Annotated in this window: 97 protein-coding genes, 1 pseudogene and 1 other annotated feature (1 of these 99 running past the window's edge); of the genes and pseudogenes, 50 read left to right on the top strand and 48 right to left on the bottom strand. The window is 38.1% G+C overall.

The window, feature by feature from the left end; all coding sequences use genetic code 11:
- The 3 genes from H4J59_RS04615 to H4J59_RS04605 form a co-directional block, all read right to left on the bottom strand.
- On the bottom strand, positions 1–371 hold the start of the coding sequence (locus H4J59_RS04615; protein ID WP_182237209.1) for a type 1 glutamine amidotransferase domain-containing protein. It extends 379 nt beyond the left edge of the window; only the first 371 of its 750 coding nucleotides appear in the window; its start codon is at positions 369–371; its stop codon lies beyond the left edge, outside the window.
- Positions 372–540: 169 nt separating this feature from the next.
- Positions 541–900, bottom strand: a complete 360-nt coding sequence (locus H4J59_RS04610) for a VOC family protein (protein ID WP_182237207.1) — start codon at positions 898–900, stop codon at positions 541–543.
- 279 nt (positions 901–1,179) lie between these two features.
- Complete coding sequence (locus H4J59_RS04605; RefSeq protein ID WP_182237205.1) at positions 1,180–1,473, bottom strand: hypothetical protein; 294 nt, start codon at positions 1,471–1,473, stop codon at positions 1,180–1,182.
- An 850-nt stretch (positions 1,474–2,323) separates the two neighbouring features.
- On the opposite strand from H4J59_RS04605, the gene H4J59_RS04600 reads away from it, so the two are divergent.
- Positions 2,324–2,503, top strand: a complete 180-nt coding sequence (locus H4J59_RS04600; protein WP_182237203.1) for a DUF6435 family protein — start codon at positions 2,324–2,326, stop codon at positions 2,501–2,503.
- A gap of 133 nt (positions 2,504–2,636) precedes the next feature.
- Here H4J59_RS04600 and H4J59_RS04595 read toward each other — a convergent pair whose 3' ends face one another.
- The 3 genes from H4J59_RS04595 to H4J59_RS04585 all read right to left on the bottom strand — a co-directional run bounded on the left by H4J59_RS04595 (position 2,637) and on the right by H4J59_RS04585 (position 4,815).
- Positions 2,637–2,813: a hypothetical protein gene (locus H4J59_RS04595; protein ID WP_182237201.1), complete on the bottom strand. Its 177-nt coding sequence runs from the start codon at positions 2,811–2,813 to the stop codon at positions 2,637–2,639.
- Between the two features lie 125 nt (positions 2,814–2,938).
- Positions 2,939–3,721 carry a ferredoxin--NADP reductase gene (locus H4J59_RS04590; RefSeq protein ID WP_182237199.1) on the bottom strand — a complete coding sequence of 261 codons (783 nt, stop codon included), beginning with the start codon at positions 3,719–3,721 and terminating at the stop codon, positions 2,939–2,941.
- A 518-nt stretch (positions 3,722–4,239) separates the two neighbouring features.
- Positions 4,240–4,815 carry a TetR/AcrR family transcriptional regulator gene (locus H4J59_RS04585; RefSeq protein ID WP_182237197.1) on the bottom strand — a complete coding sequence of 192 codons (576 nt, stop codon included), beginning with the start codon at positions 4,813–4,815 and terminating at the stop codon, positions 4,240–4,242.
- A gap of 96 nt (positions 4,816–4,911) precedes the next feature.
- On the opposite strand from H4J59_RS04585, the gene H4J59_RS04580 reads away from it, so the two are divergent.
- A complete protein-coding gene (locus tag H4J59_RS04580; RefSeq protein ID WP_182237195.1) occupies positions 4,912–5,370 on the top strand; it encodes an HPP family protein in 459 nt (152 codons plus the stop codon).
- 476 nt (positions 5,371–5,846) lie between these two features.
- Here the strand turns inward: H4J59_RS04580 and H4J59_RS04575 are convergent, their stop codons facing one another.
- Entirely contained in the window at positions 5,847–6,032 is a 186-nt protein-coding gene (locus H4J59_RS04575) for a DUF6435 family protein (protein WP_182237193.1), read from the bottom strand.
- Positions 6,033–6,396: 364 nt separating this feature from the next.
- Between H4J59_RS04575 and H4J59_RS04570 the strand changes: the two genes are divergently transcribed.
- A complete protein-coding gene (locus tag H4J59_RS04570) occupies positions 6,397–7,029 on the top strand; it encodes a PolC-type DNA polymerase III (RefSeq protein WP_182237191.1) in 633 nt (210 codons plus the stop codon).
- 465 nt (positions 7,030–7,494) lie between these two features.
- Complete coding sequence (locus H4J59_RS04565; protein ID WP_182237189.1) at positions 7,495–8,310, top strand: zinc-binding dehydrogenase; 816 nt, start codon at positions 7,495–7,497, stop codon at positions 8,308–8,310.
- Positions 8,311–8,313: 3 nt separating this feature from the next.
- On the opposite strand, the gene H4J59_RS04560 is transcribed toward H4J59_RS04565, so the two are convergent.
- From H4J59_RS04560 to H4J59_RS04540, 5 genes are all read right to left on the bottom strand, one after another.
- Positions 8,314–9,048: an ABC transporter substrate-binding protein gene (locus H4J59_RS04560; RefSeq protein ID WP_182237187.1), complete on the bottom strand. Its 735-nt coding sequence runs from the start codon at positions 9,046–9,048 to the stop codon at positions 8,314–8,316.
- A 35-nt stretch (positions 9,049–9,083) separates the two neighbouring features.
- Positions 9,084–9,557, bottom strand: a complete 474-nt coding sequence (ybaK, locus tag H4J59_RS04555) for a Cys-tRNA(Pro) deacylase (protein WP_182237185.1) — start codon at positions 9,555–9,557, stop codon at positions 9,084–9,086.
- An 85-nt stretch (positions 9,558–9,642) separates the two neighbouring features.
- The gene (locus tag H4J59_RS04550) at positions 9,643–10,242 is read right to left on the bottom strand and encodes a membrane integrity-associated transporter subunit PqiC (RefSeq protein ID WP_182237183.1); all 600 of its coding nucleotides are present in this window, start codon (positions 10,240–10,242) and stop codon (positions 9,643–9,645) included.
- The gene (gene pqiB, locus H4J59_RS04545) at positions 10,239–11,897 is read right to left on the bottom strand and encodes an intermembrane transport protein PqiB (protein WP_182237181.1); all 1,659 of its coding nucleotides are present in this window, start codon (positions 11,895–11,897) and stop codon (positions 10,239–10,241) included. The genes H4J59_RS04550 and pqiB overlap by 4 nt, the downstream gene beginning before the upstream one ends.
- Complete coding sequence (locus H4J59_RS04540) at positions 11,890–13,080, bottom strand: paraquat-inducible protein A (RefSeq protein WP_182237179.1); 1,191 nt, start codon at positions 13,078–13,080, stop codon at positions 11,890–11,892. The genes pqiB and H4J59_RS04540 overlap by 8 nt, the downstream gene beginning before the upstream one ends.
- A 564-nt stretch (positions 13,081–13,644) precedes the next feature.
- Here H4J59_RS04540 and H4J59_RS04535 point away from each other — a divergent pair.
- Both H4J59_RS04535 and yeiP read left to right on the top strand, forming a co-directional pair.
- The gene (locus tag H4J59_RS04535) at positions 13,645–14,562 is read left to right on the top strand and encodes a M14 family metallocarboxypeptidase (protein WP_182237177.1); all 918 of its coding nucleotides are present in this window, start codon (positions 13,645–13,647) and stop codon (positions 14,560–14,562) included.
- Positions 14,563–14,715: 153 nt separating this feature from the next.
- Positions 14,716–15,288: an elongation factor P-like protein YeiP gene (yeiP, locus tag H4J59_RS04530; RefSeq protein ID WP_182189029.1), complete on the top strand. Its 573-nt coding sequence runs from the start codon at positions 14,716–14,718 to the stop codon at positions 15,286–15,288.
- 93 nt (positions 15,289–15,381) lie between these two features.
- Here the strand turns inward: yeiP and H4J59_RS04525 are convergent, their stop codons facing one another.
- From H4J59_RS04525 to H4J59_RS04515, 3 genes are all read right to left on the bottom strand, one after another.
- The gene (locus H4J59_RS04525) at positions 15,382–16,113 is read right to left on the bottom strand and encodes an EAL domain-containing protein (protein ID WP_182237175.1); all 732 of its coding nucleotides are present in this window, start codon (positions 16,111–16,113) and stop codon (positions 15,382–15,384) included.
- A 447-nt stretch (positions 16,114–16,560) separates the two neighbouring features.
- Positions 16,561–18,231 (bottom strand): gamma-glutamyltransferase, encoded by a 1,671-nt coding sequence (ggt, locus tag H4J59_RS04520; RefSeq protein ID WP_182237173.1) that lies wholly within the window; start codon positions 18,229–18,231, stop codon positions 16,561–16,563.
- A 321-nt stretch (positions 18,232–18,552) separates the two neighbouring features.
- Complete coding sequence (locus tag H4J59_RS04515) at positions 18,553–19,068, bottom strand: NUDIX hydrolase (protein WP_182237172.1); 516 nt, start codon at positions 19,066–19,068, stop codon at positions 18,553–18,555.
- A 350-nt stretch (positions 19,069–19,418) separates the two neighbouring features.
- Between H4J59_RS04515 and H4J59_RS04510 the strand changes: the two genes are divergently transcribed.
- The 11 genes and pseudogenes from H4J59_RS04510 to H4J59_RS04460 all read left to right on the top strand — a co-directional run bounded on the left by H4J59_RS04510 (position 19,419) and on the right by H4J59_RS04460 (position 36,468).
- Complete coding sequence (locus H4J59_RS04510) at positions 19,419–19,568, top strand: hypothetical protein (protein ID WP_182237170.1); 150 nt, start codon at positions 19,419–19,421, stop codon at positions 19,566–19,568.
- Between the two features lie 352 nt (positions 19,569–19,920).
- On the top strand, positions 19,921–20,589 hold the full coding sequence (locus tag H4J59_RS04505; RefSeq protein ID WP_182237168.1) for an ABC transporter ATP-binding protein: 669 nt from the start codon (positions 19,921–19,923) through the stop codon (positions 20,587–20,589).
- 4 nt (positions 20,590–20,593) lie between these two features.
- The gene (locus tag H4J59_RS04500) at positions 20,594–23,008 is read left to right on the top strand and encodes an FtsX-like permease family protein (RefSeq protein WP_182237166.1); all 2,415 of its coding nucleotides are present in this window, start codon (positions 20,594–20,596) and stop codon (positions 23,006–23,008) included.
- The gene (locus H4J59_RS04495; protein WP_182237164.1) at positions 23,005–24,273 is read left to right on the top strand and encodes a lipocalin-like domain-containing protein; all 1,269 of its coding nucleotides are present in this window, start codon (positions 23,005–23,007) and stop codon (positions 24,271–24,273) included. The genes H4J59_RS04500 and H4J59_RS04495 overlap by 4 nt, the downstream gene beginning before the upstream one ends.
- A gap of 688 nt (positions 24,274–24,961) precedes the next feature.
- Positions 24,962–26,647: a GGDEF domain-containing protein gene (locus tag H4J59_RS04490; RefSeq protein WP_182237162.1), complete on the top strand. Its 1,686-nt coding sequence runs from the start codon at positions 24,962–24,964 to the stop codon at positions 26,645–26,647.
- Between the two features lie 281 nt (positions 26,648–26,928).
- Positions 26,929–27,279, top strand: coding sequence for a hypothetical protein (locus tag H4J59_RS04485; RefSeq protein WP_182237160.1), 351 nt, complete (start codon positions 26,929–26,931; stop codon positions 27,277–27,279).
- 213 nt (positions 27,280–27,492) lie between these two features.
- Positions 27,493–28,983: an efflux RND transporter periplasmic adaptor subunit gene (locus H4J59_RS04480; protein WP_259369385.1), complete on the top strand. Its 1,491-nt coding sequence runs from the start codon at positions 27,493–27,495 to the stop codon at positions 28,981–28,983.
- Positions 28,984–29,019: 36 nt separating this feature from the next.
- The gene (locus tag H4J59_RS04475; protein WP_182237158.1) at positions 29,020–32,277 is read left to right on the top strand and encodes an efflux RND transporter permease subunit; all 3,258 of its coding nucleotides are present in this window, start codon (positions 29,020–29,022) and stop codon (positions 32,275–32,277) included.
- Between the two features lie 110 nt (positions 32,278–32,387).
- Positions 32,388–33,290 (top strand): cation diffusion facilitator family transporter, encoded by a 903-nt coding sequence (locus H4J59_RS04470; protein ID WP_182237156.1) that lies wholly within the window; start codon positions 32,388–32,390, stop codon positions 33,288–33,290.
- A 62-nt stretch (positions 33,291–33,352) separates the two neighbouring features.
- Positions 33,353–34,016: pseudogene (locus H4J59_RS04465) on the top strand (alanine:cation symporter family protein); the annotation flags it as partial.
- Positions 34,017–34,488: 472 nt separating this feature from the next.
- Entirely contained in the window at positions 34,489–36,468 is a 1,980-nt protein-coding gene (locus tag H4J59_RS04460) for a methyl-accepting chemotaxis protein (protein ID WP_182237154.1), read from the top strand.
- Positions 36,469–36,811: 343 nt separating this feature from the next.
- On the opposite strand, the gene H4J59_RS04455 is transcribed toward H4J59_RS04460, so the two are convergent.
- The gene (locus H4J59_RS04455; protein WP_182237152.1) at positions 36,812–39,811 is read right to left on the bottom strand and encodes a bifunctional diguanylate cyclase/phosphodiesterase; all 3,000 of its coding nucleotides are present in this window, start codon (positions 39,809–39,811) and stop codon (positions 36,812–36,814) included.
- A gap of 537 nt (positions 39,812–40,348) precedes the next feature.
- A complete protein-coding gene (locus tag H4J59_RS04450; RefSeq protein WP_182237150.1) occupies positions 40,349–40,879 on the bottom strand; it encodes a DUF962 domain-containing protein in 531 nt (176 codons plus the stop codon).
- 222 nt (positions 40,880–41,101) lie between these two features.
- On the opposite strand from H4J59_RS04450, the gene H4J59_RS04445 reads away from it, so the two are divergent.
- The 4 genes from H4J59_RS04445 to H4J59_RS04430 all read left to right on the top strand — a co-directional run bounded on the left by H4J59_RS04445 (position 41,102) and on the right by H4J59_RS04430 (position 43,645).
- Positions 41,102–41,446 carry a YajD family HNH nuclease gene (locus tag H4J59_RS04445; protein WP_182137552.1) on the top strand — a complete coding sequence of 115 codons (345 nt, stop codon included), beginning with the start codon at positions 41,102–41,104 and terminating at the stop codon, positions 41,444–41,446.
- Between the two features lie 68 nt (positions 41,447–41,514).
- Entirely contained in the window at positions 41,515–42,465 is a 951-nt protein-coding gene (locus H4J59_RS04440) for a DUF808 domain-containing protein (RefSeq protein ID WP_182237148.1), read from the top strand.
- 135 nt (positions 42,466–42,600) lie between these two features.
- A complete protein-coding gene (hpf, locus tag H4J59_RS04435; protein WP_182237146.1) occupies positions 42,601–42,936 on the top strand; it encodes a ribosome hibernation-promoting factor, HPF/YfiA family in 336 nt (111 codons plus the stop codon).
- A 418-nt stretch (positions 42,937–43,354) separates the two neighbouring features.
- Positions 43,355–43,645 carry a DUF6172 family protein gene (locus H4J59_RS04430; RefSeq protein WP_182237144.1) on the top strand — a complete coding sequence of 97 codons (291 nt, stop codon included), beginning with the start codon at positions 43,355–43,357 and terminating at the stop codon, positions 43,643–43,645.
- A gap of 114 nt (positions 43,646–43,759) precedes the next feature.
- Here H4J59_RS04430 and H4J59_RS04425 read toward each other — a convergent pair whose 3' ends face one another.
- Both H4J59_RS04425 and H4J59_RS04420 read right to left on the bottom strand, forming a co-directional pair.
- Positions 43,760–44,683 carry a histone deacetylase family protein gene (locus tag H4J59_RS04425; protein ID WP_182237142.1) on the bottom strand — a complete coding sequence of 308 codons (924 nt, stop codon included), beginning with the start codon at positions 44,681–44,683 and terminating at the stop codon, positions 43,760–43,762.
- Positions 44,684–44,782: 99 nt separating this feature from the next.
- On the bottom strand, positions 44,783–46,618 hold the full coding sequence (locus tag H4J59_RS04420; RefSeq protein WP_182237140.1) for a GNAT family N-acetyltransferase: 1,836 nt from the start codon (positions 46,616–46,618) through the stop codon (positions 44,783–44,785).
- Positions 46,619–47,239: 621 nt separating this feature from the next.
- Here H4J59_RS04420 and H4J59_RS04415 point away from each other — a divergent pair.
- On the top strand, positions 47,240–47,500 hold the full coding sequence (locus tag H4J59_RS04415) for a hypothetical protein (protein WP_182237138.1): 261 nt from the start codon (positions 47,240–47,242) through the stop codon (positions 47,498–47,500).
- A gap of 78 nt (positions 47,501–47,578) precedes the next feature.
- Here the strand turns inward: H4J59_RS04415 and H4J59_RS04410 are convergent, their stop codons facing one another.
- The 3 genes from H4J59_RS04410 to H4J59_RS04400 all read right to left on the bottom strand — a co-directional run bounded on the left by H4J59_RS04410 (position 47,579) and on the right by H4J59_RS04400 (position 50,954).
- Positions 47,579–48,748 (bottom strand): hypothetical protein, encoded by a 1,170-nt coding sequence (locus H4J59_RS04410; RefSeq protein WP_182237136.1) that lies wholly within the window; start codon positions 48,746–48,748, stop codon positions 47,579–47,581.
- Positions 48,749–48,960: 212 nt separating this feature from the next.
- Positions 48,961–49,227, bottom strand: a complete 267-nt coding sequence (locus H4J59_RS04405; RefSeq protein ID WP_182237134.1) for a hypothetical protein — start codon at positions 49,225–49,227, stop codon at positions 48,961–48,963.
- 353 nt (positions 49,228–49,580) lie between these two features.
- The gene (locus H4J59_RS04400) at positions 49,581–50,954 is read right to left on the bottom strand and encodes a hypothetical protein (RefSeq protein ID WP_182237133.1); all 1,374 of its coding nucleotides are present in this window, start codon (positions 50,952–50,954) and stop codon (positions 49,581–49,583) included.
- 597 nt (positions 50,955–51,551) lie between these two features.
- Between H4J59_RS04400 and H4J59_RS04395 the strand changes: the two genes are divergently transcribed.
- A complete protein-coding gene (locus tag H4J59_RS04395) occupies positions 51,552–51,806 on the top strand; it encodes a hypothetical protein (RefSeq protein WP_182237131.1) in 255 nt (84 codons plus the stop codon).
- Positions 51,807–51,943: 137 nt separating this feature from the next.
- Positions 51,944–52,285, top strand: coding sequence for a Fis family transcriptional regulator (locus tag H4J59_RS04390; protein WP_182237129.1), 342 nt, complete (start codon positions 51,944–51,946; stop codon positions 52,283–52,285).
- Here H4J59_RS04390 and H4J59_RS04385 read toward each other — a convergent pair.
- Entirely contained in the window at positions 52,282–52,902 is a 621-nt protein-coding gene (locus tag H4J59_RS04385) for a LysE/ArgO family amino acid transporter (RefSeq protein ID WP_182237127.1), read from the bottom strand. The genes H4J59_RS04390 and H4J59_RS04385 overlap by 4 nt on opposite strands.
- 154 nt (positions 52,903–53,056) lie before the next feature.
- On the opposite strand from H4J59_RS04385, the gene H4J59_RS04380 reads away from it, so the two are divergent.
- Together H4J59_RS04380 and H4J59_RS04375 are read left to right on the top strand one after the other, a co-directional pair.
- Positions 53,057–53,956 carry a LysR family transcriptional regulator ArgP gene (locus tag H4J59_RS04380; protein ID WP_182237126.1) on the top strand — a complete coding sequence of 300 codons (900 nt, stop codon included), beginning with the start codon at positions 53,057–53,059 and terminating at the stop codon, positions 53,954–53,956.
- Between the two features lie 79 nt (positions 53,957–54,035).
- Positions 54,036–54,527: a GNAT family N-acetyltransferase gene (locus tag H4J59_RS04375; protein ID WP_182237124.1), complete on the top strand. Its 492-nt coding sequence runs from the start codon at positions 54,036–54,038 to the stop codon at positions 54,525–54,527.
- Here H4J59_RS04375 and H4J59_RS04370 read toward each other — a convergent pair.
- Positions 54,496–55,224, bottom strand: a complete 729-nt coding sequence (locus tag H4J59_RS04370; protein WP_182237122.1) for an oxidoreductase — start codon at positions 55,222–55,224, stop codon at positions 54,496–54,498. The two genes, H4J59_RS04375 and H4J59_RS04370, sit on opposite strands and share 32 nt — an antisense overlap.
- A 598-nt stretch (positions 55,225–55,822) precedes the next feature.
- Between H4J59_RS04370 and H4J59_RS04365 the strand changes: the two genes are divergently transcribed.
- Positions 55,823–56,812 (top strand): sensor domain-containing diguanylate cyclase, encoded by a 990-nt coding sequence (locus tag H4J59_RS04365; RefSeq protein WP_182237120.1) that lies wholly within the window; start codon positions 55,823–55,825, stop codon positions 56,810–56,812.
- Between the two features lie 688 nt (positions 56,813–57,500).
- Here the strand turns inward: H4J59_RS04365 and yegD are convergent.
- The gene (gene yegD / locus H4J59_RS04360; protein WP_182237119.1) at positions 57,501–58,859 is read right to left on the bottom strand and encodes a molecular chaperone; all 1,359 of its coding nucleotides are present in this window, start codon (positions 58,857–58,859) and stop codon (positions 57,501–57,503) included.
- 305 nt (positions 58,860–59,164) lie between these two features.
- Here yegD and H4J59_RS04355 point away from each other — a divergent pair, with 305 nt between their 5' ends.
- On the top strand, positions 59,165–59,320 hold the full coding sequence (locus H4J59_RS04355; protein ID WP_182237117.1) for a hypothetical protein: 156 nt from the start codon (positions 59,165–59,167) through the stop codon (positions 59,318–59,320).
- A 243-nt stretch (positions 59,321–59,563) separates the two neighbouring features.
- On the opposite strand, the gene H4J59_RS04350 is transcribed toward H4J59_RS04355, so the two are convergent.
- The 3 genes from H4J59_RS04350 to H4J59_RS04340 all read right to left on the bottom strand — a co-directional run bounded on the left by H4J59_RS04350 (position 59,564) and on the right by H4J59_RS04340 (position 62,215).
- Positions 59,564–60,361 (bottom strand): ribonuclease H family protein, encoded by a 798-nt coding sequence (locus tag H4J59_RS04350; RefSeq protein WP_182237115.1) that lies wholly within the window; start codon positions 60,359–60,361, stop codon positions 59,564–59,566.
- 54 nt (positions 60,362–60,415) lie between these two features.
- Positions 60,416–61,210: a prolipoprotein diacylglyceryl transferase gene (lgt, locus tag H4J59_RS04345; protein ID WP_182237113.1), complete on the bottom strand. Its 795-nt coding sequence runs from the start codon at positions 61,208–61,210 to the stop codon at positions 60,416–60,418.
- Between the two features lie 114 nt (positions 61,211–61,324).
- Complete coding sequence (locus H4J59_RS04340; RefSeq protein WP_182237111.1) at positions 61,325–62,215, bottom strand: hypothetical protein; 891 nt, start codon at positions 62,213–62,215, stop codon at positions 61,325–61,327.
- A gap of 830 nt (positions 62,216–63,045) precedes the next feature.
- Between H4J59_RS04340 and H4J59_RS04335 the strand changes: the two genes are divergently transcribed.
- Positions 63,046–63,966 carry an aldo/keto reductase family oxidoreductase gene (locus H4J59_RS04335; protein WP_182237109.1) on the top strand — a complete coding sequence of 307 codons (921 nt, stop codon included), beginning with the start codon at positions 63,046–63,048 and terminating at the stop codon, positions 63,964–63,966.
- 129 nt (positions 63,967–64,095) lie between these two features.
- On the opposite strand, the gene H4J59_RS04330 is transcribed toward H4J59_RS04335, so the two are convergent.
- On the bottom strand, positions 64,096–66,474 hold the full coding sequence (locus H4J59_RS04330; protein ID WP_182237107.1) for a peptidase U32 family protein: 2,379 nt from the start codon (positions 66,472–66,474) through the stop codon (positions 64,096–64,098).
- Between the two features lie 117 nt (positions 66,475–66,591).
- Here H4J59_RS04330 and H4J59_RS04325 point away from each other — a divergent pair, with 117 nt between their 5' ends.
- Entirely contained in the window at positions 66,592–67,392 is an 801-nt protein-coding gene (locus tag H4J59_RS04325) for a glutathione S-transferase (protein ID WP_182237105.1), read from the top strand.
- Between the two features lie 170 nt (positions 67,393–67,562).
- Here the strand turns inward: H4J59_RS04325 and H4J59_RS04320 are convergent, their stop codons facing one another.
- The 4 genes from H4J59_RS04320 to H4J59_RS04305 all read right to left on the bottom strand — a co-directional run bounded on the left by H4J59_RS04320 (position 67,563) and on the right by H4J59_RS04305 (position 70,481).
- Positions 67,563–67,931 (bottom strand): PH domain-containing protein, encoded by a 369-nt coding sequence (locus tag H4J59_RS04320; protein ID WP_182237103.1) that lies wholly within the window; start codon positions 67,929–67,931, stop codon positions 67,563–67,565.
- A gap of 259 nt (positions 67,932–68,190) precedes the next feature.
- Positions 68,191–68,421 carry a DUF3565 domain-containing protein gene (locus tag H4J59_RS04315; RefSeq protein ID WP_182237101.1) on the bottom strand — a complete coding sequence of 77 codons (231 nt, stop codon included), beginning with the start codon at positions 68,419–68,421 and terminating at the stop codon, positions 68,191–68,193.
- Positions 68,422–68,637: 216 nt separating this feature from the next.
- Positions 68,638–69,174, bottom strand: coding sequence for a peptide deformylase (gene def / locus H4J59_RS04310; protein WP_182237099.1), 537 nt, complete (start codon positions 69,172–69,174; stop codon positions 68,638–68,640).
- Positions 69,171–70,481 (bottom strand): MFS transporter, encoded by a 1,311-nt coding sequence (locus H4J59_RS04305; RefSeq protein WP_182237097.1) that lies wholly within the window; start codon positions 70,479–70,481, stop codon positions 69,171–69,173. Before H4J59_RS04305 ends, def begins: the two co-directional genes overlap by 4 nt.
- A gap of 294 nt (positions 70,482–70,775) precedes the next feature.
- Between H4J59_RS04305 and recR the strand changes: the two genes are divergently transcribed.
- Together recR and H4J59_RS04295 are read left to right on the top strand one after the other, a co-directional pair.
- Positions 70,776–71,381, top strand: a complete 606-nt coding sequence (gene recR, locus H4J59_RS04300; protein WP_182137581.1) for a recombination mediator RecR — start codon at positions 70,776–70,778, stop codon at positions 71,379–71,381.
- A gap of 80 nt (positions 71,382–71,461) precedes the next feature.
- Positions 71,462–72,571, top strand: a complete 1,110-nt coding sequence (locus H4J59_RS04295) for an MBL fold metallo-hydrolase (protein ID WP_259369396.1) — start codon at positions 71,462–71,464, stop codon at positions 72,569–72,571.
- Positions 72,572–73,810: 1,239 nt separating this feature from the next.
- Here the strand turns inward: H4J59_RS04295 and H4J59_RS04290 are convergent.
- The gene (locus tag H4J59_RS04290; RefSeq protein WP_182237095.1) at positions 73,811–75,001 is read right to left on the bottom strand and encodes a YbfB/YjiJ family MFS transporter; all 1,191 of its coding nucleotides are present in this window, start codon (positions 74,999–75,001) and stop codon (positions 73,811–73,813) included.
- Positions 75,002–75,350: 349 nt separating this feature from the next.
- Here H4J59_RS04290 and htpG point away from each other — a divergent pair, with 349 nt between their 5' ends.
- Together htpG and adk are read left to right on the top strand one after the other, a co-directional pair.
- The gene (gene htpG, locus H4J59_RS04285; RefSeq protein ID WP_182237093.1) at positions 75,351–77,312 is read left to right on the top strand and encodes a molecular chaperone HtpG; all 1,962 of its coding nucleotides are present in this window, start codon (positions 75,351–75,353) and stop codon (positions 77,310–77,312) included.
- A gap of 193 nt (positions 77,313–77,505) precedes the next feature.
- Complete coding sequence (adk, locus tag H4J59_RS04280; RefSeq protein ID WP_182237091.1) at positions 77,506–78,150, top strand: adenylate kinase; 645 nt, start codon at positions 77,506–77,508, stop codon at positions 78,148–78,150.
- Between the two features lie 591 nt (positions 78,151–78,741).
- Here the strand turns inward: adk and H4J59_RS04275 are convergent.
- The 3 genes from H4J59_RS04275 to H4J59_RS04265 form a co-directional block, all read right to left on the bottom strand.
- Positions 78,742–79,233, bottom strand: coding sequence for a GNAT family N-acetyltransferase (locus tag H4J59_RS04275; protein WP_182237089.1), 492 nt, complete (start codon positions 79,231–79,233; stop codon positions 78,742–78,744).
- Between the two features lie 304 nt (positions 79,234–79,537).
- Positions 79,538–81,862, bottom strand: a complete 2,325-nt coding sequence (locus H4J59_RS04270) for a bifunctional diguanylate cyclase/phosphodiesterase (protein WP_220469717.1) — start codon at positions 81,860–81,862, stop codon at positions 79,538–79,540.
- 1,248 nt (positions 81,863–83,110) lie between these two features.
- Positions 83,111–85,429: an EAL domain-containing protein gene (locus H4J59_RS04265; protein WP_182237087.1), complete on the bottom strand. Its 2,319-nt coding sequence runs from the start codon at positions 85,427–85,429 to the stop codon at positions 83,111–83,113.
- A gap of 390 nt (positions 85,430–85,819) precedes the next feature.
- On the opposite strand from H4J59_RS04265, the gene H4J59_RS04260 reads away from it, so the two are divergent.
- Entirely contained in the window at positions 85,820–86,017 is a 198-nt protein-coding gene (locus tag H4J59_RS04260) for a hypothetical protein (protein ID WP_182237085.1), read from the top strand.
- A gap of 604 nt (positions 86,018–86,621) precedes the next feature.
- Here H4J59_RS04260 and hisIE read toward each other — a convergent pair.
- Genes hisIE through hisG form a run of 8 tightly spaced genes read right to left on the bottom strand, consistent with a single transcriptional unit; the run spans position 86,622 to position 93,875 of the window.
- Positions 86,622–87,245, bottom strand: coding sequence for a bifunctional phosphoribosyl-AMP cyclohydrolase/phosphoribosyl-ATP diphosphatase HisIE (gene hisIE / locus H4J59_RS04255; RefSeq protein ID WP_182237083.1), 624 nt, complete (start codon positions 87,243–87,245; stop codon positions 86,622–86,624).
- Positions 87,239–88,027 (bottom strand): imidazole glycerol phosphate synthase subunit HisF, encoded by a 789-nt coding sequence (hisF, locus tag H4J59_RS04250; protein ID WP_182237081.1) that lies wholly within the window; start codon positions 88,025–88,027, stop codon positions 87,239–87,241. Before hisF ends, hisIE begins: the two co-directional genes overlap by 7 nt.
- The gene (gene hisA, locus H4J59_RS04245) at positions 88,009–88,746 is read right to left on the bottom strand and encodes a 1-(5-phosphoribosyl)-5-[(5-phosphoribosylamino)methylideneamino]imidazole-4-carboxamide isomerase (RefSeq protein ID WP_182237079.1); all 738 of its coding nucleotides are present in this window, start codon (positions 88,744–88,746) and stop codon (positions 88,009–88,011) included. The genes hisF and hisA overlap by 19 nt, the downstream gene beginning before the upstream one ends.
- 3 nt (positions 88,747–88,749) lie before the next feature.
- Positions 88,750–89,370, bottom strand: coding sequence for an imidazole glycerol phosphate synthase subunit HisH (gene hisH, locus H4J59_RS04240; protein WP_182185642.1), 621 nt, complete (start codon positions 89,368–89,370; stop codon positions 88,750–88,752).
- A 1-nt stretch (position 89,371) separates the two neighbouring features.
- Positions 89,372–90,442: a bifunctional histidinol-phosphatase/imidazoleglycerol-phosphate dehydratase HisB gene (gene hisB / locus H4J59_RS04235; RefSeq protein ID WP_182237077.1), complete on the bottom strand. Its 1,071-nt coding sequence runs from the start codon at positions 90,440–90,442 to the stop codon at positions 89,372–89,374.
- A 1-nt stretch (position 90,443) separates the two neighbouring features.
- A complete protein-coding gene (gene hisC / locus H4J59_RS04230) occupies positions 90,444–91,565 on the bottom strand; it encodes a histidinol-phosphate transaminase (protein WP_182237075.1) in 1,122 nt (373 codons plus the stop codon).
- Positions 91,566–92,972: a histidinol dehydrogenase gene (hisD, locus tag H4J59_RS04225; RefSeq protein ID WP_182237073.1), complete on the bottom strand. Its 1,407-nt coding sequence runs from the start codon at positions 92,970–92,972 to the stop codon at positions 91,566–91,568.
- Between the two features lie 3 nt (positions 92,973–92,975).
- Positions 92,976–93,875, bottom strand: coding sequence for an ATP phosphoribosyltransferase (gene hisG / locus H4J59_RS04220; RefSeq protein ID WP_182137595.1), 900 nt, complete (start codon positions 93,873–93,875; stop codon positions 92,976–92,978).
- A gap of 105 nt (positions 93,876–93,980) precedes the next feature.
- Positions 93,981–94,112, bottom strand: a sequence feature (His leader region).
- A gap of 386 nt (positions 94,113–94,498) precedes the next feature.
- Between hisG and H4J59_RS04215 the strand changes: the two genes are divergently transcribed.
- The 7 genes from H4J59_RS04215 to fadD all read left to right on the top strand — a co-directional run bounded on the left by H4J59_RS04215 (position 94,499) and on the right by fadD (position 102,033).
- Positions 94,499–94,813 carry a hypothetical protein gene (locus H4J59_RS04215; RefSeq protein WP_182237071.1) on the top strand — a complete coding sequence of 105 codons (315 nt, stop codon included), beginning with the start codon at positions 94,499–94,501 and terminating at the stop codon, positions 94,811–94,813.
- Positions 94,814–95,133: 320 nt separating this feature from the next.
- Entirely contained in the window at positions 95,134–97,086 is a 1,953-nt protein-coding gene (locus tag H4J59_RS04210; RefSeq protein WP_182237069.1) for an ATP-dependent DNA helicase, read from the top strand.
- Between the two features lie 186 nt (positions 97,087–97,272).
- Entirely contained in the window at positions 97,273–97,959 is a 687-nt protein-coding gene (tsaB, locus tag H4J59_RS04205) for a tRNA (adenosine(37)-N6)-threonylcarbamoyltransferase complex dimerization subunit type 1 TsaB (RefSeq protein WP_182237067.1), read from the top strand.
- Positions 97,960–98,140: 181 nt separating this feature from the next.
- Positions 98,141–98,542, top strand: a complete 402-nt coding sequence (locus tag H4J59_RS04200) for a hypothetical protein (RefSeq protein WP_182237065.1) — start codon at positions 98,141–98,143, stop codon at positions 98,540–98,542.
- A 42-nt stretch (positions 98,543–98,584) separates the two neighbouring features.
- Entirely contained in the window at positions 98,585–99,238 is a 654-nt protein-coding gene (locus H4J59_RS04195; RefSeq protein ID WP_182237063.1) for a M50 family metallopeptidase, read from the top strand.
- A gap of 65 nt (positions 99,239–99,303) precedes the next feature.
- The gene (locus tag H4J59_RS04190) at positions 99,304–100,173 is read left to right on the top strand and encodes an alpha/beta fold hydrolase (protein WP_182237061.1); all 870 of its coding nucleotides are present in this window, start codon (positions 99,304–99,306) and stop codon (positions 100,171–100,173) included.
- A 204-nt stretch (positions 100,174–100,377) separates the two neighbouring features.
- Positions 100,378–102,033, top strand: coding sequence for a long-chain-fatty-acid--CoA ligase FadD (fadD, locus tag H4J59_RS04185; protein ID WP_182237059.1), 1,656 nt, complete (start codon positions 100,378–100,380; stop codon positions 102,031–102,033).
- Between the two features lie 292 nt (positions 102,034–102,325).
- Here fadD and H4J59_RS04180 read toward each other — a convergent pair whose 3' ends face one another.
- Positions 102,326–103,063, bottom strand: coding sequence for a YciK family oxidoreductase (locus tag H4J59_RS04180; protein ID WP_182237057.1), 738 nt, complete (start codon positions 103,061–103,063; stop codon positions 102,326–102,328).
- A 280-nt stretch (positions 103,064–103,343) separates the two neighbouring features.
- On the opposite strand from H4J59_RS04180, the gene H4J59_RS04175 reads away from it, so the two are divergent.
- The 3 genes from H4J59_RS04175 (at position 103,344) to H4J59_RS04165 (ending at position 108,094) form a co-directional block, all read left to right on the top strand.
- Positions 103,344–105,764 carry a VolA/Pla-1 family phospholipase gene (locus H4J59_RS04175; protein WP_182237055.1) on the top strand — a complete coding sequence of 807 codons (2,421 nt, stop codon included), beginning with the start codon at positions 103,344–103,346 and terminating at the stop codon, positions 105,762–105,764.
- Between the two features lie 584 nt (positions 105,765–106,348).
- A complete protein-coding gene (gene sohB, locus H4J59_RS04170; RefSeq protein WP_182237053.1) occupies positions 106,349–107,398 on the top strand; it encodes a protease SohB in 1,050 nt (349 codons plus the stop codon).
- Positions 107,399–107,434: 36 nt separating this feature from the next.
- Positions 107,435–108,094, top strand: coding sequence for a thiopurine S-methyltransferase (locus H4J59_RS04165; protein ID WP_182237051.1), 660 nt, complete (start codon positions 107,435–107,437; stop codon positions 108,092–108,094).
- Positions 108,095–108,399: 305 nt separating this feature from the next.
- Here the strand turns inward: H4J59_RS04165 and H4J59_RS04160 are convergent, their stop codons facing one another.
- The gene (locus tag H4J59_RS04160; protein WP_182237049.1) at positions 108,400–108,666 is read right to left on the bottom strand and encodes a hypothetical protein; all 267 of its coding nucleotides are present in this window, start codon (positions 108,664–108,666) and stop codon (positions 108,400–108,402) included.
- A gap of 284 nt (positions 108,667–108,950) precedes the next feature.
- Between H4J59_RS04160 and H4J59_RS04155 the strand changes: the two genes are divergently transcribed.
- The 5 genes from H4J59_RS04155 (at position 108,951) to H4J59_RS04135 (ending at position 113,351) form a co-directional block, all read left to right on the top strand.
- Complete coding sequence (locus tag H4J59_RS04155) at positions 108,951–109,859, top strand: transcriptional regulator GcvA (RefSeq protein WP_182237048.1); 909 nt, start codon at positions 108,951–108,953, stop codon at positions 109,857–109,859.
- Positions 109,860–109,864: 5 nt separating this feature from the next.
- Positions 109,865–110,530 carry an alpha/beta family hydrolase gene (locus H4J59_RS04150; protein ID WP_182237046.1) on the top strand — a complete coding sequence of 222 codons (666 nt, stop codon included), beginning with the start codon at positions 109,865–109,867 and terminating at the stop codon, positions 110,528–110,530.
- Entirely contained in the window at positions 110,508–110,909 is a 402-nt protein-coding gene (locus tag H4J59_RS04145; RefSeq protein ID WP_182237044.1) for a DUF423 domain-containing protein, read from the top strand. The genes H4J59_RS04150 and H4J59_RS04145 overlap by 23 nt, the downstream gene beginning before the upstream one ends.
- A gap of 5 nt (positions 110,910–110,914) precedes the next feature.
- Positions 110,915–112,000 carry a 23S rRNA (cytidine(2498)-2'-O)-methyltransferase RlmM gene (gene rlmM / locus H4J59_RS04140; RefSeq protein WP_182137611.1) on the top strand — a complete coding sequence of 362 codons (1,086 nt, stop codon included), beginning with the start codon at positions 110,915–110,917 and terminating at the stop codon, positions 111,998–112,000.
- Between the two features lie 265 nt (positions 112,001–112,265).
- Complete coding sequence (locus H4J59_RS04135) at positions 112,266–113,351, top strand: L-dopachrome tautomerase-related protein (protein ID WP_182237042.1); 1,086 nt, start codon at positions 112,266–112,268, stop codon at positions 113,349–113,351.
- 531 nt (positions 113,352–113,882) lie between these two features.
- On the opposite strand, the gene H4J59_RS04130 is transcribed toward H4J59_RS04135, so the two are convergent.
- Positions 113,883–114,890, bottom strand: a complete 1,008-nt coding sequence (locus tag H4J59_RS04130; protein ID WP_182237041.1) for an isocitrate dehydrogenase — start codon at positions 114,888–114,890, stop codon at positions 113,883–113,885.
- Positions 114,891–115,343: the final 453 nt, after the last annotated feature.

Raw genomic sequence — 115,343 nt, 5'->3', positions numbered from 1 at the left:
GGGCCGTAACCACCTCCAACATATACTCCCCAATAATTACTCGACTCAATTTTCTTTGGGGTGAAAGAGTTATTTATTTTGTCTATGAAACCTTCATATTTTATGGCGTAGCTACTGATACCTAGAGGATCCATCATAAATTCAACTTTTCCTCCATCAGGTGAAACAAAATCGACTTCGAAACCATGACTGACAAATATATGATAAGGCGGCGCTACCTCCCATAAGTTATTACGCGTATCATGTTTTTTAGGATCCTCCATATCAATCATATTTGATGCAATAATTAATACTTTTTTAGCCGGTTCAGCATTTGTACTAACTGAGATAAATAATATTGTTGTGAGAAAAAAAGATACGAAATACTTCATTATTGTCCTTAATAAATAATTATCTTATTGGTTTAGATGCATAAAGTTTATAACAAATTTAATTTTATCATCATAGGCATTTAACGCCTTGTTAAGCGGCGAAAAATGGTTGGCTATAATTAGCGAGAAACGAGCAAAAGCCAACTGTTTTCTGTCCTACTTGAGTGGCTTATGTGCTGATGTTTGACCACACCGCTAATTCATTGCCGCCTGGTTCAAGAAAGTGAAAACGACTACCACCAGGAAATGAAAAAATAGCTTTTGTAATCTCCCCGCCAGCTAGCTCTACATTAGAAAGAGATTTTTCAAGGTTCTCACTTAGTAGAACCAACAAAGCTGAACCATTAGCAACTGTTGATATTAGATCAGATTTATAAAAACCACCGTCAAGACCTTGGTCTGAAAAGGAAGAGTAGTCTGGGCCATAATCTTGAAATGACCAGTTAAAGGCTTTCTTGAAAAACAGCTTTGTAGCTGGTATATCACTTGACGGAAACTCAACATAATTCAATTTTAAATTAGACGACATAATTTGAATACTCCTTGGCACATACCGAGCTTGTAGAATAACTCGTTTATTATAAATCCCCCCTAAAAATCGGGGTACCAAATGAATTACCTATATCGAGTAAATTGTCTACAGCGCGATACAGGAACACAAAAATTTAGTGATTTTGGCTGAATTAGTTATTCTACAGCCTCAACGCCCTGTTAACAGGCAAAAAAGTTGGTTAAAAGAAGCGACGAAGGAGCAAAAACCAACTGTTTTTTGTCCTTTTTAATGACTTGTTAAATTGCATTTTATGCTTTATGAACCAAACACTTGATTAATTAAACTATATTCTCGTAATTGTTTTACAATTCCTGTGCCCTTAGCTTCAATCAATGTTTTTTTGTTGTTCTGATCTGTTAATACAAAAGCCGCACTTTTTCTCGATCCTAATACAGCTCCGCCTAAAGCTCCCAGACCTCCAAACAAAACACCACCAGCAACAGTACCCAGTAATGTATTACCGTCTTCATTGTTTAATTCTTCGATTCTTATTATAGATTTGTCCAGTGGATATCTATTCTTAGATAAGATTAAATATCGGCCATTCAAATAAGACCTATTAGTTAATTTTTCATAGATAAACTAAAGAATCAATACTGGGATTGTTACAATACACAACACTAACAAAATTCTGAGTTGCTTATATAGGCTTATATTACGTATATAACCTATGAATTTTTACTTTATGGTTGGATCTTCACTTTGAATTACTTTTATCATACTTCTCGTTACTAGTTGATTAAGGTAGACTCTATTTTTATAATTTAACAGTTTATTATGTATACGACTCAGTAACACACGCACCATAAGTAACATTTAATTAACATTAATATCTCATACTTTCAAAGCATTAGAAACTAGTAATGCTAAATCACATGTATATTAGGCAGTGTTACTAAGACGTCTTAGTAACACACCTCGAAAAATCATACAGACTTCCATATAAAAGGGCGTTACATCGTTTACGCTAATAGTTAATTCATTAGAAAATATAGGGCAATATTTTCAGCTGGAATGTCAGGAATGCGCACAAAGTGATCTTATTTAATAGTGGTAAACCTAATGTTATTCAGTGGTCACAGTAGATGTCATTAGGAAGTCGTGTTGGATGATAATGACTGGCAGTTTTGATGTGATTAGGTGGCACAACTGATGTGATCTCCGAGAAGGGCTCATAGCTTGCTCTTTAGAATAAGTAGCTATTTTTTAATATATTTTTAGATCGCTTGCAATGGTCCTTAGTTTTATCCACCTCACTCATGAAAAAGTAGATCACTTACTTAATCTAATGGGTATAAAATAATTTTTGATATGTTTTATTAAAAAAGCGTAATTAATAAAAACTTAAATGGGTTTTCAAACGTATAATAAGTAACACCTCATTAAATAATAAGTTTTTATGTTTTCAATATTTAAGTCAGACCCATTAAAAAAATTAAACAAACGTTATGAAGCTAAACTTGAAGAAGCCATGCATTTACAAAGAAAAGGTGATATCAAAGGCTACTCAATGGTTACTGCTGAAGCTGAAAAAATAGCGGTTGAAATTAAAGCGTTAGAAAGTACAGCAAAATCCTAACCAGACGCCAATGAAATGATCTACTTTTTCTATGAGGAAAAATAGATAAATACCAGACATAAAATTTTGTCAGTAGCTATGCTACTTATAAACCCTATCCTTTTGGTGGTATTGCAGATTTGAAAGAAACACTTTAATTGACATAGGTACGCTCAATGGAGCTATTACCGGCTAATTTACGGTTGTTTATTGCATGATGGTTATAAGGTTTGTTATTTACTGTAAAGGTATTATTTGTGTCAACAACGGTTCTTTTCTTCTCTTGGTCGTGAAAAACCTTTGTTGCTCGTGAGTCATAATTTGTATTCATTACACCACCTAGCATTAGATGATGTAAACGAAGCTACAATTTGCCTATATTTGCCAGCTACATAAATACTTCATGAATAAAGCTGATTTTTAGTGTTGTTAAGGCTAAGTAGTACTATTGAAGTACTATTTTTCAACAAAAGCTCTTTCAACAACGTAGTCGCCTTGCACGCCTTTTTTACGACTTTCCTGAAAACCTCTTTCATCTAACATGGCACAGGTGTCTTTTAGCATAGCAGGGCTACCACATAGCATCACGCGGTCAAACTCAGGATCAAGGTCAGGTATGCCAATATCAAGACAGAGCTTGCCTGTTTTTATTAAATCAGTAATGCGTCCTTCATTTTTATAGCTCTCACGAGTTACACTTGGATAGTAGATTAGCTGTTCAGTAATCATCTCACCAAGATATTCATGATGAGGCAGATCTGTAGTTATTATTTTGTGGTAAGCCAATTCATTCACGTACCTTACGCCATGAAATAAAATCACTTTGTCAAAACGCTGATAAGTTTCTGGATCTTTGATAATACTTAAAAAGGGCGCCAAGCCTGTTCCTGTGCCGATCAAGAATAGGTTTCGACCATCTCGTAAATCATCTATAACCAAAGTTCCGGTTGGTTTACTGCCAATAATGACTTCATCGCCAATAGCTAAGTGTTGTAATTTGGAGGTAAAAGCGCCTCCTTCAACTTTAATGCTGAAAAATTCCAAATAATCTTCATGGTTTGCACTGGCGAGACTGTAGGCGCGTAAAATGGGCCGAGTATTTTCTTGTGCTAAGCCAATGATGATATATTCACCATTCCTAAAGCGGAGTCCTTGACTACGGGTGGTTTTAAAAGAAAAAAGACTATCGCTCCAATGAACAACATCAATGACTTTTTCGGGATTAAATTTTTTTTGCATGTTTATCCTGTAAGGAATTTTTGACTAAATAAAAAATAAGCTTTATTGACCCGGTATGAAAACAGATGGTTGATAACAGTGTCATCTATGCTGACATGAATTAAAGATCCGCTAAATATCTGGATAAAACTTAGCGGGTCTTTGCTAAAATCGCAGGCTTAACTTAAGACTACATAAGCATAAAACCTGTGATATTTTTTAAAGAAAAAATGATTAAAGGAGCAATACGTTTGGATAATAAATCGACTTTTCATACCAAAATAACTTTTTTAGTTTGGCTAGTTAACAGCTTATACGATATTTAAACTGTTACAGATCATTCGTGGCAACCAACTTCTTGGTCGTAAACCAGTTAACTATAATACGAGCTAGGTGAAATATATCTGACTCTTAGTAAGCGCAAGTAAGCACTATCAAGCATAAGGTAATAACCAGTAACTAAGAGCCTATTAACAGGACAAATTAGCGGGTCTTACTTCTGCATTGCCTATACTAATCAACTAATAATTACTTTAGTATCAGTACTCTTCATTAATTAATCTGAGTACGGTCGGTAAGCACTTTAGCGCTGCATCGATATTACCTTCGACTGAAGCTGAAACTATTGCACCTTCTTTAAGTAGAGAAATGGCGTTTGCAACAACTTCACATTCATCTGTTTTTTTGATAAACATACTCACTTTTTCTTTTATTAGCAGGCTAATTTTATGCTTGTGTTCTTTACAAGAACGCCGTGCAAGAGAGTTAGGGTCACCATATTCAGCAGCAGTATTTATAAAATAACAGCCCTTAAATTCATCAAGTCCAGCCACTCTGTTATTAAACCAATTATCTAGACCGTAAAATAGCGCAAGAACTGACTCTTTACCTGTTTGCTTGCTATTTAATATCGATTCAAACCACTGACAAAAAAGATGATCTCGATATTTAAGAGTGGCTAATACTAGTTGCTCTTTACTTGAGAAATGGTGATATAAGGTTTTTTTTGCAACACCTGACTCTTTTACTATTTCATTTATGCCAACTGAATTAATGCCATTGGAGTAGAAAATTTGTAAGGCAGTTTTGATTAAAAGCAATTTTTTTTCATTCATATATGTGACTCCCTATTAAAATGAATATTGACCTAAGTAGAACAATCAGTCTACCATGAAAAAGGTAGATATTCCTTCTACTAAAAAGGAGACTTTATGAGTAAAACTATTTTTTCTTTCGTTGCGGGAATTGCTGCTACTTTGGCTATTGGCGTTCTAGCTTATCTTGATAGCTTGTCAATCAGTCCTAGCGTTTGGTTAATGGCTCCATTTGGAGCAACGGTTGTATTAGTTTTCGGTGTGCCGGCAAGTCCACTTGCCCAACCTAAGAATGTTATCTTAGGTCATTTTTTAACTGCGTTAATTGGCGTTATTTTTATCACTTATGTAGGTGTGCAGCCATGGTCGTTGGCTTTAGCTACCGGATTAGGAGTTACGACTATGCTGCTTACAAAAACCACCCATCCACCGGCTGGAGCAAATCCTATGTTAATTATGCTGACAGGGCAAAGCTGGTCATTTTTATTTACGCCAGTCTTACTTGGATCATGTGTCATCGTGCTTTTAGGCTTAGTGTTGAATAAACTGCGTGTATTATATTTTGAAAAACCATAGTGCCATTAATTAATAACGGCTAAAACAGCGGGCTATTGCCTTTATACTTTAGCCAGTTATCTTGGCATTGCTGATAAAAATTCTGCTCGGTATCACCAATGTCTCAATTCTTTAATGTCTGAATATCAGCTTCCATCGTTAAGTGTGCGTTCAACTGGTTTATTTTACACAGCGTAAACCGAACGTTTGATAGGTGTTAGTTATAGTGAGCATGTTAGTGGTCAATCTCAAGTATTATACTTACTCAAACTCATATTAGCGTAAGCACAGACTGTTTTATCCAATAAAGGCTTTAGTTTAATGGCGCTATTTTACGCTATAAAATACCATCAAGCGTTTTAATCATCAGGTTCAAATAGTTATTTATGTAGATGTGAATTACCTACTATTGAAATAGAATATTAACTAAAAATACTAGGCCAGATAGTGATGTAGAGTGAGAGATACTGAAGTCCTTAAGCCTTAAGCCTTAAGCCTTATGCGTTAAGCTTTACTGGCTTTTCTAATGCTTGTATTTTTTTTCTAATTTTTAGCGCTTCTTCAGTAAACATCGAAAAATCATTAATGTTGCCATTTTTTTGTGCACAAATATCGCTTTCAAGTTTGTCTTCATAACTTTTGTTTAACTTTTTAGTTGGATCTTGCTTAAACAATGAAAACATAAAGTTCAACTTTCGCTTAGTTAGTTGTTTTTATATACGGATGTAAAAGGTTTTTAGTTTTATACGTGCGAAATTAAAAGCTAAAAAAGTAGAGTTGCCTGAGTGATACGCTATTTTTTAACGTTATTTTTACCATAAAACTGTTTATATTAAATTCGTTAGATAGCGGGACTTAGAAAAACAAACATTAAATTTATTAAGTTTATTCGACGTTTTATTTTACCGTTTTAATTTAAACATAATGCATCCTTGTTTTGTGCGGCTGATGTTTAGCGCACTAAATTATGAGATAATTTCATTAACGTCATAGTATTAAATCAATTCAGGTTAATCCAATTAGTATTAACCGACAAAGGAAGCGTTTGTGTTAGCTAACTCAATAGTTGTACTCGATTTTGAAACCACGGGTTTATCGCCAGCTCAAGGAGAACGTGCGATTGAAATCGGCGCTGTTAAACTTGAAAATGGCATAGTGACCGACCGGTTTCAAGCTTTGATGAATCCAGGTCGACGCATTAATAGTTTTATTGAAAACTATACCGGTATTAGTAATAGAATGCTGGCGGTTGCATCGCCTTGTGCAAAAGTGATGACTGATTTTTCGAGCTTTATCGGCGAGAGTAATTTATTAGCGCACAACGCCTCTTTTGATGCTCGTTTTCTCGAGGCTGAATTTGCTCGTTTGGGTCGTCAGGTTTTAGGTGAGTTTACTTGTTCGTTATTAATATCACGCCGTATTTATCAAGATGCGCCAAATCATAGATTGGGCACCTTAATTGATTATAAAAATATTGCCGCCGATGGGAGTTTTCATCGGGCGTTATTTGACGCAGAAATGACCGCAGAACTCTGGTTGATTATGTTAAATGATATTAGCGAACGCTACGGATTAGAAGATATTCCCTTTAGTTTAATCAAGCGATTAGCTAAAACGCCTAAAGCGCAAATCAACAAGTTACTGACTAGTTACGCCAGTAAAATAACTAAAGCCGTTTAGGCTTAATATATCTAGCCATATTAGCGGCTAACGGCTTTAATCTTAATCGGTTTGGCCAAATAACGGTGTTAATCTCTATTACAGAGATTAACGTTTGTTGTTTATGTTCGAGAAATGTTGAAAATTATCCTGCTTAACTCTAGCGCTAAAGTATAAATTAAGCTTACTCAGTATTAAGCTAGTCTAAGGTATTCTGTTTATATATTGAAATCATAATGTAATCATACAAAAAATTAGGGATTCACTTTGGCTGAAAAGATAATAAAAGCGGTAAAGGTTTTGCCTTAGTACTGAGTGATGATGAAAAATCAACCCCTTCACAAAGAATAACAGGCATTGAAAAAATACTATCAGTACTCAAATCTGGGCAAGTATTAGTTAAAATGCTAGCTACACTGGTTAATCCCTCTGATTTAATATACTTATTGGGTAAATACGGTTTAATCGCGCAAGAGGGTGACTTTGTTGGCTTTGAAGGTTGTAGAAGCCGCCAATGCCGGACTTTACGGTAAGTGGTTAACGGGCAAGCGGGTTGCTTTATCAGCACAACACGGTATTGACGGCGTGTGGGCTGAATATGCCATTACACAAGCAAATTTATGTTTGCCGGTTCGAAAAGCATTAAGCGACGAGCAAGCGGCAACGATTATAGTTAACCCTTGTATTTCTGTTTGCCTAGTAGAGCGAGCTATAGCACTGGGCAGTAAAACCATTGTGATTAATGCCGGGGCAAGCCAAGTGGGTAAGGGCGGGCGCTATTATGCAAAACTTAAAGGGATTAAGGCCATAGCGACAGTGCGCAGTGCAGCGAATGTTGAGGTTTTGCAAGCGTTAGGAGCCGATTGCGAGTTATTAACGTCAGACGATAGTTTTGATCATTCATTAAAGCATTGGGCGAAAAAAATCAAGGCAAAAGTATTGTTGGATTCCGTAGCAGCCGATGATACCTCTAGAGTTTTAAACGCCATGCCTAATAGTTCTACGGCCTTGGTTTATGGTCGACTAACCGAAACTCAAGATGTGCTTAGTGGCTTGTTTAGTGTGGCTGATGTGATCTTTCGCGATATGCGAATAGAGGGTTTTTGGTTGGCAAAATACATTGGTGACGCTTCACCATTACAGGTATTAGCCTTGAGTTCGAAAGTACAAAAATTGTTTGCTCAAGGGATTTTTAAGACAGATATTTATGCCCGAGTTAGTTTTGATGATTTTGCCCAAGCATTAGACCATTACGCAGAACATAAAAGTGATGGCAAGGTGATATTATTACCTAATAGTTAATAATTAAAAATTATATTTTTCTATCAGTTTTTGATAATCAGCAGTCCTTTTATATTTTTTCATGGCTTGATTAAATGCACTCACATCATCAGCATTTTTAAAGGCCATACTATAAGGGTTTATTGGAAAAATATGGTGAACTTTTATATCACTTTCTCTTTCATTTATATTGAGTTTATTTAAGTAATATAAAAATATTTTCAAATCAATTACGATTACCTCTACACGACCTAAAAATAGTAACTCTAGCTGTTTTTTTTGATCGACCACTTGAATGTAAATTGGACTATTAGTAACCGCCTCAGCAAATTCTACTCCTAATATTTTGTGGGCTATTTGAAATGACGCAATCGAGTAATGGCTTATATCTGCAATGCTATTAAGTGATACGGCATTCTCTTTTAACGAAATGGCCACGTTTTGATAATTGATGTAGTTTTTACTTAAGGTATCTATATTAGGGAATATGTGTTTGTTCGCCGTCATTACCGCATCAATATCGGGTAACGCGAGCATTTTTTCTGAACGGCCATAGGGGATGAAAATAAACTCTGGTGCTTTGCCTATCATGGTTAATATTTGCTTAATTAACTCTAACTCGAACCCCGAATGATTTTCTTCAATAACATAAGGCGGCTTAGAAAGTCCAAGCACCACTTTAAAGGGTTGATTTGCTAAACAGTTAATAGAAAATAGGCTGAAAAAGATAAAGATAAAGATAATAATATTTTTTGACATACAAACTTCTACCACGGAATTTTTAAGCTTAGGCTTTATACTTCGCCAGTAATATCAGCGTAAATGGCCTGCAACGAGAGGATAATATTTTCTGGTGATAATTCTATCTCTAAACCACGTTTACCACCACTAATAAAAATAGTGTTTAACACTTCAGCGCTCTGGTCAAGCACGGTTACTAATGGTTTTTTTTGCCCTAATGGACTAACGCCTCCAAGGACATAGCCGGTAGAGTTTTGTACTTTATTGGCATCAGCCATTTTAATTTTTTTAGCGTTAAGGGTTTTTGCCAGCTTTTTTAAACTGAGTTGTTTAACCACAGGTATAATAGCAACGGCTAAATAAGCATTATCTACATCAACCACTAGGGTTTTAAAAACCATTTCAGCGCTAACCTTGAGTTTATCAACCGCTTCAAGGCCGAATGATTTACAATTAGCATCATGCTGATAGTGATGTAATTGATAAGCGAGTGTTAATTTATTCAGTTGCTTAACGGCAGGTGTCATTTTAGTTAACTCTCCTTTAATATTTTGAATCTAATCTAATTTAACTTAAGCAATTCAAAGCCTAATTTATTTCACATAAGGCACCTTATTCAACCACTAAGCTATGGGTTATTTGCTGCGCCAATGAGGTGATCACTTTTCGCATTTGCTCGACAGCGTGCTCATAGCCATTTTTATTAAGCGCTACGGTTAGGGTAAAGTTATGCTCTTGTTCTGGACTTCCCCCGTCTTTACCTTGCAGCCAATAAGTGCCTGAAAGTAGAGCTTGTGACTGATGAGTGGCATGAAATGCTGTGATGTTAATTACCACGGCTGTTGCCGCTGTAATTTCGTTTTTTTCTGGCGTGACAATATAATGAAAATGACTATCAATATTATTTAGGTCTTGCGCTAAGGCTTGTGTAAAGCTGTTCTGTAATGGCTCTGCCCACATATGAAAGTGCGAGTAGTGCAACTGGTGACTGGAAAGCTGTAAAACCAAACTAGGTTGTCTTAAATAATCAGGTAACTCTAACAAGGTAATACCAAGGTGCTGACTATTTTTATTAAGTATGTTGTCAGTGTTAACTGCGCTGGTTGTCGTTGGACTATTAAGTAAATAATATTGTGTTTTGTTAGCGGGAGCCGAGCTACAAGCGCCAAGCAGAATAATTGACACAAGAGCGACGATTAAAGTCTTTTTCATTGTTGTGCTCCATTAAGTTTTGTTGGTACTGGCTCAGCGACTTCACCATTATTAAAGAGTAAGCTATTAGGTTTATGCTTGAGTTGATTCAGCAAAGGCTTTAATTCGTTCATTGTTGCAGTGAGCGTATGTAACGTGGTGCGCAGTTCTTCATAGCCCTGAGAGCCAGATGACAAGTCTTTAGTTAAGGTATTGATACCTTGTAAGGCTTTACTGAGTTCAGTACTAATTTTTTGCTGCTCAACTTTACTCAATAAGCTATCAAGGCTATGACTTACCCCTTGAAACTCTTGCGCGGTTTGCGTCATTTCTAACATCATTTTATTGGCATTTTCACTCATACTATTGAGCGGGATATTATTGAGGTTATCCATAAACTGTTCCGCTTTTGCGGTAATTTGCGAAAAGTCATCACTACTGGTTGGAATAATTAGGAAGTCATCATATTTTGCTATTTCGTTGATGGGTTGATCTTTATTGTGTTGTAAATCAACGTATAGGCTACCAGTTAAAATATTTCCTGTACGCAGAACGGCTTTTAAACCATGCTCAATCCAGTAAATATTTTGTTTGGTCATAAGTGCTTTACCTTCATCATTATCGGGTAGGCCTATTCGACCAGGCTGTAAACTGATCAACACGGGGATTTTAAAGTCTGCCTTGGTAAATTTGTTCTCACTTCGGGTTAATGCCATGTTGACTGATTGCACTTTACCTATTTGTATTCCTCGATACTCAACGGGTGCGCCAACAGACAGGCCTCTAATAGAGTCGCTGACCAGTACTACAAATTCGATAGATTGGCGGTATCTCTCGTCGTCAGCAGCTTCATAACTCTCGTAAATGTCAAAATATGAGCGCTCACCAATTTTTTCACCAATGCTCATGCCTCTAGGAATACCGAAGGTGGCACCGTTAGTTAACATAGTTTCAAAATTACCAGTTTTAACTGATATGCCATCGGCATTTAAATCAAGTTGCAAGCCACTAACATCCCAAAACTTAGTATTACTGGTGATAAGTTGATGATAAGGCGCTTTGATAAAAGCATTGTAATAAACAACGCGTTCTTCAAAATTAAAATAGATATCCTCAAACTGACCAACGGTTAAGCCTTTATAAATAATGGGGTCACCTTTTTTGTAAGCAAATTGGTCGTTGCTATTAAGGGTTATATGCAAGCCGGGAGTGCCTGAAGGCGTTAAGGGGGGCGAGTTTAAGGCATCAAAAACATAGCGTTCTTCATCACTTTTTCCGGGCGATATTTCAATATACACGCCGGATATTAAGGTACTGAGACCCGATACGCCGGTATGCGATATTTGTGGCGACACGACCCAAAATGTACTGTCAGCCAGTAAAAACTGTTCTGCTGATTTTTTTATCTTTGCCGTAACAATTACGCCATTACCGTTTTGATTAAGCTCAATGGCACTTACTTCGCCAATATCAACATTGCGAGATTTTATTTTGGTTTTTTCAGCCTCCATGCCTTCAGCGGTAAGGAAATGTATGGTGACTTCTGTGCCTTCATTACTCCATTGATAATAAATCATCCAGCAGCCAATAAAGATTGCAATGGCAGGGATAAACCAGATAGTTGATACGGTTTTAACTGGCTTTATTGTTGCGTCTGGTATTTGAGTATCATTCATAATTTTTTATATTTTTCCAAATTAATTGCGGTTCAAAACTCATTGCGGCGAGCATAGTGACAATAACTAAACCGGAAAACGCTAAGGTAGCAGCTCCAGGTGTTATGCTCATGGCCGGGCCAAGCTGAATTAAGCTAGCCAGAATAATAACGACAAAAACGTCTACCATTGACCAACGACCGACAAATTCAGCCATACGATACCATTTTATTCTTTCTAAACTTAATCTATCACTTTGTTTTTGAACACTATAATTTAACCAAGCTAGCACTAATATTTTAGCGACTGGTATAACAACACTCGCAATAAAAATAATGGTGGCGATAGGATAGGATCCTAAGTTCCACAATAAAATAACCCCACCAATAATTGTGCTGGGATCATCTTGGCCCCAAAAGTGCGTAGTCATGATCGGGAGTGTATTCGCCGGTATGTACAATACCACCGCGGTGAGCAGTAGCGCCCAAGTTTTTTGTACACTTAGTGCCTGTTTTATTGGGTCTTCTTGAGCTACTTTAGTGTGACTTTGGTGTATTTCGATATTATGCGCTTTTTCAACTTTAGCCAGTAATTGATATAACGCGCGCTTATCGATATATAAAACTACCAGTGTCATCGACAATGTAAATAAAATAAAAGCATAAAAAGATAAGCCTAATGCAATATCAGCCATAGAAATAATTTTGATTAAACTAACCAAAGTGCCAATCAGGAATATTTCTACCATACTCCAAGGCAATAACTTAAAAACCAAGGCCAATACTCGACCGCCATACTTAGGATATAAGCCTTTATTTAGTGGGATAAGCAAGTAAATAAGCGACAACAAAACGACAGTTGGAATGGCAAATATAGTGAGAAACTCAATCAGTGCTAAAAGTTGATAATTATTATCAATTAAAACCATAAAACTTGTCATGGCGTTAAAGTGGTTTTCTAAGCCATTGGCGCTAAAAGACAAGAATGTAAAAGGTAATGAAGCTAATAAAAATATTAATGCGGTAATAGCGAAAGCAACAATTCTTTCATTAGCATTGCGATGAATTGCGCTTAATGTATAGCCACAACGCGGGCATTGTGCTTTTTGGTTTTCTTTTAATACAGGTAATTTGACGGTCAGCGCACACTCATGGCACTGAATTTCAACTGGATATATTTCGTTGTTTTGCAAAGTTTTTGGCATGGTAAATGCCGTCCTTAAGATCAATTTTTTACAATAGCTTAAATTAGCATATATTACAGCAATCGAACTAAATAATTTTGCTGAATATTATTGATCTACGGCTAATATTTTTCCGTCCTTAATCTGCTATTTTAGCTAGGTTGGTTTCATCACTAAAAATGACTAAGGCTTGTACTTATAGATAATATTTTTATTTGTCGAGTAGGTTATCAATTAATGCCAACTTTGAACCTATATCTATTTACTATAATGATGACCGCTTCAGTGTAAAGCTGATGGCAAGAATATAATAAGGTGAGTGAGCATATTTTTATATAAAGTGTGACTATTAATCTACACCTGCCTTGGTTTATTTCTATCATTGCTATGATGAAAAAATGATACAGTTGTATTTTCATTAAACGCACAGTGTCCTGCTACTGAAAGATTAATTTCAAGTGGCAATAATACAGAATATATTAGCCTGACGAGGATAAGACAATTAAATTTTTTAGCTATATTTGATTGTTAACATGCTAAGGGTTAATACAATTTATAACTGTGAAAAACTTATTAGGTAACAATATGAATATAGAAGCAGCATACCCTATTGGTGAGCTTGGCAAAAAGTGGACCGATGGCGATAAGGAAATATGGTTTCAACAACAGCAGAAAAAGCGCAGCTACTTTGAAGAGGTTGTTACTAAATTAGAGGGTTTAAGCGAGAGCTATACTATCGAGCAGTATGGGAACTTACTCTATGATGAAGAAATTTATCCATTATATGCTTTAAAATCGACAAATTGGTTAGCAGATAAACCGGCTATTTTAATCACAGGTGGCGTACATGGTTATGAAACCAGTGGTGTTCAAGGTGCCATTCGTTTTCTACAAACCGCTGCACAGCCATTTCAAGACGCGTTTAACTTTGTGGTTTTACCTTGTATTAGTCCTTGGGGTTATGAAACCATTAACCGTTGGAGCCCTTTGACGGTTGACCCTAATCGCTCATTTTATGAGAATAGCCCGGCACAAGAGTCATCAGCAGTGATGCAGTATATGAAAACTCTGGGTATTGATTTTTTGGCGCATATAGATCTACATGAAACCACAGATACTGATAACAGTGAATTTAGGCCAGCACTTTCTGCAAGAGATGCTATTGAACAGAAAAACTGGAATATACCAGACGGTTTTTATTTAGTTGGCGATAGCACTAAACCCCAAGCGAGCTTTCAACAAGCTATTATTGCGTCGGTAGAGCAAGTCACCCATATTGCCCCTGCAGATAGCGAAGATAAATTAATCGGTGCACCTTTAGCACAAGCTGGCGTGATTAACTATGCTGCTCGTGACTTAGGTTTATGTATGGGCTTAACTGACGCGCCATATGTTAGCACCACTGAAGTTTATCCCGACAGTCCATTGAGCAACGATGAAAACTGCATCATTGCTCAGGTGGCTGCTATTAACGGCGCATTAAATTATTTAATGGCGCTATAAAGCTATTCATGCTCGTTAAGTGAACAATTCATGAGTTTAATGGCTATTATTGCTGGATTAACCAATCTATGACTAGCAATTAAGCTATATTTTCTTGCATAATAAATTATACATGCTATTTTTCTTGCATAAATTTAATGAGGATGGTTTTTCATGCCAAAAGCTAGTGATATAAAAAAGAATGCCGCGATAGAACATAACGGTAAAGTAATGATTGTTAGAGATATTGAGCGTTCAGTACCCCAAGGTCGTGCCGGTGGCAGTTTGTACAGAATGCGTATGTACGACGTAGTGACAGGTGGTAAATTTGATGTAACCTTTAAAGCTGACGACATGCTTAATTTTGCTGATTTAACGCGTCGACCAGCAATTTTTTCTTATATTGATGGCGAAGAATACGTCTTTATGGATAACGAAGACTACACACCTTATAATTTAAGCAAAGCGTCAATCGCAGATGAAGCTTTATTCATTAATGAAGATACGCAAGGTTTATTAGTGATTATTGTTGATGGTGTACCTGTTGCTATTGATTTACCAGCAAGTGTTGAATTAGTGATTACAGAAACTGATCCGTCAATTAAAGGTGGTTCTGCCACGGCTCGTACTAAGCCGGCAATTTTATCAACAGGCTTAACGGTGCAAGTGCCAGAGCATGTGTCAACGGGTGATAAAATTAAAATTAATACCGAAGATCGTAAGTTTATGGGCCGTGCTGATAAATAATACCTTCACATTTAAGCCAACGATTAAGTTCGTTGGCTTTTTATTTTCTAGTATTTAGTGATAGCTTTTATTTACGACTTTTATTTATAATTTTTACTTATGACAATGAAACCATTTTTTAAATAAGAAACCTTGTACGTAATCAGCATTTATTTTTCGCGCAAAAATAATATCACTCTCAGTTTCTATCCCTTCAAGTATGATTTTTTTCCCCGCACTATGGGCATAGTTAATTAGCGCTTCAACTAACAACATAAAATGCTTATTGTGCTTTTCTGCGACCACATGCTTATCAAGTTTAATATAGTCGACCATTTGAATTACCGATGTTGATACCATTGAAAGTGGGCTACAAACATCATCAATCGCCGTATTTATACCGTTCTTTGCTAAGATGTCTATCATGGATAAACTTTTAATGCTGTCGTTAACTTCTAAACTTTCAATTAATTCAACAACAATATTAGCATGGTTAAAGCTTTTAAATAATTTCAAAAAAGGGTTGTTTTCGTTACCTTCACCAATAGAAAAATAAGAGTCTTGATCTAAATTAACAAATATATCGCTGTTCATTGGTGCGCAGTTTAATTGCAGAAGTTTTTGTTGGTATTCCACTTGGAAGAGAGATAATGAACTGTCATGCAATGCCGCATAAATAATGTCTGGTGGGATATTGTTATTGTCTATATCGGTAAATCTAGCTAAACACTCATAGGCCATAATTTCTTTAGATTTTAAATCAACAATAGGTTGATATTCTACGCCATAGCGCTGGGATTCAATTAGTTCTATTAAACTCAGAGGAGATATTTGTCTATTATTCATTCACTATTACAAACAAATTACTTATTTGCGTATACCCTAACTTGATACAGGCACTTATTTTAAATGAGAATTATTTACATGTAAATGATGGCGGTTAAGGAGTGATTGATATTCAGTAGTAATCTAGAGCGGATATTGCTTGCTATGTAAAGTATGTGAAACACTTAAAGCTGTTGTTGGTTTTATTTATGGTGAAATGTTAAGCCATGAGTACCTTGCTACCTCAATCAAGTCCACTTAATGTGAGACGAATTTTTTAGTCAGCGCTTATTGATAGTGTTGTGATTAGTCATCATGCTGCTTTGCATTAATATCCAGTTATAAAAAATACCCAGTTATATTAACACCCAGTTATAAAATACTTACATAACTGGGTGTTAACATAACACTAAGCGCTTGGATGTTTGAGCCGCAAGAGCTTACCTTTATATTTTTTATATTTTGCTGTTATTGCTCGATAACAATTGATTTACCTCGACCACCAGACTCTGCTGCTGCATCTAATTGTTGCTTGTTGGCAATGATCAGCTGTACCGCGCCAAATCGACGTTCGCTCAGGGTATAGCCCATTTTTTTAAGTACTGACTTTTCTTGTTCAGCAATACCAGGGTAATGTTGAATAACATCTTTTGGTAATAATTGATGGTGGAATCTTGGGGCATTTGCCGCTTGTTCAGCGTTCATGTCAAATTCAATCACATTAAGAATAGACTGATAAACCGAACTAATGATGGTGGTGCCGCCGGGAGAGCCGGTCACTAATTTAACTTTGTTGTCTTTTAACAAGATAGTGGGTGTCATAGACGACAGCATACGCTTATTAGCTTGAATTTCATTTGCTTTGCCACCGACTGCGCCATAAATATTTGCCACACCGGCTTTAACGCTAAAGTCATCCATTTCATCATTTAAAATAAAACCAGCGCCTTCAACAATAACACCACTACCAAAGGTATAGTTAATGGTTGTTGTATTTGATACGGCATTACCCCATTTATCGATAATGGAAAAATGTGTGGTGTCTGGGCTTTCTTTTAAGCCAGGTTTAATGGTGTTAGTAACAGAAATAGCATCAGCTGAAATACCCGCGATACGTGTTTTTAAGTAACTATCAGCCAGTAATTTTTCTTGCGGGACATCAAAAAAATCAGGATCGCCTAAGTATTTTGCACGGTCAGCAAAAACACGCTTACCGATTTCTGCTAAGCGATGCATATAAGCTGCTGAATTATGTGCTAATGGCGCTTTATTATTTGAGAGTAAATCATACATATTTAGCCACTGTAAAATAGCAATACCGCCAGAACTTGGTGGTGGGGCCGTTAGCACTTGGTGACCACGCCACGTTTTTTCTAGTGGTTTACGCCATGTTGCACGATAATTATCTAAATCGTCATAACCAATGATGCCACCGTTTTTTGTCATGAAATCAGTAATTATTTTTGCGGTTTCACCTTGATAAAAACCATTACGGCCATTATCTGCAATGCGCTCTAGTGTTTTTGCTAAATTAGCTTGTTTAAACAAAGTACCGGTTTTAGCGCTGGCAAAGTGCTTAGCAAAATTAACCTTTATACCTTCTTGTTTGAAGCTGTTAATGCGCCATGCAATATTTTTTGCTAGGTTTTCATGAACAATAAAACCTTGTTCAGCTAAGGCTACCGCGGGCATGACTAAAGACTTCCAAGGCAGTGAGCCATATTTTTTATGGGCTTGCCACATGCCATCTACTGTGCCAGGTACACCAGAAGATAAAACACCGTATAAAGACTGATAAGGAATAACATCGCCATGCTCATCTAAATACATATCACGATGGGCTTTTAATGGGGCAACTTCACGATAATCTAAAAAGTCTGCTTTATTATCCTTATAAATGACCATAAAACCGCCACCACCGACATTACCGGCTTCGGGCAGGGTTACCGCCAAAACAAATTGTGCAGCAATAGCCGCGTCAATGGCATTACCTCCTTGTGAAAGTATTTTTGCCGAAATCTCGGCACTAAAACTATCAGGCATTGCCACTGCAGCTTGTTGTGTTGCTTGGAGTTCAAAGGCAGAGGAAGATAATGAACAAATTAATAAGGCGATTGAGAGCGTTAATGGTTTTATCATGTAAATTAGCACTATTGCATTTATATTTGCTGATAGATTAACGCGTTAACAAGAAATGTACAGTGGCAAGTATCACTTAATCGATTATCAGCTAAAAGCTCAGGTTGAGCTAATGTTAGATCAAGGCTAAGTTAAGGGAGAACAATGACTACTTTTGCTGTTATTAAAAAAACCAACATGTTGTTAATGAAAGAGTTAAACGGGTATTTGAGGATTAATTATCATAGCTTGAAAAACAGCAAGCAATAAACTGTATTGTCACCGCAGTGGTCAAAAAGTATCAGCTTTGCTATGGCTAAGTAAAATAGCCAGCCTAAGGTGCTAAAGTAATTCAGCAACAATACGTTTTAATAAAAAGGTTTCTCGTTCAATGGATAAGCCTTTTTTTTCACTATTTTTTATCACCATTTCATTGTGTAAAATAGCGGCGTGGATGTTCATCCAAAGGGGCTGCATACCATTTTGCAATTCATGGGGCTCAAATTCTGGCGCTAGTAGCTCTTGATCTATTTCACAGGTATAGCAATAAGACAGCATATGAACCACATCATAATCATTTTTATGCCAATTACGATATTCTTCATAATACCCAAATGGTTGAATATTATTGACATTTTGTGCCCCAGTTTCTTCACGTAATTCACGAATAAGGCCAGAAATATTATCTTCCCCTGCATCAATGCCGCCTCCCGGTAAGGTGTAATCGTGATAACGTTTGGTATATAACAGTAAAATATTTTCACCGTTCAAGACAATGGCACGAGTCGCTTTACGGGTAAAGCGATGTGAAATATTTGGATGTAAATCTGATACTTGAGTTGATTTTAATAGGCGCATGATAAATATTTTTGTTAAATGTTTATCATTTATGGGGATAGATAGCGCTTAAATCAATAGTGAGTTGAATACAGCTGACAGAATTTTCATGCCAGGCTGTTTATGTAAGCTTGGGTGAAAGGTTAGATAAAAGCTTTCTAAATTAGGTTCTTTAATGCTTCAGGAGGTTTTTATATTTACTCAGGCTTTATTATGCTTAATGAGGTTTCGTTTTAATGTTATTTTGTTTCGTTTTGATTGATAAAATCAGGGTGAGCTTTCGATGTGAAATTTAATTTACCTTTAATACGGGAAAAATGAAACTTGTTGTGTAATAATACAATCGTGGTAACGTTAATTAGGAGAGCCTCATGGTTCATGAAGAAGCAGTCAATGTAATAGAGCTTAGCGTCAACGCTATGGTAATGCCAAAAACTATTGAGCGGCAGTTAACTGACGCCAATGATGAAATTGCAGATCTAAAAATGCAAATTATTTGGTTAGAGCGCTCTTACGAATAAAACCGTCATTATTCTATCAAGGCCAGTGTGATATTTCACACTGGCCTTTTTTATATCCTAACGTAATGCTCATGTATGCTGTTTGAATGGTATTAAGCTGTTTTTTGGCGTTCAGTACTCAGTGACTTATCGGCAATTAAGCTATAGCGGGCTATCTAAATACTATAAATATCGCTTTACTGATAATATAACACTGACTTACTGATCCAAATTCATAGTGACGAAAGTATAATAACTCATCGCTTCTACTTAGTATTTTATAGCAATTTTTATAGCAAGTAATAGTGGGCAAATCCTGACAAATGGCTTAGCATTTATTTGTCATAAGCAACAGCGTATAAAAGGAATAAGTTTGTCTTTAAAAATAACAGCATTAAGTCATGAAGTTACCGATGGTGATAACCATCGTTATTTGTTTACTGATTTATCATTATCTGTTGCTCCCGGTGAATGTGTGGCCTTAATGGGCGAGAGTGGCAGCGGTAAAACAACTTTACTAAATTTAATTGCTGGATTAGAGCCTATTCAGCAAGGGGAAATTGCGATTGCCAATTTACCCTTATCTAACGCCTCAGACAAACAGCTAAGTCGTTTAAGAAAACAGTACCTAGGTATTATTTTTCAGCAGTTTAATTTATTAAGCAGTTTGTCAGTACAAGACAACATTGAATTTAGCGCCAAGTTAGCAGGTCGTTTTGATGAAAATCATGGCTTAACTTTGGCTAAAGAACTTGGCATATCGTTACTTCTTGCTAAATTTCCTGCGACACTTTCCGGTGGTGAAATGCAACGCGTAGCGATTGCGCGGGCATTAAATGCAAAACCTCAGCTGTTATTAGCCGATGAGCCAACAGGTAATCTTGACAAAACCAACAGTGAACATGTCGTTGAGCAATTAGTCAATTTAGCGAAATCTAAAAATACAGCCTTACTGATGGTAACCCATAGCCTTGACGTAGCACGCAGTATGGATAAAATTTATCGTCTTGTTGATGGCACATTAACCTTGTTTGAAGGCTAATGTGATGGTTAGTCTTAACGTAAAAAAAGTACACTCTGAATTTCTCTTAGTGCTAAAAGCCCACATTGGCGAATATATTAATAAGCCTTTACTCAACCTTGGCTTTATTTTTAGCTTAGCAATAGCAACTAGCACCTTATTGAGTATTTTGGTGCTAAATGACGCAAGTGAGCAGCAGTATCAATCTGCCAATAGTCGTTTAAAGTCGCCTGTTGCTTTTCATATTGTACCGGCGTCGGGGGAAACTATTTCAATAAGTGATTATGCTCAGTTAAGATCACAAGGTTTTTATCAACTTAATGCGACCCATGTTTTCAGTAAAACTTTAGCTAATGGCGAGAAAGTAGCTTTTCGAGCGATAGATATTTTGCCGTTAGTGCTTACCATGCCAGCAAGCTACACCAGCAAAGCTGTCAATATTGAACAAGGCTATGCAGACTCACTCGGTTTGACTATTAAAAATAGTGTGCCAGTGTCGTTAACGGTCAGCAATCATGACGCGATAGCGGTGAATATCAATAATGTTGCCGATTGGGGTAATGTTGCTTTGCTTGATATTGCACTCGCGTGGCAGCTATTTCCAGACATTAAAGGCTTTAGCCATTTGATGGTCAGTGAGATGTCAGTCAGCGAAATTTCACGACTTAAAGCGGCGTTACCTCCTTACCTGTCTATTCAAGAAACCTGGTCCATTACAGAACGTGAAGGTTTTGCCGACGCCTTACATCTTAATTTATCGGCATTAGCCATTTTGGGTTTTATTGTTAGCCTTTTTATTGCTTTTCAGGCAGCAAATCAGGCTTGGACCAAAAGGCGTGAGCTTGCCACACAATTGCGTCTGCTGGGTATTGAATTAAACACCATTATGAAAGTTATGCTGTGTGAGGCCTTAGCGTTAACATTATTGGCGAGTGTGCTTGGTATGGCTATTGCCTTTGTTTTAGTGTCTTTCATATTGCCATTATTGGGCTTGACGCTAGAGCAACTTTATCAATTACAAGTTAGCGGCCAATTTCAATGGCAATGGCAATACAGTTTATGGGCCTTTACGATATCGTCAATTGCTGTTATGGCGGCGTTACTGAAACAATTTAGACTGATTGGCTCAGCAAAAATAGCCTTCTCTGCACGGCTATCCCAACAACATTTTAGTTTTAAAACCACAGCCATAGTCGCTGCTATTCTCTTAGTTTTATTTGTTTTTTGGCCTGAGGATAACTGGCATCATTTGATGTTTAAATACGGTTTGCTGTTACTCGCCAGTGTCGCGATATTGCCTAATTTGTTGAAATTTTTTCTGCAAACCTTGGCATTAATCAGCCGGTCTTTTCGCTTAAAGTTTATTTTTCAAGATGCCAGTCAGCAAGTGGGCAGACGTTATTTGCCCATTGCCGCTTTTTATTTAGCCTTAACCGCCAGTATTGCCGCCGCTTTAATGGTGAATAGTTTTCAAAGTGCCTTTGTGTCTTATTTAAATCAGTTACTTAATGCCGACTTGTTCGTGCGTTACAACGCAGAGCAAAAACAGCCATTAAGCCAATGGTTGCAACAAAAAAACGGTGTTGAAGAATATGTTTTATTTGCCAGTACGGTAGCAAAGTATCAAGAAGACACTGTTGAGGTCCATCGCCTGAGCTCGAAAAATCAGCAAGAAAGCTTGTCACTGAAATCAGGTCAGTTGGTTGCCCTTAATAGCACAGAAAGAAGCTGTTATATTAATGAACAACTAGCCTACAAACGTTTGATTAGAGTACAAGGGATCATTGAAATAAAACAAGGTCAACAAAGTCTATCTTGTCGTGTTCAAGCTATTTATTACGATTATGGTAATCAAGCTTTTGCCATAAAAATACCATCAAAACTTAACATTGATGAATTATCAGCGTGGCAAGAAACAGGCTTTGGACTGTTTTTAACCTTAGATGCCAATGTTACTAAACAAGCGCTTATGGATGATGTCGGGATAGACAGCAGCCAAATGTATCAACCGGAGCAAATAAAAAAACTGGCGTTAGCTGTGTTTGAGCAAAGCTTTGCTTTAACACAAGCTATTGCTTTTGTATTACTTTCTATTGCTTGTTTAGGTTTGTTTTTATCAGCGAATAGTTTGGAGTTAGCCCGCAAACCTGACTTACATATTTTAAGCAGTTTAGGCTACAGCCAGTTCGAGCTTTTTAGCCATATGCTATGGCAATGGTTGCTGTTAGCTTTTGGTGCTATTTTGTTAAGTTGGCCTGTTGCTACCGCCTTGGCAAATGCGCTGGTGAGCTTGATTTTACCAGCCTCTTTTGGTTGGTCAATGCCCTTGGTTTTTGAAATAGGGCCATTTGTGGTGAGTAGTGTACTCGGTATCTTGATGCTGATCCCTGCATTGGCCCTGCCATTATATAAACTTAACGTTAGAGCTAGTTTGTCATGAGAAACCGTCTGGTATTAGGTAAGATTTTTCTGCTAACACTGCTTAGTTTTTTTCTGCTTGCGGCTTGTAGTGATGAAAATCCAGCAAAGCGCTCAGCTTTGAAAGGGCTTAGTGATACGCTTGGCGATTTTGAGCAACCGATTAAAGATCATGTTATTACATTCGATCAAGCACAAGGCCCACATAAAAATTTTCAACAAGAATGGTGGTATTTAACGGCTAATTTAACCACGGAAAGTGGTGAAGAATTGGCCGCGCAGTGGACTTTATTTCGTCGAGCAGTAGAAGACAAACATTGGTATTTTGCTCATGCTGCATTAGCGGATGCAAACCAGCATCAATCGGCTTTTCGCAGCGGTCGCGAAGAGTTGGGTAACGTGGAAATTACCACACAGCCTTTTAATGCGGTAATTGATAATTGGCAGTGGCAATCAACACAAGGGTTATTACCGGCTAATTTACGCTATGGCAATTTTATGAGTGCTAATACTGAGCAACCGTTAGCCAGTTCATCAAAGCCACAGCCACTTGCGAATAAATTAACGGTTAAGCCGAAAATGAGTAATAAGGCAATTGTTGTCGAGCCAACTGTTGTAGAGCCAACTGTTGTAGAGCCAATTGTTGAAGGGGTAGCTGAGCAAGCACAAGGCTGGCAGGTAAATTTGAATTTAAGCTTGGATGAAGCACTAGTAGGAAAAACACCATATTTTCTACAAGGCGAAAACGGCTTTAGTCAAAAACATCATACCTTAGCGATCGCCAGTTATTATTATTCACAACCTTTTATTAACGTCAGTGGCGAAGTGTTTTGGCAAAATAAATGGCAAAAAGTAACAGGTAATGCTTGGTTTGATCGTGAGTGGGGTTCACAAATGTTGGCAGAAGATCAACAAGGTTGGGACTGGTTTTCACTACGCTTAAATGAAAATACTGCGCTAATGGTTTACCAAATTCGTTCAGACATTAAAGATTACCTTTATGGCAGTATTATGCGGCGCGATGGCACAATTAAAACATTATCATCAAGCGATATCAGCTTGACTAGGATCAAAGCGAATACCAAGTTGCAATCATCAGGTGACAGTTCGCGCTATCCTGAGCAGTTTTCAATTGTCATTACTCAGGACGATATCGATATTGAAGTTAGCGTGATTAACAATAAGCAAATTATGCGCTTTGGTATTGAGTATTTTGAAGGTATGGTGAAATTTTCTGGGAGTCATCAAGGTCGTGGTTTTTTAGAAATGACTGGCTATGTGAATTAAATTGGTTTTTAGCTAATGATAAACATGTGATTTATTGTGTAAATGTGTGACTTATTGTGTGAATGTGCGATTTATTGTGTAAATATGTGACTTATTGTGTAAAAATAGAAACAATTCAAAGTAATAGTGATAATTTTTAATTTTACTTATTGAGCATGTATAATGTTGAAGATTATAAATTAACGGATGAAGTTGAGTTCCAAAACAGGATCACAAATGCAACAGAATTGCCTGTTTTATGAAACGAAATAACTTCACCTATATTTTTGTTAATTATATCTATTACATTAAATAATATTTTAATTTTCAAGACATTTAGGTGACTTATTTAGTTGGTTTTCAGTCGGTTTTTTGCAAAATTAAGTATAAATAAATACCTGTGCGAAAAATCCCAGCCTAATATTTATGACTAAGGCCGTTGGTTTGCTTAAAATCAACCTTAGAGCGGCTCACGAGTAGTTTGAAAAGTCGCTCTATATAGCAATTATATTTTTAATTTATATATTAAGCATTAAAGGAATAACGGATTTTGAATATCTTTAAGATAGCGGCTAATAAATTTTTTATATTTCCTGTGATATATTATTGTTTTTTATCTGTAATTAATTCGGCATTCGCTAATGATTTGAACCTTACCTTGAATAGTATTCAGCCATCACATAATTATGTTTGTCCAGTGGACAAGGTGTTGAGTGATAAAGTTGAATGGTTTTTAACAAACTCTCCTAATTTATCGAATCAAGCACGCTCAAAATTACTCTGGCAAAAAGCGATTGCTATTACTTGTGAGTATGGGTTTAGTGATGATTATTTAAGATACTTAAATAAAATAACGCTTTTGCCCAGTAGCGAAGTAAATAAGAATATTTTATCCTTCGCTATTTATGATTTAACAAACTTTTATTATAAATATTCACCAACAAAAGCCTGCGATTTTTTGCATGAGAATCGGTTATTGGTGACAAGTGCGTCACCAGCGTTTTTAAAGTACTTAGATATGGCGGAGCTTGAGTATTGCGCTGAAATGACCGCAGTTGAGAAAATTAAAGCCTTTGTTAGGCTGCGGGAAGTAAGTAAAGACGATAACCCTTTTACAGCTAATATATACCTAAGCATAGCTGAAATATATTCATCTTTGGGGCAGTTTAGGCTTGCCGCGAACGAATTAAAAGAACACTTGTCTTATAGTAAGGATCACTTGCCTTACATTAAGGATGATATCGATATACATTGGACTTATTATTCAATTGCGACTGAATTATTAGATGCAGGGGAAATTGAAGAAGGTAAGCATTATTTTAGAAAATTTGAATCAGCAGCAGATCTTTTCGTAGACACTGAAGATTACAACGTTTTATTATTGATTTTGAAAATAAAAATTGCCTACATGGAAAAAAAGTTTGCTCTAATGTTAGTGCTTATTGATGAATTTGAGCCCTATCAAAGTAGGATTGGAAAGTCGCAATCAAACAATAAAATGCTCTTGTATAAAGCGATAGCCTGTGTGGAAAATAATCGAACTCAATGCATTAATAGCTTTATCTCAAAGAAAGCAGCATTAATTAAGCAAACAAAAGCATCAAACCTGCGTTATCTGTATGAGTTTTTGACCAAATATTATATTGCTCAAAATCAGGTGGAAGCATCAAAAAAATACTTTGAAAGTTACATTAATATTAATCAGCAAGCTTTGATTAATCAACAAAACTCGGTCCCAATTCTAGACATTGCCCAATTGCAACAAGATGTAGTGACACTGGAACTGAGTTTAGTTTCGGCAAAATTAGAGCAATCAAAAATCACTTTAGTTCTATCTGGTTTACTAATATTTGTTTTACTCGCTATCTGCTTATTTATATGGCGTGAAAAAAACAAACAAAAAATACTGTTAGAAACTGATGAATTAACCCGTATTTACAATAGACGTGCTATTTTTGAACAAATAGCGAACCTAAAAAACACCAAAAACAATGATATACACGCTATTATCCTTTTCGACCTAGATAACTTTAAAGCAATTAATGATAAATATTCACATATTATCGGTGATAAAGCACTGAGACATATCGTCAAATTAACTAAAGATAATATTCGACAGCAAGATTTATTTGGCAGAATTAGTGGTGAGGAATTTGTCGTTTGTTTAAAGGATTTAGAAAAAGTATCTGCGCAAATTATTGTTGAACGTATTCTCAGTAGTTTTGAAAACAATCCTATGTTATTAAATAATGCAAAAGAGATAAGGGTTACAGCAAGTTTTTCCATCACCTACATTGAAAAATCTATTACTGATTTTGAATCAATTTATCATAGCTTAGATAGTGCGCTTTATAAGACAAAAGACCTAGGTCGTAATAGAGTTGTTGAAGTTTAATTGCTTAAGTACAGCCAACTAAGGGCCTTAATAATCGGGTCTAATAATTTACAGTTGGCTTTTTACGAATGGTCCTAGATGTTCAATACTGTGCCTGTGCATAGTCACCTTACTTAATAATTACACTCTCTGCTTAATTTAAATTTACTGGCTAAACTTGTGGGTTAAAGCAACTTAACTTAGATAAAAAATTCTACAGTTGAAGCCTGTCAGCAATTAACTTACACTGCCAGTTCGTTTTTAAGAGAGCTTTGCCTGTGTTCAATCGCTTGTTAATTCTAATGTTTGCACTATTGTTTGCCGGTCAAACAATTGCTGCTGCCTTTGATTCACACCGTAGTCATCAGGAAACAGACGGCGCTCAAAACATTTCCCATCGCAGCGTAGACTCGTCACATCAGTCGCATCAAGAAGGTGCATTAACAGCGACTAATAATAATGCTGCTGATAATGCCGAGCAGGACTCATTCGATTGTCATCATTGCTGCCATTGTCACGCACCGACAGGTGTTTACATTGCTAGTGATGCAGCATCAAGCGTAATCCATAAATCTAATGATAATATATTGACCAGAAAAACAGCATTATTATCACTTTGGATCACACCAGAACACCGCCCTCCAATAGTTTAAAACTTACCTTAAATTTATAAGCACTTAAACGAGCATTTTTTGCTGGTTTAGTCTCTGGTTTATAAATCGGCATAGTGTTTTTTTCAGCGAATTCATCAGGATTCCTTGTCTTTACGCTATTAATATCTGCGGCTATTGTTGAATGATAAGTTCAGCTAACTGCTTGGATATTTTCGATTTATTAATCTTAAAAAGAAAATTAAGAGTATCAACATGTATAAGTTTTATATCAGCAGCCTCACTATGGCAGCGCTATTTTTTCGATCTTCAAATATCAGCTTTTTAGCACATATCGCTATTTCTCCACGAGTATTAATTGACTTGTTAAATGCGAAGCTACTATTCGTTTTAGTCTTACTTGTGGTGTTTAGTGCTTCAGCATTAGCCGTTGACATTGCACCCACAGCAATACCAAGCTCGAAATCAATAACAACCTCGCAATCAATAACAAGACACCACACAGAAGATGAACAGCAAGTCAGTCACCCCCTCAAACAAAAAGAACATGTTGAAGATGAAGTCAGCTCAAGACATGAAGATGAGGCTGAAATACATTCACACCAACATGGCAATGCAGCACAAACGCTTATAGGTTCTGTACAAAGCGCTAAACCAAACTCTAGCCAAGATCTTATAGAAAATTCTTTAAAAGGTCATGGATCTGCAGCAGCATCCCATAAAGAAAGTGTCAGCTTAAGCCCTGAAAAAATGGCGATTGCGGGTATTGAAGTTGCCGAGGTCTCCGCAAAGGTTTTTACCAATCATGTGTATGCACCGGGTGAGATTAAAGCGAATGGCTATAAAAGCTATATTGTTTCACCGCGCACTGAATCTGTGGTGGTTTCTCGCCACGCCACGTTAGGGCAGCATGTTGAAAAAGGCGATGCGCTAGTCACATTATTTAGTGAGTCGGTGGTAGAAGCACAAGCGAAATACCGTGTTGCTTATAATGATTGGCAAAGAAATAAAAAACTGGGTAAAGCGAGCGTTAGTGAAAGCCAATTATTAGCGGCCGAAACTGATTATATTTCGGCGTACAGTCGTTTGAAAGCCTTTGGTTTAACAGAGCAGGCTATTGCCTATGTGGTTAAAAAAAACCCGTCAAATAATCATTTAGAAGAACTTGGCGAATACACCTTGATTGCACAGCGGGCTGGTGCGGTATTAAGTGATGATTTTTATCAGGGGCAACGGGTGTCTGCAGGCGACGCCATTATGGTGTTAGCGGATGAAAGTGAGCTCTGGGTTGAAGCACGGGTTTCGCCCAATAAGCAATTAAACTTACCCAAAGGTACGCAAGCTGTGATTGAAATGGCCAAGCAATTTTTTCTCGCCACTGTTATTCAAGAAGCGCACACCATAGACCCAAAAACCCGCACCCGTATCGTACGTTTAGTGGTTAAAAATGACCAGGATCGTCTTCATCCAGGTATGTTTGTTAATGTAAATTTTAGTTTTAAAACTGACACAAAAGTGATGGCCGTACCTGAGTCGGCATTGATGCGCTCAAGCGATGGTGATTGGACGGTATTTGTTGAAGATCACCCCGGAGAGTTTACCGCAGTAGAAATAACCTTAGGTCGTTCGTTAGGCGAATATCGAGAAATAATTGGCCTTGCGCCAGACACGCGCATTGTTACTCAAGGCGCGTTTTTTGTTGCCTCTGAAATCGCCAAAGGCGGCTTTGACCCGCATAACCATTAAAGCCTAGCATGAGCGAAGAACCAAGGAATAGAAACTATGTTTAATAAAATAATTGATTTTTCTGTCAACAATCGCCTATGGGTGATTTTGATGTTAGTAGCAACCCTGATTGGCTCAGTGTTTATTATTCCGCAGTTAAATTTGGATGCTTTTCCGGATGTAACTAACGTACAAGTGGCGGTAAATACCGAAGCGCCGGGCCTAGCCGCAGAGGAAGTTGAACAACTCATTACTTATCCTATTGAAGCGGTAATGTACGCCATGCCTGATGTTGAGCAAGTGCGGTCAATTTCTAAAACCGGTTTATCAGGAGTGACGGTAGTTTTTAAAGCAGGTACCGATATTTATTTTGCCCGTCAATTGGTTTTTGAGCGCTTACAAGCAGCGAAAGAACTGATCCCCAAAGGTGTGGGTACGCCAGAAATGGGCCCCAATACTTCAGGGTTAGGGCAAGTATTTCAATACTTACTTATTGCCGATAAAGACGCTGGTTATGACGCAATGGCGCTGCGCAGCTTAAATGACTGGGTAGTTAAATTATTACTGATGCCGGTTGATGGTGTTACTGATGTTTTGTCATTTGGCGGCAATGTTCGTCAATACCAAGTTAATATTGAACCTAGTAAATTACTCTCTTACGAGCTTAGCCAAAACGATATTGTTAGCGCCTTAGGCAATAACAATAGCAATGTTGGCGGTTGGTACATGAACCGAGGCCAAGAGCAGTTAGTGGTTCGTGGTACGGGTTGGTTTAGTGGTGGCGAAGCGGGTATAACTGATATTGAGCAAGTGCCGGTTAAAATCGTTGATGGTACTGTCATTACCGTGGCTGATGTTGCTAACGTAGAACTGGGTAGTGAAATTCGCCAAGGTGCGGCCACTATGACTCGCCGAGCAGAAAATGGCGATATTGAAGTGTTAGGCGAAGTGGTTTCGGGCATTGTACTTAAGCGTATGGGTGCTAATACAAAATCAACCATTGATGGCATTAATGCCCGGTTACCCTTAATTGAGCAAGCACTGCCAAAAGGGGTGCGCTTTGAAGCCTTTTACGATCAATCTGACTTAATTGTAAAAGCGGTTAATACCGTGGTTGACTCACTTATTCTGGCATTTATTTTTATTGCGCTTGTGCTGGCCTTATTTTTGATGAATTTAAGGGCAACCTTCTTAGTATTAATTTCTATTCCTATTTCAATCGCAATGACCTTAATGATCATGTCATATTTAGGTTTATCAGCGAACTTAATGTCACTGGGTGGCATAGTCGTAGCGATGGGCATGTTGGTTGATGGCTCAGTAGTGATGGTTGAAAACATGTTTAGACATCTTAACCGAGCAGATGAAGCACAGCTAAGTGCCGCCACTGTCGGTAATGAAAATGGTGCCTTGTCTATAAATAGTGAGTCTATTGATATAGCAGACAATGACAGAAAAATAACTGACAGCGGCCCAGGTGCTTTGGCAGATAAACGCAATGCTATCCCTTTGAGATTAAAACAAGCCGGCAAAGAGGTTGCTCGGCCGATATTTTTTGCCGCCACCATAATTCTAGTGGTATTTATGCCGTTATTTAGCTTTGAAGGTGTAGAAGCTAAGTTATTTCAACCTATGGCCATTAGTATTATTTTAGCCGTGGTTTCTGCTATTTTTGTTGCTTTAATCGTCGTTCCTGCCCTAGCTACTTATCTGTTTAAAAAAGACGTTAAAGTACGTGAAAGTATTATTTTACGACCCTTAGAGCGTTGGTATCGTCAAGCTTTAGCGCTTGCCATGAAACACACCAAAGTTGTTATTAGCTCATCAGTGCTTTTATTACTCAGTGCTATCGCCTTAGTGCCACAAATAGGCACAGAGTTTGTGCCTGAGTTAGAAGAGGGAACGATTAATTTAAGAGTCACCTTAGCGCCGTCTTCAAGCCTAGCTACCGCGTTGCAAGTTGCCCCAATATTAGAAAAAATGCTACTGACTTTTCCTGAAGTTGAATACGCGTTAAGTCGCATGGGACGCGCTGAAATTGGCGGCGATCCAGAGCCGGTAAATAACATTGAAATTTATATTGGCTTAAAGCCGGTTAATGAATGGACCAGCGCTACCAATCGTGATGAATTACAGCGCCTAATGGCCCTTAAGTTAGAACAATTCCCGGGTTTGTTACTGAATTTCTCTCAGCCTATTGCGACCCGTGTTGATGAATTACTGTCTGGCGTAAAAGCACAATTGGCCGTTAAGCTCTTTGGGCCTGACTTAGATGTTCTGGCGTCGAAAGGGCAAGAGATAGAAACGGCCATTAAAGCGGTAGAGGGTGCGCGCGATGTGGCTATGGAGCAAATTGTTGGTGAAGCGCAATTAGTCATTAAACCCAATAGGCAGCAACTTTCTCGTTTTGGCTTTTCTGTTGCTGATGTGATGGACTTAGTTAAAAATGGTATTGGCGGCACTACCGCAGGGCAGGTCATTAATGGCAATGAACGTTACGATATTTATGTCCGCTTACAGGAGAAAAGTCGTAACAACCGTGATGTTATCGCTGATTTACGTTTACAGTCACCTACTGGCGCTTGGGTGCGCTTAGGTGATATTGCTGATATTTCGCTAGCATCAGGCCCGCCGCAAGTGCGTCGTGATGATGTGCAACGCCGTGTTGTTATTCAAGCCAATGTACAAGGTCGAGATATGGGCAGTGTAGTGACAGATATTCGTGCGGCTATTGCCGCCAATGTTGATTTACCTGCGGGTTACTCTGTCGTTATTGGTGGTCAATTTGAAAACCAACAACGGGCACAAGCTAGGCTCGCTATTGTTTTACCTGTGTCGTTAGGTTTAATCGCACTATTACTCTATTTTGCTTTTGGCTCAACCGGCCAAGCACTATTGATTTTAGTGACTGTGCCCTTAGCGGTTATTGGTGGTGTGTTCTCACTGTATTTTTCAGGACAATATTTATCAGTACCCAGCTCTGTCGGCTTTATTACCTTGTTTGGTGTCGCTGTGCTCAATGGTGTGGTGATGGTAGAAAGTATCAATCAACGTATTAAAGCAGGCTTGGTGGTATCAAAAGCGGTATTTGAAGGCGCTACCTCACGGTTACGTCCGGTATTGATGACCGCGATAACTTCAGCTTTAGGTTTAATTCCTATGCTAATGTCAAACGGCGTAGGCGCTGAAATACAGCGGCCTTTAGCGAGTGTTATTGTTGGCGGGCTAGTGACCGCGACATTGCTGACGTTATTTGTTTTACCTGTGCTGTTTTCCTGGTTTTCAAAGGAAAAAATAGCGCAGTTAACATACTAGTTTTATCGGGTTTAATCGCTATGGTATAAAATTTTGTGTTTTTATAGCGTGAAAATACTTTCTATCACGCTATTATTTTATTGTTACTGATAAATATTTAAGAGGTCAAAATGTCTCACTCACACTCACACTCTCACTCACATTCTCAATCACATACGAACAACGGTAAATTGACCTTTGCCGTATTGATTAATGTTTTATTAACCATAGTGCAGATCATTGGTGGTGTACTCTCGGGCAGCTTATCGTTAATTGCCGACGCCTTGCATAATTTAAGTGATGCAGGCGCGATTGTTATTGCGATTTTTGCGCGTAAAGTGTCGGCTAAGAAAGCGGATGAAAATATGACTTTTGGTTATCAAAGAGCCGAAATTATTGGTACTTTGATTAATAGTATTACGCTGATTATTGTTGGCCTTTATCTTATTTATGAAGCGGTCAGTAAATATTTTAATCCAACAGAAATTAATGGCTGGATAGTGATTTATATCGCAGGTATTGCTTTGGTTATCGATATTGCTACCGCGGTATTAACTTATATGTCAGGGGCAAAAAGTAGCATGAATTTACGTGCCGCTTTTATTCATAATGTGTCTGATGCCTTGGCGTCGGTTGCGGTCATTATTGCCGGGGTTTTGATCATATTTTATCAATGGTATTTTGTTGATGTGATAGCGACTGTTTTAATTTCAATATACGTACTTTATCACGGCGGATTACTTGCACTTCAAAGCATAAAGATATTAATGCAAGCGGTGCCTGAAGCGTTTGGCATAAGTGAACTTAAAGCAGATATTGAATTAAACGCAGCGGTGAATGCCGCGCTAGATATTCATGTTTGGCAACTCGATGAGCATAAGTTGTTTTTAGAATGTAAATTACAACCTGCAACGAATATTGACCATATAGATTTAACTGAAATTAAAGCCATGTTATTAGATAAATATGGCATTAAACACTCAACAATCGAAGTTAACTCATCTGGTAAAACGTTAGTGCCTAGTTGTTATTGAAGTGTATTTTATCTTAATGGTAATTATTCCCTTTAAAATTTTATAACATACTAATAATTAAATTTAATATTCCTACGCTGTACTGGGGGCATTAATTACGCTATTTGTCGGTGCAATTGTATTGGGCGGATTAAAGCGTATTGCACGCTTTACCGAGTTAATTGTGCCTTTTATGGGTATTGATTTTATTTTGGTGGCGCTGGCATGCTAGGTGCTGCATGCCGCCGCGGAAGCAAGACCTATGCCTAATCATCCTGTACCCAAGGTTACGTGCAAATGTTAGGGGTGTTTTGAAACACTATGGTGTTGTGTCTCCACACCGCGTTTATTATTTTACTTGCCGATATTAACATTAGTGGTGAAATAAAAGATATTCGTTTGACCCAAAGTGCTATTACTCATCGTTTAGGCGCTAACGGAGTTTATTTTGTTTCGGCAGCGATTAGCTTATTGGCTTTTACCTCAGTGGTCGTAAATTATGCTTATGCCGAAAGTAACTTACATTTTTTAAAATGGGATAATAAAGTTGGACGCACAATCTACACGGCAATGTATTTGGCGATGGTTTTTTGGGGCTCAAGTGCCAGTTTAATTCAAGTGTGGAGTATGGCTTATGTGGCGTTAGGCTTAATGGCTTTAGTTAAGGTTAACGATGCTGAAATGGAATTTAAACAAGCCGATATTAAATTTCAAGGTAAAGTTGAGCCTGGTATTTGGCATAAATAGCTTGAATTTATAGCCATATTTTTCTAAAATATTGATGCTAAGTAATTATAAGACTTTGATTATGTCAAGAAATCACACCAAAATAAATTATGGTGTGATTAATACTTAAGTGAGTACCTTTTTTAGTAAAATATCAGTTATAAATTTGTACTCCCCTATAGGTAAACTGATAAAGTTTTTTTACTGCGTTGTGGATTTTGATGATATAGCCATATTGAACGGTGTTATTAGGGCAACTGCGTCATAGTTTGCTCTACCTTCACCATCTAAGGTGTTGTCTTAAATCCATACCCTGTCTACACGGATGTATTTACTTAGGCTCAGTCTGGAACGATGAACCTGATTAGCTAAGCCTTTCTCAACTCGCACAAATCTGCACCTTGAAGTAAAATGGGTATTTAGCTAAGAAAATTAACAATTAAATTGTTAGCCTCATTTTGCTTTTTTAATTACTCTTATCAAAGGATAAGTAATGACGTTTTCTGATATTTCATTTAAAAATAAAATCTTTATAGTATTGGCCTTACCACTTATTGGCTTTTTGTGGTTGAGTATTTTAACGATTAACCAAAGTTATATTGTTAATAACCAGATGAAAAATCTCACTGAATTGACTCAATTATCGATTAGTTATAGTGAATTAGTTCATGAGTTACAAAAAGAGCGTGGTACTACTGCTGGTTTTTTAGGCTCTAAAGGAAAAACCTTTGCCACTAGGTTGAATAAACAACGCCTCACTACCGATGATAAATTAAATTCGCGAGATGCTTTTTTAAAACTTAATGATTTTAAGCAAGTGTCAATTGTAAAGTTAAATCAAGAAATTGCTGCTGAGTTAGACAAATTAAACCTTATACGCTCGCAAGTGAGTAACTTAGCTATAGACAGCAGCAAAGCGATTGCCTACTACACAAAACTTAATGCCAAGCTACTCTCTGTTTCTTACATCATTGCCGATCTCAGCATCAATGCAAAAGCAACAGAGCTAAGTATTGCCTATTACAACTTTCTTCAGGGTAAAGAGCGTGCTGGAATTGAGCGTGCTGTACTCAGTAGTACTTTTTCTCGTGATGAATTTAGCGAGGGTATATTTGTTAAATTTGTTGCTTTAGTGACTGAACAAAAAGTTTTTATGGCTAATTTTTTAGCTTTCACTAGTGCTGAAAATATCCGTTATTACCAAGAACAGATGGCTCACCCAGCCATAAAAGAAGTGATAAAACTGCGCGCCATAGCTGAAAGTAAAACATCAGGTTTTGGTGTCGACCCGCTGTATTGGTTTCAACAAGCGACATTAAGAATCGGTCAGTTTCAAAAGAGTGGTCAGCAAATAGCTGACAACTTACTTTTATTTGTCAAAAATGCACAGGCCACCGCGTTTAATACTTTAGCTCTAAGCATTGCTTTAACCATAGTTTTACTGATGTTAGTTATTGTGATCACCCGTGTGTCAATTAAGGATTTAACTTCACGGGTAAATGAATTGACTCAAGTCATGAGACGGGTTAGAAATGAAAGTGATTTAACGGTACGAACAAAATTACAAGGTAAGAGTGAGCTAGGGCAAATTTCAATAGCATTAAACCTGACTTTGGAGCAATTCTCAGACACCATTAATGAAATTTCTAGCGCCAGCTTAACGCTATCTGCAGCAGCGGAAGAAACCTCAGTCACTTGTGAACATAATGCGATTATATTAGCGGAACAACAAGAGGGTATTGTTGCTATTGCTACTGCCGTAGAAGAATTGTCAGTAACGGTAAAAGAGGTTGCTGGTAATACCCAAGCTACCGCAGACTCAGCCAGAGAGGCTGATAACCAAGCAAAAAGTGGCCTTGATGTTGTGCAGCTGTCCTATCACTCAATTGAAGAGCTTTCGACAGAAATTGACAGGTTAGCGCAAAGAATTAACAGTTTACATGCAAGTAGTGGCAATATAACCAAGGTTGTTGACGTAATTAAATCGGTTGCTGAGCAGACTAATTTATTAGCACTTAATGCCGCTATTGAGGCGGCCAGGGCTGGAGAGCAAGGGCGAGGATTTGCTGTGGTTGCTGATGAAGTTCGAACGCTAGCTAAACGTACACAACAATCCACCTTAGAAATTGAGAGTTTTATTGGTTCATTACAAGCTGATGCAAATGCTGCCCATCAAGTTATCGAAAATAGCCAACAAAAGGCGATTGTTGCGGTAGAGAATTCAAAAAATGTCGAACATAGTTTGCAAGAAATAACCTCTACGATTAGTCATATTTTTGCTATGACAGAACAAGTGGCTACTGCGATTGAAGAGCAATCAGTTGTGACACAAGATGTTGCGCAAAATATTATTAATATAGAACTGAAATCGTCAGAAACTGCTGCAGGAGCGACACAAATAGCAGCAACAGCAAAAGAACAAGCTTACTTAGCAACCAGAATGCAAGATTTAGCTAATCGTTTTCATATTTAAATTTACCGCTGTTAATATGAAAAATTTATCTAACGGCTTGTTGAAAATAAAAATATAGCTCATCTATTAAATTTAACTCGTTACTTAGAAATAAACTCATTGCAGTTTTTCGCCCTGTTAGTGTTGGCAGTCACGGTCTATTTATAAATTTATATAAAAATATGAGTCTGTAACCAGTTTTTTACTGACATTTGAACCGATATTTGAACTGAAATTTTAAATTTTTTTTGGGGGGGGGTACTTAGTGCGCTTTATAGTCCTTTTAAAAGTAAAGTGGGATGATTATTTAAACTCATTAAACTTACTTCACCGTATTTTTAGTGAGTTTATTATATTTAGATTATTATGTTTGCCAACTCGCATCAGGCTGCCAGTTATTAATCCAAGCAGGAATGTCGCTAGCCGGCATTGGTTTGGCAATGCCATAACCTTGTGCTAAGTCGCAACCTAGTTGCAGTAACGCAGTGCCATGTTCAATTGTTTCAACACCCTCTGCAATTACCTGACGTTTGAATGAGTTAGCTAACGCTATTATGCCTTCAACAATGGCCAAATCATCAAGGTCAATTAACATGTCTCGAATAAAACTCTGATCTATCTTGATCAAGTCTGCGGGTAGTCGTCTCAGATAAGTTAAAGACGAGTAGCCGGTGCCAAAATCATCTAAGGCAAAGCTTACACCTAATGCGATACATTTATTCATGGTGGCTGATACGTGATTAACGTCATCTAAAGCAGTTGTTTCCAGCACTTCTAGCTCTAAATAATGGGGTGCTATATTGGGGTGGGCGGCTAGTGATTTTGTTAGTTTATGGGTGAAATCAGGCTGCTGCAATTGTACGGCAGCAATATTTACGCTAGTTTTTAGTGGGCGATTAAGGCCCATTTTTTGCCATGCGCTGATTTGTTTCAGTGCGGTATCAATAACCCATTCACCTATCTTAATACTTATGGGGTTATTCTCAATAAACGGCAAAAACTCAATAGGATTTAATAAGCCTAGTGTTGGGTGTTGCCAGCGAATAAGTGCTTCAACGCCGGTTACTAAGCCTGTTCTCATATTAACTTTAGGCTGATAATGGAGCACAAATTGATGGTGGTCTAATGCGCGGCGAATGGCTTCAAGATTGTCTTGTTGTAATTTAATGGCGTCATCTTGAGCGGTATCAAATAAGTGATAACGATTCTTACCTGATTCTTTAGCGACATACATGGCTTGGTCGGCATGGCGCATCAGTTGGTCGGTGTCAGCACTGTCTTGTGGGTAGATGGTAACGCCAATACTGGCAGAGACTTTCAATACGATGTTATTAATAGTAATCGGCTTAGACGCAGCCAATAACAGCCGTTGTAATATCGGATCACAGTCTTTAACTTTTGATAAATCAGCTAATACCGCAACAAACTCATCACCGCCAAACCGAGCTAAAGTATCACCTTCACGTAACGCCTCTTTCATTCGAAGTGAGAGGGCAATGAGTAGCTCATCACCCACTTTATGACCATGGGCATCATTGACACTCTTAAAGCCATCTAAATCTATAAATACCACCGCGAGTGACTGTTGATGACGGCTGCACTGTAACATGGCTTGAGATAATCGGTCGGCAAGTAAAACACGATTGGGTAAATTAGTCAGTATGTCGTAATGAGCAATATGCTCTAGTTGATTTTGGTGTTCTTTTATTGGGGTAATATCAGTGAATAACGCCACGTAGTTACTTGTTTGGCCATTAGCATTTTTGACTGAACTCATGTTCAGCATTTCGGGGTACACTTGACCATTTTTACGGTGGCTCAATACTTCACCAGAAAAAAAACCTTTTTCCAATAACACTTGCCACATATTGTCATAAAACTCAGACTCTTGCTGATCTGACTGAAGCATACGTGGGTGTTGTCCAATAACTTCGTCACGGCTATAGCCGGTTATCGTCGTAAAGGTATCATTAACGTCAATAATCAATCCGGCAGCATCGGTAATGAAAATACCTTCACTGGCGTTGGTAAAGACACTGGCGGCTAATTGCAGGCGAGCTTCAGCCTCTCTCTTACGTGCGGTATTATCGCTAGCAATCAATAGGTAGCCAATAATAATATTTTGGGCATCACGTAATACCGTTACCGACACTTCTGCTGGGAACCGGCTGCCATCTTTGCGGATATAGGTCAGTTCATAAATATCTTCAATGCTGTGATTAGCTTTGTAAACCAAAGCTTCAAAGCCGGCATTAATGTTAGTACTAAATTCAATACTGAGGTCTTCAGCTCGAAGAATCAGTTCTTGTGGATCAGAAATATCGGCGGGTGTAAGTTTATTCATCACCTCCGCAGCGCTATAGCCCAGCATATGCTCGGCGCCGGCATTAAATAGCTGAATAATTCCTTCGGCATCGGTGGCGATACTGGAGAAATTTTTACTTTTAAACATAGCGTTCTGTAAAACCTTAGCCTCCATGAGCGCTAATTCAGCTTTTTTACGCAAGGTATTATCGGTAGCAATTAATAGATAGCCAATAATCACACCATGAGGACTGTGTAATGGTGTTACCGAGACCATTGCCGGCAAGTAGCTGCCATCTTTGCAAATATAGGTCAGTTCATAAATATCTTCAATACCGTGTCTGGCTTTGTAAACCATGGCCTCAAAGCCTGCGCTAATGGGCGTGTTAAGCTCGACACTGAGGGCCTGGGCCCGTGTAATGAGTTCTTTTTTATTAGAGAAATCAGCGGGTGTGAGCTTATTAATTACCTCTTTAGCCGTGTAGCCCAACATATGTTCGGCGCCAATATTAAATATTTGAATAACACCTTTGGCATCGGTGACGACACTGGAGAAATTAACGCTGTTGAAAAGAGCAAGCTGTAATGCTCCGGCTCTAACCAGAGTACGTGCGGTATTATCGGTACCAATTAACAGGTAGCCAATAATATTTTTTTCAGCATCACGCAAGGCAGTAACGGATACTATCGCTGGAAACCGGCTGCCATCTTTGCGGATATAGGTCAGTTCATAAATATCTTCAATACTACGTGCAGCCTTGTAAACCAAAGCTTCAAAGCCGGCACTAATGTCAGTATTAAATTCAATACTGAGGCCCTCAGCGCGAACAATAATTTCTTGTTTATCAGAAATATCGGCTGGTGTGAGTTTATTCATCACCTCCGCAGCGCTATAACCCAACATGTGTTCGGCGCCAACATTAAATAGCTGAATAACGCCTTTAGCATCGGTGGCGATACTAGAGAAGTTGGCACTGTTGAAAATAGCGTTTTGTAAAGCCTCTATACTAACCAGCGCTGCTTTAGCCTGCTTGTTGTTATAATCATTTGATTGCATCATTTGACTCTTTCAGGATCAGTAATAAAGATTTTTATAGGTTTAAGTTGTCACTTTAATAATAGCAAACTATAAATTATTGACGGTCATATTTTAGTATTAATGAGAAGGTTGTTATCAATAGCATGTTAATAAAGTGATTTTTAAAACAACCAAAACGTATTGAGTAAAAGTGTGTCATAAAGTAGTGATTAGTCATGATGGTAGGCTTGTTGGTAGAGCTGACATTAAGGTTATTTTCGTTAATGTCAGCTCTACCTTAAGAGCAGTTTAAAAGTGGCATAAATTTATAGCTGTGGTGTATAAACCGTTAGCCTAAAGTTTCACTGCTGTAAGTTCGAACCTAAGCTAGTGGATAACAACGTGATTGATAGTGCTTTTTAGAGTTTGTAATCGAGTGAACTTTTAAAAAAGTGATAAGCGTGATTACTCATCGTTTAATTTTATCTGTTGCCTACGATGATAAAGCTGCATTGTTAAAAATTAACTGTTTACTTTTAAGAACTGCATTGACTTATGTTTGCTGTGCAACTGACTAAATTATTTTTGTACTCGCTCGATTAAACGACGCTTCTCTATGGCTTTAGGGGTGATATTATTGGCCAATTTTTTCTCCCAGCCTAGCATAAAGTAAACTTCGGCCATCAAAAACAAAGGGCCAATAGCTAAACCCATCATATCATCTAAGAAAGCCGGTTTAGCTTTTTCAAAAATATGGCCAATAAATTGAATAATCCAACCAATAACAAACACTATAATGGCTAGCCATAATACGTTTTGCATATCGGTGACTAAACTAGCAAGGTATAGGTTTACAGCGACATATATCAACATGCCAATGGCTAATTTTATATGTAATGTAAAGTAGTAAAGCATAGCAATAGTGAATAATATTATTGCTGGTGTGTACGAGACTGTTTGCTCTGCTAGCACAAGGGTAAAAGTGTTTAAACTTAACAAGACGGTAATAGCCCAAACAATCAGCGGCACGCCAATAAAGTGAGTGAGGATATTACGTTTATTCAAGTGCACACTTTTGTAATTTGATAATTGTTCTTCGACTGTTTTCATGACAGTTCCGCGTTATTATTTTATAAAATATCATGGCAAGTTATCGCTTAAAAGTAAAGCGAGTAGGCTAGGGGAGTGTGGCAAGATTTATTGTTTTTAACCAGGTATTTGATAAATAAGATAAGCCTATAACGCGCTAGATTAATGTATTCTAATTGCCTTATTGCAGTTGTCTTGCCTTACTCATACAATAAAGATATTTTTTACTGAAAAGTTAATATTATGTCATCAGATACATTAGGCTCTAGCCTTAATTATAAACGCGAAGAGCAAGGTTATCGCGACCGAGCATTGAAATTATACCCTTGGGTTTGTGGACGCTGTGCGCGCGCGTTTGAATATTCAAATCTCAGAGAGTTGACGGTGCACCATGTCGACCATGATCACACTAACAACCCCAATGACGGTACTAATTGGGAGTTACTGTGTATTTACTGCCATGATAATGAGCATGCAAAATATACTGATCATGCAAAGTATCAGACAGAAATTAAAGCCGGTGATACCAATCAAGACACCGCGACTTATAACCCGTTTGCAAATTTAAAGTCGATGTTAAAAAAATAACTGATTAACTAACGTGCAATAGCAATTTAATGGCTTTGGTATAACGCTATTTATAAAAGGAGTTGAAGGTGGCAGGTTCGAGTTTATTAACCTTACTTGATGATATTGCAACGGTACTCGATGACGTGGCGATTTTATCAAAAGTAGCGGTAAAAAAAACCGCAGGTGTTCTCGGCGATGACTTGGCGCTGAATGCTGAACAAGTTTCAGGTGTTAAGGCCGATAGAGAGTTACCTGTAGTTTGGGCTGTTGCCAAAGGCTCGTTTCTCAATAAATTGATTTTAGTGCCTTCTGCTTTGTTCATTAGTGCTTTTTTACCACCACTGATCACTGTGTTATTAGTAATTGGAGGATTATTTCTTTGCTTTGAAGGTTTTGAAAAGGTTTCCCATAAATTTCTTCATAGTAAAAAAGCCTTGGCAGATGAACAACAAGCACTACTTAACGCCGTTAACGATGAAAATATTGACATTGCGGCTTTTGAAAAAGAAAAAATAAAAGGCGCTATTCGTACTGATTTTATTCTTTCTGCAGAAATTGTGGTTATTGCTTTAGGCACAGTACAAGAAGCGGCGTTTCAAACACAAGTGCTGGTTGTTTCAACATTAGCTATAGCGATTACCGTTGGAGTTTATGGGCTGGTTGCTGGTATTGTCAAATTAGATGACTTAGGTCTTTATCTGCTGAAAAACTCGGTGTCAGGGCACTTTAAGGCTTTGCAAAGCACTATGGGTCGCGGTTTATTGATGTTTGCGCCATTTTTAATGAAGCTATTAACTGTGGTAGGTACCATTGCGATGTTTTTGGTTGGTGGCGGTATTATTGTTCATAGTTTTTCATGGCTTGGTCGTCAATTTCATTACCTTGAGCTTTGGGTAGGGCAATATCTTGGTAGTTTATCTGAAAGTATTTTATCGATTTTACTTAATGGCATCACAGGTATTATTGCCGGGGGTATAGTATTGGCAGTGGTTAGCTTAATGTCACGGTTGAAAAATAGGCGATCAAGCATTAAGTAGGCCTAAGTTTATCTTAATTTAATACAGGCTTTTCAATTGCATAGCGTAAGACTGACAAAATATTTTATTTTAGCTATTGTATTTTGTCGCTTTCGCCCTGAATATATAATTGAAGACAACCAATAAGGTAGCAATATGAAAATAATTATTTCCGGACATCACGTTGAAATTACCGACGGTATTAACCAAGCAGTTGAAAACAAATTTGCTAAAATTGCTAAACATTTCCCAAGCTTAATGACCTTAGACGTCATTATCACCGTAGAGCCCAATCAACAAAGATTAGAAGTTTCTACCACTTATGAAGGCGCTACTGTTTCAGTTAACGCTGTCGACAAAGAATTATATGCCGCGATAGCAAGTGCAGCGAGTAAACTTGAAGCTGCTTTAGCACATCGTAAAGGTGTATTATCGGCTAAGCAAAAAAAGAAGTTTGAAGTAGAGCAGTCAAACGCTTTTGAAAGCCCTTAAATCACGTCAGTTAATCTTAACTAACAGTTAAAACTAAAACTAAAATTTAAAAATCAAAGGCTGTTATTAAACGGTCTTTTTTATATTCAGGCCTCTTTCAAACATATTTTCTTTTGAAGCATGCGTGTGCTTGATTATATTGCCCAATACATGCGCCGAGTGAGTGAAGCCAGCTACTTATATCTACATCAGATGAAATAATGCCAAGACACTAGCCCTAGTTCACCCGCTTGTGAACGTTGCGAAAAAAGAGCACTTGAATCGACTAAGATATAAAATTTAGGTACCCTTGAGGTTATTTACTTAACAGTTAGATGAAGTATGGCTATTACTTAAATGTTTACGTAAAATAACCATATTGGCTTTATATGACAAAAAATCACTATAAAGCGTACTTTTATCTCCTCCAAGGAATTCCATGAAAAAAACATTCGAGTTAACTCACCCTAAAATTAAAGTCGCTAGAATGGTTGAGTCAGCGAAACACGAAGTTAAAAAATATTTAAAACGTGAGCGCAATAAAAAGCTACCTGAAGGTGCTGATTATTGGGATTTTGATTGTAAAATTGGTAAGTCAGAGCAAACAGCTGACGTTATTCATGTGTCAGCGATTAGCCAAGAAATTGATACGCTTATAGCGGCAGAGTTAAACACATTTTATCTTGAAATATTGGTTAAACCAGCGGTTCGTACTTTTGAAGAAAAATAGCGACTAGCAGCGTTGATAGGGCTTTAAAGCTTACTATTTACCCTGATATGACCTAAAGCAAATGCTTTAGGTCAAGTTTAAATAAGCCAAATGCTAGCGGTGATTTCATCTTAACTAATAGCCAATTAAGCCATTAATATGTGCGACCGCACTTCTGCCTAAAGCGTTCAGAGCATATCCTCCTTCAAGCACTGAGACAATACGCCCTTGAGCATATTTATCAGCAAGCGTTTTAAGCTGGTCAGTTACCCAACGATAATCTTCATCTACTAAACTCACTTGTGACATGTCATCTTCGATATGTGCGTCAAATCCAGCAGAAATAAATATTATTTCTGGTTTAAATTTGTTCAATGCCGGCAACCAAGTATCAAGAATAGCTTGTCTAAAATCAGCACTTTTTGCTGTCGCAGCTAATGGTGTGTTAATAATGGGTGGCGTAGTACTTTCTTTAATTTCAAAGGGATAAAATGGGTATTGATAAGTAGAACAAAATAAATAACCTTTTTTATTTTTTATAATATTTTCTGTACCATTGCCATGATGAACGTCAAAATCAACAATAGCCACGCGCTTTAATTTATATTGCTCTTTGGCGTAGGCGGCGGCAATAGCGACATTGTTAAAAAAACAAAAACCCATACCTTTATTATATTCAGCATGATGGCCGGGTGGTCTAGTCGCGCAAAATGCTGATGAAATTTCTTTTGACATCACTAAGTCTACTGCGTCTTTGGCAGCACCTGCAGAAAGTAAGGCGGCACTAAGCGTATCTGGGGTCATAATGGTATCGTCATCAACATTATAAGTGCCTTCACTTGGGGCATTGGCAAAAATTGATTCGATATAGTTTTTGTCATGTGCTAAATAAAGTAGTTCCTTATCAATAGGTTTTGCGTTGAATTGTCGAATAACATAATCCAAACCGCTACGAATAAGCTGATCCTGAATAGCAGCCATGCGTTCTGGCGCCTCAGGGTGATGCTCTCCCATATCGTGGGTCAAGCAATGGTGGTGACTAATTACGCCGACTGTCATAGGTACATTCCTTTATCTCTGAGCTATTAAGTTATTTATAACTTAATAGTAGTTTAGTTGCTTAAATGTTTTGTTGTGTTTGTATAACAAGTTGATTAATTATAGTGTGTACGCCAAGCTTACTTCGTCATAATCTTCAGAAGGTCTTCTTAAAAACCCTGCATTTTCAAATACTTTTAACATAGGAGCATTGTCTCGTCGTACACAAGCTATCAATTGCGTTAAACCACGAATTTTAGCGATAGCGATTAATTCACTCAGTAGTGCTTTTGCCATACCTTTGCCACGTTTACTCTCTTTAATAACAAAAGCAACTTCAGCACTATTACTTGCTTCAAGATAATAATAGCGAGCAACACCTTGTATAGATTCACCTAAATCATCTCGTTCAGTTAAACACAAGGCTAAATCAACCTGCTGGTTGACACTGACAAGATCACAGGACTTTTCTCGGGTCATTTGTGTCATATGATGGTTGTATCGCATCATTAATGTTTCTTGGTTATGAGAATAAAAAAACTCTTGTAGTTTACGTTCGTCTGAAGGCGATAAGGGTCTAAGGAAGTATTCAGAATCAGCAAAAGTAAAACGTTTGATCTCAACTTTACCCAGTTCAGGTACTGATGTTGGGGTGTTTTCTTGGTATTCAGGCACCCAATAATGTTTTCGCACATCTTTAAGCAGTTGAGCACGAAATTTAGGGTGGGCAATACGAATTAATTCTAATGCGCGTTCACGAATACTTTTACCTTGCAGCGAAGCGATACCATATTCAGTGACTACATAAGCCACATGACCTCGTGAAGTAACTACACCACCACCCTCGGTAATATGTGCGACGATACGAGATATTTTTCCATCTTTGGTTGTCGATGGCAGGGCAATAATGGGTTTACCGCCTTTACTTAATGAGGCGCCACGAATAAAGTCAACTTGGCCACCAATACCACTATAAAAATAATAGCCGATGGAGTCAGAAACCACTTGCCCAGTTAAGTCAACTTCGATGGCGCTATTGATAGAAACCATGTTGTCGTTACGCGCAATGTTTACTGGCGAATTAATGTGTTCGCTTGGGTAGAACTCTACATGGGGATTACCATCAACAAACTTATATAAGCGACGAGTGCCGATACAATAACTGATGACGGTTTTTCCTTTATGAAAGGTTTTTTTGCGGTTGTTGATAACACCGGAAAGCATTAAGTCGATAATGCCGTCAGATATTAATTCACTGTGCACACCTAAATCTTTATGGTTAGCTAAGTAACGCAAGATAGCAGATGGAATTTTACCAATACCAATTTGGATAGTAGCGCCGTTTTCTACTAACATGGCCACGTATTGACCTACTTGTTCTGTGACCTGATCAATTTCAGGCTCGGGCAATTCGGGTAAATATTGTTCAACGGTGATGTGAGCGTGAATTTGACTCATATGGACAAAACTATGACCATTAGTGCGTGGCATTTTAGGGTTAATTTGTGCGATAACCACCTTAGCTTTTTTAATGGCTGCGGGCACAATATCAACCGTGACACCAAGCGAACAATAACCATATTCATCGGGTGGACCGACCATGATTAAGGCGACGTCTAGGGGTAAAATATTTTCATTAAATAGCCTTGGAATTTCAGATAAAAATGTCGGGGTATAATCAGCGCGTCCTTCATTAATTGCCGTACGAATTTTTTCGCCACCAATAAAAAATGCGTTGACCTTAAATAGGTCTTGGTGCTTTTTATCAGCCCAAACGTTGTCTGAAAGCGTTAAAATATGAACAACTTCAATATCATGTAAACCAGCGCTATTGGCAATAAGGTTATCAATTAAGGCGTTGGGCACTGCGGCATTAGAGCCAATAAAAACTCGATTGCCTGATTTGAGGTATTTAGACCAGTCTATAGAAGATTGGCGCTGTTTGCGTATCGGCATAATTGTCTCTGACTTCTCTTTGTTTGGGCAAGGTTACAATTAAATTTATCACAGAATGTAAGCTGTATCTGCTTAATAGCAGATTTATGAATTAGTGAGTCTACTTTATACTTAGGTAACACGTCCAAATATATGGTATTTATTCAATAACTGCCTGTTCTACTGATTAAATAAAGGCTATATAAAAGTTAGATAAACAATGAGAAATTTAGTTTTTAGCCAGTAGAAATGATCAAATAATTAGTGGGTTTCGTATTAGTATGCACTAAGGGTTAAGTTATTAGTTGATCCGAGTCAAATTCTCTGCACTATTAGGCTAAATGACTAGCCAAATAGTAGGGTAAAATATCTAACGTCTACAAATTCAGTAGCTAGTAGTCATTATTTGTTGAGTATCTTGACCTGGAGTAGCTATAGACACTGAAATAACGCTTGTGAACAACTTCAATGTTCAACACCATAGAATAATATTTGTTAGCGTTAGGCTATTCTTACAGAGACGAGCAATGTAGATGGTGTCTGGAGAGTGTTTTATTGAAAAATTTTTAATGACGTCTTTGGTTTTGAGCAAAGCAGACGTTGTTTGAACATAGTAAACTGAGTTTATCTTAGTGGGGGTTTATGTCGGTATCAGCACAAGTACGTTTAATTAAATTTTTTATTTTGATAGGTATTACGCTACTTATTTTAGGATATTACTTACTTTTATATGTAGACCTACCAACAAAAATGGGTGTTACTGGTATTATTATTTGTGCCTGCTGTATTGCCTTTGGTTTACTTTTTTCATTACCGACAAAACTGTATTTAACTCTGTTATTAATGGCTCGTGAACGGGATCAACAGCAAAATTTAATGGCAAATAAAAAAGCAAAAAAATAGTTTATATTTTAACTATAAAAAAGCCCAATGCTATTGGGCTAATAATTCAATTTCAGTAAGCTGAGCTCAAAGTAAACACTAACCAAAAATGTTACGCATTAAGGTTATTGCTTGATCAACGGTTTTACCATCTTTAACGCTGTTCACTATGGTGCTGCGCATATTGAGAATAAAGTCAGGAATATCATCTGATTCAAAAGCTTTATCTACAATAGCTTCGGCTGACGCTTTACTACGTTTTACCGCTTTAGCGACACCAATTTTAATTTTTTTAGGCTTATCACGCATACGAATATAGTTAGAGTTTTGTGCCAACGAATTGTCAGCAAACAAAAACAAATCAATTAATATGGCTCGATTTTTCCAAAGCTGAAGTTCAGCTTCATCGCTAGGCATTTCACTGCGCCACCATTGTGTGTTTCTAATGGCTTCTATCATCTCATGCCAATAATCATCAAAGCTCTGGTTGTTAAGTTTTACTAAGCCTAAGCCTTGCGAAAGGCTATCTATTTTACCACTATTTAGGGCAATAAATTGGTCTGGGCGGCGCATAGCCAATAAACGAGTTGCTGCACTTAACGGCGCTTTTTCTTCATTAGTATGGTTGGCAAATATCGCTTTGTAGGCATTAACAAAGTTTTGATAGTCTGCCAAGGTTACGTCACCGTCTAACGGAATATGATCAAGGGCTTGATCAAAATCTTTTGGGTGAGACTTTAATAACTGGTGAAACGTTTTTGCGCCACGTGTGCCGGCAAACCATTCAACATCAAAGTCATAAACACTAATATCATGCTGAGCACTATGCTTGCCTGCAAAAACTAATCGGTCTTCATCAATCATTTCAGCTAATTTATTACCGCGTATCGTCGCAATATAATTTAAGAGTTTAAGTCTTTCTGGTAAGGCTTGTAACCCTGAGTGTTCTTGTACAAAACTAGTAAATATTGGCCATGGGATAATACGGGCCATTTTTAATTGGCAAGCACTAACACCGTTTGACATGGTGTCTTGTAGTTTTTTTAAGGGTTTTTTTTGACTAGGTTCTAATAAATCTTGATTGATGTCGTGTAAGCAAATTCGGTATAACTCTCTGCACCAGTTAAGAAAATTATCTGGATGACTCTCTACTTTTACTGCCATTAAATTAAGGCTGAGATCGGCGACTAACGACAAGGCATTTTGGTAAATTGTTTGTTCGGTAGCGCTAAGCGACATGGCATTTGGCGAGGTAAGTAATTTTCTCATGAAACAGTGGTTTTCCGATGATAAAAACAAAATTAGGTCGGCATGATACGTGTAAAATAACCTATTACAAGTGCTAAGACTTAAATTAGGAGATAAACTCTAGGCCGGTGCTTAAAAAAACAATATGTGGAGAGTTAATCAACGAAAACCTTTGCCTATTAAATTTTTTAAAACTTAGCAGACAAAGGCTTGTTGTTGCAAAAAAGTAACCGTTAGTCGGTGGTTACTGTTTTTGGTGACCTAGTATAATACTTAACTAAACCAATTACCGAGGCGGCAATCCAAAATAGTTCAATAACAAAACTCGCTAAATTAAAGTTATAGCACAGGCTAATTAGCAGTAATATTGCGCCAAAAAGGTTCGTTAGGTTATAAGCCAAACTTTTAGGATTTAATTTTTCTAGTTGTAACATTATAAATGCGGCAACGATAAGAAAAGTTCCAGACATGCCAATGATATTAAATAATAAATCAATCATAAGAAACTCCAAGCTATAGAGGGTGATCCAAAATGCTGGCCCTATCCGTGGGTTGGATCGTTTTCGTTCCATGAAACAGCTTGTCGTTTTATCAATAGTAAGGCCATAAGCGTTACTAGGATAATTTCGCGGTTATTGTAGGCAGTTTTTTGCATAAGGTAAAGCAACAAACGCTTAACAAGTGACAGAAATAGCCAGATAGAAATTTTCTTAAGCGCAGCAATATAGTCATTTATACTCAGTCTGAGTAGATTATAAAAATAGAGCACCACAGAATTTTTTGCATGCATGTTCTTCACTTAAAAAAACAATACCTAGCCTAATCTCCTAGTTTGACCATTAGGTTGTCGTTATTAATCGTCGTCATCTATTTTCATTGCTTCAATATTAATAATGGTTGAGCGATTTAGTGTTAGCTTAAAACGCTGTATTTGTTGCAGATCTTGTTTGTCTGTTTGCATTAATACGACATTAATTTGGTAACGGCGTTCAACTGCTTGTTTTGTTACTTTATTGCCATCAAGTGAATATAAACGACCTTCACCTTTTTTTAGGAAACGAATAAAGGGGGTTAAATTAAAATAGATACGTTGCTGGATTTCATCATAGCCAGGCAAAAAACTTTTAGCATTAACTTTAGTGTCGCTGCGAAAATGTAGCAATTGTGCCGCTTGTTTGTTTTGATGACGCCGAGTTTGAAATAACTTATCAACTTGCTGAGGTAGGTCTTTATTGCGAATGTATTCTAGCCAAATGGTTTGACTAGCGATACGCGTTTTATTAACACTATTTGTGTAAAGATTTCTCCATTTAGGTAAGCCTTTTTGAATGCTACGCCAAATAACACGGGTTATATCGTCTTTAAATATCTCCCTTAAACCATAAACAATGCCTAACATGCCGACTAAGGCAATAGTGACTTCAGTAAAGTTTGCCCGCGCATTTAGCACTAACAACATCACAAAAGCCATAATAATCGCTGTCACTGTGCCACGTACAATGCGTTTTAAATTGCGATTGAGGCTTTTCATTTCTTTTTGCAGTACTACGCCGTATTCGATTAATCGTTGTAGTAAACGCATTTTATTGGTGATGCGGTTAGGGTCAGCTAAAGTAACTTCTGAATTATATTTATTGGTTGCACGGTATTCATTTTCACTGCGGCATAGTGCAAACAAGAAGTTTCTTTCAGTGGAAAAATCACTACTTTTTGGCCCTCGAGAGAGCAACTTTAAAAATGACTGCTCTACTTGCCAACTAAGGTAGTTGTCAGCATTTTGAAAAAATGGACTGAGTTTTTTATCTGATGGCGTATATCGTCTTAATTTTTTCAGTAAACCAGAAATCAACTCTGCTAGTACAATGGCTTGTGGGTAAAAATCTTTACTTTCTTTAAGCTTAATCGTTTGTTTTATATCAGTGTCGAGAGCAATTAAAATTTGATAAGAAAATAAATTAAGGTTAAGTCGATAGTCACTTAGCTCACCTTTTTTTTGGCTAATAAAGCGGCTTCTTACTAACGGCAAGTGCAGTTGGTCTGAGTAATAAGCACTATGATTTTCTATACTGCTATGAAAGTAATGCTCTTCGTCTAGGGTTTTAGGGCCGATACCCATTTCAACCGGTAGTGAAAAGTATAAATCGAGTCTTTGATGGTCAGTAGGTAATAACTGGTAACTGACCTTGATGGAAAGGTTTTCGTCTTGGGTGAGTTTAGCGTTATTCACTTCTATCCTCTACTTCTTGTCGGTTTTATTACCAAGCCTGAATCAATTCACTCTGAATTACCTTGATAAGTAATCTCATCATAAAGTGAGTTAATTGCTGATCGTTTTTACTATACGTTATTTTAAGGACAATTTTTTAGCTTTAAGGTGAATACTATATTTGTAACTTCTGCAAATGTAATGACAAACTCAGCGATTAATTAGTGATTAATTAGTGATTAATATATATCAAACTTTCATTAACTTAGTTATAGCTTGAAAAATTTGAGTTTGTACTACCCATTAGTAATATATGGCATTGGTTACTTTTTTGATACTCTTTTGATGGTCTTTTAACAGTCATTGACCGATCATTTAATACAATTTAAATAGTAAACTTTAAATTGTACTAATTAAAAATTTATATTTACTGTTTGGTAGCCAAAATAAATTATTACGCTAGGGGCGTTTTTAGCGTACCAGGCCTGAAACGGAGTTATTTTGAGTTATGCCATTAGATACGCTTTCAAATTAAAGTACAAATTTTATACTTTTATGACAATAGTAAGTTAAGCTTTTATTCAAACATTGGATTTTGTCAAAAATGGAATTTATAATATGACCTTAACTAGAAGAATCACTCTACTTGACCTCACCATTATTATTACCTTACTTTTGGTAGCTTTTTTAGTGACAGAAGTATATGCCAAAACACCGACAGAAAATTATGCTGAATTGAAAAAATCACAGCATTTAACGAGTGATAATAATTGTCTTTTTATTGAGCATTTGTTAAGCCAAGTTGACGCGCAAGCATCTTTTAGCTTGCAAGCACCCCCTTATGCTTATATCGCTAAGTTAAAAAGCAATTAATAATGATGGCGGTTTACCTCGCTTGAAAGCTATTTTATTAAAATCTCTGCTTACAACAAGACCAAAAACTTAATCAAAGTGGTATTATATGAAGCTTATTCATCGAAGATAAAGTTTACAGGTAATGTTAATAAATAATGCGTAAATCAGATAAGAAAATAGACAATCAAATCATAAAGTCGTTAACTGAAGTATGCCAATCAGCGCTAGAAGAAATTGACGGCTTTGAGTGGTTAACCCATACCGTTAATTTTGATAATTTCCCCGACAGTCTAAAAGTTGTTTGTGTTTTTGATAGCAATAAAAAATTAGCGAGTTATCTAAAGTCATCTGATAGTAAGCACTTAGCGTTATTAATAGCCGATAGCTTGGCAGATATTGGCATAAAGCTTAACAGTGTTAAAAACCAAATAGCATTAGACAGCGAAGAAAATTGCACCCTGTATCACGCGGGGAATTGGCATAAAAGATTGTCTTAAATCGTTAGGCTATTAAATAATGACCATGCAATGGCGCACATGATTAATCCAACCAGTATATCAATAACTCTTCTCACCTTAGCTTGGTTAAGCCAAGGTGACATTTTTGCTGCCGCTCCAGCTAAGCTATAAAACCATAGCATAGATGCCAACATAGTGCCGAGTGCAAAGGCGATTTTTTCATTACCTTGAAATTGTCCGCCAACACTGCCCAATACCAGTACTGTATCAAGATAAACATGCGGGTTTAACAGGGTTACCGCTAAGGTTGAAACAATCACCAAACCAGGTTTCTTGTGTGCTTTATCGGCTGCATTTTGCTCACTGGTGCTGTTATTAAGCCATGCTTGGCGAAATGACAAGCTAGCATAAGTCAGTAAAAAAATAATACCGGCCCAAGAAATTACTGTTACTAAGGTTGGCGATGTCGCAATAAGTTGTGCGCCACCAAACACCCCTAATGCAATCAGGGTAACATCACAAAGCATGCAAATTGAAGCGGCTAAAAAGTGATGATTTTTTTTAATACCCTGATTGAGAATATGAGAGTTTTGTGCGCCAATAGGAATAATCATGCTAGCCCCTAAAAAAAGGCCTTGTAGTAGGGGGGAAAACATTTATTCTCCAAAAATTTCATGCTGTGCTGAGTAGTTGTGGCTAATTTAACGAAAAAAAAATCATAAGTATAATTAATGATTTTAATCTTTGATTAGTTTTGCTAATGTTATTTTTACTAACACGAGTAAGATATGTTGCTAACATCAGGGGGAAATGGTCTTGCTAGATTATAAATTATTGCATGCATTGAGCGTGGTACTCAATGAGCAAAGCTTTGACAAAGCGGCATCGGTATTAGCTATCACACAATCTGCCGTGTCTCAGCGTATTAAAAGTTTAGAGCAAATTATAGGTCAACCGGTATTAATTCGGGCACAACCGATAGTGGCAACGGCTATTGGCAAAAAATTACTTGGCCATTATCAACAGGTAAAATTACTTGAACAAGACATTATTCCTGATATTTCAGGTAATAAAAAACATGAAACTATTACCGCCAATATCGCCAGTAATGCCGACAGTTTAGCCACTTGGTTAATTGCAGCAATTGGTGACGTTAGTCATCAATATAACCTAGCGGTAAACTTTCGATTGGCTGATGAAAACAGAACCATTAACTATTTAAAAGATGGTGAGGTTTTTGGTGCGATTAGCACATATGATCAGGCTTTACCTGGCTGTACATTAGAAAAACTCGGCGATATACACTATTTATTAGTGGCTGCGCCAAGCTTCATTGCAAGCTATTTTCCTGAGGGTATTAATAAACAAACCTTGGCACGAACACCCGCGGTTGCTTATGATCAAAAAGACGATATGCATATTAAATATGTCGAACAAACCTTTGGCTTAAAAGGCGGTTCATACCCGTGTCACACCGTACGCTCTTCAGAAGCCTTTGTTAATTTTGCCAAACAAGGTATAGCCTATTGTTTGATCCCTAAATTGCAAATACAAGCAGAACTTGCATCAGGAGAGCTGATCAATTTAATGCCAGAAAATCCAATAATTAGAACACTTTACTGGCATCATTGGGTATTATTGAAAGGGGTATTTAAGCAGCTTTCAAGCGCAATAATTAGCCGTGCACAATACGCGCTAAATAATCAATAATTTGCTAATATTCAGTGTTATCTGAAATGGCCAGTAAAATAGCCAGTAAATGAGTCAATAAAATAGTCAGGAGTTAAATGTGAGCAATTTAGTCGTTAGAACAGCAACAGCAGACGATACCAGTATATTATTTAAATTTATTATCGATCTCGCTATTTATGAAAAAGCGGAACACGAAGTATTAGCCACCGAGCAAACAATAAAAGCCAGCATTTTTGCTGAAAATAGTCATGTTTTTGCCTTAATTTGCGAGCTTGATGGCGTTGCCGTTGGCTCAGCCATTTACTTTTTTAATTATTCAACTTGGTTAGCAAAATCAGGTCTTTATTTAGAAGACCTATACGTTATGCCAGAATATCGAGGCAAAGGCGCAGGTGTTAAGCTGTTAAAAGCTATGGCAAAAATTGCTGTGGAAAAAGACTGCGCACGGTTTGAATGGAGTTGCTTAGATTGGAATACACCGTCAAGAGAATTTTATCACTCACTAGGTGCTGTCGCGCAAGAAGAGTGGGTTGGCTATCGCATGACAGGTAAAACACTTAGTAATTTTGCAGTTGATCTGACTGAATAATACTAACACCCTCTGGAGGGTTTTCTGCATAAACTAGCATAGCCTGTGCTACTTTCTTTGCTTGAATTACTTGGTGTTTTTTTGGGATCATAAAAGCTAGCGTGTTCATTACTATTGTACCTAATTGTTCGCCAAGTCGAAATTCATCACGCTGCCCAGATAACATTGACGGGCGGAATAGACCAAGATGTTGGTAATCTAAGTTACTTAAGTCTTTTTCTATTTTGCCTTTTATCTGGTTATAAAATATAGCAGACGCTTCATTTGCTGACATTGCCGTGACTATGGCAAATAAAGTGGCATGTTGACCATAAAAGTATTTGGCGATAAGCAGCGGATAATGATGGTCAATTTCAGTAAAAGCAGTTTTAGAACCAGCTTTTTTTATGGTACTGCCCAGAGTGCAAAATATATGATCAATCGTTTTTATCTTGTGGTTAGCGCCTATATTCTGAGGTTTATTATCTAAAAAGGTACTTGAGGTCAATTCTGCTTCTAGATCTTCAAAATTAATCTGCCATTGTTCAAGTTTAGTATCTTCTATCAAGAGTGGTTTACGTACTAAGGCGATAACTTTGCTATAGGTTTTATTGGCTAATAGTTGCCGTAACAAATGTTGTCCCACTAAACCACTGGCGCCAACAATTAGGGCCACTTTGGCTTGCTCTTGTTTATGCCCATTGGTACAAGTTGTCATTTTTTTTAATCCTAAGACGGTGGAGAATAATATACCGTAATAATAAAGTCTCATATTAAGTGCTTAACTAGCTACTTAAATCTTAAAAAATTTTAACATTATTGCCCACTTGTTCTGGTTTAAATCTAGCATGGCAGCGTTACTCTCAATTACAATTGCCTAAAATTCATGCGAGCAGAACATCGTTTTGGCCATATTCAGACTCCCATCTAAACCAGTAAATATCTCCCCGTCCTTTCAAAATATAAACGTAATCATTTAATTTTGGACTTAGTTATCGCATGCAAATCAAAACGTTGGGTGAGAAAAGCTACATGCTATGCAACGATTACCTTATGTTTATTAAGTGATTCAGGTGGTTAATAGGTAACTAATGAAGGCTTAAATGGATTTAAGTTTATTCAGTAATTATAATGTAATATTATGTTTTATATTAATAAGTTTACATATAAACAATGATTTAGCGACTGAATTTGTTATAGCTTGGCCTAATAGTTTTTTGCAAAACTCTTTTTTAAAGCGCTTTATTTTTTAAAGAAACCATCTTAATTTGCTGATACAATTTGAAGAGTTTATATTTTTAATTAAGTACCCCCTAATGATTAAGCCTGAAGTGCCCAAAAATGAAGTTGAACGTTTGTATGCGCTTAGAACCTTAAAAATTCTTGACTCATCACACGAAGAGCGCTTTGATCGAATTACTCGTATGGCTAAACGCATGTTTAACGTATCAATCTCGCTGGTCAGTATAATTGACAAAGACCGTCAATGGTTTAAATCCACGCAGGGACTTGAGCTTTCGGAAACGCCTCGCGACATTTCATTTTGTGCACATGCTATTAATCAAGATAACTTATTCATAGTGCCTGACGCTTCCAAAGATAAGCGATTTTTTGATAATCCTCTTGTTACTGGCGGTCTGAAAATTCGCTTTTATGCCGGTTGTCCTTTAAAAATTAGGCAAGGTATTAATATAGGTACTTTGTGCCTTATCGATACAGAACCTAAATATCTTAACGAAGAAGACCAGCAATTACTTGAAGATTTAGGGGCTATAATTGAGCAAGAAATCAAATCTATTGAACTTGCTACCTTAGATGAATTAACCATGATTTCTAACCGCCGTGGTTTTTTGACTCTGGCCGATCATAGTTTAAAAGTATGTCGACGTAATCAAATGTCAATGTCGTTTATATTCTTTGATCTAAACCAATTTAAGATCATTAATGATGAACATGGCCATCACGAAGGCGATTTTGTCTTAGCTACTTTTGCCAAAATAATGCTTAATTCATTTCGAGGCTGTGATTTGATCGCTCGACTCGGTGGAGATGAATTTGTGGCTATGCTGAGCGAATCTAACTCTGACGCTAACTATTCAGGGAAAGCAGATATAGCACTAGAGCGATTTGCTGGCGCTATTGATCAAGCAAATAAAACCTTAAATAAACCCTACAAAATTGCGTACAGTGCCGGTGTTAGTTATTTTAAGCATGACACGGACAAATCAATAGAAGCAATGCTCCAAGAGGCTGATGCGGCTATGTATAAGCAAAAAAAACTAATGCTCTATAGCTCGACGTTATAACTGTTTCACTAAATTAATGCCGAAAACATTGGTGACTTTAATGCGTGAAATACTGACAAAGTGTGTGAACTTGTAAGTTTTAGCGATGAAAATCAGCGCAGAACAGTTGCGGATATTTTCTTAGATAAATTTACTGGCAAGTTTAAGTGTTTTGACGCAGTTACCACTAGTGATTAATGATAGCTACTATTTTCAAAAACTTTAGCTTATACCAATTTCATTCATTAGATGGTCTACTTTATACGCAGGAAAAATGGCCAAATATAAGGCATTTTATTTAATAACTAGTTGGTCTAATTATTAAATAAATAACGCAGTAGTGGGTTGTTTTAGCCAGTAGAAATGATCAGATAATGAGTGAGATTGGTATTGTTGCTGTTGATAAATCACACTAGCTTAAAGCGAGATTAATCTACTTTCCTTAGTGCTAGTTCTATTAGCTATCAAGGTCATAAATACATCCACCTAGCCATTTAGTAACAGACTATTTATAACGCTTTTAACTCAAGTCATGTTTAAAATTTATCAATAACACTTATCAATAAAGCTTACCAATAAAAGTTACTTTAATAAAAACTGTTTATTAAAGTAACTATCTATAAAATATCAATATTTAAAGTCATAAACTTTATTATTCGCTAGCGTTAATGACTTTAAATGGGGCTAAATTTTTTGCTCAACCAATAGCTTATGCATATATAGTGTTAGCCCAGCGCGTTAGGCCAGCCGTTACGCTGCCAAAATGGTCACCAACAACAATAGGGGTATGTTGAAATTGCGTTTGTAAAAACGTATTTAACATCGGTGATTTAGCACTACCGCCAGTGACAAACACCACATCAGGCTGACAGTTAGCTTGGGCAATGGCATCTTTCATTAGCGCGGCTATAGCACTAAGTTGTCGATGACATGCCTCAGTAAAACCATCCCTATCAAGCTTAACACTGAGTCCTTCATAGATATCAGATAAATCTATTTGCTGTTCGGTTTGCTCGGTTAAGCCAATTTTGCTTTGCTCTGCGGCATTAACTACACGGTAGCTCAATTTTTGTTGTTGCACTGTTAACAAGCGAGTTAATAACTCAGGATGTTCTGCATCGCGGATCAGTTGCTGTAAAAACCGTCCATTTTCGGCACTGTAAAATTGTGTTTGATGACTAATATTGTTAATCGCCATTGCCTGAAAGTAACTGTTACTCGGCATTGTTTTACCAGTTTTTAATAAACTGTCTAAACCAAAACTCGGCATGATACCTTTAAGGGCAAAGGCAATATCAAAATCATTACCACCGACTCGTTCACCACTGTGGCTTAATAAATCATTGCTTCTATCAGTTAAAGCAGCGTGTTCTGGCCCCATTAAAAGCATGGAGCAATCTGTGGTACCACCGCCAATATCCACCACTAGTACTTTGGTTTCTTTAGTGAGACTCGCTTCATATTCAAAGCCGGCTGCAACAGGTTCAAATTGAAATTCAACATCTTTAAAACCAACCCGTTTGGCTGCATTGGTTAATATTTGTATAGCTTGTTGATTACTTTCTTCGCCTTTCATACCTTGAAAGTTAATAGGGCGACCAATAACGGTTTGATCAACACTTCTGCCAAGACTTTCTTCGGTGAGCGTTTTTATATTGCTCATCATAGAGGCAACAATATCTTCAAATAAGTCAACTTGCTGTGGCATTAAGCCACTGGCACCTAGAAACGATTTTGGTGACTTTATGTAGTAGCCTTCGTCCGGCTCTTGTAAATAGTTATTTAATGCGGCTTGGCCAAACGATAATTCGGTTGGATAGCCATCTAAGGTCAGCTCTCGTAGTGAGTTTTTTCCTTTGTTTATCTGTGCTTGACGTTGCTGTTGAAAGCTTTTTTGTTCTGTCAGAGCCAAATTATTGTGCAGCCAGTTGACAATAATGTCACGACTGGGCGCATACAAAGTTGAGGAGATATAGCGACCATGATCACCTAAAGATAATAGTTCTGGCGTGTTGTTTTTCATTACGCCGACAGCACAGTTTGATGTACCGTAATCAAATCCGATCATGTTGATATCCAAATATAAAATGGCCGCGAAGGATACTGGGATATGTAGCACTAGGCAAGGGCTTTTAGCTTATTAAGTAACATTTTTAATAAGCTAAAAGCCCATAAGTCATTATTAATTTATTTCAAAGGCGCACAAACGTAGTTTTAATCCTGTCAATCATAGGCATGTCGACGCTCACAGCTTAAACTTTTACCCGTATAAATTTTTTCGCGGTTGAATTGATTTAAATTTAGGCGAAAAAATAAAAAATCAGGGATGAAATGCAGAATAAGTGATCTCGCTCGACTGATAAAGCTAAAGCCATGATGAAAACAGCGAGTGATAAATTAACCCACTACCTAGCGAATACTGGTTTAAACCTTGAACAGGTTAATGCTGAAGGTGGTAACGGCTTAAAAGCCCAGGTGCTTTTATTATTGATAAAAACGGCATTAGTTGTGCCATGCAAGCAAAAGTAGATTTAAAGTCGTATGTGGGGTTTTGAGTGGTTATTGCTGTGTTCACTAAAGGGCAAAATAGCCGGGTTATTAAGGGTAAATTACCTGAGTAATTCAAATCAAAAGGCAGCTTTAGGCTGCCTTTTGGTGTTTAATTTACATAAGAGCAAGCTCATTCACTTGGTGAACATTTCAACGGGTTATTTTTACCCGTATAAAATAGCCCAAGGCGCTAATAAAATGAGCATAAAAGACTAAACTATTTTAGCCCGAAGCCATGGCCAAAATAGTTTTAATATCAAGTGTATCTTGATATTGCACAAAACCCTTTGTGCACTTAACGCGTGCTAACACGGCCATTCTATCGGAGAGTTCATTCCCTTCTATATTGGCATGACCTTTAACATGACTAATAATTAAATTACTTTTCAATGTTTGATAGAGCGCAAAACACTGCTTGATTATGTCAAGATTTTTGATTTCTTCACCTTTGCCACGAGTCCAGCCTTTAGCTTGCCAACCTTTTGCCCACTTAGTGATACAATCAATTGAATATTTAGAGTCAGACAAGACTTGCACGGTTTTACCTTGTTTAATATGATCTTGTGCGTAGTTAAATGCGGCAAGTATGCCATTAAGTTCGGCGGTATTATTAGTGCCCATCGGCTCATATAAACCGTACCACAATTCAATGAGCTGTTGCTCTTGATACACTGCCATGCCCGTGCCTGACTTTCCTGGATTTGGAGAGCAAGCTCCGTCACAATAAATATTAATATCAGCATTTTTTTTAACAGGGGCTAAGCTATTACTTACTGCACTACTATCCGATTTAACGTAGGCAGCAGAAGCGGCAGTTTTAGTACCGGCACTTTTACTCATTGAGCGCTTAGTTAATGCTTTAGTGTAGCTTGATTGAAACGCCGCCTCGGCTTCAGCTTTTGATGCAAAACCCATATATTGTGCGTCGGCACGTCCTTGGGTGTGGCTTTTAACATCATTCCACTGTTCAAATACCCCAGTTTTTGCACCTTTCCACACCACATAATATTTTTTACTCATCAATTGTTAACCCTATTTTATTCGCCATGATTTTTATGCTCTGTACGCTATTGGTTAAGACTGCTTAACTTTTTTATTGTTTTTAATTGACCAAATAATTAATAGGACACCGGCAATAAAAAACGGAATACTTAACATTTGCCCTGCAGTTAAGGCAATGTCAGCCGCATAGGCCGCTTGTTTTTCTTTTAACATTTCAATAAGAAAGCGAGCAGTAAAAATTAAAACTAAGAAAACGCCTAAAATAGCACCGGGTGGTGTTTGGGCTTTTTTCTGCTTATAAAAAATCATCAAAACAAAAAATATCGTTAAATAAGACAAGGCTTCATAAAGTTGAGCAGGGTGGCGAGCAAGGTTATCAATACGGGCAAAAACTACCGCCCAAGGAACATTACTGGGTGTGCCTAATATTTCAGAGTTAACAAAGTTTGCGCTGCGAACAAAAAAACCAAACAGCGCGGTACATATCGCGAGTCTGTCGAGTAACCAGAGAAAGTTCATCTGGTTTTTTTTGCTATAAATACCCGCCGCAATAATAGCACCTAAACCGCCGCCATGACTGGCCAAACCACCTTCCCAAATAGCGATTATTTTCAGTGGGTTAGCAAAGTAATAGCTTGGGTCATAAAAGAAACAATGCCCTAAACGCGCACCGACGATAACACCAATAACGATATAGACCAGTAAGTTATCTAGCGCGACTAAATCTTGTTTCTCGGTTTGAAAAATCCACTTCATGACTTGTAAGCCAGATAAAATAGCGGTGGCGAATAACACGCCATACCAATGTATAGTCAATGGCCCAATGGAGAAAAATACGGGATCAAAATCCCAAACTAAATGTTGCAAAGCGTAGCCCTTAATGTTGCTTATGTTACTTATGTTGAATGAGTTTAATGAGTTTAATGAGTTAAATGAGTTAAATGTGACTTTAAGTTAAGTCCTCACTTAAACAGCGATATTCTAGCAAGCTAGTGGTTGCTGTGCTGAATTAATTTCGCTGAAAGCGTTAATCACGTCTATGGGTTGTTCAACCTTGATTAAAACTTGTTCAAACGACTCAACAAAAGCTCCCATCATGCCCCAGTATTTTATTGGCTGGTTAAAGGTTACTTTTATATTGTGCTGTTTACTACGGCCAATTTTTAAAAGTTCATTGCTTTTGTTTTTGCCTTTACTGTTAATTTCTGTGTGATTAATTTCATCTTCACCTGCTTGGTGTATCGACACGGTATTAATATCAGCAAAGGGTATAACCATCAAGTTGAAGATAGAATTGTTAATGATCAGTTTTTTATCTTGAACATAAAGCGAATAATAGCGTGATAAGCGATAATTTGCTGTCATTAGAATAAAGCCATATAAAATAAAGCTAGCCACCATTATTGCAGCAGTTTGGCTCCAATCGACCAATAATTGGTAGCTAACGCTTGCTATGACAATCAATGAAGAGATAATAACTAAAAAGTGACTAGCTTTTCCTGACAATAAAGTAATTTTACCTAATGACTTTACGTGCCGCTTAGATAGGCGAGGAATAGCGTAATACCAACTTGCAGGCTCTGTGGCAAGGGTTAATGCCAAGCCTTTTTTTTTGTCATCATCATATTTATCCAGTACGCCAATACGAGGATCACCTGATAAATTTCGAGCTTGGTATAGTCCTTTGACAATCATAAACATCAAATAAAACTCAATGACCAGCAAAACGCCCATAATGGGATAACGTAGCCAGAGAATAAAATCAAAATATTGGGCAATATCTTCAGGATAACTATAGCGTGCAACAGCACAAGAAAGGCTGAAAATAATGACTATTTTCCACGCTTTTTGTTTGCCAGCTTTTATGATCATAAACCAGTAAAATATTGGCAGCACAGCAAAGTATATTAGGCTCGCGACAATTACCGGATAGAGTCCTAATCTTGTGGTTGTAGTTTCAGGTATAAAAGTAAAACCCAAGTAGTAGCTGGTATGACAATAAATAAGTATACTAAGCGGTAGGTTACAGATGTTCTCACAATAAATCCTTTTGTAGTGATGGTTATAATAATGGCTGTTTTTCGTTTTACATTTGTTTTACATTCTATTTATATTTAGTTAAGTCAGCGCTGCACTTTTTCAGTGTTTAAGCACATTAATATCGAATGAGCATTTTTGATAATCTATTGGAATTACTCGACAAATACTATACCTAGATTAAATTCCATTAACCATAAAGTTAACACTCGCTACAGCTAGATTTGTAAATTATCCATTGATAAAGGTGAAAACTAATGTAGCGACTTTGCTAGATTCAAGTCTATGTGTAAGCTTATTTTCAGGAATTACAACTTAACAAGAAAACCTTGCCAATCAGTGAAAACAATATGCCTTTGTGTCGCTATCAAGACAAAATAGCGACACTAAGTTCTAGCATCAATCAGTCAGTCGCGAGTAAAATTTGGCGATCTAAGTCGCAATAAAACCGTTTTTTGCACGACAATAAGTTGTTTTATTTTAATCGTGCAGAAAAAGATGATTATATTCATCGCCATCCTATATATGTAGAATAACGATATGATATTTTAAAGGCTCTCATGAAACCTTCGGTTGTTCAATGGCCAGCAGATACGGCTGATCAATGGCCAACACAGGAAGAATTTTTTAAGTAAATTTAATTAATAATAATAAAGAGTAAAGACATGAAAAAAGTCTCAATGGGTAACTCGAGCATCGAATCTTCTCGTTTTATATACGGCTGCATGCGTATTGCCGGTGACAATAGTGCAAGTAATCGTATTAAAGGAAAAACAGCGATAATGGCAGCGCTAGAGGCGGGTTATAATCATTTTGATCATGCTGATATTTACGGTGCTGGTGAAAGCGAAAGTATTTTTGGTGAACTGTTAGCTGAAAAACCACATTTACGTGAACAAATTATTCTCACCTCTAAAGCCGGTATTCGACCGCGCAATAATGATCACGACACTTATGCACCCACGCGTTATGACTTTAGCCAGCAATACTTGTTGGCCAGTGTTGAAGGTTCACTTAAACGTTTAAATACCGATCACTTAGATATGTTTTTATTGCATCGGCCAGATTATTTATTTGATGTTCATGAAGTCGCTGAAACTTTTGCGTTATTAAAAGCCAGTGGCAAAGTTAAGCATTTTGGTGTCAGTAACTTTAAACCATCGCAAGTTGAATTATTAAAGTCTGCGTTAGCTATGCCGTTGTTGGTGAATCAAGTTGAAATTAATATTCACAATATTGACACCTTACTTGATGGCACGTTAGATCAATGTCAGCAGCATGGTATTACACCGATTGCTTGGTGTCCTTTAGGGGGTGTTGCTTACTCTGCTTGGGGAAATACTTTTTCAGGTGAAGATGAACAAAGAATTGAAAACGAATTAAGCCACCAAAGTGAAAAATATGCTTGCGCGCCTTGGCAAGTTATTCTGGCTTGGTTATTAAAACATCCAGCCAATATTTGCCCCATTATAGGCTCAACCACTCCAGAGCGTATTGTTGCCGCTAAACAAGCTTTAACACTAGATTACTCGCGTGAAGATTGGTATCGCTTATTAGAAGCTAGAAACGGCCAAGCTGTGCCATAACTATATTGAATCAAAACTATATCGCACTAAAAGTATATTGAATCAACAATATATCGCATCAAAAAAGCCACTGAAAAATGTCAGTGGCTTTGATGTCATTTTAAGACAGGGCAGTAGCGAGTGATTTAGTTACAAACCATTATGATATTGAATATTGGTTGACTCAGGCACTAAATTATTCAGCTGTTGTTTTGCTGATGAATGGCTATCTATCGAATTTTTAGACTCGTTAGTCGAGTTTTTATAAGCTAGTAACTCTTCAAACTGGCTGATCAACAACGCCTTATCAGGCGCTTGGCGATCACCGGTACCTATGTTGGTTAAATCAATCATAAAACCGTCGAATAAATCAGATAAGTCTTCAATAATTTCCATATTTAAAAACTGATCTTGGTTGTAAATACTCGGGTAACCGGCTTTTTGTTTATCAATCGCGAACGACACACCTTTGAGATTAGTGATGGTGGTTGATTTATCACAAGAGAGCATACAGCCATTGTCGATACGTGGTTTTTCACAACCAACACTTTGTTGGAAGAAACACTGTCGGCTAGTCATCAACAAAATAGGGTGGTAAATACTGTAAAATAATTTAAAGTTTTCTGGGCGAGCAATATGTTTCATTTGCATGGCGTTAATTTCGTTAGAAATAAAGGCACCGCTACAGTCAAAGTCTTCTTTCATCGCTAACAGCGCGTAGGAATTGGTAGTATTTAAAAATGGCCCTGCTATCCATTTTATGCCTAAAGCATTGGCTTTATAGGCAATACCGGTATTGTTAGTGACAATTAATGGCGGTTTTACTTGCTCTAAAATAGTTACGGCAGCGTCATAATCTTTACCAATTAGCACAGCCGGAAACCACGGAATTAAACGTGGATTGTCCTGTAAAAAACCAACATATTTTGTACAGTCACGTTTATAAGCATCAGGCAATTTAAAATAAATATCGGCATGGGTAATATGCGCTAACTCAGCATCGGCTTCGTCACAGATCAAAATAGACAATTCATTTTTTGCTTGGTTTTTAACTTGGCTGCTAACTTGGCTGTTGAGTTGAGAGGCTACTTTTGGATGATTAACTAATGGCGGCAAGGTCACTTCTGGAATAATATCAACCGCATTATTTAACAAACTGGCGATTTGATTTTTCAGCGCGGTTAGCTCTTTAAACGGAATGCTTAAGCCGGTATTTAAGTTGTCACAGTTTAGCTCGGTCAGTAAAAACTCGGCGTTGTTAAAGCTTTTAAAGCGTTTTTCTATTGTGGCCTTATCAATACTGGTGTTTTCACTGGCGCGTAATAAGCTAGTGGATTGCACAGTGAAGCTATTTTGTTCAACAGAGAAGCCGGTAGTGGTTACGCTAACCTCTAAAGGTTGTGCTGCTTGACCAGAAAAACGTAGCGATAGTGGTACTTTTTCAATACTTAAATGCTTTATTTTTTCAACCACTTCGGCTTCAATTTCATTTTTGTCAGTTTGTAGGTTTTGCTCAACCTCATGAATTTGAACCACTGAAATTTGTTGCGACTTATCTTGCGAATGGCTTTGGCTTTCAGTGGCGTTATGTTTATTTATGGCATGAACTTTTGAATTATCACGCGGATTATCAATAAACATTGATTGATTTAAATCACCTCTTAAAAAGGCATTGGAAAAATCACGATTAAATACTTTGTAAAGGCGTTCGCCATCTTCGGTTAATTCGCCGGTATTGAGGAAGCCATCAATTTGTTTACGAAAACTATCAACCACGGTATGTACATAGTTTGCGCCTTTAATACGTCCTTCAATTTTAAACGAATGCACACCAGCGTCGATTAAGGCAGGCAAATCAAAAAAGGCAGAGTTGTCTTTAATGTTTAATGGAAAATTATGACCTGTGGCTGTGGTTTCATATTCTTCTCGACAAGCTTGACTACAGCGGCCGCGGTTACCTGAATTGCCAACACTGGCAGACGTTGAATAACATAAACCTGAAAAGGCCACACAAAGCGAACCATGAACAAATACTTCGCTTAACAGGTCATATTCACGACAGACAGCGGTTATGGCGGTAATTTCACGTAAGTTTAATTCTCTTGATAAATTAACCCGCGAAGCACCTAATTTTTTTAGGAACGGAATTTGTCCGATATTATGAGTGGTTAACTGGGTTGAAGCATGAATGTCTAAGGTCGGAAAATGCTTCTTGATGATATTAAACATGCCGATATCTTGTACGATAACGCCGTCTAACGTCGTGTTAACCAGTTTACTGAGTAATTTGGCAATAGACTTAAATTCACGTTCTAAAATGATCACATTTAAGGTTAAAAATATTTGGCATTGGTATTGGTGTGCCAAACGTATGATGCCAATCAGCTGTTCAAAGGATATATTAGCGGCGCGATTACGGGCATTTAGGGTATCTAAGCCGCAATATACCGCGTCGGCACCCGCTATAATGGCCGCTTTAATTGCGTCGACATCTCCACCGGGGGCTAATAATTCTATTTTATGATCCATTGGTACAACTTATTTTTTTCGCTAAATTTAAGAGCAGGGATTTTACCCGTATATTTCATCAATGAATACCGTTAAAGTTGCCGTTTATAAATAATGTTAATTCAATAGTTGAGTGTTATGGCATTACCTATCCTTTATTCGTTAAGAAACTGTCCTTATGCAATGCGAGCACGTATTGCTATTTTTAAGTCGCATCAACCGGTTGCGCTGCGTGATCTGGTATTAACGGATAAGCCTGCCGCGATGATTTTAGCTTCCCCCAAAGCTACCGTGCCTATTTTAGTCTTGGATAAAAACAGCCGGTTTAAGGAGGATTATGCCCAAGGGAATAATAAAGAATTAAGCCAAGAAAGTAAAAATCGAGCAGAAGATAGCCGTATCGTTATCGATGAAAGTCTAGATATTATGCTATGGGCGCTTAAAAAATCTGATCCCAACAACTTACTTCATGCTGATAACAGGGTTAATTTACCTATAAAGCCAGAAGAAAAAGTAAATACCTTACCAAACAAGACCAACAAGCCCAACGAAAAGTTAAATGAAATGCTGGCACTCATTAGCGAGTTTGATGTTGAATTTAAACGGCGTTTAGAAGCTTATAAATGCGCAAAGCGTTACCATGAAACTAACCTGAATGAATGCCGAGCCGCATGCGAGCATTATATCCAATTATTGGAGTCACGCTTAATACAGCATGACTATTTATTCTCTGCTCAAGAGAGTTTAGCTGACATTGCTCTGTTGCCGTTTATTCGTCAATTTGCCCGCATAGAACGCCAGTGGTATTTGCAATCACCGTATCCTAAGCTGAAAAATTGGCTGAATCGTTACCTACAAAGCCCGATGTTTACCCGAGTAATGGCAAAGCATCCACTGTGGATTGAGTGTGGTGAAGAGGTTGTTTTTGTTGGTAAATAAAGTAGCCGGTAAGCGAGAGCAGGGAATTATCATGGGTTTAATTTGTTCACTATTGTAGGCCTTATATTAGCTGTCTTAAACTAGCGATAAAACAGCTAAAATCACTATAGCCTGACATCAAAAATAAGCGCTATGTATCTTAGTTATCATGATCAAGGCACTGTCAGCACTTATAATAAATAACTAGAAATTATTTTTGATATTTCTAGCATTGAGGATTGCCCCGAAAACTCAAATTTCACTTTACCTAGGGCAGAAAAATATATTTCTAGTTCAGAATCAAGATCGAAGGTACCTGAGGTTTCAATAGAGTAGGCAACAATATTTTTGTAAGGTAAAGAGGTGAAATCTTTTTTGCTGCCAGTAATACCCTGAACATTAACCGCGATTATTCTCTTATTGGTAAAGACTACACCGTCACGCATGGTTTTATATGAGTCAACTACTTGTTCATCATCTAACAGTAAATCACTTACTTTTTCAGCATAATCAGTGTCTTGCTTAAGCTTGAAAAAACCTTTGTTATTGAAGTCAATCATCGAAAAATCCTTGTATTGTTAATAGTTAAGCTTTGAACCCTTGTTAGGGGGGTAGGTAGTAAGTACTCTATTGGGCTGTTCAGGTAAGCGTTATGTGTTTTTTTGGTCAACTCAGTGCATAAAAGTATGTTGAGTCGATAACCACACTGATCAGTCATGATTTAATCATTACTTAGTTGTGGTGCTTTTTCAAGATGCAATTTAAGTTGCGATCTCTTTGGGCAAGTCTGAACTTTGAAACCGCACAAGTATAAGCCGATTAAGGCGATGACGTTGATTCGGTTGCAGGAAAGTCTCTAGCGGCACCATGATCACACTTTATACAGTTTAGCTGCTGACCTAGCATCGCGTGTCTGGTGGCCTTATTGACTACCCATGGGCGGTTAATAAAAGGCGGTTGATGACGAACATGTTGGAAATGGCCACATTCTAGTCTGGCTACCCAATGATTTTCGTCATCAAGATGGTAGTCGATAATAGCTTGTAGCATATTGTTTTTTCCATTGACAATTTTATGGGATAGTTAGCCTGAGTGATGAGTAATCTGTCGTTGCTTATTGCTTATTTTTTATCGGTAATAGGTAATTAACAGCATAAAATCAGTCAGTTAATTTACAAGCCAACATTTATGATGAATAAGCAAAGTTACTAGGCGTTAATTAAGGAGGTTTATTAATTATTTTCAATTGGTTACCTGGTTACCTAGTTACTTGTTATTATTACTTGCCATTGTTGCTCGCCATGTTTGTTCATCAATGGCATCAGTTTCATGGTCGAGTCGTTCAATAAAAGTAATACCATCAAGATGGTCTAACTCGTGCTGAAAAATACGCGCAAGAAAGTCAGTAAAGGTTAGTTGATGCGCTTGGCCTTGTTCATCGAGATATCGTACACAGATACTTTGATGACGACTGACCAAAGCGCGTTTGCCTTTCACACTTAAACAGCCTTCCCAGCCTAACACTTGCTGAGTACTGGCGCTGAGTATTTCTGGGTTGATGATAACTGCAGGCGCTAATAACGGCGCATCAGGGTAGCGTTCACTGGGCGCAGAACACATGATAAATAAACGCACACTTTTGCCCACTTGCGGCGCGGCAATACCAACACCATTGGCTTGGGCAACGGTAGCTTTTAGATCTTTAATTAGCTGCTTTATCTCAGCAGTGTGAACGTTGGTTATTGGTTTTGCGATAGCAGATAAAACCGGCTCACCACGTTGTAAAATAGTTAAAGTGCTCATGATGATACTTCTCTTTTTTGCTCTGCATTGAGCGCAGTGTCTGTGGCGGCAGAGGTTTGATTTGTTTTTTCACGTTCTTTTTTAAAGTAAAACCAGCTAACAACGAATAAGATAACAATAAAAGGTAAACCGGTTAATACCACCACATGCCAACCTGCTTTAAACAATATCCAGCCAGCCATTAATGACGCAATAGCCTGAAAGCCAAAAATAATAAAGTCATTAATCGCCTGTACTTTATGACGTTCGCTAGCCTGATAACTTTGTGGTAATAGCGAAGTGCCGGTAAGAAAAAGAAAATTCCAACCAATGCCCAATAAAATTAATGCCCACCAATAATGCATCACTTGTTCACCCGACAAGGCAATAACCGTGACCACCGCATAAATGATGGTGCCGGCGAGCATTAAGTTTTTTAAGCCAATGCGTTTGACTAATAAAGCGGTAAATAATGATGGAATAAACATCGCGGCAATGTGACTTTGGATCACCCATTTTGTATCGTTTAAACTATGACCATGAAGTTTGTGCATGCTCAGAGGGGTTGCGGTCATTAGGTAACTCATCAGAGCAAAACCAATAGCGGCTGACAATATGGCGATAATGAAAATGGGTTGTTTGATTATTTCACTTAAGGGCCTAGCTTCTCCTTGGTTATCACTCGTTGTTACTTCAGGATTAGTAAAGTTCAACATCAGCAACATAGCCAGTAGAAACAGCCCAGACAAAAATAAGAAAGAACCGGCATAGCCGTGTGGTGAGCTTAACCAGTCTTTTGCGGTTACGGCTATTTCAGGCCCTAAAAAAGCAGAAAAAATGCCACTGAGCATTAAAATCGATAATACCCTTGGTACTTCATTGCTGTTGCTAACACTTTCAATCGCGGCAAAGCGTAATTGTTGGGTAAAAGCGGTACTAATACCCAGTAAAAAACTGGCTAAAATGAGTAATTCAAAATGGGCGTTTAAGGCAGCAAACATGGCGACCAGTGTGCCGGAAAAACCTAGCGAGAAGCCAGTAAACGCCGCAAAACGTCGACCTTTATTTTTAGCTAATAACGCCGCTGGAATAGCGCCACTGGCCACGCCAAGTATCATCATAGTCACCGGTAGGGTAACTAGTGCAGGATCAGCCCCCATGCTAGTGGCAAGTATACCGCCAATAAAAACAATCACTGGCGATGCGGCCATCACTAAAGGTTGCACTAAAAAAAGTAACCAGACGTTTTTGGGTAGCGTAAATAGCCGTTGTAAGCCAAAAAAGCTTAAGAGCAATAACGCCAACGTGATGAAAATATTGATTAGCATTAACTGCCCTTATAGATGACTGCCTAATTTGGCTAAATAGTCTGAAGACTATCATACTGAAATTTTAAAGCTTTGGGGGAAATTAGCGATTTTGAAGATAATTAATTCTTTTTAATTATTTATTATCAATCCTTAAATCGAGTGATAAACTCCGTTTTGAAAATTATTCGTTTGCTTGATAAAGAGTCATAAGATTAATGGCAATAACTCTTTAGCCAAGCACTTTGCAAAAATTAATAATAGTAAGTCGAGCCATAAATTAGTCGATTTACTATAAGCCTAGAAAGAGTTGTAATGAAATTTAGCCCGTTAGTTCAAGAACTTATTGATTCATTAAAATGTTTACCTGGGGTTGGTGCAAAATCAGCGCAGCGTATGGCCTTTCATTTACTTGAGCGAAACCGTCATGGCGGTAACAAGCTTTCACAAACCTTGGCTCGGGCCATGGAAAATATTGGTCATTGCGAACAATGTCGTACATTTACTGAAGAAGCCTTGTGCGATATTTGCCTGAGTCCTAAGCGTAAAATAGCGGCGCAATTGTGTATTGTTGAAACGCCAGGTGATGTTATTGCCATTGAACAAACGGGTGAGTTTCAAGGGCTTTATTTTGTCTTAATGGGACATTTATCCCCCCTTGATGGTATTGGTCCAGACGACTTAGGTTTAGACGTTTTGGAAAAACAATTGGCGACAGGGCAATTTAGCGAAGTGATCTTAGCGACTAACCCGACCGTGGAAGGAGAAGCCACCGCGCATTTTATTGCTGAACTGACTCAAACCTACGATGTTAAAATTTCACGTATTGCTCACGGTGTGCCGGTCGGTGGTGAACTAGAATATGTTGACGGAAATACCTTGTCACATGCACTGTCAGGTCGTAAAAATTATAGCTTCTAGTCTTGATAAATCTAAGCCAGGGTTAGCATTTAGCGAGCACTTGATAAACATCAGTTTTAGGAGTTATTAGCTTGCAAATAATGTTTAGTTTACGAAAAATTATGGCTTTGCAGATAATGAGTATTGTCTGCTTTATTCTACTCACTGGCTGCACAGCAAAAAATCAGTTAAGGCAGATAGAACAAGCTGACTCTGTTATAAAATATAAAGAAAGTTTAGCTAAACCCACACGTTTTTCTAATTTATATCCCGGCAAAAAAAGTTACTTAATTACCTGTAAGGACAATTGTTATCAGTCCTCACCAGTCGTTGAATGTGAAACACCGGCTGAAAATTGTCGCTTTATTGGTGAACAATCGCCACCTAAGGTCAACACAGGTTTTAGTTTTCGCTGGCTTGGGCACGCCAGTTTTTATATCAAAAGTCCTGAAGGCAGTACCTTACTGCTAGACCCAGTGAGTGAACAATTTGATTGGCCAGTGAATTGGGCTTTTAAGTTAAGCGCCGGCTTTTTTCGTAATGAACCACAGTGGCCATCGCTCAGTGAAATTTTCGATGTTGACGCTGTATTGTACTCACATATTCACTATGATCATTTTAACAAAGCTGATATTGAAAAAATTGGCACCGATGCGCAATATTTTGTGCCTTTAGGTTTTGCAGCGCATTTTCCTAATAACGGCTATCGCATTAATGAAATGGCTTGGTTTTCAAAAACGACATTAGCCGAGCTGAAGATTAACTTTGTGCCTGCACATCATTTTAGTAGTCGAATTTTAATCCCTTATTTATACGAAGATAAAGATGTTACGCTTTGGGGCGGCTGGGTTATCGAACACCAAGGTCAACGGATATTTTTTGCGGGCGATACCGGATATTCTGAGCATTTTAAAGATATTCAACAGCGTTATGGTGATATGGATGTTTGCTTGATACCCATTGCTTCATATTTTCATCAAGAAAATAGTGCATGGTATCGCTATGTTCACACCACGCCCGAAGATGCTTTAGTAGCGGCGCAAGCGCTAAACTGTAAAGTCATGATCCCATGGGGTTATGGCAATAATAGCTGGAAAATGGGTGATCATAGTTCCCATTCGCCGTTATTACGTTTATTAAAAATGCATAAAGCAATGAACTCGCCCATACCTTTATATATTTTAAATGAAGGTGAAGAAGTTACCTTTTAGCGGAAGGTATGCTTAAATTTACTTAACAAGCTTATGGGTTGAATAAAGGCTATCTGAGCTCAGTTTTAATCATCACAATTTTAGTATTGCCCATGTTTTTAATATGGTCTGTGGTGGCGGGTAGGTATAAATTTTGTCGGTCAGTGGCTATCAGGTTTTACTCGCTTGGTTGGACTTAAATTCAGAAAGTTAAATAAAATTTAACTTTCTTCAGTACAAATGCCGATAAACAAAAACAACAGCCACTGCAGATATTTATTGGCCTATCGCTTTGATCGCCCGCTAAGCGTTTGACGGACTGAAGTCCGACCTACAAAAGATCTACAAGACCATTACTCAAAGCTATATTATCACCCGTAGGCCCTATGTAGGTTGGACTTTAGTCCATCAAGTTAAATGAAATTTAACTTTGTTGGTATTAAGATTGCTCAACAAAGCAATACCTGCTGTAGATTTTTTGTTAATCCATCGCTTTGATCGCCCGCTAAGCGTTTGACGGACTAAAGTCCGACAAAAGATCGACAAAACAACTGCCTAACGCTATATTATCACCCGTAGGCCCTATGTAGGTTGGACTTTAGTCCATCAAGTTAAATGAAATTTAACTTTTTTTGTATTAAGATTGCTCAACAAAACAAGACCTGCAGCAGATTTTTTGTTAACCCATTGCCTTGATCGCCCGCTAAGCGTTTGACGGACTAAAGTCCGACCTACAAAAGATCTACAAGACCATTACTCAAAGCTATGTTATCACCCGTAGGCCCCATGTAGGTTGGACTTTAGTCCATCAAGTTAAATGAAATTTAACTTTGTTGGTATTAAGATTGCTCAACAAAACAAGACCTGCTGTAGATTTTTTGTTAATCCATCGCTTTGATCGCCCGCTAAACTTTTGACGGACTGAAGTCCGACCTACAAAAAATCTATAAAACAATTACCCAAAGCTATAATGTCACCCGTAGGCCTATGTAGGTTGGACTTTAGTCCATCAGGTTAAATGAAATTTAACTTTTTTGCATTAAGATTGGTCAACAAAACAAGACCTGCAGCAGATTTTTTGTTAAGCCATTGCCTTGATCGCCCGCTAAGCGTTTGACGGACTGCAGTCCGACCTACAAAAGAGCTACAAAAGACCTATAAAACAATTGGCTAACATACTCTTTCCTCTATAGCCTTTTAAAAATCAAGATTTCATAACTTAACGTCCTTGTTGTCGAACAGAGCGTTTTAATTAAACATCTATAAATTATTAGCAAGTTGGTTGTGGGTCATTAAATTATTTTTCGCATATTTGAGTAATAATATGCCACATAGGACAATAAAAGCGGTTAAATACAGTGCCGCGTTATAATTGTTAAATTGCGCGATTAACGCCACACAATAAAGTGGTGCAACTACTTGTCCAACGCCATAAGCGGCGGTAATCACCCCCATGATAAACACGGGATTTTTACCGGCTAATTGGCCACCAAAATTCATAAACAGTGAAACTAGGCCAATAAAGGTGCCACCGTATAACACGCCACTGAGTAAATTAAGCCATATATTGGCAGAGAAGGTCGGGATTAAAATAGCAATGACCTGCAGAGCCATCGCCACCATCATAATGTCGATACTATTGAACCTGTGTGCTAAACGCATCCAAATAATGCAAGAAGGAATACCCGCTAAACCAACCGCTAACCAAGCATAGCCACCATAACCCGCTAACCCCGGCAGTGAGTTTACTATGTCAGGAAGAAAGGTCGCTTGTACCACCATGCCAACACCTTCGGTGAAGTAGGCCAGCGCTAAAACAATTACCAGTGGCGTAAATAACGACTTATCAAATTTGTGGCTAATAACTTTGTCAGCCCCTTGCTTGTCAAAACTGAGAATATAGGCGGAATAGCAAGCGAATATTACCCCCGCAATCGCTAAAGCTAACCAAGCATGTTGCCAATTTTCGCTATAGGTAAAAACACTGCGCATGATTAAGTCAGACACCAATATTGAAAAACCTAAACCACTAAAGTGTATACCCATTGCTTTGGTTTTATTGGTATTTTGTAGTTTTGACATCACGATGGCAGAGCCAACCACTAATGCCATCGCCGCGCCAAAGCCGGCAAATAGACGAGACAGTAGCCAAATAGTATTGTTTTCGGTAAAAGCCAGTACCAGTGACGTGATAACACACAAGGCTAAGCCAATGCGGAAGAATTTCACTTTGGCATGAATATCTTTAATAAAAATAGAAAAAATTGAACCTGATAAATAACCGACATAGTTAATTGACGCGAGTACACCGGCGAAAGCGATACTGAGGTGGTTTTCCAACATGGCTGGTAGTAATGAGGTAAAGGCAAAGCGCGCGACGCCAACACCAACCACTAAGGCTAGAATGCCAGCCAATAAGATCGCGGCATTGTTATTTCGATCAAGCAACATGTTAAATTCCTGTGTTATCGCTTACGCTCAATACTGATGAAAAGGCAGTAACTGAGCCAATTTTTGTCGTTAGAGTACAAACAAGATAATGCTCTAATGTAAGGACAGAAGTCACTGAAAGCAAATCATTATTTGTTATTAAGCGTATATAAAAATAGTGAGAAATAACATTAAAGCCAAGCAATGATAAAGTCGAACAGAACGATTATCTCTGATATTTTTTTAATTTCTTGCTTGAAAACCTTATCGCTACCCCCACATGTTAACTATCGAGTGAGTATTGGATAATGATGTTTAATATTCACGATAAACAATCATTTTAATGTTAGTTAGAGTAGGAAGTTTCCAGATGTCTGAGACAGGCCAAAAAGAAGTTCACGGTTTTCAAACCGAAGTAAAGCAACTATTGCAGTTGATGATCCACTCACTTTATTCAAATAAAGAAATATTCTTACGCGAGTTAGTTTCAAACGCTGCCGATGCCGCTGATAAATTACGTTTTAAAGCATTATCGAATGCTGACTTATATGAAGGTGACGGTGATTTACGTGTGCGTGTAAGTTGCGATAAAGAAAACAATACCCTGACTATTTCTGATAACGGTATTGGTATGACGCATGATCAAATCGTTGAGCATTTAGGTACTATTGCCAAATCAGGTACGGCTGAATTTTTCTCACAACTTTCTGGTGACCAAGCGTCTGACTCACAATTAATTGGTCAATTTGGTGTCGGCTTTTACTCAGCATTTATCGTTGCTGACTCGGTCACTGTGCGTTCACGTGCTGCCGGTGTTGATGTTTCGGAAGGTGTGGAGTGGACAAGTGCGGGTGAGGGTGAATTCACTACCGCTAAAATTGAAAAAGCCAACCGTGGTACTGACATTATTCTTCACTTAAAAGAAGAAGAAAGTGAGTATGCTGATGATTGGCGTTTAAAAACTATTGTCACTAAGTATTCAGACCATATCTCTGTTTCAGTTGAAATGTTAACACCGGAAGTACCGGGTGTTGACGCGATTGAAGAAGTAAAAGATGATGAAGGTGAAGTAACAAAACCAGCCGTTGAAGCACGCGACGCTGTTCCTGCAACATGGGAGCCAGTGAACAAAGCCACCGCACTTTGGACACGAGAAAAGTCTGAGATTACTGACGAAGAATATAAAGAGTTTTATAAGCATGTATCACATGACTTTGGTGACCCACTTTTATGGGAACATAATAAAGTAGAAGGTAAAACTGAATATACTTCATTACTTTACATCCCATCTAAAGCGCCGTTTGATATGCATAACCGTGAGAAACAGCATGGTTTAAAATTATTTGTTCAACGTGTGTTTATTATGGATGACGCCGAGCAATTCATGCCAAGCTATTTACGTTTTGTAAAAGGCTTATTGGACTCAAATGATTTGCCTTTAAACGTATCACGTGAAATTTTACAAGATAATAAAATCACTCAAGCCATACGTAAGGGTTGTACTAAACGTGTTTTAAAAATGCTTGAAAAATTAAGCAACAAAGACGCTGAGCAATATCAACTATTCTGGAACGAATTTGGTCAAGTATTAAAAGAAGGTCCAGCAGAAGATTCTTCTAATAAAGATGCTATTGCTAAACTGATGCGTTTTGCTTCTACTCATGAAGATAACAGCCTGCAAAGTGTTGCACTTGCGCAGTACGTTGAACGTATGAAAGAAGGCCAAGATAAAATTTATTATGTCGTTGCTGATAGTTTTGAAGCGGCTAAAAACAGCCCACATTTAGAAGTGTTCCGCAAAAAGGGCATTGAAGTATTATTGATGGCTGACCGTATTGATGAATGGTTAGTGAGCCATTTAACTGAGTTTGACGGTAAGCAATTACAATCAGTTACTCGTGGTGGTTTAGATTTAGGTGATATGGATGATGCTGAAACGAAAGAAGCTCAAGAAAAACTTGAGCAAGAATTTGACTCAGTCGTTATTCGTATAAAAGCAGCGCTTGCAGGCAAAGCCAAAGACGTTAAAATCTCACAACGCTTAACCGATTCACCGGCTTGTATTGTTGCTGATGAACATGACATGAGCAGCCAAATGATGAAGTTGATGCAATCAGTGGGTCAAGAAGTACCAGATTCATTGCCAATTTTTGAAATTAACGCTGAGCATGACTTGATCAAGCACGTTGCTGAAGAGCAAGATGATGAAAAGTTCACACAATGGACTGAAGTTTTATTTGAACAAGCTATGTTAGCAGAGCGGGGCAGTTTGAAAGACCCAGCAACTTTTGTTGCTCGTTTGAACAAACTAATGTTGAGCCTAACTAAATAAACTACAGCTAGGTTAAATAATGATCTAGGTCATATTATCATTCGACTGTCATTAGACTTTAGTCAAAAAAAGGAGCTTTTTAGCTCCTTTTTTGTTTTTTTGCACCGCTAGCTACTTGTTTGAAGCCCTTTGAATATGTATAGTGTTTGCTCTTTTACAAAACTAATTCATTAATTAAATAGGGTTATACTAAATGCGCATTATTTTATTAGGTGCACCAGGTGCTGGTAAGGGTACTCAAGCACAATTCTTAATGGCTAAATTTGGCATTCCACAAATATCTACCGGTGACATGCTTCGTGCTGCGATTAAAGCAGGCACTGAACTCGGCCAAAAAGCCAAAGCAGTGATGGACGCAGGGCAGCTCGTATCTGATGAATTAATTATTGGTTTGGTTAAAGAGCGTATAGCCCAAGACGACTGTAAAGTGGGTTTCTTACTTGATGGTTTCCCACGCACAATTCCACAAGCTGATGCAATGAAAGCGAGTGGCGTTACTGTTGACCACGTTATTGAGTTTGATGTACCAGATGAAGTTATTGTTGAACGTATGGCAGGCCGTCGTGTTCATGCTGGTTCAGGTCGCGTTTATCATCTCGTTTATAATCCGCCAAAAGAAAGCGGTAAAGACGATGTAACGGGTGACGATTTATCTGTGCGTCCAGATGACGAAGAAGCAACTGTACGTAAGCGTTTAGGTATTTATCACGAACAAACTAAACCATTAGTTGACTACTACCAAGGCGAAGCTAAAGCCAAGGCTTGTGCCTATTTAACGATTGACGGCACACAACCGGTTGAACAAGTAAGCTCATTGTTAGATGAGACACTATCATAAGTTAAGCACTGAATGCTAAGTTATGAAATATGAAGCTCGCTTATGCGAGCTTTTTTATGTTTAGTATGAAAGGTTATTTTTTGTGCCAAACAAAACCTAAGACTATATGTAGGATGGACTATAGTCCATCAGGTTAAATGAAATTTAACTTTCTTGCTATCAAAACAGACAAAAGTAAAACCTGCTGCAGATGTTTATTGCTTCTCTAATTAACAGTTCGCTTAGCGTTGACGGACTAAAGTCCGACCTACAAAAAAATCAAAAAAAACAAAATAACTATCCAGCGCTAGATTGTCACCCGCAGGTTTTATGTAGGGTGGACTTTAGTCCACCAGGTTAAATGAAATTTAACTTTCTTGCTATCAAGGGCAACAAAGTAAAACTTGCTGCAGATGTTTATTGCTTATCTAATTAACAGTTTACTTAGCGTTGACGGACTAAAGTCCGACCTACAAAAAAATCACAAAAAAATTAACCAAGGTTACATTGTTACCCTTAGGCAGGTTGGAGAAAGAACGGTAATATAGCTGATAAAAGCTACCTAGTGCTTAAACCCTTGCTAAAGCGTTAATTCTACCTTTATTACATTTTTTAATGGATTTTTAGCATACCAATATGGGGGATATCATCCTCTAAGTACATTTCACTGACACGTTCAAAGCCGTGCTGATTATAGTATTTTTCTAAATGTTCTTGTGCTGATATTTTTACCGTGTCATTGGGGAAAAACTTTAGGCATTCAACTAAACCGACTCGCATTAGTTCGTGACCAAGCCCGATACCACGGGCACATGAGGCAGTAACGACACGACCAATACTAATGTTATCTGGATAGGTTAAGCCTTTGGGTAAAATACGCAAATACGCAGTCATAACACCGTCTTGATAGCAAAATAGATGTTGAGTTTGTGGGTGACGATCGTGATCGTCTAAGTCAGGATAAAAACAGCTTTGCTCAACAACAAAAATATCAATCCGTAATTTTAATAAATCGTAGAGTTCATCGGTGTTTAACTGTGAAAAGGTTTTTTTTTCCCAGATTATTTCAGTAGGTATAAGCGATTTTTTTAGCAAATTTTTCATATTTCATTATACTTTTTCATGAGATTTGGGTGATGTACAGCTTTGTACTCGATATTTTTTGTTGCGCATTTCGTTATATACTTGTGGAGAAAGTAACTTGCTTCATGACGATTAGTTATTAGTGGTCAATTGTTATTCTCTCGACGCACCTCTTAGGTTCCACTATGATAAATTGGTCATAGTGGTTAGTGGTTCGTCACTTAATAAACTGTATTACTAGTCTTTGATGTTTTATTATTTGCAGCTAAGTAGTAAAGAAAGCCTCAACTAAGACAGTTTACTTTTAGCAATTTTCAGCAAATCACTAGGTAGTTAGCTTACTTTCAGGTTTGATTTTATTATTCTGCTTGATTATTAATTGTTCAAAATCATCCTTTGTCAGTGGCTTTGATAATAAGTAACCTTGGCCAAAAAGACAACCGGCTTCTGTTAGAAACTCTTGTTGCTGTTCTGTTTCTATTCCTTCCGCAATAACGTCAATATTGAGCTTGCTTGCCATTACTATGATGGCTTCACATAACGCCGCATCGTTATTATTAGTAGACATGTTTTGTACAAAGCTCTTATCAATTTTTAAGTAATCAATAGCATAGTTTTTAAGATAAGAAAATGAGCAATAGCCAGTACCAAAATCATCAATAGAAACAGCGATACCTTGTTGACGAACTTTATCAAGTACGTTGACAACTTCTGTTTTATTTTCCATTAACAGATTTTCAGTAATTTCAAAGGCAATGGCTTGAGGCGAAATATTTCGCGCTTTAAGAGACTCAGTCCATGCAATAATTTGCTTGCCTTGATTTCTATATTGTACCGGCGAGGTATTGATACTGATCATCAGATCTTGACAATATGTTAGTCTCCAATGTTTAACCTGCCGTGATACTTGATTAAATATCCACTCACTAATCTCTGTAATGAGTCCTGCTTCCTCAGCAATAGGGATAAAGTCTGCTGGCGGAATTAAGCCTTTTTCAGGGTGTTGCCAGCGAATAAGTGCTTCAGCTTTAGCTATGTTATGATTTTTTAAGTTAACAATAGGTTGATAAACCATGTGAAATTGTTGCTGTGTAATGGCGATACGTAAGTCTTGAATAATTTCCATGCGCTTAAGGAGTTCGGTACGCATGTTTTCGGTAAAGTAGTTAATGTTATTGCGCCCACGCATCTTAGCACTATACATGGCTTGGTCGGCATTTGTTAATAAAGCATCAATGCTCATTGCATCATCAGGATAAAGGGCAGCACCGATACTGGCAGTACAATGAATACTCTTTCCATCAATTATATAGGGCTGGGAAAGGGTGCTTAACAATTTTTGTCCAACCTTATCAACATCAATTGCTGTGGCTGTACCTACAAGTACGACAATAAACTCATCCCCGCCTAAACGGGCAACAATATCGTTACTTCTAAGACAATTTTTTATGCGTTTCGCACTTTCAATAAGCAGAGCATCGCCAGCACTATGACCTAAAGAGTCATTAACATCTTTAAAGTTATCAAGGTCTAGCATAGCAATAGCGAGTTGTTTTTTCTCACGTTTCGCGTTGTCGAGCGCCGTAGCTAGGTGTTCGAGTAATAAGTTACGGTTTGGTAATTGTGTTAAATTATCAAAATTGGCTTGCTGCCATATGATGTTATCGACTTTATCTCGTTCAATGGCAATACAAACAAGATTAGACACTTGTTCAATTAAGGAGAAATCGATATCTTTTGGTGTTGATATTTTACGATGATAAATAGCAAAAACCCCTAATGCTTCGCCTTTATCATTAATAATAGGCTCTGACCAACAAGCGCCTAATTGAGCTTTTTTAGCTAACTCGGCCCAATTAGCCCAATAAGGATGAGTTGAAATATCGCTGACAATAACTCTTTTTTTTGTGAACGCTGCTGTGCCGCACGATCCTATGCCATAGCCAATGGTTATACCTTCTACAGCTTCGTTATAAAAATTAGGCAAACTAGGAGCAGCGCCTAACACCAAGTGTTTTCCTGATTTGTCGAGTAAAAGAATACTACAGATCGCTTCAGGATATGTGTGTTCAACGTTATGTATGACCGAGTGCAATATAGTAGATAATTTACTTGAGCTGGCAATTAATTCGAGCGTGCCATTACGTAATTGGCTTACTTTATCTTTTTCTGATAATTGACGGTTTTTACTTTCCATGAACATCGAGAAGGCTAATGAAAAGATATTTGTTAAAATTAAGGAGCCAATAAGGCGAGGTAAAGTAAAACTGTCAAATTGTTGATAGGTAATAAATAATGCAATGATTATCAATAAGCCATTCAACAGGCTGGCGGTGACTGTGGGAAGTAAGTAAAAGCTGGCTATTATGATTGGAAACAGCCAAAAAATTAAACTCTCACCTTTAGTGTAAATAGCTGTTAAGGCTGTTAGTTGAATGAAAACAATAAGTAAGCCACTGAAAAATTTAGTTTTACTAGTATACCAAGCGCCAGAAAAAATGATCGCTATGCCCAGTATCGCAATAAGGTCAATAATAATACCTACATTGTCGTGTGTTCGAATGCTTGAAATCAGGGCTGGGAGTAAGGCTAATATTGCCATAGCCGTTACGGTTAACGAAATTTTATCATCTATTGAGTGACTTTTCATTTTAAAATCATACTCCTTTAATTTTTTATAGTTCAATAGTATTGCTTGAAACGCTACTGAGCAATCCTTTTACTTATAGCCTAATATAACGAAAAATTTACTGGTATGTAATGAAAAAAATATAAGAACAATATAAGTAAAACATAAATAAAACATAAGTAAAACAAAAACATAAAAGTAACACTAATGTTACTTTAAATTTACATTGGTCGACAGGTGCTTGAAAGGCTGACTATATTTTGGCTGTGTTTTCACCATTTTCACCATTTTTTTGAGGGTGATTTTAGACAAGATAATCACAACTTTCTTGTTTATATTGAGTGATTTTTAGTTTTAGATATTCAATATAGGAGAAATTATTACAGGGTTTTGATCAAAAAAAGCAAGTAATACCAACTTGATTAATTATTTAGTCTACTTTATGCATAGCAAAAACAGCTAAGTACAAAGCATTTATTTTAATAACTAGTGGTGTTAAATATCAAATAAGTAATGTTTTAGAAGCTTGTCTTAACAAGTAGCAATGAACAGAAAATTAATGATATGGGTAAAATCTAGTGGTAAATATTTAGCAGTAACCTCGTTTTGGCAAAGTCTAGTGCTAACTTTTTAAGCACTAGATTAATTTTTTGAAGGTTTTTTTTGCTCTTTAAGGCTTTTAAAACCCAGTTCATCATTGTGTGCCGTAATTTTTATAGAGTGATATTTGAAATTTTTTATGGCCTAATGTAGCTCTATTTTTACTTTGAAACCTAGCTATTCTATTCGCTGCTATATGCTTTAATCTGTTTTTAGCATACCAAGATGTCAAATATCATCTTCTAAAGAGATATCGCTAACACGAACAAGATTGTGCTAATTGTAAAATTTATCTAAGTGCTCTTGTGCTGAAATTTTATGGTATTTTCTGGAAAGGTTTTTTAAGCAATCAGCTAAGGTAATGTTGATTAATTCCTGGCCAAGTCCAAAGCCACGAGCACAAGGCGCAAAAGACCACACGGCGAATACTAATGTAGTTTTGGTAAGTTAAGCTTAAGCCTTTAGGTAAAATACGTAAATACGTCGCCATAACACCGTTTTGATAGCAAAATAAATGTTGGGTTTGGCGATGGCGCTCACAGCATCTAAATCGGCATAAAAACAGCTTTGCTCAACAACAAACACACCAATTCGCAATATTAGGAAGTCGTATAGCTCATCGGTATTTAGTTGTGAGAAAGTTTTATTCTTCCAGTTTAAGCCATTGCTTTACATTTTTTCAAATTCACTTTTTTCGCTCTTATTGTTAATTAAGAATTGTTCAAAATCTTTTTTCAGCAGAGGTTTTGCTAATAAATATCCTTGGCCAAAAGTGCAGCCGGCTGTAGCTAACAACTGTCGTTGTTGCTCGGTTTCAATTCCTTCAGCAATCACTTCTATATTAAGCTTATCCGCCATGACAATGATGGCTTCGCATAGTGCCATATCATTGTTATCTAATGACATGCCTTTGACGAAACTTTGATCAATTTTTATATAATCAATCGAGAAGTTTTTAAGATATGAAAATGAACAGTAACCGGTGCCAAAGTCATCGATGGCAACCATCACGCCCTGTTGCCTAATGTCAGCAATAATATTGTCTACCTCGGCCTGATTTTCCATTAATAGGCTTTCAGTGATTTCAATGGTCAAGGCATGGGGCGGGATATTGTTTTGTTTTAATTGCTCAACCCAGTTTAAAATTTGTTTGCCGTGATTTTTATACTGAACAGCGGAGGTGTTAATACTGATTTGTAAATTTTCGCAATATGCCCCTCGCCATAATGTTAGGTCCTGTAAAACCTGTTGGAATACCCACTCGCTTATTTCAAGAATCAAGCCTGTTTCTTCGGCAATCGGAATAAAATCTAAAGGTGAAATAAGGCCTTTTTCTGGGTGCTGCCAACGAATTAATGCTTCGGATTTATAAGTATTATTGTTTTTTAAGTTTGCAATTGGTTGATAAACAAGAAAAAACTGCTTTTTTTCTACCGCGATGCGAAGATCTTGAATTAACTGCATACGTTTGAGGAAGTCTGTACGCATATTATCAGTAAAGTAATGTATGGTATTACGACCTTTTGCTTTGGCGCCATACATAGCGTGATCAGCATTTTTTAGTAATTGGTTAATATTGTCGGCATCATTCGGGTAAATTGCTACACCAATACTGGCAGTACAATATATTTCTTTTTCATCAAAATGGTACGGCTTAGCCAAAGCGGCTGATATTTTATTGCCAACAACTTCGATGTTTTGCACGCCATTAGTATTGGTTAAAACAATGATAAATTCATCACCCCCTATCCTAGCGATAATATCGCTTTCTCTGAGAGTATCCTTAATACGTTTTGCGGTTTCTACTAGCAAAGCATCACCAGCACTATGGCCTAAAGAGTCGTTTATATCTTTAAAGTTATCAATATCGAGCATGGCAATAGTAAATTGGGTATTTCCACGTTTTGCCTCTTTAATTATATTGACTATATATTCGTTCACTAGGCTGCGATTGGGTAATTGCGTTAAATGGTCAAAATTGGCTTGATGCCAAATTAGTTGATCTACCTTTTCTCGTTCGATTGCAATGCGAGACAAGCTGACAAATTGTTCGATTAATCTAAAATCTTTTGTTGTGGGAGAGGTTGCTTTCTTAAAATATATGGCAAATGTGCCTATCACTTTGCCACGGTTGTCGATAATAGGCTCTGACCAACAGCTGGTTAGATTTGCTTTTTTTGTTAACTCTGACCATTGTGCCCAATAAGGATGAGTGGCGATATCTATTACGGTAACTCTTTTACCAGTATAGGCGGAAGTACCGCATGAGCCTACTCCTTGACCTATCACTAGACCATCGATGGCCTGATTGTAAAAATCTGGTAAACTCGGTGCAGCTCCTAACGTAAGCTTTTTTTCTGTTTTATCAAGCAATAATATACTGCACATAGCGTCAGGATTTTCATTTTCGACGGCATCGACAATTGCGTGCAATATGTCAGATTGCTTGGCGGAACATGCAATAAGCTCTAAAATTTTATTACGTAAGAGGTTAAATTTTTCATTTTCTATGAACTTCTTATTTTCTTTTTCTATATATTTAGAAAATATAAAAGCACAAATAATAGTTAACATTAGTGTTATCACAACTCGACTGAGGGTGAAACTATCGAATTGGTTATAGGTTAATGAACAACATACTAATATGAGGATAAGGCTAAGCAGCAAAGAAAGTAAGGGCGGTATCAAATAATAAGAAAAAATAATGGCGGGATATAACCAGTAAATAACACTGATACCTTTTATATACACCGTTATCATTATAATAATGAAAACAAATATGGTTACTATTTTGCTATATAATTCAACGTTTCTTGTGTACCAAACACCCAGAAATGTGCCAACCATTACAGAAAATGCCAAAAAGTCGACAATTATGTGTGCTAGCTTGTCGTCATTAATACTAGCAATAAGCAGTGGAAAAACAGCCAAGCCAGTGATGCTGGTTATGGTGAGTAATATTTTTTCTTTTAATGTACGTTGCAACATTTTTATTACAAAACCATATTATAAATTAATAAAAATTCCATTTTAAGTGACTAAAATAGCATAAAGAGTTTAGATATATTTATTACATTAACCCTTTAGTTGGTTAATTGACATAGATTATTAAGCAAAAGACTTAATGTATTTTCTAGCGATTACTATCATATTAGCTGAAGACTTGTTTTTTACCTTTATTTAATGAAAGTTATTGTTTTTATTTGGATTATATAAAGTACCCAAGCATTAGCGGAGTGTTGATTAGGTGTTATAAAAGCATTATAAAGGTGTTGTTTAAGTGCTAATTAAATGTCACTAAAGCATTGATCGAATGTAGGGTTTTTTGTTGTTACGTCTTATCTATAACAGAAAATTTGAACATTAAATACGGCGACGATGTTAACCAGAAATGACGATTTAAAATCGAAGAGCTTGCAATTAATCTATGTTTATTATGCTCGTTTAGCAAAAATAGCGCCAAGCGCCTTTGATTTAAATAATCCATTATTTCTTGTTTGTAGTGTTTGTATTGCTGTTGAGTTCTGGGTATTCATTATTCTAAGACCTTTTTATGGCGTCTTGGTGAATAATTAAAATTATAGCCTAGCGTTAGTATATTGTGTTCAAGTTCTTTTGGTAAGCTGTGGGTCTAACCTTTGATGCACTGTAATTTTTTCACATTATAAGTCTTTCAAGTGTGGCTAATAATTATTTAATGTACTGCTCAATCAAATAATATTTGCCAATCCTTAGTGATGCTTTACAAGCAATATAAAAGATGATTTTGAATTATATGACACATTTTCAGCTAGCGTTTGACTTTTTTTTGATGTTTTTTGGGCTTTTATTGGATAGGTTTTAGGCGCTGCTACAGTCGGTAAGTACTTGATTTAATCATCGAGCGCTAAAATAATGTTAGTGTGATATGAGCTTTTGATCAGTGGAAGATATTTATATAGCAGACTTGAAATTTTAGCGGTATTTCTCCTATTACTTAGAACGGACTTAGCCGACTGAATACCAATCTCAAAAATTATTGCCCACTTTTACAAGTAAAAACACCTCAAGGCAGCAGCATTGTTCTCAAGCCCAATAGTCAACTATTGGGCCATTTAATGGCTGCCTTGATTTATTTCTTATGATCATCAAGAGCAGAAGTATCAGTAAACCATTGTTATAGCATGCTATAAGCTGTCATTTACTTTTTATTATGTCTTGATTGCAATACCGCCATTACTTCACTTAGGTCAATGTTTTGATCTTGTAGCAGCACTAAAGTGTGATAAAACAAATCGGCACATTCACCTAATAAGTCTTCTTTGGTTTCAGCGACGGCAGCTAACGCTACTTCTACGCCTTCTTCGCCTACTTTTTGCGCAATTTTAGTGGTGCCGCGGGAAAATAAATGGGCGGTGTAACTATCTTCTGGCGCGTCATTTTTACGACTGGCAATCACTTGCTCAAGTTGACTAAGAAAATTTTGCTGGCTAATGGCTTGTTCAGGAAAGCAAGACTCTGTGCCTAAATGACAAGTAGGACCTTGCGGCCGGCAGGCGATAAGTAAGCTGTCTTGATCGCAATCAGTGACTACTTGGCTAACCTTTAAATAGTTACCACTGGTTTCGCCTTTGCACCAAAGTGCTTGTTTAGCGCGGCTATAAAAGGTGGCTAAACCAGAGTTTAAGGTTTGCTCTAAAGCCTCAAGGTTCATGTAGCCTTGCATTAAAACGGCACCGGTATCTTGATGCTGAATAATGGCTGGGATCATGCCCGCCATTTTATCCCATGCCAATTGGCTAACATTGTCTTGTGTAATTAGCATAATCTGATCTCAACTTTCTTATTTTTAAGGGTTTGCTTTAATTCATCCATCGCTATAATAGCTTTGTGGAAAACACTAGCAGCGAGCGCGCCGTCAACATCTGCTTGCTGAAAAACATCAACAAAATGTGATATTTCACCAGCACCACCGGAAGCAATTAATGGCACATTGCACAGTTTACGTACTTGGCTAAGTTGCTTAATATCATAGCCTTGGCGAACACCGTCTTGATTCATACAATTGAGCACAATTTCACCAGCGCCCAATCTTTGTACTTCTTGGATCCAATCTAGGGTGCGCCATTTAGTTTTTTGTGTCCGGGTTTCATCGCCGGTAAATTGGTAAACTTGGTATTCACCCGCACCATTATTAGCGTCTTGATTGAAAAAGCTATCAACGCCAACCACAATACACTGCTGACCGAAAATATCGGCTAAACGCGATATTAAGCTTGGGTCTCTTAACGCCGGCGAATTAATGGATATTTTATCTGCACCCATCATTAAGATCTGCTTTGCATCTTCTTCGGTTTTTATACCACCGGCAACACAAAAGGGAATGTCGATAACTTGAGCAATACGACTAACCCAGCTTTTGTCTACTACACGGTCATCTGAGCTGGCGGTAATATCATAGAAAACCAGTTCGTCGGCACCCGCTTGTGCATACTTTTGCGCGAGCGGTACAATGTCGCCAATAATTTCATGGTTACGAAACTGTACACCTTTTACCACTTTACCATCGCGAACATCAAGACAAGGAATTATGCGTTTGGCCAGCATGCGATTGCCTCCTCTAACGTAAATTTACCTTCAAGCAATGAGCGACCCAGTATTACGCCATCAACACCCGTGGGTATTAGGGCTTTTATGTCATCTAATGAACCAATGCCGCCAGACGCTTGCCATTTTATGCTGGGATATTGCTGACAAAGTTCTTGATACAAGGCAACATTACTACCGGTTAATGTACCGTCTTTACTAATGTCGGTACACAAGACATGAATTAAACCGGCAGCAATGTAATCATCTAATAAGGCTTCTAAATTAACGCCACTGTCTTTTATCCAACCGTGTGTGGGTAGGGTTTTATTACCAATAGCATCAATTTTTACATCGAGTGCTAGCACAATACGTTCACCGCCAAACTCTGTTAGCCATGCTTGCACTAATGCTGGCTCTTTGATGGCGAGTGAGCCAATAACAATACGGTCAGCGCCTAGGTTAAGCAGCTGTTGCACGTCTTCTTTACAACGCACACCGCCACCCACTTGAATGATCATGCTGTCGTGTTTTACTAGGGTTGCTAGTAGGGTTAATTGGCGTTTATTGCTGTCTTTTGCACCGTCTAAGTCAACAAAGTGCATGACAGTTGCACCCGCTTTTGCATAAGCATTTTGTCGTTCTTTTGCGGTGTATTGATAGTTGGTTTTTTGTTGGTAATCACCTTGAAATAATCGCACGACTTCGCCGTCAATTAAATCGATTGCTGGGATCATCATCGCTTACATCTCCAAGAAATTCTTAATTATTTTACTACCAAGCGCACTAGAGCGTTCAGGATGAAATTGGCAACCGATAAAGTTATCTTTGGCAATGGCAGCAGAAAATTCACTACCATAGTGGCAGCGGGCAACAGTATATTCAGAAATGGGCGCCGCAAAGCTATGCACAAAGTAGAAATAGTCATCAACCTTGATGCCGGCAAATATGGCATGGTCGCTAACCTGAGTTAGGGTATTCCAGCCCATATGTGGCAAACGTAAGGTTTTAGCCTCAAGCGGGCGAATATCGGTAGGGATCAAGCCTAAACATTCAACCACTTCATCTTTACCTACACCTTCAGCAGAAGTACGAGCCATTAATTGCATGCCCAAACAAAAACCTAATACCGGCTGGGTAAGCTGTTGTAGTGTAGCCACTAAACCTTTTGCCCTGATATTTTCCATGGCGTGGCGAGCACTGCCCACACCAGGTAAAATAACTTTGTCAGCACTTTTAATGACCTTGATGTCATCAGAAATAGTAATAGCAAAACCTAAACGTTCGACGGCAAACTTTACCGATGCCAGGTTTGCACAACCGGTGTCAACAATAACAAAGTTAGCTTGCGGGTTTTCGCTCATGCTATAAACATCCCTTTGTGCTGGGTAGAACATCACCGTCAACCGCTATGGCTTGGCGCAAAGCACGACCAAATACTTTAAATAAGCTTTCAACTTGGTGATGACAATTGCCTTCAGTTGTAGAGAGGTGCAGTGTGATTGCCATCGAGTCAGCTAATGAACGAAAGAAATGTGGCACCATTTGGGTCGACATTTGTCCGACCATATTATCTGTAAATTTGGCGTCAAATTCTAACCAAGGACGACCAGAAAGATCAATCGAGCACTCAGCACGACATTCGTCCATAGGTAAAACAAAACCAAAGCGACCAATACCGCGTTTGTCACCCAAGGCTTGCTTAAGCGCTTGGCCTAAGGCTAAAGCGGTGTCTTCAACACTGTGGTGTTCGTCAATGTGATAGTCACCATCAACACTAACTTGCATACTAAAACCGCCATGTGCAGCAATTTGTTCAAGCATGTGATCAAAAAAGCCTAAACCGGTTTTGATCTTAATATCACCGATTTTATCAAGGTTGATGGCGACATTGATATTGGTTTCTTTTGTTGTTCTAACCACTTTCGCTACTCTTGAGCTCGTCAGTAGTTGCTCAGCAATGTCGTTCCAATTAAGCGATTGACGGTTATATTTAAGCGCTTTAATACCCATGTTGGCCGCAAGCGCGATATCAGTTTCTCGGTCGCCAATAACATAAGAGTTGGCAAAGTTAACTTTACCTTGCTGTAAATAGTCACTGACTAAACCTAATTTAGGTTTGCGGCAGCTGCAATTGTCTGCTTCAAAATGTGGGCAAAGTAGTACGTCGTCAAAGTTAATTCCTTGCGATGCAAACATGGCCATCATTTTGTCATGTGGCAAGTCAAAGTCACTTTTTGGGTAGCTTGTAGTGCCTAAGCCGTCTTGGTTTGACACCATGACTAAGCGAAAGCCTTTTTTCTGCAAGGCAATTAACACCGGGATCACGTTAGGTTCAAAAACTAACTTGGCTAAACTATCGACTTGCTTATCGCTAATCGGCTCTTCAATTAAGGTACCGTCTCGGTCGATAAATAAAATATTTTGTTGGCTCATATTAATTCTCTTTTGCCACCGTTTGGGCTGTTGTTGTGATAAAACTATTGATGATAGTTTGCTGTAATAGACCAAGTTCGCGTTCACTACCAATACTGATGCGTAAGCAGTTGGCTAAATTTTGCTGTTTTGATTGATCACGTATTAAAATACCTTGCTCTACCAAGCCATTAAAAATAAAGTTTTTTACTGTTTCATTTTGACAACGAAACAAAACAAAATTTGCATCACTTTTAAATACTTGGCTGCACCAACTTTGCTGGGTTAACCAAGTGGTTAATTGTTGACGTAAAATTTCAGTTTCTTGTACGCGAATACTTACTTGTTCTAGGCCAGATGGCGCTAAAGCGGCACTAGCAATATCGGCAACGGGCGCTGAAATAGGGTAAGGCGCTATTACTTTACTGATCATCGAAATAATGTCTTGATTAGCTAGGGTAAATCCGCAACGTAAACCGGCTAAAGCAAAGGCTTTTGACAGCGTTCTTAAAATAACTAAATGTGGATATGTTTTAAGCCAGCTAGACACAGATTGTTCAGGGCTAAACTCGATATAGGCTTCATCAACCACAACAATGGCTGAGTCGGCAAAGAGTTCAAGCACAGTTTTAATATCTTGCTGTGCCAGTAAATTACCCGTTGGGTTACCTGGCGAGCACAAAAATACCACTTTGGCTTGACCAACTTGTGCTTTTAACCCGGCTAAATCTAACGACAACTCTGTGGTTAATGGTACTTTAATAATACCGGCACCATGATTTTCAGCGCTAATAGCATACATGCCATAAGTGGGTGGACAAATAACAATGCTGTCTTGATATGCTTGGCAAAAGGTTCTGATGATCAGCTCTATGCCTTCATCTGCGCCGCGAGTGGCTAAGATGTTTTCTGCGGCTATAGCACTATAAGCACTATAAGCATTGATCAGGTTTTCTGGTTGAAAGTCAGGGTAGCGATTGATGCTGTCGCTGCTGACTTGGTAAATACCGGGACCTGAAGCTTCGTTAGCGTTGAGCCAAATTTTGCCTTGCATTGCACCACTGCTGGCATAAAGTCTGCGTGCAGACTGGTAAGGCACCATATCGATGAGTTCTTTGCGGGCAAGTTTGTTTGCAATGCTCATTTATGCCTCCGTACTCTGGTTAGCGCTGTTGTTGCTCTGTCTATTTAAATCAGCTTTTGCGTTGTTGCCTGTCGGCTCTAACGGGGCTTCTAAGCGAATAGTAACAGCACGTTTATGACCGTCTAGCCCTTCAGCATCGGTGAGTTCGCAAATACATTCCGCCAAACTACTTAAGCCTTGACGCGTAATTTCTTGCACAGTAAAGCGTCTTGAAAAGTCGGCCAATGACAAACTACTGATCACTTTTGAATAACCGTAAGTGGGTAGTACATGATTGGTACCGCTAGCATAATCACCAGCCGATTCTGGCGTATACGCGCCAACAAAAATTGAACCGGCATTACGTAGCTCAGTTAATAACTGCTGAGCATTGTCGGTTTGAATAATCAAGTGCTCTGGGCCATATTCATTTGATATTTCAACGGCTTGTGATAAATCTTTAGTCAGTATTAAGCGACTTTGCTGTAAGGCTTGGCGCGCTATTTCTGCTCGCGATAACAGGGTTAGTTGCTCTGCTAAAGCTAACTGAACGGCGTTGATGAGTGCCATGTTATCTGATAACAAAATAACTTGGCTATCGGGGCCGTGTTCGGCTTGCGATAATAAATCAGCGGCGACAAATCCTGCATTAGCATTAGCGTCTGCTATGACGAGTACTTCTGATGGGCCTGCTGGCATATCAATAGCAAAACCATTGACTTGCTGTGATAGTTGCTTTTTGGCTTCGGTAACATATTTATTGCCCGGACCAAAAATTTTGTTCACCGCTTTAATTGTTTGCGTACCAAAAGCTAATGCGGCACAAGCTTGTGCGCCACCGACACTATATATTTCTTCAATATCGCATAATGAAGCCGCCACTAGAATTTCGTCAGCTAATTGGCCGTCTTTATTGGGCGGGCAAACTAGGACTTTGCGTGGGCATTGTGCTAATTGTGCGGGTACACCTAACATTAATACCGTTGATGGTAATGGTGCGCTACCGGCTGGAATATACAAACCCACACTAGCAATAGCTTCAGTTTTTAGGGTACATACCACACCAGGCGTAGTTTCAACACGAATGTCAGCACTGATTTGTGCTTGGTGAAAACGTTTAATTTGCCCATAAGCTGTTTCAATGGCTTTTAATCGTTTAGGCGTTAATCTGGTTTTTGCTGCAGCAATTTGCTCTGGTGTCACTTTTAAAGTATCAAGCAATACACCATCAAACTTTTCGGTAAAATCGAACAAGGCTTTATCACCGTTTTTTCTGACATTGGTGAGAATATTTTCTACTTGTTGTGATAACAAACCGCTTTCTGCAATGGCCGGGCGGGCAAGCGCATAATTACGTTCAGCACTAGACAAGTTTTCCCAGGTGATTAGGTCTTTTAGTCTGCTAGGATTTTGGTTGTTTGTATTCATGCGTTAGCCCATCATTTTTTCAATTGGCATTACTAAAATAGAGTTACACCCTAAAGCGTTAAGTTGCTCCATGGTTTCCCAAAAAAATGTTTCTGTCGCGACAACGTGCACAGCAACAATGTCTTCACGTCCTGCTAAAGGTAATATGGTGGGTGTTTCTTTACCTGGCATAAGCGCGCTTACTTGGGCGATTTTGTCTTTTGGTGCATGCAGCATGATGTATTTACTTTCTTTGGCTTTCATCACGCCTTGAATACGAGGTAATAAAGTGTCAAGAATCGCTTGTTTCTCTGGTATTAAAGCCTTGTTGGTCTGAATTAATGAAGCGTGCGAGCGAAAAATTTCTTCCACTTCAACTAGGCCATTCGCTTCTAATGTTGCGCCTGTCGATACTATGTCACAAATGCCATCAGACAAGCCAACACGAGGTGCGACTTCAACAGAGCCTTTTAGTAAGCAAAATTCGACGTTGATACCGTTGTTTTTGGCAAAACGATTCAGTAACTGTGGATAGGTGGTGGCAAACCTAAGGCCATCTAGACTTTTTATACCTTTATAATCAAAGCCTTCTGGCATGGCTATTGACAAACGGCAGCCGCCAAAGTTTAAACCTAAGGTACGAATATATTTTGATTTTTGGCCCATTAACTCACGCTCTAATGCGGCTTCTTCCAAGGTGTTGTCGCCAACGATACCTAAATCGCAAACGCCGTCCATGACCAAGCCTGGAATATCACTACTACGTACGCGCATGATGTCAATGGGCATATTAGAAACATGAGCAAGTAATAGGCGATCAGAGACATTAAGTTTAAGGCCACAACGCTTTAATAACGCTTGTGTGTCGTCGCTTAAGCGACCTGATTTTTGCATTGCAATGCGTAAACGTGGTTCTGTTGTCATGATTTTTCCTATTAATTTTTAAATTTTTTTGTGCTATTTAGTCGCTTTTCATGTGTTTTATCATTGTTCAAAAAAGCATGTATATACAATTTCAAAGCCATAAAAATGCGAAAACCCCCGAGAGATGAACTCTTTCGGGGGTTTAGAAATTAATTTTTATTTATCTTACACCGCTGAAAGGTTCATAGCCCTCAGCGAATAAACCTGAGCAGCTAATCTGTATGATGATGGTGATGAATGGCAATCAAGTTTAAAGTCATGTTGTATTTACTCTATTATTGCTTCAATTAGCATAGTTGTAAGATAATAATTTATTTGGCTATTTTTTAAATTAAAGCGCTACTTTTAAGTTACTTTAAATGATTTTATAAAAGCTATTGAAAAAAGACAAAAACTTTTTAAAGTACTTACTTTAATTTAGATTTAACGATACGTTGATTCTTAAGTTAGAGCAAGTGTTTAATGTTAACTCAATATGATTTTTTGAACTAAGCTAGTATTGTTTTGTTCTAAAATATGTAGCGTAAAAAAGGTAAAGATTAAGCGAGTATTGCCGATATATAACCATGACTATATAACGATGGCAAAGCAGAGATGTTTTATTTTAATCAGGGGGCATAACAATGGACATTTTCACTACCGCATTAACCCGTGTTGTCCCTGTGCCTATAAAACCTGCTAGCTTAAAAGTTAAGGCATTGATGAAAGCGGCTGCAACCCATGCTGTTTCTGACGATACCGCAGGTTTAGAGGAGCCGGCATTATATTTTAAAAAATCGTCTGATCAAGAAGAAAGCACTGACAAGACAGCGCCAGAGGTGGTTGAAGCATCGCCAGTGCCAGCCGATAATACCGGTCAACATATTGATGTTCTTGAGGATAGTGAGTGCACACATTCAGAAAAAGATGATAAACCCCACCTAGATATTTTTGTATAAAATTAAGCTACTGGCATAAACCCGAATTAAGCTAACCGAATTAAGCGGGTAGTATCATGCATTACTTAAGGTATAGGCTGTGCTTATTTGCCACCTTACTCTTTATTTTATTCTCCACTCCACTCCACTCTACTCTTCATTCTACGCTCCATGCTATCTTTCATCTTACCCTGCATTTTAGGGGGTATTTTATTTTGCCTTTAATGTTTTTAAATCTGCATTATATTAGCGCTATTATTAGTCAAGCTTAGCGTTATTTTTCCTGTTATTTTTGTCTGTGATGATTATAATGAGCGCAAATTTATCAATGTCGTACCTTTATGAGTGCTGTTGAACATGCGTTTTCACATCAAGGTGCTTTAGCGAAAGCTATTAATGGCTTTTCTCCACGCCAAGCTCAACTAGATATGGCACTAGAAGTTGCTAAAGCTATCGAGCAAAAAAGTTCGCTCATTGTTGAAGCGGGGACAGGTACGGGCAAAACATTTGCCTACCTAATTCCGGCGTTATTGGCTAACAAAGCCAATGCTGAAAATAATGAGGGACAGAAAAAAATTATTGTTTCAACCGGAACAAAAAACCTCCAAGAACAATTATTTCATAAAGACTTACCGTTAATTCGCAAAGCACTGGCCAGTAATGCACAAGTGGCGTTATTAAAAGGCCGCGCCAACTACCTTTGTATATATCGTTTGGAGCAATATCAACAATCGCGTGGCCAACTTGACGCGCAAACATTGGCTGATTTTGTCAAAGTGCGATCTTGGGCCAATGGCACACAAAGTGGCGATATTGGTGAGTTAGTTAATGTGACTGAAGGCTCGCCGGTATTTCCGTTTGTTACCAGTACTGTTGATAATTGTCTCGCCAAAGAATGTCCTAATATTGAAAGTTGCTACTTAATTAAAGCGCGGACAAAAGCGATTGATGCCGATCTTGTGGTGGTAAATCATCATTTGTTTTTTGCTGATATGGCGCTAAAAGACAGCGGTTTTGGTGAGTTAATTCCTAAAGCTGACGTGATGATTTTTGATGAAGCTCATCAAATTGCTGATATAGCCAGTGAATATTTTGGTGAGGCGTTTTCCACACGACAGTTACTTGATCTTTGTAGCGATGTTTTACAGGTTTACAGAACAGAATTAACCGACGTAAAACAGTTGGCAAAGGCAGCAGAAAAGCTGTTGAAAACCAGTCAAGAATTTCGTTTACTTTTTAGTTACGATCCCGAGCGCGGCAACTGGCGAGAAAAACATCAACAGCAGAAGTTTGCTCATGCCTTTAGCTTATTAAAAACAGATTTAGACTTTCTTTATCAAGTGATCAAACTTTGTGTCTCACGTAACGAGGCGATTGATCATTGCTTTGACCGAGCATTAAATTTATTAACGCAATATGAAGTGATGGCTGATGTAAATGCCATGGGCATGAGCTTTTGGTATGAAACCACGCCACGGCATGTTGTGCTACATAAAACACCCTTATCGGTGGCAGATAAGTTTGGTACTTACGTAAAAGAATCAGGTGCGGGTTGGATATTTACTTCGGCAACACTTGCTGTTGATGGCGAATTTAAACACTTTTCTAGCCATTTAGGTATAGAGCATTCGGCCAGTTTGTTACTGGATAGCCCGTTTGATTATGCGAAACAATGCCAATTAATTATTCCGCGTTATTTGCCATCCGCTAATGATATGAACCGCGCTAAAGCCTTAGGCGAACTTGCTATTCCCTTAATTGCCGCCAGTGCTGGCGCCTGTTTTATGTTGTTTACCAGTTACCGTGTTATGCACCAAGTTGCTGAATTATTGGCTGAGCGTATTGATAACCCATTACTGGTGCAAGGACAAATGGGTAAGCGTAAATTATTAGAGCAATTTGTTGAGCAAGACAGTGCTGTGTTGCTTGCCACAGCAAGTTTTTGGGAAGGCGTTGATGTTAGAGGTGATAAACTTACCTGTGTGATAATCGACAAACTGCCGTTTGCTTCACCGAACGACCCTTTGTTGCAGGCCCGCAGTGAAGATGTAAAACGACAAGGCAAAGACCCATTTGCACAAATTCAATTACCCCAAGCGGTTATTGCTTTAAAGCAAGGGGTAGGGCGTTTGATTCGTGATGTTAATGACAAGGGTATACTGGTTATCTGTGATGACCGACTGGTTAATCGTCCATACGGAGAAGTTTTTCTCAAGAGTTTACCTGACATGAAGCGCAGTAGAGATATTAACCAAGCCGCAGAGTTTTTAGCGCAACTGGTTGGTCGCGAATAACTTTTACCGTCAATAAAGTTTGCCGCGATCCAACTTGCGGTTAATTGACGTTGCAAGGATGCTTGTTTAGACGAGAAAAGTTTATCTGGGTTAAAGTTTACCTGAGTTAAAGTTCTCTAGGCTTAAGGTAAAATAATGTTAAACTCGCCGGATTAGTAATGACAGTAATTTTAAAGGGTTTTTGACGTGAATTTTTTGGCCATCGATGCCTCTACTGAAGCTTGTTCAGTAGCAATTAAATATTTTGATCAACAGTTTAGTGAGTATGAACTGTGTCCTCAGTCTCATAGTTTGCGTTTATTACCTATGATTGACAGTGTATTAAAGCAGGCGAACGTTAAGTTAACTGAGCTTGATGGTATTATTTTTGGTCAAGGACCGGGAAGTTTTACCGGTGTGCGTATTGGCATAGGTGTAACACAAGGTTTAGCTTTTTCTGCAGAGTTGCCGGCGCGCGGTGTATCTACCTTACAAGCGATGGCTCAGCAAGCTTACCTTGATAAAGGTGTCAGCAAAGTTATTGCTGCGATTGATGCCCGTATGTCAGAGGTGTATACCTGCTACTTTGAAGTTGATGATCTGGGTATTATGCAGCCAAAAACTGAAGAAACAGTATTAAAACCTGAGTTGGTTGCCCAATATTATAAAGACTTAGTATTACCCGCTTATGGTGTTGGAACAGGCTGGGACGCTTATCCTGCCTTGGCAGCATTAAAGTCCAATGTGGATTCACCTGAAATTTTGTTTCCAACGGCTGTAGCTATGTTAGCCATTGGGCAAATAGACTTTGCAGAGCAGTGTGTTGATGCTGAAAACGCCCAGCCTAAATATGTTCGAGATACCGTGTCATGGCAGAAGCTGCCTGGGCGATAAAGTAGACATTATATTACTTTTTGTTTTGAATGATTTTTTTTGATAAACACTTTCTCATACGGGCTTATGCTATTGCACTCGTTATGTTTTACTGCATTTTAATCTAGCTTGGTTATTGCCCAGCTGATTTTTTGATGAAAAATAGTTTTCACCTTGATGATAAATTTGTTAGATTACTTTTATGCAAGTCAATAATTCTGTCAACTTAACATCCCAACCGGCTATCGGGTTAGGGAAGAATTCGTCTGTACCCGCTCAAGAGCAACGTACTAAGGTACTTGCACGCGAAGCGCTTAGTAGCGAAGAAAGTCAAAAGTCACCATCGGATATTAATACACGCCAACGCCTCGATATCGACGAACAGGCAATGGCACTAATCGAACGTCAGCCGTTGTCCGTGTATGACAGTGGTAACAGCTCACAACAAAGCCCACAACAAAATTATCAGCAAACGAGTACCCATAGTGGTTATGATACACCATCGAGCCAAAATAAATTGGCTGTAGCTGCTTACCAGTCGGTTGATGCTATTGCTCAACGCGATAGTATTCAACAAATTTTTGGTGTTGACTTATTTGCCTGATTTATTGGATAAAAATTATCATTCCTCTACCGAAAAAACACCATGAACTTTAGCCCTAAATACAAATTTTGGCTGATGTTACTCACGGCCATCATTATTTTACAACTGCCTTTTATTTCCATTCCATTTAAATGGTTAGAAAGCTATTTTCATGAAATTAGCCATGGCTTAACGGCGCTGTTAACCGGCGGAAGTATTGTACAAATTCAACTATTTCCTAACGGCGCGGGGTTATGTACCACAAGAGGTGGCTCGGCATTTTTTATCAGCTTAATGGGTTATGGCGGCGCAATATTATGGGGCAGTCTGATATTTTACTTGGCGTCGAGTCATAGAAAAACAGCACAGATTTTTTCTATACTGCTGATTGGCTTATTGACGAGCAGTATTTTATTGTGGGTACGAGACTTATTAACCTTATTTATTGTGGTCGTTTTACTTATGTTAGTGATAGCGCAACTAAAATATTCATCACAAAAACACCTACAAACGTTATTAAAATTAACCGGTTTATTAGTCTTAATTAACAGTTTAATGAGCCCGCTTTATTTACTTGACGGTCAAGCAAAAGGCGACGGTGCTGCTTTAGCTAATATGACCTTTATTCCTGAAATAATATGGGTTGTCATTTGGTTTTTGGCGGCATTATTTGCCATCTATCGACTCAGTAAATTATCGTTGCGTAGCACAGGTTAGCGATTAGAAAATCATCATTGCTATGTAGCGCTAGACTACTCTTCTCCAATTTATAAAGGATTTTTATGGCAGCTTCTGATGTATTTAAACCAGTGGAGTTTGATGTCAACGGCCGAAAAATTAGTGGCATAAGTTATGGTGATGAGCAAGGACCCTTGCTTTTATGCTTGCATGGCTGGCTTGATAATGCGGCAAGCTTTCAACCGTTAATGCCATATTTGTCAAACTATCATGTTATTGCTATTGATTGGCCCGGACATGGCTTATCTGATCATCGAGGCGCTGATGCCCATTATCATTTTTTAGATTGGGTTTATGACTTGATCAGTTTATTTCGCTCACAGCAATGGCAAGCTATTGATATTATTGGCCACTCTATGGGAGGAATGGTGGCGTCTGCGTTTGCGGCAGCCTTTCCTGAGCATGTGAAATCATTAACCTTGATTGACTGCATCGGTGTGTTAACTTCAGATGCAGCGACTACAACCAAGCAATTACGCAAAGGCTTGTTAAGCCGTTTAACGCGAGATAATAAAGCTAAAAAATACCATACTAGTCTCAACTCTGCTGTTGCGGCTCGCGTGTTAGTGTCAGACTTAAGCACAGATAATGCCACGCTCATTGTCGAACGCGGTATTGAGCAAACTAAGGCTGGTTTTATTTGGCGTGCCGACATTCGTTTACGTTCAACTTCTCCTTATCGATTTACCTTAGCGCAAGCCGAGCAACTTGTTACTGATATAAACACTCCTGTGCAATTACTTTACGGCAGCAAAGGTATGGAAATGGTAACTAAAGGTTTAAAGTGCTTTGGCCCTTTGTTTAAAAACTTACAGTTGCATGAGTTGAGTGGTGGCCACCATGTACATATGGAACAAGCTAAGCAGGCTGCTAAGCTGATAAATACCTTTATTCATCAGCAAGCTAAGCAGTAAGATTAATTCAAACAGCATATGTCGGCTCTTTAAAGTAGAGTAGGCGCAAGTTATTTAGTATGAATTTTAACCGGTTTGATGATGTTAAATTTACTAATTATTCAATTAATTTAAACAAGTGTTTAAATTAACTGGATCGACCAGTGAAAGTTTGATAAAACGTGTCATTAAATTAAAAATAAAAATTTAAAGAGGAAAGGTACCGTGGAAAAAATTTGGCTTGAGAAGAGTTACCCTCCTGGTGTTCCATTTGAAATTGATCCTGATAAATACGCTTCAATTGTCGATATGTTCCATAAATATACCGAGGTTTATGCCGATAGAGCTGCCTTTATTAATATGGGTGCGCAGATTAGTTATCGTGAACTTGCACAACAAGCGACAACTTTTGCTGCCTACTTACAGCAAGACTTAGGTTTAGTTAAAGGTGATAAATTTGCCATTATGGTACCCAATTGTTTGCAATATCCTATTGCACTGTTTGGCGCCCTGTTAGCAGGCTTAACCGTGGTGAATGTTAACCCGCTCTACACAGCACGTGAATTAGAACATCAATTAAAAGACTCCAACACTAAAGCGATTTTAATTATTCAAAACTTTGCCAGTATTTTGGAAAAAGTTATTGATAAAACACCCGTTGAAAAAGTTATTTTAACCTCGCTTGGTGATCGTTTAGGTACAGTCAAAGGTGTCATTGTTAATAGCGTTGTTAAGTACGTTAAAAAAATGGTGCCCGCTTTTAATCTTAAGAATGTAGAGCATTTTAATAAAGCTTTAGCCAAGGGAGAAAAACTAAATTTTAGCCCAGTGACACTTTGTGGTGATGATTTGGCCTTTTTGCAATATACCGGTGGCACAACGGGTGTTTCAAAAGGCGCGATGTTAACGCATCGCAACATGGTTGCTAATTTAGAGCAAGCTAAAGCGGCGATTAAACCGCAATTAGAAGAGGGTAAAGAGCTGGTTGTTACTGCCTTACCGCTTTATCATATTTTTGCTTTAACGGCTAATTGCCTGACATTTATTACACTGGGTGGTACCAATTTATTGATCACCAATCCGCGTGATATGCCGGGATTTGTTAAAGAGTTAGCAAAATATGACTTTACAGCCATTACCGGTGTAAATACCTTATTTAATGGTTTATTGAATACCCCGGGCTTTAGTGAACTCAATTTTTCTAATTTAAAATTATCACTAGGCGGTGGTATGGCGGTACAACGTCCGGTGGCCGAAAATTGGGAACGTGTCACGAAAACACGCTTACTTGAAGGCTATGGCTTGACAGAATGTGCACCTTTAGTAACGCTTTGCCCCTATAATCAAACACATTACAGTGGCAGTATTGGTTTACCTGCACCTTCTACTGATATTCGTATTGTATTGGAAGATGGCAGCGACGCTAAAATAGGTGAAGCTGGAGAATTGTGGGTTAAAGGCCCACAAGTAATGAAAGGTTATTATAATCGCCAAGAAGCAACCGATGAAATTTTAAAAGCAGGTTGGTTAGCCACTGGTGATGTCGCTTGTATGGATGAAAATGGCTTTTTAAAAATCGTTGACCGTAAAAAAGATATGATTATTGTTTCTGGCTTTAACGTCTATCCCAATGAAATTGAAGAGATAGCCATGAGCCATGATGGCGTACTAGAAGCGGCGGCTATTGGTATTCCTAATGAAGCTTCTGGTGAGGCAGTCAAATTATTTATTGTACGTAAAGATCCTAATTTAACTAAGAAATCGTTAATTAATCACTGTCGTGAAAACTTAACTAATTACAAAGTACCAAAATTTATTGAGTTTCGTGACGAGTTACCAAAAACCAACGTCGGTAAAATATTACGACGTGAATTACGCTAAGTTAGATAGCGGTATAGCTTGTCATTAATCGACCATTAATCGAGGTTAAAGTGACTTAATAAAAAGGCCAACTAATGTTGGCCTTTTTTATGTGCAGATGAATTGTATGCTAGGTTCACATGGATGTGAAAGAGTGGCGATGTTTAAGTCGCTCTTAGCCCTCTCGGTCATTGCTCCTACCTGACTTTACTGACTGAGCTCTTTGTCAGAACATAGCGCGATAACAGTAAGCTAGCTATTTTTAATTTAAAAGCACTAGGTTCTTAACTTGTTATTCTGCAGGGAAAGGGCATTATTGTGCGTTTATTCTTTCGCCATTAACCGCTTTGCTATCGTTGGCCATTAAATATACGTAAAGTGGCATTATGTCTTTCGGTAAAGCAATTTCAGCTTTGTTTTCTGCCGGGTAAGCCACTGAACGCATATCGGTATTTGTTGCGCCGGGATTTACTACATTAGTTCTAAGCGAACTGTTTTCATATTCGTCTGCAATAACCTGCATGAGTCCTTCTGTGGCAAATTTAGAAACGCTATAAGCACCCCAATAAGCTTTACCTTTATTGCCGACACCTGATGAGGTAAATACTAACGATGCATGGTCAGCTTTGAGTAACACAGGGATTAATGCTTGTGCTAATAAAAACTGGGCATTAACGTTAACTTGCATAACGTCTTGCCAAATTTGTTGATTAATTTGGTTAAAGGGCGTTAACTCGCCCAGTATTGAAGCATTGAGTAATGCGCCATCTAATTGACCAAATTGATTATCAATAGTGGCGGCTAAGTCAATATAATTTTGCTTTGTTGCTCCTTTTAAATCTAGCGGCACAATGGCGGGTTCAGGATAGCCCTTAGCGAGTATTTCATCATAAACAGCTTCTAGTTTTGCAACGGTTCTGCCTAATAAAATAACCGTAGCGCCTAACTCCGCATAAGTTAATGCTGCTTGGCGGCCAATACTTGCACCCGCACCGGTTACTAAAATGGTTTTCTTGGCTAAAATTTGTGGTGTTATTGCATAGTCAAACATAAGATTAATTTTTGAAATAATTTGATAACAATATTACTACTTTCACTGCTATGCTGACGAGGGTTTTTCGTTACTAATCTACATTTGTGGAATAAAACTTTGAATAAATTAAAAAATCACTAGCACTTGATCTATTCTTGAGGTAAGTTTGACTGGTCGAACAAGTTGATTTTGATGCTGGTATAAGTATAAAAATCAACGATAATAATGAAAAATAATAAAGATATATTTAGCCAGTAGTTAAGTATATAAAATAAAGATAAGTCAGTGGGGAGATAAAATGAAAAAGTTAGTACTCAGTCTAGCAATAGCGAGCACATTAGGTTTAAGTGCTTGCCAAGACGAAACCATAACAGATGTTGAAAGTGAAGTGGTTGAAAACGGCACGGTCGTAACAGCCACAGCACGCGTTAAATTTGATCCAGCGGCGGGCGCTGCTGGACTTTCTATACCAAATGATTTGATTTTTTCTGGTACGGTTGATGGAACCTTAGAGATTCCCGTTGCCGACCCCACTGATGGCTCAGACCCTTTTGTTGCTATTAGTGCTCTTGACGGTTGGTCAATTTCTCAACCTTTTCCCCTCGCTATTGAATTCCCAGCGGGAACTTCTTTAGATGCCAGTAGTGCTGCTGAATCTGGCTCGGTAAGAGTTTTTGAAACCGTGATGGGTGGTGACGTCAATGACAGTGATTGTACCGCTGTAACACCTGGCCTAGCCTGTAAAGTGGTTGGCGAACTTACTTTTGGCCAACATTTCGTTACGCAAAAATCCGGCGACAATGTTTTGTTTGTCCCGATTCAACCCCTTAAAGCAGAAACGACTTATGTCATGGTGATGACGAATAATCTTCGTGATAACAATGGTAAAGCAGTTGCTGGCTCTAGTACTTATGAATTAGCGCGCCAAGATATCAATACCTTACCTTTGGGTAACGAGTCGCAATTAGGCTTACAAGCCGCGATTAATAGTTATGAAGCTGCTGTAATCGCCGCTGGTGTTGATAGCGATACTATTATTTATAGTGCTGCGATGACGACACAATCAACTACACGCGTATTAAGTACGGTTAAATCTTTACTGGCAGCTAGTGTACCTCAGATGGTTGCTAATGCTCAGCAAGGAACTCTGGCTATTGGCGTAGACGATACCACTCTGTCAGTTGCGGATGTGTTAGCAGGTCAAATTCCTGAAAGCTTGGTACCGTTATATTCTGCAGCAAACTATATTCGTGGTTCAATTACACTGCCTTATTACTCAGGCGTACCCTCTGCAGAAAACCCACTAGCACCGGTGAATGATTGGTGGCGTGCCCGTTGTGATTCAGGTGCCACACTGGCTGGTTTAGCCGCAGCAAATCCAGCGGCAATTCCTGCTGGGCCATTAGATGCAAACGATGGCTTTTGTATGAACTTTGGTTTACGTGATTTAAGCTCAAGCTCAAGCCCAGCGATAGCGGCTATTGATACTGAACGTAATTTAACTAAGTTTAATCCAATTCCAGCCACAAGCGCGATGTTGCCGATTGATGTGCAAATGACTACGCCAGATTTAGATTTTGCTAATCCCGTACGTGAAAGTATGGGTTTACCTGCTATAGAAGAGCCTGAAAATGGTTGGCCAGTAGCTATTTTAGTCCATGGTGTTACCTCAACAAAAGAACAAATGTTACCCATTACCGGTATATTATCTATATTTGGTATAGCAACAGTTGCGATTGATCAGCCATTACATGGTAGCCGCGGTTTTGATTTAAATGGCGATGATGTTGATGATATTAATGCTAGTACCGTATCGACCTTACATTATGTAAACTTGGGTAGTATGTTAAGTATGCGTGATAATACACGACAAAGTACCGCTGATTTACTGGGTTTGCGTTTAGGGATGAACTTTTTAGGTGGTGCTGATGGCGATGGTAACCCAATAAAAATCGATAGTTCAAAAGTTCACCTGTTGGGGCATTCATTAGGTGGTATTTACGGCATGAATACGGTTGGCTTAGCGAACACTGAGTTAAACCCAGCAATCGATGGTTTATTTAAAATTGCCAGTACGTCTTTAGCAATGCCGGGTTTAATGTTGGCTAACTTTGGCTTGGATTCGCCAGCATTTGAAGGCTTAGCTAAATCTAATTTAACCTTAGAGCTATCGCCTGAGTTTAAAGCAGCAGTTGAAGCAACTTTACCTGCCAATTATACCCAAGAAGAATTAAGTGCTTTCTACTTTGCTTTTTATGACACTTTATCGGCTGAGCAAAAAGCCACTTTAAATGGCGGTTTCACTCAGTTTACTTTTGCAGCGCAAACGGTGACAGACTCGGGTGACCCTATTGCTTATGTTGAAATGTTAGCGGCGACTGAAACACCTACGCATCTAATTGAAGTGGTCGGTAATGGTGATGATAATTTATCAGACCAAACCGTGACAAATAGAGCGCCATTTACCCCTATGGGTGGTACTGAACCTGCGATTGCTTTATTAGGCTTGCAAGGTGTAAGTGCTGACACTAATGGCTCAGGTGTGGTGAGGTTTGTTAATGGCCACCATAGTTCGATACTTGACCCTCGTCCTGTTGCCGCTTCACCTGATGCTGCGTTAAGCGCTAGAGCAACGCAAGAAATGCAATCACAAGTAGCGGTATTCTTTGCGACGATGGGACAATTAATTAAAGTAACTGACACTGCTGTTGTACAGTAGATTGCACAGTAGATTGCTCGTGCACTTTGTATTGAATAAAAACTGCATTTTAGTCACAGTATTGAGTTAAATCAGTTTTAATTAAATATCGTCACAGGTTGATAAAATACTAACGGTCCATATCTTGGGCCGTTTTTTTTGGCTGATATTTTATTCGTCTATCATGCGGTTAGCTTTGTAGCATTAAGGCTTATTTTTTGATGGCACAGTAATTATTTACCTTAACCTATGCCAGAGCAAAGCTATACTAAAACTACACTAGGGAAAAACTACGTTCAATGACGCCAGCCCGTGCTCAAAAAAAGCAGAGTGTAAATCAGGTCAATTAGTTAACAACTTAATTGTGGCAGTGGTTCAAGACTCATTTTTAAATACTACTCTGTAGTTTAGCCATTATTTTATAAAGCAAAGATTGGCTGACAGTTGTTTATTTATTTTCATTTAAGGGCTAACTTTAGTGAATAATTAGCTATTCCCCTTTTTTTACAAACTATATCCCCCATATTGATAACTAGAATAATCATTACAATTAATATACAACAATAGGGTTAACAGTTGTTAACCTGTTGTTTAGGAGAAAAATATTGGAATTTCTGTATGAATACGGTTTATTTTTAGCTAAAACCATCACTTTCGTTATTGCGGTGGTTGCTATTATTATTGCTATTGCCTCTTCCGCAATGAAACAAGGCGGTAAGAAAGGTGAGCTAGAAATTATTGACTTATCAGAGCAATATATTGAAGTTGAAGACGATATTACCCACCACCTTTTATCTAAAGAAGAGTTAAAAGAAAAAGAGAAAAAAGATAAAAAAGCTGAAAAAGAGCAAGCGAAAATCGATAACAAAGCTCACAAAGACGGCAGTGACGAAAAGAAAGCCATCCCACGTTTATTTGTTGTCGACTTTAACGGTAGTATTGATGCTAAAGAAGTTGGCTCTTTACGTGAAGAAATTAGTGCAATTTTAACTGTTGCTCAACCCAGCGATGAAGTTTTTATTCGCTTAGAAAGTGGTGGCGGTATGGTGCACGGGTACGGTTTAGCGGCGTCACAACTCGATCGCGTACGTCAACGCAATATTCCATTAACGGCATCAGTTGATAAAGTAGCAGCCAGTGGCGGCTATATGATGGCTTGTGTGGCTAATAAAATAGTCTCAGCGCCATTTGCCATTCTTGGCTCTATTGGCGTTATTGCACAAGTGCCAAATTTTCATAAGTTACTAAAGAAAAATGATGTCGACTTTGAGCAGTTTACCGCTGGTGAATTTAAACGTACGGTAACCATGTTTGGTGAAAATACTGATAAAGGCCGTGAAAAGTTTGTTGAAGAGCTAGAAGATACGCACGTGTTATTTAAAAACTTTGTGAGTGAGCATCGTCCAAGTTTAGATATTGCTAAAGTGGCAACAGGCGAGCATTGGTTTGGCACGCAAGCAAAAGAGTTAGGGCTTGTTGACGAAATACAAACCAGTGACGATTACCTACAGGCGCGTTGTAAATCTCATAAGTTAGTGCAAATTAAGTATGCAACGAAGAAAGGTTTAGCTGAAAAGTTTTCAAAAGCAGCGTCTTTGTCATTTGATAGCATTATAAGCAAGGTTTGGCAAAACAATCGTATTTTTCCAAGTTAATAGCTTTGGCTAATGTAAGCTAATAAGGTCATATCAATGGACAGCTTTTTTTGGCATAAATGTTGGGAACGCAACAAATTGGGTTTTCACCAAAGTGACGTGCACCCTCTATTGTCTCAACATTTCAAAAAACTGTCTTTACCCTCTGATCAGCATGTGTTTGTGCCGCTATGTGGCAAAACACTTGATATGGCCTACTTAGCGCAGTATTGGCAAGTTACAGGTAATGAATTAAGTGAAATTGCCTGTAGCAACTTCTTTCTCGAAAACAATATTGAGTATCAAAAAAAGACCTTAGGTGATTTTGAGCAGTTTTTTTGTCCTCAGCTTTCACTATTACAAGGTGATTTTTTTAAGCTTTCTGCAGACGCCATTGACCGCGTAGATTGGATATATGACCGTGCGGCCTTAATTGCGCTACCAACAACAATGCAGCAAGCATACGTTCAGCATTTGAAAACGTTTTTTTGTTCACATACACGCTTGTTTTTAGTAACAGTTGAGTTTCCAAAAACGCAATTAAGTGGTCCACCATTTTCGATAACAGCCACTGATGTGCAACGCTTGTTTTCAGGCTTTACTATTGAATGTATTGCGATCAATGAGCTCAAAGATAAGCAATTTGCCCAGCGAAGCCTTGAAGTTGATTACCTGAGAGAAAAGCTATATATCATCACTAAAAATAATAGTGTATAGAGTAAATGTCGACCTAAACATAGTGTTAAGTGCTTAGCTTTACTTAAATCCTCACTGCCTCCAATGCACCTATGTTCCAATACTCTTATGAAGCCATTAATGTTACTTTGATCAGCTGTAATACCTTAGAAGGTATTCCCAGGTGCTTCAGATAGTTTTCAATAAGGTTAGTTGAGTTGCTTTAGTATGGATTACTTTATATTTTAGTGGGGTTTATTGAGTTTTAAATAACAAAAAAGGTGCTGTTGGGCACCTTTTTATGAAGATTAATAGTCATAAAATTAATGGTTAATTTAATAGCCAGACTATTCAGCAAGCGTCACCGCTTTGATTATAATTTCAGCGCCTTTGTTGACATGAAAATCGTTCATTGTCACTTGAGCGTGAGCTGTTTTTTCGATAGGATTTATGACTATCGTATTTAACTTAATTGATTGTGCCAAGTGTAGTTTAGTGATTTCTACTAGTTCAACGGCGTTGATAGCCTGTATTTTAACTAATTGTGTTGCTTGGCTGTTACTTGCCACTAAAGCTAACGTAGCGATGGTTGCTAATTTAAAAATGTTTTTCATAAGTCACCTGTAATAAAACGTCAATTGGTTTTATAGATGTTTTGGGACTCGTTCTTTTCAATGACAAACAAGGGTTGGGAGCCTGTTTGATTATTACCCGATTATTTCGGGCTAAAGATGAAGTCCTTCATCTATGGCGTTCATATTACGGTAAAACTGGTAAAGTTTATAATGACTAATTATAATGTCATTCATTAGAAAAACTAATCCGACATGCTTATGTCGAAAACTTGATGAATTATGCAAGCATAGATTCATTTTTAACGTAAATTTATAGGTGTAAATTGGCGAATAGAATCCCACCACTTAACGCCTTGAGGGCTTTTGAGGCATCGGCTAGGCAGTTAAGTTTTACCCGGGCAGCGGAAGAGTTATTCGTTACTCAAGCAGCAATCAGTCATCAAATAAAAGCCTTGGAAGATAATTTAGGCATAAAATTATTTATGCGTAAAAATAGAAGTTTGTTACTGACAGAAGAAGGCCAGTCATATTACCTTGATATTAAAGATGTGTTTAATGCCTTACATGACGCCACAGAAAGATTATTAGCCCGCGGCGCAAAGGGTGCTATTACGGTAAGCTTGCAACCAAGCTTTGCCATACAGTGGCTGGTGCCTAGGTTGAACACCTTTAACTTATTACATCCTGATATTGACGTGCGTATTAAAGCGGTTGACCAGCCTGAAAACTCGCTTACTGAAGATGTTGATTTAGCCATTTATTATGGTAGAGGGCGTTGGGATGGTATTCATGCGGAGCAATTACATACCGAGTATTTGATCCCCGTGTGTTCACCTTTATTATTATCGGGCAGTAAACCCTTGAGTATAATTGACGATTTAGCAAATCATACTTTATTACATGATGCCTCGAGAAGAGATTGGAAAAGATGGTTTAAGCATGTTGACTTCAAAGGCGGTAATGTTAATCATGGCCCAATATTTAGTCATTCGGCGATGGTGTTACAAGCGGCTATTCATGGCCAAGGGGTTGCTCTGGCGCATAGTGTGTTAGCGAAACCGGATATTGATAGTGGTCGATTGGTTTGCCCATTTAAAGAAGTATTAATCAGTAAAAACTCTTATTACATTGTCTGTCGAGAAAAGCAATTGGAATTAGGTAAAATAGCGGCGTTTCGCGAGTGGGTATTGCAAACGGTTGCCGACGAGCAAACTATTACCGATGAAGGGTAGCTAGCGTGATCAACAACGAATTATCAGTAAGTAACGAACTAAATAGTGCCAAAGACGCAAAAGCATTGGTCATATTTGCCCATGGCGCGGGTGCGGATATGCATCATGCGTACATTGAAGAACTTGTTGGTTTGATGAATGCTCAGCAATTGAGTGTATTACGCTTTAATTTTCCTTTTATGGACAAGCGTAAACTTGATGGCAAAAGACGACCACCGGACAGAATGCCCGCGCTAGTTGAGTGCTATCAAGCCATATTAGCAAAAGCTAATAGCACTTTACCGATATATATTGCGGGAAAATCAATGGGTGGGCGAGTAGCCGCCACTTTAGCGGGTGATAGCGTTTTAATGAAAAGTAATTTAGTACGCGGCGTTATCTGCTTAGGTTATCCATTTCATCCGGTAAAAAAACCAGAAAAGTTACGCTTAGCGCCATTGCAAGATACACAGTTGCCTGTGTTGATCTTACAAGGCGAAAGAGATGCGCTGGGTAGTGAAAGTGAAATTAAGCAATACCAAATTTCTTCACGTTGTCAGTTACATTATTTTAATGACGGTGACCACGATTTAAAGCCACGGGTAAAATCGGGCTACAAGCTAAAACAGCATCAAACTACAGCGGTTCATAAAATGAGGGGGTTTATCGATGAAATTAATAACACTTGCTAAACTACTGATGATATTTGTTGGTATCAGTGGGTGTTTTTCTGTATTATTCGGCGCTTGGTTAGCCCATGGTGGGCAATCGCTACCTTTGGCGTCACAAGAACGACTAATGACCGCATTAACGTATCAATTTTTTCATACGTTAGCGCTAATGCTAACCATCATCTTATATAAGCTGCACGAAAAAGCTATGCTATTGATCGCAGGAATATTATTTGTGATTGGTATCCTGTTTTTTAGTGGTAGTTTGTATATCAGAACGTTATTCGATGTGTTGAGTATTGGAAAGTTGGCGCCATCAGGCGGCCTGTCATTTGCACTTGCCTGGCTAGTGGTTGGATTTGCAGGTACTAAAATGTTTGACCAAAAGTTAGGTAATTAATTAAAATGACTGCAATAGTTTTATATTGTCGCCCCGGATTTGAAAAAGAATGTGGCGCAGAAATTCAAGAAAAAGCTTCATGGAATGAAGTTTATGGCTATTTAGAGCTAACTAAAAACCAGGGCGTAGTTTATTTTCATTTAAATAAGCCGGAAGAGGGTGAAATTTTAATGGAAAAAATTCCATTAAAACGACTTATTTTCGCTCGCCAATGGTTTGTCACGGTAACTGAAAAAATAGACTTACCTGACTACAATCGCGTTGAAGCCATTGTAGAAGTGTTAGGCACTGAGTGGCAATACGCTGATTTGCGTATGGAAACTCCTGACACAAATGACGGTAAAGAACTGTCGAAGTTTTGTCGTAAATTAGCGGTACCACTGCGACAAGCGCTGAGAAAAGATAAAGTACTGACCGAAAAAGGTAATAAAGATGGCGCGGTGTTACATGCGTTATTTTTATCAGGCAAAGAAGTTATATTCGGCTTTTCATTAGCGCGAAATACTTCGCCACATGTGATGGGTATTCCACGTTTAAAATTCCCTAATGCCGCGCCAAGTCGTTCAACATTGAAACTTGATGAAGCTTTTTTATATTTTATTCCTAGAGAAGAATGGGATATACGTTTAACCTCAGGCATGAATGCAGTTGATTTAGGTGCAGCCCCAGGTGGTTGGACTTATCAATTGGTTCGTCGTGGCATGATGGTAACGTCAATCGATAATGGCCCAATGGCGGAGTCATTAATGCAAACGGGTCAAGTAAAGCATCGTACAATGGATGGCTTTAAGTATTTGCCGCAAAAGAAAAATGTTTATTGGTTAGTATGTGACATGATTGAAAAGCCACAACGCGTGGCAAAGCTGATGAGCGAATGGCTATTAAAAGGGCTATGCCAAGAAGCTATTTTCAACTTGAAATTACCCATGAAGGGGCGTTATCAGCAAGTTAATGATGACTTACAAACGATGAAAGATGCTTTTTCTCTGCACAATGTAAAATATGAATTGTATGCCAAGCATTTGTATTATGACCGTGAAGAAATAACGGTTCACGCTAGGTTATTATCTCCTCCACCAATGGATATTTAGTTACTTTTTACTAACAATATTTTGAAAAAAAGCCCTACATTTCTGATGAATTTTAGGGCTTTTTATATTTTAAGTTTATATATTTGCTAATACTGTTGTTTTACTATCAAATCTACCGCTGCTATATATCAAGAAATAAGCTTCCTTTTTATAAAAAAGATATTGAAAACTCTATTTTAAATAAAAAGTAATGACGTCCCCTTAAGTAAAAATAAATATTATGAATAATCCTAATATTTACATATTCATATAAAGGAAGATAATAATGAAAAAACTACTTTTAGCCGCAATTTATAGCATAGCATTACTCAGTGCAGCGACTACATCGGCTGATAATAACAAGCTAAACACGGTAGCTATATTTGATGCACAACATCCTCCAGGCAACATTGCTATTACGCCATCGGGCAGGAAGTTTTTGTCAATACACGGATTTTACGGGCAAAAGAAAAAAATTATGGAGCTTTTCAAAGACGGCACAACAAAACCTTATCCTAATGAAGCGTGGGCGTATGCTTACAATAAGGGTAAAGGTTTTTATGATGTACTAGGTATTAATGTATCAGCCAATGGTATTTTATGGATGCTAGATACATCAGGCCCTGATCACGCTGGACGATTAGTAGGTTGGGATACTATTAACGAGCAGCTTCATAAAATTATTTATTTAGCAAAGCCAACGATTACAGACACCTCGTTTTTAAACGACTTAGCCGTTGATAACAAAAATGGATATATCTATATAGCAGATACAGCACAAGGTAGCCAAGCCGCAATAATTACTGTAAATATGAAAACAGGTGCAGCGCGAAGAGTACTGCAAAACAGCCATTATACTACTGCTGAAAACATCGACATAGTTATTGAAGGCCGCACTATGAAAATTGGGGGACAAGCTGCACGCTTAGGTGTAAACCCAATTACCCTTGAGCCAAATGAAAATTGGTTATACTTTGGCTCTATGTCGGGCACATCAGTATATCGTATTGCTACCAGCGCAATTATAGATGAAGATCTATCAAGTAAAGCGCTTGAACAAAAAGTAGAGCGCTATGGTACTAAGCCAATTTCTGATGGCATTATTGTAGATGGTGGTGGCAACGTTTATGTCACTGATATTACTAACGGCGCTATCGGTGTGGTTAAGCCCAGTGGCGATTACGAAGTGTTATTTAAAGATGAGCGACTCGTGTGGCCTGATGGCTTCAGTTATGGCGCTGATGATAAAATTTACTTCACTGTTAATGAACTTCACCGTTCACCGCCGCTCAATGATGGTAAAGACGGTAGCCAAGGCCAATTTAGCGTGCTTTCTTTTGAGCCACTCGTTAAGGGGAAAGTAGGTCGGTAAGTACCCCAATCCAGCAATAACTAACCGTCACTATTAGCATTGAGCAGTCCTTTAGGGACTGCTTTTTAGAAGCTAAAGTCGCTTTATTACTGTATTCCAACATGGATAAAAGGTTCAGATTTTAGCGAGATGAGGAAGGTTTGTGAACATCTATCTTAGTTTGTGCTAGCGCACCAAGTAATTGTGAATTTATTTCAGTATGAATAACTTCCGAGAGAGTCTCACTTGATGATGCAGAAGTTGATTTAGCTAAAAAACTATCATTTATGAAACAGTAACTGCGTTTAGCACTTTTGTTGAGGTAATTTCATTACCCATCACTATTCAGACAAATTAATTTTTTTTTGAGTTATAACCAGCCATTCCTACTCTAGAATTTTTATAATAAGGTTGTTTATCCGTGCCATTAAACTTGTGGTTTTGTTACTCACAGGAACAATAATTTAATAGCATGTGCAAGATAAGAGGAACGCTGAAGATAAAAAAACCAAGCACTGTGGCTTGGTTTTTCATATAAGGTAATAAGCAGTGTTATAAACGTTCTAATACAGCTTGTGTGAAGTCTGAGGTGCCGTGTGTGCCGCCCAGATCTCGTGTGGTGCGATCGCCAGATTCGATAACTTCCGTTATAGCGCGACGAATGTTATCTGCTTTATCTGCCATACCTAAGTATTCTAGCATTTGAATAGCGGCTAAAATAACTGAGGTAGGGTTTGCCAAGTTTTTGCCCGCAATATCAGGGGCGCTACCATGAACTGCTTCAAATATTGCACAGCCATTACCAATATTAGCGCCAGGTGCCATGCCTAAGCCACCCACTAAACCTGCACATAAATCTGACAGTATATCGCCAAATAAATTTGTAGTAACAATTACATCGAACTGCTCAGGATTCATGACTAACTGCATACAACAGTTATCTACAATCATTTCTGTTGATTCAATTTGCGGGTAACGTGCGGCTACTTCACGGGCTACTTTAAGAAATAGACCTGATGTTGACTTTAGGATATTAGCTTTATGAACAGCAGTTACCTTTTTACGACCTTCTTTTATCGCTGTTTCATAAGCGAAAGTTACAATGCGTTCAGCACCTTCACGAGTGACAAGACTTTTCGCTTCCGCTTGATTTCCGTCTTCTGAGACTGTTTGTCCTAGGCCTGAGTACATACCTTCAGTATTTTCACGAATGGTAATGATATCAATATTTTCATAACGTGCTTTCGTGCCTTTAAATGACAATACAGGACGAACATTAGCATAGAGTTGAAAGTGCTTACGTAAGGTGACGTTAATTGATGTAAAACCTTCACCTACAGGTGTCGTTAACGGACCTTTTATGGCGATTTTATTTTTTTCAATTAGTGCTAAGGTTGATTCTGGCACTAAGTCGCCATGATTCTCCAATGCGGTTAGACCAGCGTCAGCATACTCATATTCAAAATTACAACCGGCTTTATCTAATATTTTGATAGTCGCGTCGATAATGTCTGGACCTATGCCGTCACCTGGGATCACTGTTATGGTTTGTTTTGCCATTGTTTAATTGCCTTTTGAGTATTGCTTTTTTGAATTGCGAGAATCGTGAGTTTTTAGTTAAATATAAAGCACTTACCAGCGAATATACTTGACCTGACACTGCGCTTATTGATTCAACCGAGTTAATGCCTGCAATTATAGCAACTAACCGCAGCAGTTAGTAAGTTTTACTGTAAAACTTTAGTCTAATTCCTGCGCTATTACGTTTTTTAGTTGTTGGTAGGAGAAAAAAATTGACGATGATGTTTATTGCTCTCAACTAAACTTGGGCTATTTTAATTAGCACATGTGGGTAATAACTAAGTGGCATGGGTAGCGAGTATTATATTTATACCAATTCCGATAATTAACTGTTCAACTTTGCCCAGTCCCTTCTGCATAGAGATAAGACCCGTTCTGTATCCGCTATGAAGTTGTTCCATGCAATAGAACACTTATCCACTATATCCTCAT

Source organism: Colwellia sp. MB02u-10 (assembly GCF_014077185.1).
In the GTDB taxonomy this organism is placed as follows: domain Bacteria; phylum Pseudomonadota; class Gammaproteobacteria; order Enterobacterales; family Alteromonadaceae; genus Cognaticolwellia.
The sequence above is the reverse complement of the archived record's forward strand: the minus strand, read 5'-3'. Positions and strand labels throughout refer to the sequence as shown.

Bases quoted from the DNA above. Each gene is read 5' to 3' on its own strand.
- H4J59_RS04200 (WP_182237065.1), top strand. From the start codon at position 98,141: ATGCAAGTCAATAATTCTGTCAACTTAACATCCCAACCGGCTATCGGG.
- H4J59_RS04290 (WP_182237095.1), bottom strand. From the start codon at position 75,001: ATGTTGCTTGATCGAAATAACAATGCCGCGATCTTATTGGCTGGCATT.
- hpf (WP_182237146.1), top strand. From the start codon at position 42,601: ATGAAAATAATTATTTCCGGACATCACGTTGAAATTACCGACGGTATT.
- H4J59_RS04580 (WP_182237195.1), top strand. From the start codon at position 4,912: ATGAGTAAAACTATTTTTTCTTTCGTTGCGGGAATTGCTGCTACTTTG.
- hisF (WP_182237081.1), bottom strand. From the start codon at position 88,027: ATGCTGGCCAAACGCATAATTCCTTGTCTTGATGTTCGCGATGGTAAA.
- H4J59_RS04420 (WP_182237140.1), bottom strand. From the start codon at position 46,618: ATGCCGATACGCAAACAGCGCCAATCTTCTATAGACTGGTCTAAATAC.
- H4J59_RS04405 (WP_182237134.1), bottom strand. From the start codon at position 49,227: ATGATTGATTTATTATTTAATATCATTGGCATGTCTGGAACTTTTCTT.
- H4J59_RS04535 (WP_182237177.1), top strand. From the start codon at position 13,645: ATGAATATAGAAGCAGCATACCCTATTGGTGAGCTTGGCAAAAAGTGG.
- H4J59_RS04475 (WP_182237158.1), top strand. From the start codon at position 29,020: ATGTTTAATAAAATAATTGATTTTTCTGTCAACAATCGCCTATGGGTG.
- rlmM (WP_182137611.1), top strand. From the start codon at position 110,915: ATGACTGCAATAGTTTTATATTGTCGCCCCGGATTTGAAAAAGAATGT.
- H4J59_RS04380 (WP_182237126.1), top strand. From the start codon at position 53,057: ATGGTCTTGCTAGATTATAAATTATTGCATGCATTGAGCGTGGTACTC.
- H4J59_RS04145 (WP_182237044.1), top strand. From the start codon at position 110,508: ATGAAATTAATAACACTTGCTAAACTACTGATGATATTTGTTGGTATC.
- H4J59_RS04425 (WP_182237142.1), bottom strand. From the start codon at position 44,683: ATGACAGTCGGCGTAATTAGTCACCACCATTGCTTGACCCACGATATG.
- def (WP_182237099.1), bottom strand. From the start codon at position 69,174: ATGAGCACTTTAACTATTTTACAACGTGGTGAGCCGGTTTTATCTGCT.
- H4J59_RS04450 (WP_182237150.1), bottom strand. From the start codon at position 40,879: ATGAAAACAGTCGAAGAACAATTATCAAATTACAAAAGTGTGCACTTG.
- yeiP (WP_182189029.1), top strand. From the start codon at position 14,716: ATGCCAAAAGCTAGTGATATAAAAAAGAATGCCGCGATAGAACATAAC.
- hisC (WP_182237075.1), bottom strand. From the start codon at position 91,565: ATGAGCATTGCAAACAAACTTGCCCGCAAAGAACTCATCGATATGGTG.
- H4J59_RS04600 (WP_182237203.1), top strand. From the start codon at position 2,324: ATGTTTTCAATATTTAAGTCAGACCCATTAAAAAAATTAAACAAACGT.
- H4J59_RS04130 (WP_182237041.1), bottom strand. From the start codon at position 114,890: ATGGCAAAACAAACCATAACAGTGATCCCAGGTGACGGCATAGGTCCA.
- H4J59_RS04270 (WP_220469717.1), bottom strand. From the start codon at position 81,862: ATGAAAAGTCACTCAATAGATGATAAAATTTCGTTAACCGTAACGGCT.
- H4J59_RS04540 (WP_182237179.1), bottom strand. From the start codon at position 13,080: ATGCCAAAAACTTTGCAAAACAACGAAATATATCCAGTTGAAATTCAG.
- H4J59_RS04210 (WP_182237069.1), top strand. From the start codon at position 95,134: ATGAGTGCTGTTGAACATGCGTTTTCACATCAAGGTGCTTTAGCGAAA.
- H4J59_RS04395 (WP_182237131.1), top strand. From the start codon at position 51,552: ATGACCTTAACTAGAAGAATCACTCTACTTGACCTCACCATTATTATT.
- H4J59_RS04510 (WP_182237170.1), top strand. From the start codon at position 19,419: ATGGTTCATGAAGAAGCAGTCAATGTAATAGAGCTTAGCGTCAACGCT.
- H4J59_RS04370 (WP_182237122.1), bottom strand. From the start codon at position 55,224: ATGACAACTTGTACCAATGGGCATAAACAAGAGCAAGCCAAAGTGGCC.
- hisH (WP_182185642.1), bottom strand. From the start codon at position 89,370: ATGAGCGAAAACCCGCAAGCTAACTTTGTTATTGTTGACACCGGTTGT.
- H4J59_RS04430 (WP_182237144.1), top strand. From the start codon at position 43,355: ATGAAAAAAACATTCGAGTTAACTCACCCTAAAATTAAAGTCGCTAGA.
- H4J59_RS04470 (WP_182237156.1), top strand. From the start codon at position 32,388: ATGTCTCACTCACACTCACACTCTCACTCACATTCTCAATCACATACG.
- H4J59_RS04295 (WP_259369396.1), top strand. From the start codon at position 71,462: ATGTTTAGTTTACGAAAAATTATGGCTTTGCAGATAATGAGTATTGTC.
- H4J59_RS04315 (WP_182237101.1), bottom strand. From the start codon at position 68,421: ATGCTACAAGCTATTATCGACTACCATCTTGATGACGAAAATCATTGG.
- H4J59_RS04485 (WP_182237160.1), top strand. From the start codon at position 26,929: ATGTTTGCACTATTGTTTGCCGGTCAAACAATTGCTGCTGCCTTTGAT.
- H4J59_RS04335 (WP_182237109.1), top strand. From the start codon at position 63,046: ATGAAAAAAGTCTCAATGGGTAACTCGAGCATCGAATCTTCTCGTTTT.
- H4J59_RS04175 (WP_182237055.1), top strand. From the start codon at position 103,344: ATGAAAAAGTTAGTACTCAGTCTAGCAATAGCGAGCACATTAGGTTTA.
- H4J59_RS04410 (WP_182237136.1), bottom strand. From the start codon at position 48,748: ATGAGAAAATTACTTACCTCGCCAAATGCCATGTCGCTTAGCGCTACC.
- H4J59_RS04325 (WP_182237105.1), top strand. From the start codon at position 66,592: ATGGCATTACCTATCCTTTATTCGTTAAGAAACTGTCCTTATGCAATG.
- H4J59_RS04515 (WP_182237172.1), bottom strand. From the start codon at position 19,068: ATGCGCCTATTAAAATCAACTCAAGTATCAGATTTACATCCAAATATT.
- H4J59_RS04350 (WP_182237115.1), bottom strand. From the start codon at position 60,361: ATGAGTAAAAAATATTATGTGGTGTGGAAAGGTGCAAAAACTGGGGTA.
- adk (WP_182237091.1), top strand. From the start codon at position 77,506: ATGCGCATTATTTTATTAGGTGCACCAGGTGCTGGTAAGGGTACTCAA.
- hisB (WP_182237077.1), bottom strand. From the start codon at position 90,442: ATGAGCCAACAAAATATTTTATTTATCGACCGAGACGGTACCTTAATT.
- H4J59_RS04525 (WP_182237175.1), bottom strand. From the start codon at position 16,113: ATGAATAATAGACAAATATCTCCTCTGAGTTTAATAGAACTAATTGAA.
- H4J59_RS04320 (WP_182237103.1), bottom strand. From the start codon at position 67,931: ATGATTGACTTCAATAACAAAGGTTTTTTCAAGCTTAAGCAAGACACT.
- H4J59_RS04385 (WP_182237127.1), bottom strand. From the start codon at position 52,902: ATGTTTTCCCCCCTACTACAAGGCCTTTTTTTAGGGGCTAGCATGATT.
- H4J59_RS04500 (WP_182237166.1), top strand. From the start codon at position 20,594: ATGGTTAGTCTTAACGTAAAAAAAGTACACTCTGAATTTCTCTTAGTG.
- H4J59_RS04160 (WP_182237049.1), bottom strand. From the start codon at position 108,666: ATGAAAAACATTTTTAAATTAGCAACCATCGCTACGTTAGCTTTAGTG.
- H4J59_RS04265 (WP_182237087.1), bottom strand. From the start codon at position 85,429: ATGTTGCAACGTACATTAAAAGAAAAAATATTACTCACCATAACCAGC.
- H4J59_RS04180 (WP_182237057.1), bottom strand. From the start codon at position 103,063: ATGTTTGACTATGCAATAACACCACAAATTTTAGCCAAGAAAACCATT.
- ybaK (WP_182237185.1), bottom strand. From the start codon at position 9,557: ATGACACCTGCCGTTAAGCAACTGAATAAATTAACACTCGCTTATCAA.
- H4J59_RS04550 (WP_182237183.1), bottom strand. From the start codon at position 10,242: ATGAAAAAGACTTTAATCGTCGCTCTTGTGTCAATTATTCTGCTTGGC.
- recR (WP_182137581.1), top strand. From the start codon at position 70,776: ATGAAATTTAGCCCGTTAGTTCAAGAACTTATTGATTCATTAAAATGT.
- H4J59_RS04190 (WP_182237061.1), top strand. From the start codon at position 99,304: ATGGCAGCTTCTGATGTATTTAAACCAGTGGAGTTTGATGTCAACGGC.
- H4J59_RS04305 (WP_182237097.1), bottom strand. From the start codon at position 70,481: ATGCTAATCAATATTTTCATCACGTTGGCGTTATTGCTCTTAAGCTTT.
- yegD (WP_182237119.1), bottom strand. From the start codon at position 58,859: ATGATCGGATTTGATTACGGTACATCAAACTGTGCTGTCGGCGTAATG.
- H4J59_RS04415 (WP_182237138.1), top strand. From the start codon at position 47,240: ATGTCGGTATCAGCACAAGTACGTTTAATTAAATTTTTTATTTTGATA.
- H4J59_RS04340 (WP_182237111.1), bottom strand. From the start codon at position 62,215: ATGATCATAAAAGCTGGCAAACAAAAAGCGTGGAAAATAGTCATTATT.
- H4J59_RS04365 (WP_182237120.1), top strand. From the start codon at position 55,823: ATGATTAAGCCTGAAGTGCCCAAAAATGAAGTTGAACGTTTGTATGCG.
- H4J59_RS04495 (WP_182237164.1), top strand. From the start codon at position 23,005: ATGAGAAACCGTCTGGTATTAGGTAAGATTTTTCTGCTAACACTGCTT.
- H4J59_RS04575 (WP_182237193.1), bottom strand. From the start codon at position 6,032: ATGTTTTCATTGTTTAAGCAAGATCCAACTAAAAAGTTAAACAAAAGT.
- H4J59_RS04275 (WP_182237089.1), bottom strand. From the start codon at position 79,233: ATGAAAAATTTGCTAAAAAAATCGCTTATACCTACTGAAATAATCTGG.
- H4J59_RS04460 (WP_182237154.1), top strand. From the start codon at position 34,489: ATGACGTTTTCTGATATTTCATTTAAAAATAAAATCTTTATAGTATTG.
- H4J59_RS04135 (WP_182237042.1), top strand. From the start codon at position 112,266: ATGAAAAAACTACTTTTAGCCGCAATTTATAGCATAGCATTACTCAGT.
- hisA (WP_182237079.1), bottom strand. From the start codon at position 88,746: ATGATGATCCCAGCAATCGATTTAATTGACGGCGAAGTCGTGCGATTA.
- hisIE (WP_182237083.1), bottom strand. From the start codon at position 87,245: ATGCTAATTACACAAGACAATGTTAGCCAATTGGCATGGGATAAAATG.
- H4J59_RS04590 (WP_182237199.1), bottom strand. From the start codon at position 3,721: ATGCAAAAAAAATTTAATCCCGAAAAAGTCATTGATGTTGTTCATTGG.
- H4J59_RS04390 (WP_182237129.1), top strand. From the start codon at position 51,944: ATGCGTAAATCAGATAAGAAAATAGACAATCAAATCATAAAGTCGTTA.
- H4J59_RS04595 (WP_182237201.1), bottom strand. From the start codon at position 2,813: ATGAATACAAATTATGACTCACGAGCAACAAAGGTTTTTCACGACCAA.
- H4J59_RS04610 (WP_182237207.1), bottom strand. From the start codon at position 900: ATGTCGTCTAATTTAAAATTGAATTATGTTGAGTTTCCGTCAAGTGAT.
- H4J59_RS04165 (WP_182237051.1), top strand. From the start codon at position 107,435: ATGGACAGCTTTTTTTGGCATAAATGTTGGGAACGCAACAAATTGGGT.
- H4J59_RS04455 (WP_182237152.1), bottom strand. From the start codon at position 39,811: ATGATGCAATCAAATGATTATAACAACAAGCAGGCTAAAGCAGCGCTG.
- H4J59_RS04355 (WP_182237117.1), top strand. From the start codon at position 59,165: ATGATGAAAACAGCGAGTGATAAATTAACCCACTACCTAGCGAATACT.
- H4J59_RS04585 (WP_182237197.1), bottom strand. From the start codon at position 4,815: ATGAATGAAAAAAAATTGCTTTTAATCAAAACTGCCTTACAAATTTTC.
- H4J59_RS04215 (WP_182237071.1), top strand. From the start codon at position 94,499: ATGGACATTTTCACTACCGCATTAACCCGTGTTGTCCCTGTGCCTATA.
- H4J59_RS04560 (WP_182237187.1), bottom strand. From the start codon at position 9,048: ATGTCAAAAAATATTATTATCTTTATCTTTATCTTTTTCAGCCTATTT.
- pqiB (WP_182237181.1), bottom strand. From the start codon at position 11,897: ATGAATGATACTCAAATACCAGACGCAACAATAAAGCCAGTTAAAACC.
- H4J59_RS04195 (WP_182237063.1), top strand. From the start codon at position 98,585: ATGAACTTTAGCCCTAAATACAAATTTTGGCTGATGTTACTCACGGCC.
- hisD (WP_182237073.1), bottom strand. From the start codon at position 92,972: ATGAATACAAACAACCAAAATCCTAGCAGACTAAAAGACCTAATCACC.
- hisG (WP_182137595.1), bottom strand. From the start codon at position 93,875: ATGACAACAGAACCACGTTTACGCATTGCAATGCAAAAATCAGGTCGC.
- H4J59_RS04260 (WP_182237085.1), top strand. From the start codon at position 85,820: ATGTTAACCAGAAATGACGATTTAAAATCGAAGAGCTTGCAATTAATC.
- H4J59_RS04445 (WP_182137552.1), top strand. From the start codon at position 41,102: ATGTCATCAGATACATTAGGCTCTAGCCTTAATTATAAACGCGAAGAG.
- ggt (WP_182237173.1), bottom strand. From the start codon at position 18,231: ATGATAAAACCATTAACGCTCTCAATCGCCTTATTAATTTGTTCATTA.
- htpG (WP_182237093.1), top strand. From the start codon at position 75,351: ATGTCTGAGACAGGCCAAAAAGAAGTTCACGGTTTTCAAACCGAAGTA.
- H4J59_RS04480 (WP_259369385.1), top strand. From the start codon at position 27,493: ATGTATAAGTTTTATATCAGCAGCCTCACTATGGCAGCGCTATTTTTT.
- H4J59_RS04330 (WP_182237107.1), bottom strand. From the start codon at position 66,474: ATGGATCATAAAATAGAATTATTAGCCCCCGGTGGAGATGTCGACGCA.